The organism is Thalassotalea marina, from assembly GCF_014656435.1.
GTDB classification, from domain to species: Bacteria; Pseudomonadota; Gammaproteobacteria; order Enterobacterales; family Alteromonadaceae; genus Thalassotalea_C; species Thalassotalea_C marina.
Map to the genome: position 1 here is coordinate 288,358 of NZ_BNCK01000003.1, position 115,343 is coordinate 403,700.

General features: G+C 40.0%; 111 protein-coding genes, 1 tRNA gene, 1 pseudogene and 1 riboswitch (2 of these 114 only partly in view). Of the genes and pseudogenes, 52 read left to right on the forward strand and 61 right to left on the reverse strand.

Translation table 11 applies throughout. The features are described 5' to 3' along the window. On the reverse strand, positions 1–531 hold the start of the coding sequence (locus IE199_RS07705; RefSeq protein ID WP_189768880.1) for a methyl-accepting chemotaxis protein. Its footprint begins 1,347 nt before the window's first position; only the first 531 of its 1,878 coding nucleotides appear in the window; its start codon is at positions 529–531; its stop codon lies beyond the left edge, outside the window. Positions 532–787: 256 nt separating this feature from the next. Here IE199_RS07705 and purU point away from each other — a divergent pair, with 256 nt between their 5' ends. The 6 genes from purU (at position 788) to hemN (ending at position 7,387) form a co-directional block, all read left to right on the forward strand. After that, positions 788–1,648 carry a formyltetrahydrofolate deformylase gene (gene purU, locus IE199_RS07710; RefSeq protein ID WP_189768882.1) on the forward strand — a complete coding sequence of 287 codons (861 nt, stop codon included), beginning with the start codon at positions 788–790 and terminating at the stop codon, positions 1,646–1,648. A gap of 73 nt (positions 1,649–1,721) precedes the next feature. Then, positions 1,722–3,494: a M61 family metallopeptidase gene (locus IE199_RS07715; RefSeq protein ID WP_189768884.1), complete on the forward strand. Its 1,773-nt coding sequence runs from the start codon at positions 1,722–1,724 to the stop codon at positions 3,492–3,494. Positions 3,495–3,621: 127 nt separating this feature from the next. Continuing rightward, positions 3,622–4,152: a VOC family protein gene (locus IE199_RS07720; protein WP_189768886.1), complete on the forward strand. Its 531-nt coding sequence runs from the start codon at positions 3,622–3,624 to the stop codon at positions 4,150–4,152. A gap of 705 nt (positions 4,153–4,857) precedes the next feature. After that, on the forward strand, positions 4,858–5,433 hold the full coding sequence (gene yihI, locus IE199_RS07725) for a Der GTPase-activating protein YihI (RefSeq protein ID WP_189768887.1): 576 nt from the start codon (positions 4,858–4,860) through the stop codon (positions 5,431–5,433). Between the two features lie 13 nt (positions 5,434–5,446). Beyond that, positions 5,447–5,941 (forward strand): DUF2489 domain-containing protein, encoded by a 495-nt coding sequence (locus IE199_RS07730; RefSeq protein WP_189768889.1) that lies wholly within the window; start codon positions 5,447–5,449, stop codon positions 5,939–5,941. A gap of 75 nt (positions 5,942–6,016) precedes the next feature. Next, complete coding sequence (hemN, locus tag IE199_RS07735; protein ID WP_189768891.1) at positions 6,017–7,387, forward strand: oxygen-independent coproporphyrinogen III oxidase; 1,371 nt, start codon at positions 6,017–6,019, stop codon at positions 7,385–7,387. Between the two features lie 59 nt (positions 7,388–7,446). On the opposite strand, the gene IE199_RS07740 is transcribed toward hemN, so the two are convergent. Then, on the reverse strand, positions 7,447–7,980 hold the full coding sequence (locus IE199_RS07740) for a DUF1285 domain-containing protein (RefSeq protein ID WP_189768893.1): 534 nt from the start codon (positions 7,978–7,980) through the stop codon (positions 7,447–7,449). 183 nt (positions 7,981–8,163) lie between these two features. On the opposite strand from IE199_RS07740, the gene IE199_RS07745 reads away from it, so the two are divergent. Next, positions 8,164–8,239, forward strand: a tRNA-His gene (locus IE199_RS07745). A 215-nt stretch (positions 8,240–8,454) separates the two neighbouring features. Here IE199_RS07745 and IE199_RS07750 read toward each other — a convergent pair. Further along, a complete protein-coding gene (locus IE199_RS07750; RefSeq protein WP_189768895.1) occupies positions 8,455–8,958 on the reverse strand; it encodes a hypothetical protein in 504 nt (167 codons plus the stop codon). Between the two features lie 277 nt (positions 8,959–9,235). Between IE199_RS07750 and IE199_RS07755 the strand changes: the two genes are divergently transcribed. From IE199_RS07755 to IE199_RS07765, 3 genes are all read left to right on the forward strand, one after another. Further along, entirely contained in the window at positions 9,236–9,412 is a 177-nt protein-coding gene (locus tag IE199_RS07755; protein ID WP_189768897.1) for a DUF1328 domain-containing protein, read from the forward strand. Positions 9,413–9,460: 48 nt separating this feature from the next. Beyond that, complete coding sequence (locus tag IE199_RS07760) at positions 9,461–9,655, forward strand: hypothetical protein (RefSeq protein WP_189768899.1); 195 nt, start codon at positions 9,461–9,463, stop codon at positions 9,653–9,655. Between the two features lie 104 nt (positions 9,656–9,759). Continuing rightward, positions 9,760–9,921 carry a hypothetical protein gene (locus IE199_RS07765; protein ID WP_189768901.1) on the forward strand — a complete coding sequence of 54 codons (162 nt, stop codon included), beginning with the start codon at positions 9,760–9,762 and terminating at the stop codon, positions 9,919–9,921. 5 nt (positions 9,922–9,926) lie between these two features. Here IE199_RS07765 and IE199_RS07770 read toward each other — a convergent pair whose 3' ends face one another. Next, positions 9,927–10,400, reverse strand: a complete 474-nt coding sequence (locus tag IE199_RS07770; protein ID WP_189768903.1) for an OsmC family protein — start codon at positions 10,398–10,400, stop codon at positions 9,927–9,929. Between the two features lie 109 nt (positions 10,401–10,509). Between IE199_RS07770 and IE199_RS07775 the strand changes: the two genes are divergently transcribed. Further along, complete coding sequence (locus IE199_RS07775) at positions 10,510–11,421, forward strand: LysR substrate-binding domain-containing protein (RefSeq protein WP_189768905.1); 912 nt, start codon at positions 10,510–10,512, stop codon at positions 11,419–11,421. Between the two features lie 64 nt (positions 11,422–11,485). Here the strand turns inward: IE199_RS07775 and IE199_RS07780 are convergent, their stop codons facing one another. The 5 genes from IE199_RS07780 to IE199_RS07800 form a co-directional block, all read right to left on the reverse strand. Next, positions 11,486–11,743: a hypothetical protein gene (locus IE199_RS07780; RefSeq protein WP_229854598.1), complete on the reverse strand. Its 258-nt coding sequence runs from the start codon at positions 11,741–11,743 to the stop codon at positions 11,486–11,488. A gap of 18 nt (positions 11,744–11,761) precedes the next feature. Further along, positions 11,762–12,163, reverse strand: a complete 402-nt coding sequence (locus IE199_RS07785; protein WP_189768909.1) for a hypothetical protein — start codon at positions 12,161–12,163, stop codon at positions 11,762–11,764. Between the two features lies 1 nt (position 12,164). Continuing rightward, a complete protein-coding gene (locus tag IE199_RS07790) occupies positions 12,165–12,494 on the reverse strand; it encodes a DUF883 C-terminal domain-containing protein (protein WP_189768911.1) in 330 nt (109 codons plus the stop codon). Between the two features lie 376 nt (positions 12,495–12,870). After that, on the reverse strand, positions 12,871–13,458 hold the full coding sequence (locus tag IE199_RS07795; protein WP_189768913.1) for an outer membrane beta-barrel protein: 588 nt from the start codon (positions 13,456–13,458) through the stop codon (positions 12,871–12,873). A gap of 84 nt (positions 13,459–13,542) precedes the next feature. Beyond that, a complete protein-coding gene (locus IE199_RS07800) occupies positions 13,543–14,109 on the reverse strand; it encodes a BON domain-containing protein (RefSeq protein WP_189769493.1) in 567 nt (188 codons plus the stop codon). Positions 14,110–14,450: 341 nt separating this feature from the next. Here IE199_RS07800 and IE199_RS07805 point away from each other — a divergent pair, with 341 nt between their 5' ends. The 6 genes from IE199_RS07805 (at position 14,451) to IE199_RS07830 (ending at position 19,070) form a co-directional block, all read left to right on the forward strand. Next, complete coding sequence (locus IE199_RS07805; protein WP_189768915.1) at positions 14,451–14,897, forward strand: PA2169 family four-helix-bundle protein; 447 nt, start codon at positions 14,451–14,453, stop codon at positions 14,895–14,897. A gap of 108 nt (positions 14,898–15,005) precedes the next feature. Continuing rightward, positions 15,006–15,164: a YqaE/Pmp3 family membrane protein gene (locus IE199_RS07810; protein ID WP_189768917.1), complete on the forward strand. Its 159-nt coding sequence runs from the start codon at positions 15,006–15,008 to the stop codon at positions 15,162–15,164. Positions 15,165–15,189: 25 nt separating this feature from the next. Continuing rightward, complete coding sequence (locus IE199_RS07815) at positions 15,190–16,308, forward strand: DUF748 domain-containing protein (RefSeq protein WP_189768919.1); 1,119 nt, start codon at positions 15,190–15,192, stop codon at positions 16,306–16,308. Positions 16,309–16,438: 130 nt separating this feature from the next. After that, complete coding sequence (locus IE199_RS07820; protein ID WP_189768921.1) at positions 16,439–17,521, forward strand: murein transglycosylase domain-containing protein; 1,083 nt, start codon at positions 16,439–16,441, stop codon at positions 17,519–17,521. A gap of 104 nt (positions 17,522–17,625) precedes the next feature. Then, complete coding sequence (locus IE199_RS07825; RefSeq protein ID WP_189768923.1) at positions 17,626–18,087, forward strand: methyltransferase family protein; 462 nt, start codon at positions 17,626–17,628, stop codon at positions 18,085–18,087. Beyond that, positions 18,084–19,070, forward strand: coding sequence for a WD40 repeat domain-containing protein (locus tag IE199_RS07830; RefSeq protein ID WP_189768925.1), 987 nt, complete (start codon positions 18,084–18,086; stop codon positions 19,068–19,070). The genes IE199_RS07825 and IE199_RS07830 overlap by 4 nt, the downstream gene beginning before the upstream one ends. Positions 19,071–19,077: 7 nt before the next feature. On the opposite strand, the gene IE199_RS07835 is transcribed toward IE199_RS07830, so the two are convergent. From IE199_RS07835 to IE199_RS07850, 4 genes are all read right to left on the reverse strand, one after another. Next, on the reverse strand, positions 19,078–19,899 hold the full coding sequence (locus IE199_RS07835; protein ID WP_229854600.1) for a kinase: 822 nt from the start codon (positions 19,897–19,899) through the stop codon (positions 19,078–19,080). A 143-nt stretch (positions 19,900–20,042) separates the two neighbouring features. Then, complete coding sequence (fghA, locus tag IE199_RS07840; RefSeq protein WP_189768929.1) at positions 20,043–20,876, reverse strand: S-formylglutathione hydrolase; 834 nt, start codon at positions 20,874–20,876, stop codon at positions 20,043–20,045. 11 nt (positions 20,877–20,887) lie between these two features. Beyond that, complete coding sequence (locus IE199_RS07845; RefSeq protein WP_189768931.1) at positions 20,888–22,036, reverse strand: S-(hydroxymethyl)glutathione dehydrogenase/class III alcohol dehydrogenase; 1,149 nt, start codon at positions 22,034–22,036, stop codon at positions 20,888–20,890. An 83-nt stretch (positions 22,037–22,119) separates the two neighbouring features. Beyond that, positions 22,120–22,527, reverse strand: coding sequence for a helix-turn-helix domain-containing protein (locus IE199_RS07850; RefSeq protein ID WP_189768933.1), 408 nt, complete (start codon positions 22,525–22,527; stop codon positions 22,120–22,122). A gap of 80 nt (positions 22,528–22,607) precedes the next feature. Between IE199_RS07850 and IE199_RS07855 the strand changes: the two genes are divergently transcribed. Then, the gene (locus IE199_RS07855) at positions 22,608–23,096 is read left to right on the forward strand and encodes a DUF2938 domain-containing protein (protein WP_189768935.1); all 489 of its coding nucleotides are present in this window, start codon (positions 22,608–22,610) and stop codon (positions 23,094–23,096) included. A 63-nt stretch (positions 23,097–23,159) separates the two neighbouring features. Here the strand turns inward: IE199_RS07855 and cydB are convergent, their stop codons facing one another. The 3 genes from cydB to IE199_RS07870 form a co-directional block, all read right to left on the reverse strand. Next, entirely contained in the window at positions 23,160–24,158 is a 999-nt protein-coding gene (gene cydB / locus IE199_RS07860; RefSeq protein WP_189768937.1) for a cytochrome d ubiquinol oxidase subunit II, read from the reverse strand. Continuing rightward, complete coding sequence (locus IE199_RS07865; protein WP_189768939.1) at positions 24,151–25,527, reverse strand: cytochrome ubiquinol oxidase subunit I; 1,377 nt, start codon at positions 25,525–25,527, stop codon at positions 24,151–24,153. Before IE199_RS07865 ends, cydB begins: the two co-directional genes overlap by 8 nt. Before the next feature lie 91 nt (positions 25,528–25,618). Beyond that, the gene (locus IE199_RS07870; protein WP_189768941.1) at positions 25,619–26,173 is read right to left on the reverse strand and encodes a GbsR/MarR family transcriptional regulator; all 555 of its coding nucleotides are present in this window, start codon (positions 26,171–26,173) and stop codon (positions 25,619–25,621) included. 333 nt (positions 26,174–26,506) lie between these two features. On the opposite strand from IE199_RS07870, the gene ubiD reads away from it, so the two are divergent. Beyond that, on the forward strand, positions 26,507–28,003 hold the full coding sequence (ubiD, locus tag IE199_RS07875; protein ID WP_189768943.1) for a 4-hydroxy-3-polyprenylbenzoate decarboxylase: 1,497 nt from the start codon (positions 26,507–26,509) through the stop codon (positions 28,001–28,003). Positions 28,004–28,036: 33 nt separating this feature from the next. After that, positions 28,037–28,732 (forward strand): NAD(P)H-flavin reductase, encoded by a 696-nt coding sequence (gene fre, locus IE199_RS07880; protein WP_189768945.1) that lies wholly within the window; start codon positions 28,037–28,039, stop codon positions 28,730–28,732. Between the two features lie 33 nt (positions 28,733–28,765). Here fre and IE199_RS07885 read toward each other — a convergent pair whose 3' ends face one another. Beyond that, a complete protein-coding gene (locus IE199_RS07885; protein WP_189768947.1) occupies positions 28,766–29,449 on the reverse strand; it encodes a DUF2982 domain-containing protein in 684 nt (227 codons plus the stop codon). 74 nt (positions 29,450–29,523) lie between these two features. Here IE199_RS07885 and IE199_RS07890 point away from each other — a divergent pair, with 74 nt between their 5' ends. Both IE199_RS07890 and IE199_RS07895 read left to right on the forward strand, forming a co-directional pair. Further along, positions 29,524–29,712, forward strand: a complete 189-nt coding sequence (locus IE199_RS07890) for an alternative ribosome-rescue factor A (protein WP_189768949.1) — start codon at positions 29,524–29,526, stop codon at positions 29,710–29,712. Positions 29,713–29,864: 152 nt separating this feature from the next. Then, positions 29,865–30,230 (forward strand): hypothetical protein, encoded by a 366-nt coding sequence (locus tag IE199_RS07895; RefSeq protein ID WP_189768951.1) that lies wholly within the window; start codon positions 29,865–29,867, stop codon positions 30,228–30,230. A gap of 429 nt (positions 30,231–30,659) precedes the next feature. Here IE199_RS07895 and bfr (IE199_RS07900) read toward each other — a convergent pair whose 3' ends face one another. The 3 genes from bfr (IE199_RS07900) to IE199_RS07910 form a co-directional block, all read right to left on the reverse strand. Further along, entirely contained in the window at positions 30,660–31,127 is a 468-nt protein-coding gene (gene bfr, locus IE199_RS07900) for a bacterioferritin (RefSeq protein ID WP_189768953.1), read from the reverse strand. A 9-nt stretch (positions 31,128–31,136) separates the two neighbouring features. Further along, a complete protein-coding gene (bfr, locus tag IE199_RS07905; RefSeq protein WP_189768955.1) occupies positions 31,137–31,601 on the reverse strand; it encodes a bacterioferritin in 465 nt (154 codons plus the stop codon). Positions 31,602–31,782: 181 nt separating this feature from the next. Further along, the gene (locus IE199_RS07910; protein WP_189768957.1) at positions 31,783–31,977 is read right to left on the reverse strand and encodes a bacterioferritin-associated ferredoxin; all 195 of its coding nucleotides are present in this window, start codon (positions 31,975–31,977) and stop codon (positions 31,783–31,785) included. 172 nt (positions 31,978–32,149) lie between these two features. Between IE199_RS07910 and chrA the strand changes: the two genes are divergently transcribed. Then, the gene (gene chrA, locus IE199_RS07915) at positions 32,150–33,298 is read left to right on the forward strand and encodes a chromate efflux transporter (protein ID WP_189768959.1); all 1,149 of its coding nucleotides are present in this window, start codon (positions 32,150–32,152) and stop codon (positions 33,296–33,298) included. 8 nt (positions 33,299–33,306) lie between these two features. Here chrA and IE199_RS07920 read toward each other — a convergent pair whose 3' ends face one another. From IE199_RS07920 to cyaY, 5 genes are read right to left on the reverse strand one after another with little or no spacing between them, the layout of a single operon-like run. Beyond that, positions 33,307–34,500 carry a heme biosynthesis HemY N-terminal domain-containing protein gene (locus IE199_RS07920; RefSeq protein WP_189768961.1) on the reverse strand — a complete coding sequence of 398 codons (1,194 nt, stop codon included), beginning with the start codon at positions 34,498–34,500 and terminating at the stop codon, positions 33,307–33,309. Next, entirely contained in the window at positions 34,497–35,738 is a 1,242-nt protein-coding gene (locus IE199_RS07925; RefSeq protein ID WP_189768963.1) for a uroporphyrinogen-III C-methyltransferase, read from the reverse strand. The genes IE199_RS07920 and IE199_RS07925 overlap by 4 nt, the downstream gene beginning before the upstream one ends. Further along, positions 35,731–36,492: a uroporphyrinogen-III synthase gene (locus tag IE199_RS07930; protein ID WP_189768965.1), complete on the reverse strand. Its 762-nt coding sequence runs from the start codon at positions 36,490–36,492 to the stop codon at positions 35,731–35,733. Before IE199_RS07930 ends, IE199_RS07925 begins: the two co-directional genes overlap by 8 nt. After that, complete coding sequence (gene hemC / locus IE199_RS07935) at positions 36,482–37,405, reverse strand: hydroxymethylbilane synthase (protein WP_189768967.1); 924 nt, start codon at positions 37,403–37,405, stop codon at positions 36,482–36,484. The genes IE199_RS07930 and hemC overlap by 11 nt, the downstream gene beginning before the upstream one ends. 12 nt (positions 37,406–37,417) lie before the next feature. Continuing rightward, positions 37,418–37,738 carry an iron donor protein CyaY gene (gene cyaY / locus IE199_RS07940; protein WP_189768969.1) on the reverse strand — a complete coding sequence of 107 codons (321 nt, stop codon included), beginning with the start codon at positions 37,736–37,738 and terminating at the stop codon, positions 37,418–37,420. A 108-nt stretch (positions 37,739–37,846) separates the two neighbouring features. On the opposite strand from cyaY, the gene IE199_RS07945 reads away from it, so the two are divergent. The 6 genes from IE199_RS07945 to uvrD are packed head-to-tail and all read left to right on the forward strand — an operon-like array spanning position 37,847 to position 43,715. Then, on the forward strand, positions 37,847–38,002 hold the full coding sequence (locus tag IE199_RS07945; RefSeq protein ID WP_189768971.1) for a lipoprotein: 156 nt from the start codon (positions 37,847–37,849) through the stop codon (positions 38,000–38,002). A gap of 2 nt (positions 38,003–38,004) precedes the next feature. Beyond that, positions 38,005–39,252, forward strand: coding sequence for a diaminopimelate decarboxylase (gene lysA, locus IE199_RS07950; RefSeq protein WP_189768973.1), 1,248 nt, complete (start codon positions 38,005–38,007; stop codon positions 39,250–39,252). A 9-nt stretch (positions 39,253–39,261) separates the two neighbouring features. After that, positions 39,262–40,092 (forward strand): diaminopimelate epimerase, encoded by an 831-nt coding sequence (gene dapF / locus IE199_RS07955; protein ID WP_189768975.1) that lies wholly within the window; start codon positions 39,262–39,264, stop codon positions 40,090–40,092. Further along, a complete protein-coding gene (locus IE199_RS07960) occupies positions 40,089–40,802 on the forward strand; it encodes a DUF484 family protein (protein ID WP_189768976.1) in 714 nt (237 codons plus the stop codon). The genes dapF and IE199_RS07960 overlap by 4 nt, the downstream gene beginning before the upstream one ends. Before the next feature lie 2 nt (positions 40,803–40,804). Next, complete coding sequence (locus IE199_RS07965; RefSeq protein ID WP_189768978.1) at positions 40,805–41,509, forward strand: HAD-IA family hydrolase; 705 nt, start codon at positions 40,805–40,807, stop codon at positions 41,507–41,509. A 31-nt stretch (positions 41,510–41,540) separates the two neighbouring features. After that, entirely contained in the window at positions 41,541–43,715 is a 2,175-nt protein-coding gene (gene uvrD / locus IE199_RS07970; protein ID WP_189768980.1) for a DNA helicase II, read from the forward strand. A 158-nt stretch (positions 43,716–43,873) separates the two neighbouring features. On the opposite strand, the gene IE199_RS07975 is transcribed toward uvrD, so the two are convergent. The 5 genes from IE199_RS07975 to IE199_RS07995 all read right to left on the reverse strand — a co-directional run bounded on the left by IE199_RS07975 (position 43,874) and on the right by IE199_RS07995 (position 49,728). Continuing rightward, positions 43,874–44,278 carry a hypothetical protein gene (locus tag IE199_RS07975; RefSeq protein ID WP_024592037.1) on the reverse strand — a complete coding sequence of 135 codons (405 nt, stop codon included), beginning with the start codon at positions 44,276–44,278 and terminating at the stop codon, positions 43,874–43,876. Further along, the gene (locus tag IE199_RS07980; protein WP_024608498.1) at positions 44,271–46,076 is read right to left on the reverse strand and encodes a site-specific integrase; all 1,806 of its coding nucleotides are present in this window, start codon (positions 46,074–46,076) and stop codon (positions 44,271–44,273) included. The genes IE199_RS07975 and IE199_RS07980 overlap by 8 nt, the downstream gene beginning before the upstream one ends. After that, a complete protein-coding gene (locus IE199_RS07985) occupies positions 46,073–47,725 on the reverse strand; it encodes a site-specific integrase (RefSeq protein ID WP_024608497.1) in 1,653 nt (550 codons plus the stop codon). Before IE199_RS07985 ends, IE199_RS07980 begins: the two co-directional genes overlap by 4 nt. A 7-nt stretch (positions 47,726–47,732) precedes the next feature. Further along, the gene (locus IE199_RS07990; RefSeq protein WP_024592040.1) at positions 47,733–48,866 is read right to left on the reverse strand and encodes a tyrosine-type recombinase/integrase; all 1,134 of its coding nucleotides are present in this window, start codon (positions 48,864–48,866) and stop codon (positions 47,733–47,735) included. Positions 48,867–49,071: 205 nt separating this feature from the next. Further along, positions 49,072–49,728, reverse strand: a complete 657-nt coding sequence (locus IE199_RS07995; protein WP_012537714.1) for a quinolone resistance pentapeptide repeat protein QnrS2 — start codon at positions 49,726–49,728, stop codon at positions 49,072–49,074. Positions 49,729–50,187: 459 nt separating this feature from the next. Between IE199_RS07995 and IE199_RS08000 the strand changes: the two genes are divergently transcribed. Then, a complete protein-coding gene (locus IE199_RS08000; RefSeq protein WP_229854601.1) occupies positions 50,188–51,432 on the forward strand; it encodes a diguanylate cyclase in 1,245 nt (414 codons plus the stop codon). On the opposite strand, the gene IE199_RS08005 is transcribed toward IE199_RS08000, so the two are convergent. Further along, positions 51,429–53,543, reverse strand: coding sequence for a TonB-dependent receptor plug domain-containing protein (locus IE199_RS08005; protein WP_189768982.1), 2,115 nt, complete (start codon positions 53,541–53,543; stop codon positions 51,429–51,431). The two genes, IE199_RS08000 and IE199_RS08005, sit on opposite strands and share 4 nt — an antisense overlap. A gap of 127 nt (positions 53,544–53,670) precedes the next feature. On the opposite strand from IE199_RS08005, the gene IE199_RS08010 reads away from it, so the two are divergent. Further along, positions 53,671–55,572, forward strand: coding sequence for a YfiR/HmsC family protein (locus IE199_RS08010; RefSeq protein ID WP_189768990.1), 1,902 nt, complete (start codon positions 53,671–53,673; stop codon positions 55,570–55,572). On the opposite strand, the gene rarD is transcribed toward IE199_RS08010, so the two are convergent. Together rarD and IE199_RS08020 are read right to left on the reverse strand one after the other, a co-directional pair. After that, positions 55,569–56,459 (reverse strand): EamA family transporter RarD, encoded by an 891-nt coding sequence (rarD, locus tag IE199_RS08015; protein ID WP_308436236.1) that lies wholly within the window; start codon positions 56,457–56,459, stop codon positions 55,569–55,571. The genes IE199_RS08010 and rarD overlap by 4 nt on opposite strands. A 112-nt stretch (positions 56,460–56,571) precedes the next feature. Next, positions 56,572–57,027 carry a thioesterase family protein gene (locus IE199_RS08020; protein ID WP_189768992.1) on the reverse strand — a complete coding sequence of 152 codons (456 nt, stop codon included), beginning with the start codon at positions 57,025–57,027 and terminating at the stop codon, positions 56,572–56,574. 131 nt (positions 57,028–57,158) lie between these two features. Between IE199_RS08020 and recQ the strand changes: the two genes are divergently transcribed. Further along, positions 57,159–58,964: a DNA helicase RecQ gene (gene recQ, locus IE199_RS08025; protein WP_229854602.1), complete on the forward strand. Its 1,806-nt coding sequence runs from the start codon at positions 57,159–57,161 to the stop codon at positions 58,962–58,964. A 47-nt stretch (positions 58,965–59,011) separates the two neighbouring features. Here the strand turns inward: recQ and IE199_RS08030 are convergent, their stop codons facing one another. Further along, entirely contained in the window at positions 59,012–59,311 is a 300-nt protein-coding gene (locus IE199_RS08030) for a c-type cytochrome (RefSeq protein WP_189768994.1), read from the reverse strand. A gap of 117 nt (positions 59,312–59,428) precedes the next feature. Between IE199_RS08030 and IE199_RS08035 the strand changes: the two genes are divergently transcribed. After that, complete coding sequence (locus tag IE199_RS08035; RefSeq protein ID WP_189768996.1) at positions 59,429–59,764, forward strand: DUF3630 family protein; 336 nt, start codon at positions 59,429–59,431, stop codon at positions 59,762–59,764. Further along, a complete protein-coding gene (locus tag IE199_RS08040) occupies positions 59,757–60,218 on the forward strand; it encodes a 2-thiouracil desulfurase family protein (RefSeq protein WP_189768998.1) in 462 nt (153 codons plus the stop codon). The genes IE199_RS08035 and IE199_RS08040 overlap by 8 nt, the downstream gene beginning before the upstream one ends. Here IE199_RS08040 and IE199_RS08045 read toward each other — a convergent pair. Further along, the gene (locus tag IE199_RS08045) at positions 60,215–61,225 is read right to left on the reverse strand and encodes a GGDEF domain-containing protein (RefSeq protein ID WP_189769000.1); all 1,011 of its coding nucleotides are present in this window, start codon (positions 61,223–61,225) and stop codon (positions 60,215–60,217) included. The genes IE199_RS08040 and IE199_RS08045 overlap by 4 nt on opposite strands. A gap of 279 nt (positions 61,226–61,504) precedes the next feature. Beyond that, a riboswitch (cyclic di-GMP riboswitch) is annotated at positions 61,505–61,587 on the reverse strand. A 125-nt stretch (positions 61,588–61,712) separates the two neighbouring features. Between IE199_RS08045 and IE199_RS08050 the strand changes: the two genes are divergently transcribed. The 3 genes from IE199_RS08050 to paeA all read left to right on the forward strand — a co-directional run bounded on the left by IE199_RS08050 (position 61,713) and on the right by paeA (position 65,732). After that, the gene (locus tag IE199_RS08050; RefSeq protein WP_189769003.1) at positions 61,713–63,575 is read left to right on the forward strand and encodes a tetratricopeptide repeat protein; all 1,863 of its coding nucleotides are present in this window, start codon (positions 61,713–61,715) and stop codon (positions 63,573–63,575) included. A 7-nt stretch (positions 63,576–63,582) separates the two neighbouring features. After that, entirely contained in the window at positions 63,583–64,074 is a 492-nt protein-coding gene (locus IE199_RS08055; protein WP_189769004.1) for a hypothetical protein, read from the forward strand. A 338-nt stretch (positions 64,075–64,412) separates the two neighbouring features. After that, positions 64,413–65,732, forward strand: coding sequence for a polyamine export protein PaeA (paeA, locus tag IE199_RS08060; RefSeq protein ID WP_189769012.1), 1,320 nt, complete (start codon positions 64,413–64,415; stop codon positions 65,730–65,732). Positions 65,733–65,846: 114 nt separating this feature from the next. Here the strand turns inward: paeA and IE199_RS08065 are convergent, their stop codons facing one another. The 4 genes from IE199_RS08065 to rep all read right to left on the reverse strand — a co-directional run bounded on the left by IE199_RS08065 (position 65,847) and on the right by rep (position 73,225). After that, a complete protein-coding gene (locus IE199_RS08065; protein WP_189769014.1) occupies positions 65,847–67,757 on the reverse strand; it encodes an aminotransferase class I/II-fold pyridoxal phosphate-dependent enzyme in 1,911 nt (636 codons plus the stop codon). Between the two features lie 254 nt (positions 67,758–68,011). After that, positions 68,012–68,947 carry an agmatinase gene (speB, locus tag IE199_RS08070; protein ID WP_189769016.1) on the reverse strand — a complete coding sequence of 312 codons (936 nt, stop codon included), beginning with the start codon at positions 68,945–68,947 and terminating at the stop codon, positions 68,012–68,014. Continuing rightward, positions 68,947–70,857, reverse strand: a complete 1,911-nt coding sequence (speA, locus tag IE199_RS08075) for a biosynthetic arginine decarboxylase (RefSeq protein ID WP_189769018.1) — start codon at positions 70,855–70,857, stop codon at positions 68,947–68,949. The genes speB and speA overlap by 1 nt, the downstream gene beginning before the upstream one ends. 346 nt (positions 70,858–71,203) lie before the next feature. Then, entirely contained in the window at positions 71,204–73,225 is a 2,022-nt protein-coding gene (gene rep / locus IE199_RS08080) for a DNA helicase Rep (RefSeq protein WP_189769506.1), read from the reverse strand. A 123-nt stretch (positions 73,226–73,348) separates the two neighbouring features. Between rep and ubiK the strand changes: the two genes are divergently transcribed. Then, positions 73,349–73,600 (forward strand): ubiquinone biosynthesis accessory factor UbiK, encoded by a 252-nt coding sequence (gene ubiK, locus IE199_RS08085; RefSeq protein ID WP_189769508.1) that lies wholly within the window; start codon positions 73,349–73,351, stop codon positions 73,598–73,600. Between the two features lie 261 nt (positions 73,601–73,861). On the opposite strand, the gene ilvA is transcribed toward ubiK, so the two are convergent. From ilvA to ilvG, 5 genes are all read right to left on the reverse strand, one after another. Then, entirely contained in the window at positions 73,862–75,421 is a 1,560-nt protein-coding gene (ilvA, locus tag IE199_RS08090; protein ID WP_189769020.1) for a threonine ammonia-lyase, biosynthetic, read from the reverse strand. Further along, positions 75,414–77,276: a dihydroxy-acid dehydratase gene (gene ilvD, locus IE199_RS08095; protein WP_189769022.1), complete on the reverse strand. Its 1,863-nt coding sequence runs from the start codon at positions 77,274–77,276 to the stop codon at positions 75,414–75,416. Before ilvD ends, ilvA begins: the two co-directional genes overlap by 8 nt. Positions 77,277–77,390: 114 nt before the next feature. Then, positions 77,391–78,317: a branched-chain amino acid transaminase gene (locus tag IE199_RS08100; RefSeq protein WP_189769023.1), complete on the reverse strand. Its 927-nt coding sequence runs from the start codon at positions 78,315–78,317 to the stop codon at positions 77,391–77,393. Positions 78,318–78,366: 49 nt separating this feature from the next. Then, a complete protein-coding gene (gene ilvM, locus IE199_RS08105; RefSeq protein WP_189769025.1) occupies positions 78,367–78,651 on the reverse strand; it encodes an acetolactate synthase 2 small subunit in 285 nt (94 codons plus the stop codon). Beyond that, complete coding sequence (gene ilvG, locus IE199_RS08110) at positions 78,651–80,318, reverse strand: acetolactate synthase 2 catalytic subunit (RefSeq protein ID WP_189769027.1); 1,668 nt, start codon at positions 80,316–80,318, stop codon at positions 78,651–78,653. The genes ilvM and ilvG overlap by 1 nt, the downstream gene beginning before the upstream one ends. A 452-nt stretch (positions 80,319–80,770) precedes the next feature. Here ilvG and IE199_RS08115 point away from each other — a divergent pair, with 452 nt between their 5' ends. Continuing rightward, positions 80,771–82,294 (forward strand): YifB family Mg chelatase-like AAA ATPase, encoded by a 1,524-nt coding sequence (locus IE199_RS08115; protein WP_189769029.1) that lies wholly within the window; start codon positions 80,771–80,773, stop codon positions 82,292–82,294. An 11-nt stretch (positions 82,295–82,305) separates the two neighbouring features. Here the strand turns inward: IE199_RS08115 and ilvY are convergent, their stop codons facing one another. After that, positions 82,306–83,184 carry an HTH-type transcriptional activator IlvY gene (gene ilvY, locus IE199_RS08120; protein WP_189769030.1) on the reverse strand — a complete coding sequence of 293 codons (879 nt, stop codon included), beginning with the start codon at positions 83,182–83,184 and terminating at the stop codon, positions 82,306–82,308. A 167-nt stretch (positions 83,185–83,351) separates the two neighbouring features. On the opposite strand from ilvY, the gene ilvC reads away from it, so the two are divergent. Beyond that, positions 83,352–84,836 (forward strand): ketol-acid reductoisomerase, encoded by a 1,485-nt coding sequence (gene ilvC, locus IE199_RS08125; protein ID WP_189769032.1) that lies wholly within the window; start codon positions 83,352–83,354, stop codon positions 84,834–84,836. Between the two features lie 118 nt (positions 84,837–84,954). Beyond that, positions 84,955–85,269 (forward strand): pyrimidine/purine nucleoside phosphorylase, encoded by a 315-nt coding sequence (gene ppnP / locus IE199_RS08130; protein ID WP_189769510.1) that lies wholly within the window; start codon positions 84,955–84,957, stop codon positions 85,267–85,269. Between the two features lie 442 nt (positions 85,270–85,711). Here ppnP and IE199_RS08135 read toward each other — a convergent pair whose 3' ends face one another. Genes IE199_RS08135 through proB form a run of 3 tightly spaced genes read right to left on the reverse strand, consistent with a single transcriptional unit; the run spans position 85,712 to position 89,649 of the window. Continuing rightward, positions 85,712–87,247 (reverse strand): winged helix-turn-helix domain-containing protein, encoded by a 1,536-nt coding sequence (locus IE199_RS08135; protein WP_189769034.1) that lies wholly within the window; start codon positions 87,245–87,247, stop codon positions 85,712–85,714. A 10-nt stretch (positions 87,248–87,257) separates the two neighbouring features. Further along, a complete protein-coding gene (locus IE199_RS08140; RefSeq protein ID WP_189769036.1) occupies positions 87,258–88,508 on the reverse strand; it encodes a glutamate-5-semialdehyde dehydrogenase in 1,251 nt (416 codons plus the stop codon). A 37-nt stretch (positions 88,509–88,545) separates the two neighbouring features. Continuing rightward, positions 88,546–89,649 carry a glutamate 5-kinase gene (proB, locus tag IE199_RS08145; protein WP_189769038.1) on the reverse strand — a complete coding sequence of 368 codons (1,104 nt, stop codon included), beginning with the start codon at positions 89,647–89,649 and terminating at the stop codon, positions 88,546–88,548. Positions 89,650–89,927: 278 nt separating this feature from the next. On the opposite strand from proB, the gene yihG reads away from it, so the two are divergent. Next, the gene (gene yihG, locus IE199_RS08150) at positions 89,928–90,830 is read left to right on the forward strand and encodes a 1-acylglycerol-3-phosphate O-acyltransferase, YihG family (protein ID WP_189769040.1); all 903 of its coding nucleotides are present in this window, start codon (positions 89,928–89,930) and stop codon (positions 90,828–90,830) included. 3 nt (positions 90,831–90,833) lie between these two features. Beyond that, a complete protein-coding gene (locus tag IE199_RS08155; protein ID WP_189769042.1) occupies positions 90,834–92,081 on the forward strand; it encodes a mechanosensitive ion channel family protein in 1,248 nt (415 codons plus the stop codon). A 23-nt stretch (positions 92,082–92,104) separates the two neighbouring features. Here the strand turns inward: IE199_RS08155 and tesB are convergent, their stop codons facing one another. Further along, positions 92,105–92,962: an acyl-CoA thioesterase II gene (tesB, locus tag IE199_RS08160; protein ID WP_189769044.1), complete on the reverse strand. Its 858-nt coding sequence runs from the start codon at positions 92,960–92,962 to the stop codon at positions 92,105–92,107. A gap of 194 nt (positions 92,963–93,156) precedes the next feature. On the opposite strand from tesB, the gene IE199_RS08165 reads away from it, so the two are divergent. Both IE199_RS08165 and IE199_RS08170 read left to right on the forward strand, forming a co-directional pair. Continuing rightward, entirely contained in the window at positions 93,157–93,411 is a 255-nt protein-coding gene (locus IE199_RS08165) for a hypothetical protein (protein WP_229854604.1), read from the forward strand. Between the two features lie 323 nt (positions 93,412–93,734). Then, complete coding sequence (locus IE199_RS08170; RefSeq protein ID WP_189769046.1) at positions 93,735–95,837, forward strand: TonB-dependent siderophore receptor; 2,103 nt, start codon at positions 93,735–93,737, stop codon at positions 95,835–95,837. A 76-nt stretch (positions 95,838–95,913) separates the two neighbouring features. Here IE199_RS08170 and rpmG read toward each other — a convergent pair whose 3' ends face one another. The 6 genes from rpmG to radC form a co-directional block, all read right to left on the reverse strand. Beyond that, positions 95,914–96,069, reverse strand: coding sequence for a 50S ribosomal protein L33 (rpmG, locus tag IE199_RS08175; protein WP_189769048.1), 156 nt, complete (start codon positions 96,067–96,069; stop codon positions 95,914–95,916). 10 nt (positions 96,070–96,079) lie between these two features. After that, positions 96,080–96,316, reverse strand: a complete 237-nt coding sequence (gene rpmB / locus IE199_RS08180; protein WP_189769050.1) for a 50S ribosomal protein L28 — start codon at positions 96,314–96,316, stop codon at positions 96,080–96,082. Between the two features lie 252 nt (positions 96,317–96,568). Further along, positions 96,569–96,952, reverse strand: coding sequence for a hypothetical protein (locus tag IE199_RS08185; RefSeq protein WP_189769052.1), 384 nt, complete (start codon positions 96,950–96,952; stop codon positions 96,569–96,571). Beyond that, complete coding sequence (locus IE199_RS08190) at positions 96,939–97,607, reverse strand: AAA family ATPase (RefSeq protein WP_189769054.1); 669 nt, start codon at positions 97,605–97,607, stop codon at positions 96,939–96,941. The genes IE199_RS08185 and IE199_RS08190 overlap by 14 nt, the downstream gene beginning before the upstream one ends. A 68-nt stretch (positions 97,608–97,675) precedes the next feature. Then, positions 97,676–97,981, reverse strand: a complete 306-nt coding sequence (locus tag IE199_RS08195; protein ID WP_189769062.1) for a PilZ domain-containing protein — start codon at positions 97,979–97,981, stop codon at positions 97,676–97,678. 92 nt (positions 97,982–98,073) lie between these two features. Continuing rightward, complete coding sequence (radC, locus tag IE199_RS08200; protein WP_189769514.1) at positions 98,074–98,748, reverse strand: RadC family protein; 675 nt, start codon at positions 98,746–98,748, stop codon at positions 98,074–98,076. A gap of 188 nt (positions 98,749–98,936) precedes the next feature. On the opposite strand from radC, the gene coaBC reads away from it, so the two are divergent. The 4 genes from coaBC to IE199_RS08220 all read left to right on the forward strand — a co-directional run bounded on the left by coaBC (position 98,937) and on the right by IE199_RS08220 (position 103,116). After that, positions 98,937–100,139, forward strand: coding sequence for a bifunctional phosphopantothenoylcysteine decarboxylase/phosphopantothenate--cysteine ligase CoaBC (coaBC, locus tag IE199_RS08205; RefSeq protein ID WP_189769070.1), 1,203 nt, complete (start codon positions 98,937–98,939; stop codon positions 100,137–100,139). Positions 100,140–100,203: 64 nt separating this feature from the next. Then, positions 100,204–100,788, forward strand: a complete 585-nt coding sequence (gene slmA / locus IE199_RS08210; RefSeq protein WP_189769072.1) for a nucleoid occlusion factor SlmA — start codon at positions 100,204–100,206, stop codon at positions 100,786–100,788. 108 nt (positions 100,789–100,896) lie between these two features. Next, the gene (locus tag IE199_RS08215; protein WP_189769074.1) at positions 100,897–102,357 is read left to right on the forward strand and encodes an aminoacyl-histidine dipeptidase; all 1,461 of its coding nucleotides are present in this window, start codon (positions 100,897–100,899) and stop codon (positions 102,355–102,357) included. Positions 102,358–102,459: 102 nt separating this feature from the next. Continuing rightward, a complete protein-coding gene (locus IE199_RS08220; protein ID WP_189769076.1) occupies positions 102,460–103,116 on the forward strand; it encodes a response regulator transcription factor in 657 nt (218 codons plus the stop codon). 21 nt (positions 103,117–103,137) lie between these two features. Here IE199_RS08220 and IE199_RS08225 read toward each other — a convergent pair whose 3' ends face one another. Beyond that, positions 103,138–106,596 carry a hybrid sensor histidine kinase/response regulator gene (locus IE199_RS08225; RefSeq protein ID WP_189769083.1) on the reverse strand — a complete coding sequence of 1,153 codons (3,459 nt, stop codon included), beginning with the start codon at positions 106,594–106,596 and terminating at the stop codon, positions 103,138–103,140. A 146-nt stretch (positions 106,597–106,742) separates the two neighbouring features. On the opposite strand from IE199_RS08225, the gene IE199_RS08230 reads away from it, so the two are divergent. Then, positions 106,743–110,036 (forward strand): S41 family peptidase, encoded by a 3,294-nt coding sequence (locus IE199_RS08230; RefSeq protein WP_189769085.1) that lies wholly within the window; start codon positions 106,743–106,745, stop codon positions 110,034–110,036. Between the two features lie 76 nt (positions 110,037–110,112). Beyond that, positions 110,113–110,619, forward strand: a complete 507-nt coding sequence (locus IE199_RS08235) for a GNAT family N-acetyltransferase (protein WP_189769087.1) — start codon at positions 110,113–110,115, stop codon at positions 110,617–110,619. Here the strand turns inward: IE199_RS08235 and IE199_RS08240 are convergent. Then, positions 110,612–111,157: a flavodoxin family protein gene (locus IE199_RS08240; RefSeq protein ID WP_189769089.1), complete on the reverse strand. Its 546-nt coding sequence runs from the start codon at positions 111,155–111,157 to the stop codon at positions 110,612–110,614. The genes IE199_RS08235 and IE199_RS08240 overlap by 8 nt on opposite strands. A gap of 40 nt (positions 111,158–111,197) precedes the next feature. Then, positions 111,198–111,611, reverse strand: a pseudogene (locus IE199_RS08245) (VOC family protein); the annotation flags it as partial. Between the two features lie 209 nt (positions 111,612–111,820). Between IE199_RS08245 and soxR the strand changes: the two are divergent. Then, complete coding sequence (gene soxR, locus IE199_RS08250; protein WP_189769516.1) at positions 111,821–112,261, forward strand: redox-sensitive transcriptional activator SoxR; 441 nt, start codon at positions 111,821–111,823, stop codon at positions 112,259–112,261. Positions 112,262–112,283: 22 nt separating this feature from the next. Here soxR and IE199_RS08255 read toward each other — a convergent pair whose 3' ends face one another. The 3 genes from IE199_RS08255 to prsT all read right to left on the reverse strand — a co-directional run. Continuing rightward, entirely contained in the window at positions 112,284–112,970 is a 687-nt protein-coding gene (locus IE199_RS08255) for a helix-turn-helix transcriptional regulator (protein ID WP_189769092.1), read from the reverse strand. Positions 112,971–112,980: 10 nt separating this feature from the next. Further along, entirely contained in the window at positions 112,981–113,289 is a 309-nt protein-coding gene (locus tag IE199_RS08260) for an antibiotic biosynthesis monooxygenase family protein (protein WP_189769094.1), read from the reverse strand. An 80-nt stretch (positions 113,290–113,369) separates the two neighbouring features. After that, positions 113,370–115,343, reverse strand: the 3' portion of a protein-coding gene (gene prsT, locus IE199_RS08265; RefSeq protein WP_189769097.1) for an XrtA/PEP-CTERM system TPR-repeat protein PrsT. 822 nt of this gene lie beyond the right edge of the window; only the last 1,974 of its 2,796 coding nucleotides appear in the window; its start codon lies beyond the right edge, outside the window — the gene reads right to left on this strand; it ends in the stop codon at positions 113,370–113,372.

The following is a 115,343-nucleotide window of genomic DNA, read 5'->3' on the forward strand; positions in this document are numbered from 1 at the left end:
AAGAAAAATATCGCCACCAGCAACGCCCAAGAAACGGCCGTTATCATATACAGGCGCAACAACAGAAATAACTTGCTGATTTATCGTGGCGTCTAAATAAGTTTCAGTGAATGAAGGGGCGTTGTTATTTTTACCCAACAAATACCAAGGGCGCTGACGTGCATCGAATCCCGCAGGGAGCTGTATAGTCAGGTCATCGAGAATAAACTGACCTGTACTTTCCACCCCAATGTAGGTGTTTTTAAGCTTGCCTGATTTAACCGCTTGTTGAACAGCATCTAACATAGTTTCAGTATCATCATCAGACTTAGTGTTTTGTGCAATGGCTTGTACAATCTGCAGTTTTCCACCTAACCAGTTGGCAATGTTACCCGCAACCGAATGACCAATTTCGTCAATGGCTCGATTTAGGTTAGTTTGAGTACCTTGTTTGAGAGAAATGTAGTTAATGGTAGTAGAAGCCGTAAGTGCCAAAATCAATAAAACGACACTGACCAAGATAATTTTATGGGCAAATTTAAGCTGTAACACGGGGACATCACTCTTGTAATTATTAGATTTAGTGATCTATTACATTACCACTGTGTTAAGTTTTAGCCAACAGACATGACCAGCAATTTTTACCAGAATCAAATCTTTGTTTTATAAAGATTAATGCAAATGTAAATTAAACTCTCCAAACAGTAAGGCACCGGTTATTCCAAGCGTTTCTAACTGAACAACAAAATGTTCTGATACATCAGCTCAAAAAGCTGGCACACTCATTATGCTAACAGGAGGAAGTGCGATGACAGACATTAATCACTATATTTTAACTTGGCAATGCCCAGACAATACTGGTGTACTCGCAAAAGTTTCACAGAATTTATATGAACACGGAGCGTTTATAACGGAAACAGCTCAATATAGTGATCCATACACAGAAACCTTTTTTTCTCGCATCGCTTTTGATGACCGGAATATGACAGTAGGCATTGACGAATTTCGTTTGGGTATTGAGGAACTTGCATCACCTTTGAACTTACAGTTTCGCTTACGCCAACAAGAAAGTGTGCCTAATGTCGTTATTGCAGTGTCTAAATATGAACATTGCTTAGTTAATTTATTAACAAAATGGCGAGCTGGTGCATTGCCAGTCAATATCGTTGCCGTAGTTTCCAACCATGAAGATTGCCGTTCTCTTGTTGAGTGGCACGGTGTTGACTATCATTTCCTTCCAATGGAAAACGGCAACAAACCTGCCCAAGAAACAGCACTAATGAAGGTGTTTCAAGACTACCAAGCTGACTTACTCATTTTAGCCCGTTATATGCAAATTCTGTCTGATGATTTATGTGAACAGCTAAAAGGCCGCGCCATTAATATACACCATTCCTTTTTACCTAGCTTTAAAGGCGCTCGTCCTTATCATCAAGCGCATCAACGTGGGGTTAAAGTCATCGGTGCAACAGCACATTACGTTACTGCAGATTTAGACGAAGGCCCTATCATTGTGCAAGAAGTAAAACCCATCAATCATACCTTTACCATCGAACAAATGGTGCATATGGGACACGATCTTGAAGCAACGGCATTGAGCCACGCTGTAAAAATGCATGCCGAGCAACGCGTTTGTCTAAATGGCGATAAAACCGTCATTCTCGTTTAACTACTTCTTGCAGCTATTGATCTTTTGAAGGTTTGAGGTATAACCAAGTTATCACCTTAAAACCTTCAATATTATGACCATCAAGTATCAAATTTCTCCCAACCAAGTTAATGAACATCTTTTTGATGTTTCAATCATATTTACCGCAAAACATTCCAGTGAAAAGCTGAGCTTACCTGCTTGGCTACCGGGCAGCTATATGATCCGTGACTTTGCGAAAAATGTTGTCAATTTTAAGGCCATCAACGAGGGTAAACCTGTTGAAATAGAGTTAATTGATAAACAAACTTGGCAACTGAACAACGTAACGGGTGAAGTTAAAGTTAGCTATCAAGTATATGCTTTTGACCTATCGGTAAGAACTGCTTATCTAGACCAAGAAAGAGGCTTTTTTAATGGCAGCTCTACGTTTATTTGTGTTGAATCTCAACAAGATTCGCCTTGTGAACTGGAAATTACTGCTCCTATACATGCATCAAACTGGCGAGTAGCAACAGGTATGCGTCGAGCCAAGTCCACAGAATGTTTTACTTTTGGCCAATATGTCGCCGATGATTATGCCGAATTAATTGACTGCCCAGTTGCAATTGGCGATTTCAGCCATATAGATTTTCAAGTAGAAGGCGTCACTCACCATTTGGTATTCACCAGTAAACATTATGGTGACATGCAACGCATGGCAAGTGATATAGCCAAATTGTGTCAACATCATATTTCGTTATTTGGAGAAGCGCCATTTAAGGAATACTGGTTTATCACACACTTGCTGGAATCCGGTTTTGGCGGCTTAGAACATAAAAATTCAACTATTTTACAAGCCAGTCGTTTTGACTTACCCAACCCTCAAAAACCGCAGGAACTCACCGATGATTACAAAACCTTTTTATCGTTGTGTTCACATGAATATTTTCACGCTTGGAATGTTTGCCGTATAAAGCCTAAAGCATTTGTGCCATACGATTTGTCAGCGCCATCATACACGACTCAATTATGGGCTTATGAAGGTATCACATCTTATTACGATGATTTTTCATTGTACCGAGCCGGCATCATATCGTTTGAAGATTATCTTACGATTTTAGCAAAAACGGCAACGCGTGTTTTTCGAGGCGAAGGCGAGTTAAAACAATCCGTTACCGAATCAAGCTTTTATGCTTGGACTAAGTTTTATCAGCAAGGACCTGATGCACTAAACCATATTGTCAGTTATTACACAAAAGGCAGTTTAATTGCTCTATGGCTTGATTTAACCATCAGAGAAAAGTCAAATGGACAATATAGCTTAGACCAATTAATGCGTGAATTGTGGATCCATTTTGGTCGACCACAACAAGGCACCAGCGAAGAAGATTTTATTAACATTGCCAACATCCTGTGTGGCGAAGATATAAGTGAAGCATTTAATGATATTTTGCATAGCGCCAAGCGCTTGCCAGTAGCAGATATTTTAAAACGCTTTGGCACAGACTTTACTGCGGCAAAATTTGAGAAGTTAAACGATTTAGCAACAAAATCCACCCAAGATTACCATGCATTTTTAGGCGCACATTTTAAAGCTCAACCATTGGGATTAAAAATTACGCAAGTGGTTGAACAATCACCTGCCGCCAAAGCTGGACTTGCGGTAGACGATATACTTGTTGCTGTTGATAATTTAAAAATGACTGAAAAAAACATAGCTGCACTGGCTAATCATTTACCTGAAGGGCAAAAGGTCAACTGTCATTTTTTTAGAGACGACCAATTATTGCAGTCAGAGCTAGGCTTTATCGATTCACCACTATCTGGAATAACGATAAAAGAGTTCGATCAATCCTTGAGTGCTAAATGGCGTAACATCATATAAACCCAGAGCTATACAATCACTGTAAAGAATAGACAACACTCAGTAATTAACCTATTGAGTAAGCAACTAGTAACATTTGTTACTTTTAGCTTAGTATAGTGTCAATCAACTTAATGAGAGCCTGATCATGATTAAAATTGAAAAAGTACATCATGTAGCGTATCGCTGCAAAGACGCCAAAGAAACAGTTGAATGGTACAAAGATAAACTGAATATGGACTTGGTTTTAGCCATTGCAGAAAATGAAGTTCCTTCTACTAAAGCGCCAGATCCATATATGCATATCTTTTTAGATGCAGGCATGGGTAATGTATTGGCTTTCTTTGAGTTACCAAACAGTGAAGAAATGGGTCGAGATCAAAATACGCCAGCTTGGGTACAACATTTAGCATTAAAAGTAGCCGACGTTGATGCACTAGTTGCTGCTAAAGAATCATTACAATCAAAAGGCGTAGATGTTCTAGGCCCAGTACACCACGGTGTTTTTAAATCAATCTACTTTTTTGATCCAAGTGGTCACCGTTTAGAGCTAGCTGCAGATATTGGTACACCTGAGCAATACAAGCAACTTAATGAAGTTGCACACGACATGATTGAAGAGTGGTCACAGACTAAACGAGCACCAAAACATGCCGCTTGGTTACATGAACACGACTAATACCAATTGAATTAAAGCAATCAATCGCAAGTTTAACGATAAAAAGGCACCTTTAGGTGCCTTTTTAACTCTTTGACACTATAGATTTCAAGTTGCTTGTGAGTTTTTGACGTTTACTTTTGTAAGACATTGACCATTACTAAAAGGTGTTAACGATTAAAGTGATATTTGTAAAAATATTTTTCTGTTTGTAAAACATTGTGTTAACCAAAATTTAACCAATTCGGGTAATTTTCAATCACTTTATTACTTGCCTTCACTTCTAAGTGCTGTAAAGTAAGGGCAGCTACTGGAGAGTAGCAGACAACAAGGATAATGAGCTAAGGAAGCAAAACATACCTCTGCGTATGTCATATTCGAATATGGATGGTTTACTCTGCATCAGGAAGATGACTTTGAGTCCAGGTGGGCGTAAGGAAAGCCGTAAAAAAGTGTCAGGATTGACCGAGAAAAAGAAACATTAAGGGAAGCTAAATAACAACATTCAGGACATTGTCAGACTACAGGGACTGTACTAGTTAGGTAAGGAAAACCTGTACGATATTTGAGGTTTAATTGTCATAGCACATTGATAAACCCTCCAAAAACGATGGCATTGCCATCGTTTTCTTTATTTGTCTAAAAAAATACCAAGCTAGTTGTACCAATTAGCCCCTATTCTACGTAAAATATATACCATTAATGTCTATTCCATAGAGCGCGATCATGACTCGTCACAAGAAAACCAGAAAGCCACCACAAGAGGCGGCAAAGACAAGATTGTCTAAAAAAGAAAAGCAGCAAATTGCTGAGTTAAGAGATAAAAAGCCGAAAAAACAAACCGGTAATAAACCAGGTAACCGCCAACAAGAAGCCGTAGCCAACAAGCGCAATCAACATGGCGCCAAGGATAATAAAGATCCTAGATTGGGTAGTAAAAAGCCGATTGATTTAGGCGTACCTGCAGTAATGTCTCAACTTAAGCCGAACAAGAAATCTACAAAGTCAGCAGCAACTGCTGGTATTGCAGCTATTCGAGTGTTAGATGAAACAAAATCTATCTCTGCTCAAATTGCTGAAATAGAGCAAGACGAAGCTTTATTGGCCATCATTGCAAAACAAGAAGATGACATTGAGTTAACAGAGCAAGAAGTTGATTATTACAATGAGTTAATGGAACGCCACGAAACGCTTTCTGCACAGCTACCAGTAGAGGAAGATACCGAATCAAGCGAAGAAGAGCTTGATGAAGATAGCTTATGGGACAAATTGGATAAAACTGATTTTTCCGAGTATCAATAATCTAGAGTAAAGTATGACTGATTTTTGGCTTTATTTATCTATTGCTGGTGCTTTGATTATTGCTGGTTTGGCGTTTTATGCTGGCATGTTGCTAAAACAAGTTAAACGACAGCAACAGCAGCAACAAGAGGCGGAAGTCGCACATCAACAGCGTTTAAAACAGCACGACAAAAAAGTGCTAGACAGTGTCATCATTATTGTTCGCGCGATGAAAGAAGAACAGTGTGATCTCTCTGAAGGGTGCTGGCGATTAAGCGTATTGTTAGACTCATTAAAAACCTCAAGTGAGTTATCGCAACAGTTTCCTAATATTTTTGAGCTGTATAACGAAATTAAACACATGCCAATTTTGGAAGAGCGTAAAAAATTAGAGAAAAAAGCACGCATGAAGCTCGATCTTGAGCGAATGAAACAAGAAAGTCGTTTAGCGCCAGCCATTCACAACGACTTGGAACAATTGCATCAATATGCCAATGAAAGAGTGAGTGTTTTACAACAAGCGCATTAAAACTTTGCGCCTGATCAAATAACGCGGACGCGCTTTTCGATATAATTGCTTGGTGATTAACCATTGGACACCTTGATGAAAACCGAGCAATTTTTTGACCCTTCACTGTTAAAAAAATACAACACCAGCGGACCAAGATATACGTCTTACCCAACCGCGCTCGAATTCAACGACAGTTTCAATGCAACAGCTGTTGAAACAGCTGTTAACGCGTCAGAAAATAACGAGTTATCTCTATATATTCATATCCCATTTTGCCATTCATTGTGCTACTACTGCGGCTGTAACAAGGTAGTGACCAGACATAGAGGTAAAGCAGATACTTACTTAGAATATTTGTTTAAAGAAATTCAGCAAAAAGCTAAGTTATTTTCACGCTACAAAATAAAGCAATTACATTTAGGTGGTGGCACACCAAGCTTTTTAACAAAAGCTCAACTATCACTATTAATTAATACGCTTAAACAAGCGTTCAATTTTGCTTGCACATTAGAGATGAGCATTGAAATTGACCCTCGAGAAATCACCTTAGATTATGCCGACCATTTAAGAACACTTGGGTTTAATCGCATCAGTATTGGTGTACAAGATATTGATGAGAAAGTACAGCAAGCCATTAACCGTACCCAATCAACTGAGTTTATTGCTGACTTTATTGCTCATGCAAAAAATATTGGTTTTCGTTCGGTCAACGTTGATTTGATTTACGGCTTGCCACACCAAACACCTGAAACTTTTGCACGTACTTTGAAACAAGCAAAAGACATGGACGTCGACCGCATTTCGCTGTTTAGTTATGCACACTTACCTAGCCGCTTCGCCGCACAACGTAAATTGCGTGACGAGTGGTTGCCAAATGCTAGCGAAAAATTTGCCTTAATGAAGCAGGCGATAGAAACCTTAACCGATTATGGCTACGAGTTTGTTGGTATGGACCATTTTGCCAAACCGGATGACGAGCTAGCAGTTGCTCAACGCTATGGTACATTGCACCGTAACTTTCAAGGGTATACCACACACGGTAATTACGATTTACTCGGTTTGGGTGTGTCTTCTATCAGTGCTATTGGTAACTGTTACAGCCAAAATGAAAAAGATTTAAAAGCGTATTATCAACAAATTGACCAACAGGGTCACGCCATTGTTAAAGGCTTAACCTTAAGTCAAGATGATAGCTTACGTGGTGAGGTGATTCGTGAACTCATGTGTAATATGTATCTAGATATTGAACACATTAATCAAAAATATCAGATCGACTTTTTTCAATACTTTGAACAAGACATTAACATGTTATCGTGTTTTATCGATGATGACTTAATTGAAATTTCAGACAAAGATATCAAAGTGCATCAACGCGCGCGCCTGCTGATCCGAATTATATGTATGACCTTTGACTCATACATGAAACAGCACATTAATCAGCAACGATTTTCACGCGTCATTTAGCGTTGCCATTGAACCAATCCCCAACCTAGCCGGCAGCAATTAGTCGTAACGTTGTCGGCTTACTCCAAAAAACCTATATTTATTTGACAATTTTGGCTGGTAAATGCCAGTGCTTTTTGGCCGTCAATCATGGTTTCTTTAGCAAGGTCAATCCACTGATAATAGACATTTCGATGCACCTTTGCCATCAGATTACGTCTTACGATAACAGTTAACAAACCATCATCAGTGATGGTAACAGGATGTTCGTTATCCAAAATGAATTTATCGTCAAGGTTAGTGGTTAACTGCATTACTGTTTGTTCGCTATCCAACCATTGCCACTGTGTAATTAGAAAGGGATAGTCTTCAACTTGAATTTTTACTTTTTCTACCGGCGTGACTAAAAAATAATCGTTGTTTTCTCGTTTTAATACAGAGGCAAACAACTTCACTAATGACATACGTTTAAATATCGTGCCGTTGTAAAACCAACTGCCGTCTTGTTTAATTTCTAAGTCAATTTCACCACAATAATCGGGGTTCCATTGCTCAACTGGCGGTATTTTGTTTTGTGACGCTTTTAACGCCTCAGCGATCTTTTCAAGTGACATGATTAATCCCTTTGTGTAATAACAAAAGCGTAGCAAATTATTACTTACTTTAGGTTCAGTTGGCCTTTATTTACAGTGTAACAAATTTTTAGAAAATTCAGCCAAAACACTTGTCATCATACGGGCTTTACTATAGAATTCGCGCACTTTTCGGAAATGCCCAATTTTCGAAACATATCAGTGGTGGCATTAGCTCAGTTGGTAGAGCCCTGGATTGTGATTCCAGTTGTCGTGGGTTCAAGTCCCATATGCCACCCCACTCTTTTCTTCTTAGCTTTCATCAATTAATCTACTACGATACAGTTTCCACGACCGAATCACTGGTGATTCCGCTATTGCCATTTTTGCGTGGGTGATTGAAATCCCATATGCCACCCCACTCTTCTTTTCTAGATTCTTTACATTACATCCAACAAAGAAAATATAGCCACGACCGAATCACTGGTGATTCCGCTATTTCTAGCTACTGATAAATTATGTTAATCGATCGAGCCGTTTTCTTTCTTCAATTATCATATTTAACATATTAAGCTTTAGTTCCGCTTCTTGACGTTCATATTCGCTTAATTGTTGCTCTAAGGCTTCTACTTCACTTTTTGATGATTCATCATGATAGGCTTTAATACCTGCTGCAACCCTTGAATTTCCAGAACTTTCAATGGGGTGGTCACTTTTAATATTTACCGTTGGATTTTTTAGTTTGTTGATTTTCTCTCGCAAACGTAGCGCTAACGCTCTGACTATCTCGATAGCTTTTTCTAACGATTCATAATCATCTTTAAAGGTTGCATTACCTTCTTTATACGCAGCAGCTTCGTTATCGAGTTGTTTTGAAAAAATGTATTCTGGCTCTTTTTGTTTATCTTTTTCTTGTACATTTTCTGAGTTTGCTGAATTGTCATTAGTAACCTCAGCGCTGTGCCTAGCCCTCTCGCGAAGGGGCTGGGAGATTGACAAGTTTTCCTTTCTAATTTCCATTCGACGTCCATGTAAAAAGCGTTTATTGATTTATCGGCTGAGAAAACAATAACTAAAGCTATACCAATTGAATTAACTTTATTTTGAGTTCTCTAGTTGATCATCACGCAAGTTTTACATTTATACCATGTAAACTTTTCATTAAATGAAAATAGTTTTCTTTTGAAACGCTCATGAAAAATCAATAACCATTTGTTTAAATTGGATTTTTAACTTTTGGCATAATAACCGCTATATCCATATCGAAGACAAACAATTCACTAAATGGAGGTTTATTATGCTTGGTTGGGCACTAACATTTTTTGTCATCGCTATTGTTGCAGCAATTTTTGGTTTTTCTGGTATCGCAGGCGCAGCAGCAGGTATAGCAAAAATAATCTTTTTTATCTTTGTTGTGTTATTGGCAATTTCTTTGGTTGCCAACGCCATTCGGGGCAAAGCGCCAAGGGCTTAAACAAAAGTTTTAACGATTTAATCATTTTAACAATTTAAGGAGAAACACATGTTAAACAAAAAGACACTTTCAGCCACACTATTAGCACTATTTGTTACTGCAGGTTTAGGTGCATGTTCAGATGATTCAGCAGAAGAAGCTGGCGAGCACATTGATGAAATGGTCGATGATGCGGGTAACGCAGTAGAAGATGCCTGCGAAAAAGTTAAAGAAGGCGTCGATGCAAAAGATAAAGACTGTTAATCAGCATTTGAGCGACAAAAAAGCTCTCGGTTGTCATCGTTACACCGTGAGCTTTTTTATTACTTTCATCAACAAGCCAGCTTATTAAATCTTTAGAGGACTATATGCGCTGTAAACCTAATCACACTAAAGTACACACCATGGCAAACTTTAATTGGTATGCCCGTCATAACATCACACCAATTTCTAGAATTTATAGTTTATCACGGTTAAAAAACACATCATCAAACAACAAAGAAAAACATTTGGCGACCAATGTTGGCTAAATGTTCTAAGGTTTAAACAAAATCTCAGTCACCACCTCTGTTTTAACTGAGTTTGCAATAAAACATTCATCATGTGATTGATGATGCATAATTTTCAGATCTTCGATGGTTGGTTGTTTATCTCCCGAAAAAAGAATATCTGGGCGAAGCATCACTTTGGTTATACTGATTTTGCCTTGCTCATTTTTCTTCATCTCGCCAATAGCATCATCAATATAACTTTCTACAACAAACCCTTTCTGTGCAGCGATATGTAAAAATAACAACATATGGCAGCTTGATAACGAAGCAACAAATGCCTCTTCAGGGTCAACATTTTCCTCTACAGAATACGGTTTAGGGACAATATGGGGAGACGCTGAGGCTGCTACCTTGGCGCCGCCATCAAATTCCCACCAATGCGCCCTGTTGTATTTACAATCGACAAAAGTTTCATCATATTGCCTTTGCCACACGATCTTAGCAGTGTAACTTGCCATAAATTCTCCAGTCACTATGAGTATTTTTAATGACACTATTATGGCTTGATAGTTTTACTTTGAAGAAGCGATAATATTTCAATCTCACATGAGGATTACTCACACCACAATGACGAACAACATTTCATATTCAGCAATACACACTTTTACCGTCGTGGCCAAAGAGCTTAGTTTTACACGAGCTGCAGAAGTGCTGCACATTACGCCAAGTGCCGTTAGCCACCAAATGAAACTGTTAGAAGGCCAGATGGGTGTCACGCTATTTATTCGACAATCAAAGGGAGTGAGCTTGTCATTAGCTGGGCAATCTTTATTTAGACATGCTTTGTCTGGCATAAGAAATATTCAACACGGTATTATGCAGAGTCAATTTGCCAGTCAAAATGAAAAGTTGGTCATTGCGGTTATTCCTTCGTTATGCCAGCTGTGGCTCATACCACGCTTAAAAGATTTTTCCGATAAATTTCCTCATATAGAGTTAGAGATAACGGCTGTTGATCAACTCGTAGATTTCACCACTGGTCAGTTTGACGGGCATATTCATTTTGGCGCAGGAGATTATCGTGTCAATCAGGCTTTGTATTTGAGTTCAGAAAAAGTCTACCCGGTTTGTCACCCTGATCTCGCAGCTAACAATGACCATAGTGCTTTAGATAACTTATTAAAAAGTAATAAGTTACTCAGTTACAAAGCAGGTATTGAAGATGAACCTGGCGGTGTCACGTGGTTAGACTGGTTTAAGCATTTTGCTATTGAAAAACCAAACCATTTAAGCCAAATGTCATTTAGTCACGTTTCAATGGCTACCTTGGCAGCCAAATTGAAACAGGGAATTGCGTTAGGCTGGCATAAAATGGTGCAAGATGATATTGCTCAAGGGCAGTTGATTAGATTGACAGAAAACGAGATTACAACAAGTTATAACTATTATTTAGTCGCACCACATCGCTCATGGCAGAAGGCAACGTTCAGTACTTTTTCAACTTGGTTGTTGCAACAAATGACAGACGAGAAAGATTAAGGTTATTGATATGATAAAAGCCGTAAATCGAATGACTTATTCGACAGCTCAAACGTCTACTTATTTAAACTAACATGCCTAAGTAGAGCCGTTTTAATAATACCAGTTGTCGAAGTGCACCAAATCTTCCATATCGGGCTGTTAACGCACCAAGTAAAAAGCTAACGGCCAATCCTTGTGGAGAGCTGAGCACTGACTTAGCAGTCTGCTCACCGCGATCCTGATAATATTGTTTAAGCTGCTGCGCTAACACCAAATCTTTTTTAGCAGGTCTTAGCTCTTGTTGAAGCTTACTGGTAATGTATTTTGCTAATCTTGTCATCATTTCTCCAAGTCACGATTATTGAATATCAAATACTGACGTTAGCTGGCTTAAGCTCTGATTGAACAATACCACACCTGTTTTAAGTAAATACCGTATACCAACAATGTTAAGGCTAAGTACCAACACAGTGGACAGTAGCCAGTGCATACCTATTTGGATCAAGCCGTATGACAACATCACATTTAAGCTCACCCAAACACAGGTCGCCAGAATGAGAGAAAACCAGATGATAGCGAGTGATATAAATAAAGTTTTAAGATTCACTCTTAGTCGATTACCCATTAACTTTAAGTGAGATTTAATTAAATTTTTATAAGCCGCTATCAACACAGTGCCATCACGGCGAAGCTCGGTGAGCGAAGGGGATCGCTCACCGGCTTGTGTGTGGTTCTCATGATGATGAGAATTTTTTTCCATGTTATTTCTTCCTTAATAACATTGAAGCAAGCATACCAATACCAAAAGCGATACCCGCTGTTTTTACTGGGTTTTCAACCGCATACTTTTTCACACCTGAGGTATTCCAGCTCTTTTCAAATGCTTTGCGCTTCTGGTCAAACGCTTTACCCGAAGCTACCTGTTTATCACGTAGTGAAGATTCTGTAGTCGCTGCTGATTGGTGTAGTGAATCCACTGACGCATGAAGTGTGCTAGCAATTTGGTCTGCAACAGGATGTGATGAATCGCGACCATTCGCTTTAGGCGCAGGATTATTTTCTGACTTTGATGGGCTAGTTTGATTACTCATACATATCTCCTTTTTGATAAGTCATTAAAATCACTTATAGACAATGCAACGTGTTTGCCAACTTTTTATCCCTTTAAATACAACAACTTAAAATATCTTCAATATTTTGTACTTGTAGGGTTTATACGCTAGTTGTAAAAGTTACAACCTTGGGAAATAACGAAAATGACACATCGCCTATGATTGGATTTTATCGATTTTTATGTGAGCGCCAGCAGATAAAAAAATCGGGAAATATCTTGTTTACACTTATTGTTTATTTGGCCCAAAAGTAGGTCATTCTCCGGCAATATTTTTAAGTCTAGAAATAAAAAACCCTCTGCTGGGGAAGCAGAGGGAACAACAACAGGAAGGAAGTGTTGTTAAAAAGCGAGCATTAAAATACGTATTCAACAGAAATAGATGCTACATCCATGTCTGGGTTGATATGCTGATCTATCTCATAACGTTCGTATTCAAGACGCACGTTAATATCTTGGGTAAGCGCTAAGCCAGCACCTACACCGTAAAACCAATCTCCACCACTGTCACTGCCAGTGATTGCCCCAACTTCAGGAATACGGGTTTTATAGTCAGTATCCCATTCCATCCAGCCGCCCTTAGCGTATAAAGCAACAGTTTCGTTTAGCGGCGCAGAAAAACGTAAAGCAAGAGAATAACCATCGAACTCGGCTGTGTTGTCAAAATCACTCACTTCATCAAAATTTAAGTAAGCAAGTTCGGTACTAATATATGGGTTAAATGCCGCACCGATATAAGCCTTGATCATCGCTGCGTCATCGTCGAAGCTGGTATCATTTGATCTGTCTTTCCATTGAAAAGAATACTGACCGTAACCTACACCTGTATAAACTTTAGTGTCGTTCATAAACTCAAAATAATTGTCGTCAGCGAGCACTGCAGTGCTTGATAAACCTAGTAATAATCCTAATGAAATAGCGGGAAATGATTTAATTGAAGGCATAACTTCTCCTTAGTGATATATATTCTTTTTTGCGGTCTAACGGAAGGAAGGAGTAGTGCTGTTACCAGCACTACTCCTTATTTTTTAAGATTGCTTAACAATTTTTAGCTTGTCTTCAACGTCTTTAACGTCATCGGCATTTTTTGCGATGTTAAGGACAAGTTGTTTTTCAGAAGAAGAATCGACTTTACCTGTTAAGGTTACTTTAGCGTTTTTAACGTCTACATCGATATCTGTACCTGTGATATCCGAATCGAATAACAAGCGTGTTTTAATCACAGTTGCGATTTTTGCGTCAGTTAACGCTGATGTTTCCATACCACGCTCTTTTTCTACTTCTTTACTGTCTTTCTCTTTATAAACAGTAATTTTGTTATCAACTGATTTTACACCGTCAATGCCAGCGACTAATTCATAGGCAAGCTTTTTATCAACACTGTGCTCAACTTTACCTGTTAGCGTCACTACACCGTTTTTAACATCAGTATTAATGTCAAAAGAGTTCAAGTTAGTGTTGAACAGTAAAGTCGCTTCTGCTTTACCATCTATCCATGCATCTTGTGCACCTTTTTCCCAACTATTGTCTTTCGCTTGTACTGCTGTCGTTGCTAATACTGAACACATTGCTAGTGAAATAATTGTGCGTTTCATCATTTTTCTCCTTAAATTGAATGTCCGACCTTCACGTTACAGAATGCATGCCAAAACAATATTTCTTTTATATTTCAACATTTTAATCATACTCCTTTGTTAGAAATGTATCTGTTAATGTGAATTATTTTCAGTAGCGTTGTAGTTTTTACAGGAAGCTAAAATGAGATAAAAAGAACTAAGTAAAGTTTATAAATGACCAAGTAACTATTACATGCCTTAAAAACAAAAGATAAATAACACATTGTTTTTATTGATTATAATTTGTGGCATATCATCTGCAACCTCTAGGTTGAGAGTCATTCTCATGAAATAGAATCACTTAAAACACGGAGGATAAAATGAATAACTCAAACTATGACTTAAGCCATGTTGAGCATTTAATTAAAGTATTAAACAGTGGTATCGACTTTTACGGTGAAGCTAAAAGTAAATTAGACAACCATGAATTGATTCGCATATTTGATCAAAATTTAACGGAGAAACATAAAGCGGTAACCGAGTTACAAAATTATGTGATGGCAGACAAAGGGGAGCCAGAACAAGATAGTGCGTTATCTGTAGAATTACGCGCAGCGTACACGAAAGTATTGGCTTTGGTCAGCTCAGACACTGAACATACTTATATTTCACAATTGGAAGAAGTGGAAGATAAAGTCCTTGAGGCTATTGATAAATCGCTGAAAAACGTAATGCCTCCACAATTAAAAGAAACCTTACTGCGCATTCAAATTCGTATGCAAGTTTGTCACGACGACATGAAACACCTTCAAGAGGTGACTGCATAACAAAAGCTAATTCTTGTTATGTTATAGCCGCTTACTTAACTCAGTAAGCGGCATACCTAAACTCTTCAATTAAATTTCAAAACACACGATTTTAATAAGGAGCAATCCATGGATTTTATACGCATACTTTTTTCAGTTTTATTACCGCCGTTAGGTGTATTTTTACAAGTTGGAATTAAAGGAGCATTTTGGCTGAATTTGCTTTTTACCTTACTAGGTTACATTCCTGGCATTATCCATGCGGTGTGGGTTATCGCTAAAAACTAACCAGTTGAAGTTTGTTAGGGGCGGCATGCAAATGAAAATCTTAAGTAAAAAAATCAATACCACTTGGCTTAAAACCTTATTAATTTTATGTTTGGTTTTACTGATTTTGCGTGCGATTGCCCCATACGCGGTTAAATATACCGTTAACAGAGCACTAGCAAATCAATCCAGTGTTACTGGCTATATCGGTGATGTTGATTTACACCTGTACCGCGGCGCCTATGAAATAGAAGACATCGCGCTTTATTCTGTCGATGTTAATGATAATAAGCAGCCGTTTTTATCCATGAAAGAGCTAGATATCTCCATTTTGTGGTCGGCGTTATTTCAAGGTCGAGTTGTTTCGTCAATGACCATGTACCAATTAGACCTATCAATATATGACCAAGAACCCGAAACTGTCGCCGACTCAACGGATGTTGCTAAAAGCAAAACTTGGGTAGAGCTTGCCAACGATATTACCCCCTTCTCTATTGATGCTATCGTTTTAGTTGATAGTAAAATGACTCTAAAAACAGATAATGAAAGCGCCATCAAAACCACATACATTGATGGTATCTACGGTCTGATCACAAACATCAATAATGATAAACACACTGAAAATTCTCTAAGTGGTGCATTAAAACTCACCGGAGATTTAATGGGCCAATCAAACATTACCATTGAAGCAGGTTTTGATCCTTTCGCTGAAAAGCCTAATTTTGATCTTGATGTTACAGTAGAAAAATTTCCTATTAATCATTTAGATAATCTTATTAAGTTTTATACAGTTTTTGATATCGAAGGCGGTATTGTGGACGGCGCCATGGAGCTAGCTGCCGTAGACGGCGATGTTGATGGCTACATAAAGCTAGGAGTGTATCAGCTTGATGTATTCACTTGGCAAGAAGATGTTATTCAAGATGGCGACAACCCCTTTGTTATACTTGCTGAAAATATTACCGAGCTTCTGGGTAATATTTTAGAAAACGACGAAAAGAAAACGGTAGCCGCTCAAGTGCCAATTGAAGGCACACTTAACCAAACGGAAATATCAACCTCAGCCGCCATTTATTCTATGGTTGAAAATGCCTTTATTGAAGCAATTGAACTTAATCTCGATCAAGTGGTTTCATATGAAGCATTAACACAAGAAAGCAAATAACTGGCCTTTAGTCATTGAAGTGTCAAAGATAACTCGCTATAAGATAAATTAATTAAAAGCCATTCGATGTCTGTAGAGGCTTGTTTTGCCATTTAAACATTTGTCCATTATCGCCGTTTGCCTCAGCTTAATGAGTTGTCAAAGCACTCCCCATGTTGAACAACTCGTTAAACAGGTTAAAAATAATCCTAAGCGTATTGATAAAGTCATTATCCAAGCAGAACGCACCCACAAAGCGATAAACGCAGACATTAAACAAATTCAGCAAGCTTATGCCGCTTTAGAGCAACTTGTTGAAAGTGTCTGGGGTAAAAAACATGTGCAATTACCCAGTAGTAAAAAATACGTTAAATACAGCAATGATTACAAAGCCAGGGCCATTGTTGATTTTGCTACGGGAAAAGTCACCGTTGAAACCATCGCTAAGAAACAAGCGGTTCATTTCTTAAAAAAGGCGATAGTGACAACCGTTTTAACGCCTGCTGACCCTAGAGCTAATGATATTTTTTCAAGCCAAGCGCCCCAGTTAGGCGCACAGCCTTTTTTATTTAACCAAGTGTTAGATCAAGACCAACGTGCAATACGCTATCAATGGCGAGCCAATCGATTTGCCAATCATATAGTTGCCAAGAATCTGGTAAAACGATCCAATATTCACCAAGTAACTTTTGACTTAGTGGATAACCATCAACATCTGCGCCAGCAGTTGTATAGTGATTATGTGTTAGCAGCAGCTAAACGTTACCGAGTAAAACCTGATTTGATTTATGCCATTATTGAAACGGAAAGTAGCTTTAACCCTTATGCGGTAAGCCGAGCGAATGCCTATGGTTTGATGCAAGTAGTACCGGCTACTGCTGGCAGAGATGTTTATCAAAAAGTGAAAAATAAAAGCGGTCAGCCAACTAAACAATTGTTGTTTACTCCTTCAGCCAATATTGATATTGGCACCGCTTATTTGCATCTTTTACAAACGCGATATTTAAAGGCAATACAAAACCATACCAGTAAAGAATACAGTGTGATCTCTGCGTACAATGGTGGTGCAGGTAACGTGTTAAAAACCTTTGATAACAATAGAGCGCGCGCGATGAAAGATATCAACCAATTAAAACCCAAATCGGTTTTTTGGGCGTTAACCAACAAGCACCCAAAAGCCGAATCTCGACGTTATCTAAAAAAAGTGACGCAGTTTAAGAAAAACTATCAGTAGCTGATAAAGCATTTGCTTAGTGTGCTTTTAAGAAAAATCTGACTAACACTAAACATTATTCTCGCTTTTCAGTATGCTTAACAAAAAGGTCAGACAATCTCCCCATGAAAGTGTTAGAACTAAAAGTGCCCCCCGTTTTATTAATGCTAATATTTGCCATTGCCATTTGGTTTAGCCAGCCATTGTTGCCACAAGTGATCCAACCCAGCACGGCAACGTTGATAGTGGCGTTGGTATTAATGTTTGCAGGTATTTTAATCGCGTTGTTGGGTGTTTACGCTTTCAAAAAAGCACAAACCACTGTTGATCCAACCAAGCCGGACGCTAGCTCAAGTTTGGTCAGTTCGGGAATTTATCAGCTTACGCGCAACCCTATGTATGTTGGTTTTAGCTTATGTTTAGCGGCATTTTCTGTGTATTTAGCTAGCCCTTTTTCATTATTTTTAGTGGTGTTATTTGGCTGGTATTTAAAACGTTTTCAAATTATGCCAGAAGAGCGCATTTTACAAGGTAAATTTGGTCAACCTTATCAAGATTATTGTCAGCAAGTAAGGCGTTGGTTATGAGAACTTATTTACAGCGACTAGCCATTGTTACCGCGCTTATGGTGTTAGCAGCTTGTAGTAAACAAGTAGTTTATACCTCAGAAGCTGAAGTTACCCAGCGCTATACAGACAATATTATCAAGGCAGCTGACATCAGTGACGATGGGCAATTTACCCTTTGGAGCGATAACCAGATTGTTTGTCTTTGGGATAACATCAACAATAAAAAGCAATATTGTTTAGAAGGATTAGAAGCACAACTGATTGAGCTACTTGGGATCTCAGCGTCTAAACAATTTTTTTATACATCAAATCGCGTAAATGTTCATTTGTACGATCTCAAAACCGGGCGCTTAATGGCCGTGTGGTCAGCCGGAGACAACATTATTAACGATATCGCCATGGCGAAAAACGACAGCACTTTAGTCTTTGGATTTCGCAACGGTCAAGCCAGTGTAGTATCAGTAAAAAGTAATAAAGTCAGTACCTTTACACCACATCGTCTCGACATTAACAGTGTAAGCATTTCAGCTGATGGCAGTAAAGCATTCACTGGCTCAAGTGATAAACAAGCAGCTTTATGGAATACCGCAAATGGTGAAATTCTAAAAAGTTTTAATCATCAAACGCGAGTCAACCACGTGACCTTAAGCGATGATGCAAACATTGCCTATACCCTAGATGCCATTCGTGACCGATTTTTCTGGCAAGTAGAGCAACAAACTCAGCTGGCAGAGCTTGGTACGCCAATAAAGTTTATTGAATTCAATGATGCCTGTTTTGATAAACAAAACAAATGGTTATTAAGTGGTTCACCTAAACAAAAACTGATATTGTGGCAAGTCAAAGACGGCTTAAAACTGGCAGAGTGGCAAACGTTTAAAATAGAAAATAGAGACCGCGCATCAGTCATTGCTGTGGCCATTGTTAACGATAAACTCGTGGCGTCATTTACCAGTGACGGGGTTTACCAAACATGGCCAGTACATTTAGTTAAAAACTAATACTGCGTTATCTTTTAGCAAGTCTAAAGTTTGCAACGGTACGTTGCGGCGTGAACTCAACTAAACAATTTGCTTTTTTGGGCATACAAGTGAAGCTGTGCTCGGTTAGACGTTGAAAGTAGCTAACAAAATGAGCCACGTCTGCGTCTGACATCACTTTGTCTTGCTGCAAACTGTTACGTTTTAATTGATGTTCTTGCTGTAAGCGCCATTGATAAACACAATCAAACGATGGTGCTTTTAAATAAATCCAATAATCCATTAGTTCAAATAAAGGCGAATAAGCTTGCGCTAATTGGCGATTGACGTAGCTGCGCCATTGAGCCTTTTGATCTTGTTGACGTTCCAAATCATTAACAGGTGTTGATAATTCACCAGCTGTTTGTGGCTCAGTTCCCCAACACCAACCTTCTATTAGCACAATATCGGCACTTTGTTGCACGTAACTCCAGTTGTTGGGTAGTTCTGGTTCATCCGTTGCCTTGTTAAAGCGGGGAATCACAACGTCTTGTTCGCCTTTAGCCAATTTTGATAAAACGACAGTTAACTGATTAATATCGTGAGTGCCTGGCACACCGCGTGTTGCCAATAATGGGTGCTCTTGTTTGGCCAACTTGCGACGCTGTTCACCAGGATAATAAAAGTCATCCAAAGACATCACTACAACATGCAATTGGCTAGTGTTGATAACGATATGTTCAATAAATGCCGCTAACGTTGACTTACCACTGCCTTGGCAACCATTGATACCGACAAAAAATGGCTTATATTGCTTAGAGCTAAGTTCAATCAGTTGTTTGGCAATTGGCAAGTACACTTGCTTTGCCAATGTTAGAAAACCTTGGGGCAACTGGTGTTGTTGGGCAAAACGGGTCAACAAGTTCATCAATAATTAAAAAGGGCCAGCCTAGAAAAACAAAAAAGGAGCATCGATATATTCAGCTCCTTTTAACATAACTCATCTTGGCCGTTTTAATCCATTAAACACTTATGGTGGAACGCTAAATGCTGGTCGATAAACGTTGAGATAAAGTAATAGCTGTGATCGTAACCTGGCTGCATTCTCAATTCTAACGCCGACCCGTGCTCATTAGCTGCACGTACTAAATTAGTAGGCTTTAACTGCTCTTTTAAAAAGTTATCGGCATCACCTTGGTCAACCAACATTGGTAATACCGCGTGTTTGTCGCTAAGCAACTCACAAGCGTCGTATTGTTTCCATGTTTGTTTATCTTCTCCCAAATAGGCGCTGAATGCCTTTTGCCCCCAAGGACAGTTAATGGGGTTGGTAATGGGACTAAATGCCGAAATTGAACAATAGCGTTCAGCATTGCGCAGACCTATCACCAAAGCACCATGACCGCCCATGCTATGCCCAGCGATACTTCGGCGATCACTGACGGGAAAGTTTGCTTCAATCAACTTTGGTAACTCTTTGACAATGTAGTCATACATTTGAAAATGTTCTGCCCACGGCGCTTGTGTGGCGTTAACATAAAAACCTGCACCTTGCCCTAAGTCATAAGCATCATCATTGGCAACCGAATCACCTCTGGGGCTAGTATCTGGCGCTACTATCGCAATACCAAGTTCCGCCGCCTTACGAAATGCTCCCGCTTTTTGCACAAAGTTTTCGTCAGTACAGGTTAAACCTGATAGCCAGTAAAGCACAGGAACCGGCTTTTTATCACTTGCTGCTTCAGGCAAAAATACCGAAAAGCGCATATCACCTTTCACCGTTGACGACTGGTGACTATATTGCAAATAGCGGCCACCAAAGGTTTTTGATTCATTCAATAACTTCATGGTAAATCCTGTTACATCGACATATGCACAACTGATCGAATGCTCTTACCCTCATGCATTAAGTCGAACGCTTGGTTAATGTCACTTAATGGCATGGTATGGGTAATAAACTCTTGTAAGCCAAACTCACCTGCCAAATATTGTTCAACAATGCCTGGTAATTCTGAACGCCCCTTCACGCCACCAAATGCCGTGCCACGCCATACGCGGCCAGTTACTAGCTGAAAAGGTCTAGTTGAAATTTCTTGGCCAGCACCAGCAACACCAATAATGACCGATTCCCCCCAGCCTTTGTGGCAACACTCTAATGCTTGACGCATAACATTCACGTTACCAATACATTCAAACGAATAATCAACGCCGCCGTCCGTTAGTTCCACAATATATTCTTGAATTGGCTTATCAATTTCAGTTGGGTTAATGACATCTGTGGCGCCTAACTGTTTAGCTAAGTCAAATTTGCTGTCGTTAATATCAACACCAATAATACGACTTGCACCTGCCATGCGAGCACCAATAATCGCTGACAAACCAATTCCACCTAAGCCAAAAATTGCGACGGTATCACCCGCCTTAACTTTGGCCGTATTTAATACTGCACCCATGCCAGTAGTAACACCACAGCCTAATAGACAGACTTCTTCTAATGGCGCAGTTTCATTTACTTTTGCTAGGCTAATTTCAGGTAAAACCGTGTACTCGGAAAAGGTTGAGCACCCCATGTAGTGATAAATAGTTTTACCATCTTTTGAAAATCGTGACGTGCCATCAGGCATTAAACCTTTACCTTGAGTTTCTCGGACGGCTTGGCATAAGTTGGTTTTTCCCGACTTACAAAACTTACACTCGCGACACTCAGCGGTATACAGTGGAATAACGTGATCGCCAACTGATACACTGGTGACACCTTCGCCCACCATTTCAACAATGCCACCACCTTCATGGCCTAAAATAGCAGGAAATACACCTTCAGGATCATCACCTGACAAGGTGAAAGCATCCGTATGACAGACACCTGAGGCAACAATTCTGACCAACACTTCGCCAGCTTTTGGCAATTCTACATCCACTTCTTCCATTACCAGTGGTTCGCCAGCTGCCCAAGCTACAGCGGCTTTTGATTTAATTGAGGTTTGTCCGGGTGCAATAGTTAATGACATGAGATGTCCTTGTTAGCTTTTATTTATTTTAAGTACGACAAAGTATAGAGCCCTTGATCAATTGCCTAAAGCAAAAATCATATTTATTTCTCTTTTGCGGCAAATCGCTCGACCACTTTCAGTAATTGCTGGAAAGACGGGCAAGCTAAGTGATCTTCATTTGGACACGTTACCACATGTTGCATAGTGTCTTTTACCAGAGAGAGCTTTTTTATTGTCTGCGCTAATTCATCAACTTTGTTTTGTAGCATGTCACGGTCAATCGCTAAATCTCGTTTATTGGTAAACATGGTGGCGATTTCGTCAAGCGTAAGCCCAGCCATACGCCCTAAATTAATCAAGGTTAAGGTTTGTAGAACTTGCGGTTCGTATTGCCGCCTTAAACCATGACGCGACACCGATCTAATCAAACCCTTTTGTTCGTAAAAACGCAGTGCTGACGCTTTCACGCCACTGGCTTTAACAACTTTTCCAATATCTAATAATTTCATCTTGACCTAAAGTTAACTTCAAGTTGCATGCTAATAGCCAATCTATCAAGCCACTATTTTTCAAACAAGGGGATTGGCACATGAATTATGAAACTATTTATTTCGCGGTATTAATTGGCATTGGCGCTACCATCACTATGGATATTTGGGCTTGGCTTAAACGCGTACTGTTTAATCAAGCATCTCTAGATTATCGCTTGGTTGGCCGTTGGGTTTTACATTGGTTTTGTTTAACCTTTTCCCATCAGAGTATTCAACAAGCACAAGTTAAATCAGGTGAACTTGCCGTAGGTTGGTTAGTTCATTATTTAACAGGTATTGTATTTGCCTTTGGATTTGTTGCTGTTTGGGGTGATCAATGGACATCGCCAGAATTTATTCCCGCAATTATCACTGGGGTTGCCACTATTGTTTTTCCGCTATTTGTCATGCAACCCTCTTTTGGTATGGGAATAGCAGCCCGTAAAACACCAAAGCCTTGGTTAGCTCGCAAAAATGCGCTGATCACTCATAGTATTTTTGGTTTAGGCTTATATTTCAGCTCCTTGCTAATTTATTGGATTCTTTAAAATCATGATGAAAGGTTAGCCACTTACACCTTGCAAGTGGCTAACAATTTTTGATTTTTTAGCTTAGTAGTAACGTAAGTCTTGTACTTTTCCCCAAAATACTCGATACGAATAGGCGGTATAACACAAGATAGTTGGCACCACGACAATAGCACCGTAGAGGATAAAGTTAAGTGCTTCCGGCGCTGCAACCGATTCCCATATGGTCAGTTGGTTTGGCACTATGTATGGAAAGAAGCTAAACGCTAACCCAAAAAAGCTTAAGCTAAAAATAAATACCACGATAAAAAATGGTAATCCAGAGCCCGGTTCAGATTGTTTAGCCAAGTGATTTAAAACCAGTCGACAAATAACAAATAACACACAACACACCATAGGTAAGGGCAATAAAAACATAGCATACGGCCAAGAGAACCACTTTTGATACACTTCAGGGTTTACCCATAAGTTAACCGCAGATACCAGTAAAATACCAACAAAGGTGATCACGACACTGCGTTGAGCAATTTTAATTGCTTTTTGCTGTAGCTCACCCTCAGTTTTCATCACCAGCCAAGTTGCACCAATTAACATATAAGCGCTAGCAACTCCCACGGCACTTAAAATGGCAAAGATAGTGGCACTAAATGAGTCTTCAAATCCTGTAACATATAGCCCCAACATGTAGCCTTGTGCTAAAGAAGCGATATATGAGCCAAGCTTAAAAAGTTTGTTCCACGTACGGCGATATGAAACGGCAGCTTTAGCGCGAAAATCAAACGCTACGCCCCGTAAAATAAGCCCAATGAGCATAACAGCAGAAGGCAAATACAAGGCTTTTAGCACTAAGCTATGCGCCATTGGAAAAGCAATGAGCAATAAACCAACCGCCAAGACCAGCCAGGTTTCATTGGCGTCCCAAAATGGTCCAATGGAAGCAATCATAGTATCTGCTTCTTTTGGCGCATCTTTGGGAATAAGCATACCTACCCCCAAGTCATAGCCATCTAATACCACGTACATGAGTGTGGCTAGCCCCATCAAGCCAACAAAAATTACCGCTAAGGTTTCTTGATCAAACATGGTTTGCCTCCACTTTTCTGTCTTCCAGTACATCGTTCAGCATATTTGGCTCTCTCATTTCATATTCTTCCACTTCAACACTGCGGCGTGCCATTAAAAATACCGTATGTAAATACGCTACCAATAAGCCACAATACACCAATGCATACATAGTCAAACTCAATACCACATTACTAGGCGCTATATCGGTTACAGCTTCTTTCACGGTCAGTACACCACTAACCAAATATGGCTGACGACCAATTTCAGTGACATACCAGCCAGCCAAGGTGGCAATCCAACCTGAAAAGCTCATTGCCACGAGTATTTTTAGCAACAAAGGTGAGGGAGTTTTTTTACGGTGAACCACAAAACTGCCCCACCACGACATAATGATCATTAATAATCCCAAGCCCACCATAACGCGGAAGCCAAAAAATACTGGTTTTACTGGCGGGTGTTCACCAACAAACTCATTTAGCCCTTTAAGTTCACCATCAAGTTCATGTGTTAAAATCAAACTCGCTAAGTTAGGAATGCCTATTTCAAAATGGTTTGTTCGATTTTCCTCGTCTGGGATAGCAAAAAGTAGTAGCGGCACACCTTTTTCTGTTTCCCATGCTCCTTCCATGGCTGCAACTTTTTGTGGTTGATGTTTGAGTGTGTTTAAGCCATGCAAATCTCCGACAAATGCTTGCAGTGGCGCTAACACAGCAGCGACAGTAATCGCTATTTTTAACGTCAATCGAGGCGCTTTTTTATCATCACCTTTGATGATTCGATAGGCACTGATACCTGCTATTAAAAACGCTGCCGTTAAGCCAGACGCTATCAACATATGGAAAAATCGATAAGGAAAAGACGGGTTAAAAATCACGGCAAACCAATCCACCGGGTATACCACACCATCTCTTAGCTCAAAGCCGGTTGGCGTTTGCATCCAAGAGTTTAAACTGAGGATCCAAAAAGCAGACATAGTTGTACCAACGGCAACAACAATTGTGGCTAAGGTATGCACTTTTGGTGGTACCCGATTCATGCCAAATAACATAATGCCTAAAAACGTTGCCTCTAAAAAGAAGGCGGTTAATACTTCGTAACCTAGTAAAGGCCCAGCAATATTACCGACACGTTCCATAAAACCAGGCCAGTTAGTACCAAACTGGAAAGACATGGTAATTCCACTTACCACACCTAACGCAAAAGATAAGGCAAAAATTTTCACCCAGAATCGATAGGCGCGCATCCAGACAGGATGACCCGTTTGATCAAATCGCACCTTAAAAAACACTAAAAACCAACACATGGCAATGGTGATCGTTGGGAAAAGAATATGAAAACTAATGTTCACGGCAAATTGGATCCGTGAGAGCATTTCAGTATCTAACATGCGTTACCTCCGCAAAAATTAGGCACAAGTGTGCCCGCAGCAAAACCTTAGCCCTGCTGTAACTAGATAAAATAACAAATGAAAAAAAGGTTTAGTCGGCGCTACCCGTTTTCACGATCCTGTCTTTCAGGTCAAGAATACGCACCACGCCAGAGCCCAACTTCATCAAAGTCGTTAACTTTTCCGGACTGATGCTTTGTAACTCAGCAGTCCATTTGGTTAACGTTTCCAATAACTGGTGGATTTCATCCATGCGTTGATGAGCATACGCTTCTTGCGCGTTGGCTGGATCATCAAGCAAAGCGTCACGAAGTAATGATAAGGTGGGATCAACTTCACGTTTACTGCGCTCTTCAAATACCCGATTAGCTAACTCCCAAATACTGCCAGCAGGAAGATAGTAATCTTTGCGATCGCCCGCTATATGTTGAGTTGACACTAAACGCCAAGATTGGAGCTCTTTTATGCCCATGCTGACATTGCCGCGAGAAATGCTCAAAGTCTCACCGATCTCATTGGCAGATAACGGTTTTTCACTCATCACGAGTAAACCCATAATTTGCCCTATCGTTCGGTTAAACCCCCAGCGACTGCCCATTTCGCCACAATGCATCACAAAGCTTTCGATTTTTGGTGACAAGTTCATCTTTCTAAAGTTTCAATAATTTCTGAACGTTTAAAATATTAGTGTATTTATTGATCTAGATCAATAGATAAAGTTAGCTGTTTTTACCTTAATCAGCAAAAAGTTGCGTTAAATACATCTAATAACAAATAAGCTGTAATGCCATTATATTAAGTACAGTTTCTCCAGTAATTAGAATAGGCAAACTATCTATGCTTAACCCACTGGCCTTTGAAGAGTTAAACACTTATTTACAACATGTGTTTGGTTAAGCGACTTTTTGTTGTGTTTTTAAACGACAAATTGCGCTAAATGTTGTAGTATTCGCGCCTCAATGAGGAAATATCTATTACGATGAAATATAGCGATTTAAGAGACTTTATCAGCCAGTTAGAAAAGTTAGGTGAGTTAAAACGCATTAGCATGCCAGTTTCAACTGACTTAATGATGACCGAAATTAGTGATCGAACATTGAGAGCTGGCGGTCCTGCCTTACTTTTTGAAAACCCTGAAGGCTATGATATTCCTGTTTTAACCAATTTATTTGGTACCCCAAAACGTGTCGCCCTTGCTATGGGGCAAACCGACGTTGAAGCATTGCGTGACGTAGGCAAACTATTGGCCATGTTGAAAGAGCCAGAGCCACCTAAAGGCTTTAAAGATGCGCTGGATAAACTCCCCATCTTTAAGCAAGTGCTCAATATGCCAGCTAAAGTGCTAAAAAAAGCACCCTGTCAGGAAGTTGTGTTATCAGGTGAGCAAGTTGATTTAACTAAGTTACCTATTCAGAAATGTTGGCCTGGCGACGTTGCACCTTTGATCACTTGGGGCTTAACCGTCACTAGAGGTCCACACAAAGAGCGACAAAATTTAGGTATTTACCGACAGCAATTGTTGGGACCAAACAAAGTGATTATGCGCTGGTTATCACATCGTGGTGGCGCACTTGACTTTTTAGAGTGGAAAAAGGCACATCCAGGTGAAAAGTACCCTGTTTCTGTGGCTTTAGGTGCAGATCCTGCCACCATTTTAGGCGCGGTAACGCCTGTACCGGATTCTTTATCTGAATATGCCTTTGCCGGTTTGCTACGTGGTAGCAAAACAGAAGTGGTCAACTGTATAAGTAATGACTTACAAGTACCAGCTTCTGCAGAAATTGTGTTGGAAGGTTATATTGATCCAGAGGAAATGGCTCCTGAAGGCCCGTATGGCGACCACACTGGCTATTACAACGAAGTAGATGACTTTCCAGTATTTACCGTAACGCATATCACGCAGCGTAAAGAGCCTATTTACCATAGTACATACACCGGACGTCCGCCTGATGAACCAGCTATTTTAGGTGTTGCATTAAACGAAGTGTTTGTGCCTATTTTACAGAAGCAGTTCCCTGAAATTGTTGATTTTTATTTACCGCCTGAGGGTTGTTCATACCGTTTAGCGGTGGTCACCATGAAGAAGCAATACCCAGGACACGCTAAACGCGTTATGATGGGCGTTTGGTCGTTCCTGCGCCAATTTATGTACACTAAATTTGTCATTGTGTGTGACGACGACGTTAACGCCAGAGATTGGCAAGACGTTATCTGGGCAATGACAACTCGTATGGATCCTGCGCGTGATACTACCCTGGTAGAAAATACGCCAATTGACTATTTAGATTTTGCATCACCTGTTTCAGGTTTAGGCTCAAAAATGGGCATGGATGCAACCAACAAGTGGCCTGGTGAAACCGACCGAGAATGGGGTGAACCCATAGTGATGGATGACAGCATCAAACAGGCCGTAGATGAAATTTGGGATGAACTTGGTATTGAAGATTCACTCAAAAAAGATAATGACAGTAAATAATGTGCATTTAGCACATTAGTAATAGGTTGATAAATGAAACAAATACAGTGTCATGTTGAGTCAATGACGTCGTTGACCGAACACGTATACAAAGTGCTTTTAAAGCCAGCAACACCAGTAGATTTTATTCCAGGGCAATATTTAAATTTTGTCATGAGTGATGAAGACAAACGCCCATTTTCGATTGCTAGTTCACCAAATAATGAGCTAATTGAGTTACAAATTGGTGCTTTTGGTGCTGACAGTTATCCAATGCAAGTCATCGATCGTATAAAAGAATGCGATACAGTAACCATTGAAATTCCACTAGGTAATGCACAATTGCGTACCGAAAGTGATCGTCCACTACTTTTATTAGCCGGTGGTACAGGGTTTTCTTACATCAAATCCATGTTTGAATATTTAGCTCAAACCAAGAGCCAACGCCAAGTGGTTGTTTACTGGGGCTTAAGAGAAGAATCAGCTTGTTATGAGTTAGATAAAACCGCTAACACTATTGCTGAGCTTACTCATGGTCAATTTCATCCAGTCATTGAAACAGCACAAGAAAGCTGGACTGGCAAAGTTGGCATGGTGCATAAAGTGGTTATGAACGATATTGAAAACCTAGCAGATTTTGATATTTACATCGCGGGTCGTTTTGACATGGTAGGGGCTGTTAGAACAGACTTCTTAGCAAAAGGCGCATTAAAAGAGCATATGTTTGCTGACGCTTTTGCTTTTATCTAACCAGCAAAATTTTTCGTAATACAAAAGGGCGTTCTAAACGCCCTCTTGTTGATAACTGACACTCGCCGCTTTACAGTCTCTTAGTAATACCGCAAAGTCATTTAATGGCCTATCTATCGTGCCATTCGCAATAAACAAATGTGCACCTAGCGCTTGTTTAAGTATTTGGCATTGATGTAAAAAGCCGGCTAAAGGTCCTTTAATTTCTTCACCGTCGCTACATTTATACACTTCAAAATTTACGATTGCTTGCTCTGGTTTGATTAATTCATGGCTAACACAATACACCATCAGTGGCTGCTGCTCATGAATTAGATGGTTCGCTAGGCGAAGCGAAATATGATCTTTCAAGTCTTCCAAGGAATTAAGTGTTAAACCGATGTAATTTAATTCTTCCCTCACTATTCCGTGGGTATTGGTGACCGGATGAATAGCACGTATGTTTTGCCAATTCAGTTGCCACTGACCTTTACGGTGCTGAAATAGCAATTTTTCTGGAGAAATATAAAAACTGGTTTCTGGCTCTAACATTTTCAGAATACCCAGTACCGTAATAGCCAACGATAAACCTATCATTAACATTAAAAAAAACTTAGCACTTTGCCAGTAATATTGGCTCATTAAAGCCGCTAATAACAAGGAACTAAAGCCAATAAGAGTAATAAATAAGCTGTTGCATTTAGCCTGTGGTTTAATACGAATTTCTGGCTGATTCATAGTTAAAAATTCTCCTAGGAAAAAGCATCGTAATATCTATATAATAGCGCGGAAATTAACCAAAGGAGAATTTTGTGTCAAAAGGTAAATGTCAAACCTCTAAAGTAGAGCACCAACGAGGTCATATTAAAGATAATGCGTTAGCTGCATTGGTTACATCTAAGATTTTTCGCAGCCAAGTAATGAAAGCGAAAAAAGGCAAGGGGGCTTATGCTAGAAAAGCAAAACATCAAGGTAAAGAGCCTTATTTAATGGTCGCTTAATTAAGCGATTATCAAATAAGGTTCTTATGAACCACAAAGCACATGACAGTAAGCACTATCATGTGCTTTTTTTTGCCTAGTTTGTAATAAACCACAGGCGATATGTACTAATACGACTATTAAAAGTTTTAAAGTTTGCATTGAAGGAAATTATGAAGAAAAACTCAGTCGCTTATTATGTTGTTTTATGTGGTTCATTAGTGCTGACAATTTATCTTTTTGAGCTTTTATTAGGAAAAGTAGAACTAGGCGTTTTACCGCTAATTCCGTACGCGGCATCAGCAGCTATCGGAACCGTTTCTGGCTTGTTATATTTTAAACTTTTCGGTTACCGTGTTACCCGCTTGCAATTTTTATCCGTGATCATTCCAACTTTAATTATTACTGTTCTGTTTGCAAGATCAGGCATCATTCCTCAAGCAGTTTTTCATGATACCTCGATGCTAGTGGCATTAATATTGGTCATCTCTAAAAGCTATGAAAACAACAAGGATAAGTTACAACAAAAAGTGGCCTAACTGTAGGAGGTAATGGTTACCTCCTTTAAACAATATTGACAAAGGAATGTGTTATGAACCATTGTATTTGCCCCAACTGCCAGCAAAAAATTGAGCAAAATAGCTACGCTATGCTGTTTTTTCCTTTTACATGGCACTGCTCACATTGCAAAGCAAGATTAACGCTTAAATCATATAAATTACTGAACATTGCCTTTTTTGCGTATTTATTGCTAGTGATAGCAGCTGTCATTTTTGTCCCTATCATTAGGCAATATGGCATCAGTGTCATATTAAGCGTTCTAGGCTGGCTGTTGTTTTACCAGAAACTAACACCCAAAGTTTTCGATAAGCGTAATATCTCATTGAAATAAAAAATGCCAAGAACAAGCTACTGTTTTTGGCATTTTTCTAGATAAACATTTGTCTATTCTGGGTTTTAGCTCAAATCTACATTTGAGATTGTAAATAATTTTCCAATCCAATTCTTTTGATTAAACCAAGCTGTTGCTCTAACCAGAACGCGTGGTCTACTTCAGTGTCATTGATCAGTGTTTGCAACATATCGCGAGTGACATAATCACGTTTGCTTTCACACAATGCCATCACTTCTTTTAATTTTGCGTCTACCGCGTATTCAACACGTAAATCACTTTCTAGCATGTCAGGCACCTCTCTACCAATTTTTAAACCATCACGCGTGGTCATATCTGGTGTGCCTTCTAAAAACAAAATACGCTCTATTAGTGCTGACGCATGGCCTTTTTCATCATCAAACTCGTGGTCGATACGCTCAAACAACTTGTTAAAGCCCCAATCATGGTACATACGAGAATGAATAAAGTATTGATCCATTGCGGCTAATTCAAACGCGAGTAATTGATTAAGGTTGTCGATAATTTCTTTGTCGCCTTGCATGATATGCTCCTATAACTGCGCTTGCAGGTATTTTTCAATTTTCATTTGTTCAATTTGATACTGCTGTGTTTCGAGCCAATCAATATGCTCTTCTTCACCTTCAAGAATGTCAGTTAACATGTCGCGAGATACATAATCTTGCTGCTGTTCACACAACTCAATTGCCGTTTTAATAATACCAATTTGATTCAATTCAAATTTCATGTCACAAGCCAACATTTCTTCCGTATGTTCGCCGATAGAAAGTGCGCCTAATTGCTGTAAATTAGGTAATCCTTCTAAAAATAAAATGCGTTCAATTAGTTTATCGGCTTGCTTCATATCTAAAATCGATTTTTTGTAGCAAGCATCATTTAATTGACTAAAGCCCCAATTTTTATAAATTCGAGCATGCAAAAAATATTGATTGATGGAAGTCAATTCTGAGGTAAGTACCTTATTTAATTGACTAATAATTTCCGTATTACTTTTCATGACTGGTTACCTGTGGTTTTAGGTTGCGTTCAGTATAGATTAACAAACAAATATTTCAAATTTATTTAATAAAAACAACAGCTTAATACTGATAATGGTTTTCAATACCATTATTACTCCCAATAAAAAAGCCGGCTAAACATAGCCGGCTTTTTTACGAGAGAATTCAGTTATTTTAGGTTTAGCCTACATCTTGGAATAGGCTTTCATCAATGATCGTATCATTAATAATTTGTGCGGCAACTTTACTGCAGCTACCACATTGCGAGGAGATATCTAAGTGCTTTTTCAGCTCTCGCATCGAGCCAACACCAGCATCTAAAACAGCTTGTTTAATCTGTGAATCTGTTATGCCTTTGCACAAACAAACGTACATAGGAACCTCATGAATAATATGAACGCAAGTGATAATAGTTCTTATTATACATACCTGCAAGTACAAATTTTGACTAATTTGCTAATACCTTGATACATCGAGTAATTTAATTTTCACCTAATTATCGTATGATAATTACCTAACTTTATTTTAATGGGAAAACTGCAGCGACATGTGGCAAATTTTTCAATCATTTTTCATTTTAGGGTGCATGTCTTTTGGTGGTCCAGCAGCCCACATTGGATATTTTCATCGAGCTTTTGTTAAAGAAAAACAATGGCTAAATGAACAAGAGTACGCAAGCATGGTGGCACTCAGCCAAATGTTACCAGGGCCCGGTTCAAGCCAAGTATGTTTTGCTTTAGGTCACAAACGAGCTGGAATTACGGGGGCAATTACTGCCTTTATCGCTTTCACTTTACCCTCTTTTTTACTGATGTTAGCTTTTGCGTATTCACACGCCCAGTTAAGTGAAGTGGTTTTTGTTGAGTCTTTGGTTAAAGCACTGAAAGTTGTTGCCGTCATTGTAGTAGCTGATGCAGTAATGAGTATGTTTAACAGTTTTTGCTTAACAAAGGCCACACGAAGTATTGCGTTGATAACAGCGATCGTTTTATTAGTCATACCATCAACTCTTGCGCAAATACTCATGTTAGTCACTGCTGCTATTTACGGCTTTTATTATCTAGGTTCAAAAACATCGACCAAAGAACCTACGCCACATACTAAAATACATAATCGCTGGTTAATCACCTTTATCATTTTCTTTGGTGTCAGTTTTTACTCCATTAATTATCCACCTCTGGATTTGTTTAATCAGTATTTTCAAGCAGGCAGTTTAGTGTTTGGCGGCGGGCATGTTGTTTTGCCTGTCTTGCAATCGATGACCACAGATACCATTAACAGCGATACTTTTTTAGCTGGTTATGCAGCAGCACAAGGTATTCCTGGCCCTATGTTTACCTTGGCCACCTTCTTGGGTTTTATAGAATATTCAACCAACCCTTGGCTGGGTGCCAGCATAGCAACGCTTGCGATATTTTTGCCTGGCTTTTTGTTGATGTTGGCGTTTTTATCTCATTGGCAGGCATTATCACAAAACGTCAAAGTGTCTGGCGTGATCAATGGTGTCAATGCTTGTGTGGTGGGTTTATTGCTTGCTGCCTTGTATCAACCGATTTTTGTCAGCGCAGTGACAAATACAACTGAATTGGCTTTAGTCGTTGCTGGCATCTTATTAATCAGAATATGGCGCTGCTCGATTATCTGGTTGTTGGGTGCCGCTGTGGTAGTTGCTGTAACTACCACTTGGCTAATTTAGCTACGAGTTCAAGCCATAGTGGCGGCTTTACGCAGCGCTGCAATGGCTTGCTCAGGTTTATTTAACGTTTCCAACACTTGGGCAAACGTTAATAAATCCAATTTATCCGCCGGCTCACCTTCAAGATGCATTAAAGCGTTAAATGCTTTTTCAGCTTTGTCCCACTGTTTGTTTTTAGTCGCCAAATGCGCCAATGTACGCAGCCAAGTAGCACTATGCTGATTATGGTGTAAGTGTTTTTGTGTAGCAACGATAAGTTCATCTACCGCAGTAAGCGGTAATAAACACAGTTTTTTCAATTGATATTCATTGCTACCTTTTTTCACCAGCGGCAGCAGTATTTTGCTTAGTGGTTCATTAATGCCGTGTTTTGCCAATACATGACAATAAGCCATAACAACTTCATCTCGTTGTTTTAACTTACGTGATAAGGTATTCCAATAATCATATAGCGCTTGTTGGTCATGCTCTATAATTTTCTGCTCAAAAGCGCCGAGAAATGCCTGCTGCTCCCACTGGCTTATTTGCTGCGCTGAAATAGCGTGCTGTTTACGTGCATTATTGAGTTTTTCAACCACATGAAAATAGCGTTTTTCTAGCAAGCTTAACTCTATTTCTAACGCCAGCATTCGATGGTCATGGCCAATATATTTGTGATATTTGTCTAATAAAGCTCGTGCCTGCTCTTTGTCGTTGTGGTTTAACAACAAACGTAATGTAATTAATACCGACTCTAAACCAGTTTCTTTGACTGCAAGTTGGCCATCACTGATCTGCTTTAAGTAATGTTGTGTATTGTCTTTCAACCCTTGTTTATCTGCAGCACTAGCGGCTAACAAATACGCCGTTTGAGTAAATTCTGTCGGCTCTGCGCTTTTTACTAACAAGTGTTCGGCTTGTTGATTATCACCTAGCACGTAGGATGCAATACCTTGCTGAAATTGACGATAAGCTTTACGTTTACTGGCATAACGTACTTTGTGCCACGCCGATACACTAAAATGTAGACCGCCCTTAAAGACTTTTAAGGTTATTAACAGCACCATAAATGTCACAAACAATAACATGCCAGCAGTGACTACTGTTGACTCAACGGTGTAATCACCCATAGCAATTAAAATATAGCCTTTTTCACCGATTAACATTGGGCTAATAGCAATTGCTGCAATAAAGATAAGGGCTAATAAAGCAATACGTTTCATATCACTTCCTTAGCTGTATCAGTAGCTTCAGCTTCTTGGTTGTTTTTTTCTAGGTTAGTGTCTTGCTGGTTTAACTGTTCAACTTTTTCTGGCAAGCGCTCTAGTTTAGCTTCATTGATCGCTCTGATAGCAGGCAAGGCTTTTAAACTGGTTGGATATTGCACTTCAATAATTTCATTTTTTAGCTTAGCTAGGCTGTCAAAAAAGTTGCCCGTTTGAACATGCTCAAGAGAAAAGTATTGTGACAACCATGCTTGCGCATCGTCGAGTGTAGCAATATAAAGTGCACTGTTACCTTTGGCTGCTGCCCACTGTGCTTGTTGTAATTTAAGCGCTAAATTTTCGCGTAAGTTTTGTTGATGCTCAGGCGACATCAGCGGTTCTACATTGCCCGCACGTCGTCTAACAGTGATAAAGTTTTCAGCAAATTGCTGCCAAGTTTTCTGTAAATTTTCGCGCCAATCAGCAATATCATTACTTAGCGTTAAGTCGGCTTCAGGTTCATTAGTGTCTGGCAACTGCACCATAGACAGTTGTAATTGACTGATTTGCTTAGATAACGCCATTAACGTTAAGGTGATTTCTTCCGTCGCTAAGCTAGGTAAAAGCTCAAGTTCAGCAATATCATCACGGATCAGTTGCCTAACGGGCAATACGTCAGGGCTGTTGAGTTCTTGCAGTCGTTGGTCTGCGTCACGCAGCAATCCCATTGCAGCAGTGGTGTCTTTTTCTAACCACAAGGTTCGTCCGGCAATTCTTATCAAATATTCAGCTTCATGTAACAGCCAATCTGTCGGTTTATTTTGTTGTAATTGCTGAATTTGCCCTTGCAGCCTCGTCAGTTCATTTTGGCTTACTTTTTCCAGCTCAGCTTTAGCTTGATTCAGCTCTGCCACCAATGCCTTTTGTTGTGCAACAAGTTGCTGATTAACTGATGCGTTAGTTTGCTGCTTTAACGCAGCAATTTCCGATAATAATTGCTGACTTTGCTCATTATCTTGCATTTGCTGCCAGTAGTATAAACCAGCAGTACCAGCCATACTTAGCAGCGAAACAAATAACGCTGTTGCTGCTAATCCTGACTTAGATGATTGAGCTTTTACCGGTTGTGGCGCAGCATTGTGAGCACTTGGTTTCGCTTTAACATTCACTTTCGCGGTATCTTCAACAGTTGCTGCTTGGCTTGTTTCTGCTGGTGACTCTGACGTTGATGTACTTAATTTTTTATTGTCAGTCATGATTTAATTCCATATGTTGCAAGGCAGATATAATGGCACGATCGCTTGCACCTTCACTGATGATAATGTTCTGTATACCTTTTGCTGCACCCGCTGCAGCGACACGCTGACTTGGCACAATCCAAAGACAGCTAGAGAACCAGAATTGTTTGTTTGCGGGCAATAGTTCACACATTCTGTTCAACATGGCTTCACTGGTTATGACCATAACGTTAATTTGCTCTTTTTTCCATATTTTGTGTTGATCTTGAGCAATTTCAAGCCAATTTCGTCGGTAACTTTCTAGATATTGAGTTTTAGCACCAGCCGCGCAAAGCTGTTGAGCTAACCATTCACGGCCACCATCACCACGAACAATGAGTACACGGGCTTGATCAATACGATCAGCAAAAAAGCAAGGGAGCGAAAACATACCTTCACTGTCATGACGCTCTGGACATAAACTTGGTATTTGATATTGCGCCAGCGTCGCTTGGGTTTTTCTACCCACCGCCACCACAGTAACCTCTTCGCTTATCCATTGCGTTAATGGCCAAGCATTGTGAGCACACTCAACCGCAGCCTGACTAATAAAAACGATAATGTTAGGACAAAACGATTGTGTAATCGACACAATCGCTTCACGGTTAATATTCTGCTGGTAGTTTAATAGTGGTTGGCAACTGGCGGTAAATCCATGATCAACCAAGGCCTGCTGAAGTTGCCAACAGGCAGGTTCTGGACGGGTTATTAGAACGTGAGTATTACTGGCCATAAACCTGTTTTAAGATACTGTCAGCACCTTGACTCAACAGCGATTCAGCTAAACGCACACCTAAGTTTTCGGCATCATTCACTGAACCAGAAATATCATCAGAAATGATCTTGCTACCATCAATAGCACCCACTAAACCGCGCAAATAAACGGTATCGTTTTCGATAGTTGCATAACTGCCAATTGGCACCTGACAACCGCCCTCTAATTTGCGGTTCATCGCTCGCTCTGCCAGCACGCGAACTTTGGTTGTTTGGCAAGCCAATGGCGCCAATAACGCTTTTACCGTGTCATCATCAGTGCGACATTCTATACCCACGGCACCTTGACCATTGGCCGGTAATAACACTTCAGGTTCGATAAACTGTGCAATACGGTCAGGCATTTCTAAGCGAATTAGGCCAGCAGCCGCTAAAATAATGGCGTCATATTCACCAGCATCAAGCTTAGCTAAACGTGTATTTACGTTACCGCGCAAATCACGAATATCTAAATCAGGACGCATGGCTTTTAATTGACATTGACGACGCAAACTCGACGTGCCAACAATGGCGCCTTGCGGTAATTCATCTAGTGATTTAATGGTATTTGATACAAAAGCATCACGAGGATCTTCGCGAGGACAAATCACTTCTAAACCTAAACCTTCTGGAAATTCTACGGGCACATCTTTCATTGAATGAACTGCAATATCAGCACGCTTTTCTAACATCGCGACTTCCAGTTCTTTAACAAACAACCCTTTACCACCTACTTTTGCCAGTGGTGTGTCCAAAATAACGTCGCCTTTGGTCACCATAGGCACAAGTTCTACGTTAAGCTCAGGATGAAAATGCTCTAAACGCTCTTTTACATACTCTGCCTGCCATAATGCCAGTGCACTTTTACGCGTTGCGATTCGAATAGTTGTCATAAAAATTCCTGTTTAGTCTGCTTGTAGTGATACTTGGCTATCTGCCTGAATGGAAACAGCATTTGAAATAAACTGCCAAAATTCACCACCACCGCGCTTATCTTGCCATTGGCCGTCTTCAAAATGAAAGTGATGGCCATTAAATTTAGTCGCGACCCAAATTTCATGTAACGGCGCTTGTTTATTGACGATAATTTTACTCGCGTTTTTGAAGGTTAACGTTAACATGCCGCCAACTCCCTCATAATCGATATCAATACCACAATCTTCAATGGCTTCTTCTAATGCCAGTATTAGTTCGTCGGCCATTAGATTATATTGCGTATCATTCATTTACTGATCCTTTTACAAAAACGACAAAATAGTTTTTGATTCATTGGTATTTGATGGTCTTCGGATTATAAAACGTCTATCATGTGAAAAAAATCGAATTAATCAAAAATGCGTAAACAAAAGTTAATTATTCTTGCTTGTGTAGTAAATATTTTGCTTATTGGCGGTTGTGGCATGCCCGGACCGTTATATCAAGAAACTGACGAAAAAGCAGAACAAAGTCAAAACTCATCACCACAAGACACTAAACAACAGGAACAGTAATAGTGGATTATTTTAATCGTCGCCAACAGCATTTGTTTGCAGAAGAGTGTGCTGTAGAAGAACTTGCCAAAACTTATGGTACACCTCTATACGTATATTCACGTGCGACCATTGAAAGACATTGGCACGCTTTTGACCAAGCAGCAGGCGAACAACCACATTTAGTGTGTTATGCAGTAAAAGCCAACAGCAACTTGGCAGTGCTTAATGTTATGGCACGTTTAGGTTCAGGTTTTGATATTGTTTCGCAAGGCGAACTAGCCAGAGTGCTTAAAGCCGGTGGCGATGCAAAAAAAGTCGTGTTTTCAGGTGTAGGTAAAAAAGCCTCTGAAATTGCATTTGCCTTAGAGCAAGGTATTTATTGTTTTAATGTTGAATCTGAAGCTGAATTAGACCGTATTCAAGCGGTTGCAGAATCAATGGATAAAACAGCGCCGGTTTCATTGCGCGTAAATCCAGACGTGGACGCTGGAACACACCCATACATTTCAACAGGATTAAAAGAAAATAAGTTTGGTATCAACATTGATGATGCAGTGCGTATATATCAAAAAGCCAGCACTATGCCAAATCTGGCCATTAAAGGTGTCGATTGCCACATTGGCTCACAATTAACGGAAATCCGACCATTTTTAGATGCACTTGACCGTGTGTTGATTTTAGTCGATAACCTAGCGGAACAAGGCATTGTACTCTCGCATATCGACGTTGGTGGTGGTTTAGGCGTTTGTTATGACAAAGAGCAGCCACCGCATCCAAAAGAATATGCCAAAGCCATTGCCGAAAAACTTGATGGCCGCAATATCACTTTAGTTTATGAACCGGGCCGAGCGATTATGGCCAATGCTGGTATCTTGGTCACTGAAGTAGAGTTTCTAAAAACCAATGAAGGGCGCAACTTTGCTATTGTTGACGCCGCAATGAATGATTTGATTCGCCCTTCTTTATATCAAGCGTGGCAAAACATTATTCCAGTATCATTGCGCGAAGATACCGCATCTGCGTATTATGACGTTGTGGGTCCTGTGTGTGAAACTGGTGACTTTCTTGGCAAAGATCGAGAACTGGCGATAAAAGCTGGTGATTTGTTAGCAGTTAGGTCTTCTGGCGCTTATGGTTTTACCATGAGCTCAAATTATAACAGTCGCCCACGCGCTGCTGAAGTGATGGTTGACGGTGACAAATCAGTACTAGTTCGAGCAAGAGAAACCATTGAAAGTTTATGGCAAGGTGAAAACTTATTACCGTAAGAGACGTAAATGTTAGTTAATTTTTCTAAAATGCATGGATTGGGCAATGACTTTTTAGTGCTCGATAATGTGACACAAAATGTGTATTTACCTAATGAGCAAATTCGTCAGTTAGCGGACCGAAACTTTGGCATTGGTTTCGATCAACTGCTGGTTGTTGAGCCACCTTATGATCCTGATCTCGATTTTCACTATCGCATTTTTAACGCCGACGGCAGTGAAGTAAACCAATGTGGCAATGGCGCGCGATGTTTTGCACGTTTTGTTAAAAACAAAGGCTTAATTGGCAAAAATAAAATTCGCGTTTCAACCCATGCTGGAAAAATGACGTTATACATTGAGCGTGATGGTAACGTCACTGTGACTATGCCAGTACCACAAATGGAGCCCAATCGTATCCCTTTTAATGCCCAAAAGGCTGAAGGTACTTATATCCTGCGTAGCGAGGAAGATACCGTGCTGTGTGGTGCGGTTTCTATGGGTAATCCTCATTGTGTTATTACTGTCGATGATATCAATCAAGCACCAGTTGATACCTTAGGTGCTAGATTGGCAGTACATGATAGGTTTCCTAAAGGTGCTAACATTGGCTTTATGGAAGTAGTTTCACCTGAATATATCAAACTGCGTGTTTATGAGCGTGGTGCTGCTGAAACTCTGGCATGTGGCAGTGGCGCGTGCGCTGCAGTTGTTGTTGGACAAATTCAACAAAAATTAGCAAAACAAGTCACCGTGGAATTACCCGGTGGCACATTAAAAATATATTGGAAAGGACCGGGCAATCCAGTCAAGATGACTGGGCCTGCGGTCCATGTCTTTGATGGACAAATACATTTATGAGCAAACAAGAAAACCCATCCTCTACCTTATTGACTGATGCACCGTTATCAGAGCTGGATGTAGAATTAACCGATCAAATCATTTTGGATTATCTGGCCGACAATCCTGAGTTTTTTGATCGCAACAATGACATAATTACCTCGCTGCGACTCAACGATATGCATCGCGGTACAGTATCTTTAGTCGAGCGACAACAGCAGCTATTACGCAGTAAAGTACACAGCCTAGAAGAAGAAATTACCCAGTTATTAGCCGTTGCCAACCAAAATGAACAGTTATTTGCCCTTTATAGTGACTTGTACCTGCGTTTGATCGACAGTCAATCGTTAAGCGAGTTATTAGATTGTTTATACAGGGCAACTACTGAGTTGCTGTCATTAAAAGACTTGAAAGTGTGGTTGTTTGACCATCAAAATGTTGAGCACAGTAGCGTAGTAACAGAAGACTGTAGTGCTCTTTTTACTGCACGTTTAACTGACCAAAATTACTATTTTGGCCGTATACAACAAAGTGAACAAACACTAGTGTTTGGTCAACATTGCGAAGGTTCAGTAGTGCTTATTAAGCTTGAACACAACGATCAAAATCTAGGCTTCATTGCGATTAGCAGCCAAGATGCTGATCATTTTGACCCTCGTATGGACACTTTACTCCTTGAGCAATTTCGTAAACTGATTGCCAAACTTATTGTCAGGATTTCTCCCGCCTAGTTATGCAATATTATCGTCGATTGGCGCCATTTAAGGCGATTAGCTTTGACCTTGACGATACCTTGTACAGCAATTATCCAGTGATGATTGCTGTCGACGCTAAAATGCAGCAATATTTTCAAGCGTTACTCCCTGCAGGTCAGGAGTATGGCTATCATTTTTGGTTACCCTATAAAAAACAAGCACTAACACTAAACCCTCTGTTACAACATGACGTGGGTAAGCTACGACGTCATAGCTATAGTTTGGGCTTTACAGCGCTAGGTTACTCAACCGATGACGCACAGCAAATGGCGGCAGAAGCGTTAAGCTACTTTGTCAGTCAGCGAAGCAACTTCGAAGTGCCAAACGCTGTGCACCAACTTTTAGAAGCGCTAAAACAGCGCTGGCCTTTGGTAGCGATCTCCAATGGCAACGTGGATACTAAAGCGATTAATATTGCCCAGTACTTTGATTTAATTTATCACGCAGGTGGCGCTTTTAAACAAAAGCCTGAGCCAGATATGTTTGCCCATACTTGCCAAACGCTTGCCATCAAGCCCCAGGAGTTACTGCATGTTGGTGATTGTGGTGCCAATGATGTGATAGGTGCCATTCGATATGGTTGCCAAGCTGCATGGATTTCGACTTACGATGTCGGCGAACCATTGCGAGTATTACCCACCTTAGCACTCAATGATGTTAATGAACTAAAACGACTGTTATAATATACAGTAAATTTTTATTGGACCACTTCTAATGGATGTATCTGAACTTCTTGATGCCTTAAATGATAAACAACGTGAAGCGGTTGGTGCTCCGCTACAAAACATGCTGGTACTAGCTGGTGCAGGTAGTGGAAAAACCCGTGTTTTGGTACAGCGCATTGCTTGGTTGATGCAAGTAGAACAAGTGTCACCTCACAGTATTTTAGCAGTAACCTTTACCAATAAAGCGGCTGCCGAAATGCGTGGCCGTGTTGAACAAATGACCGCAGGCAACGTTCATGGCATGTGGATTGGTACCTTCCATGGTTTAGCCCATCGTTTATTGCGCATGCATTTTCAAGAAGCAAAATTACCACAAAGCTTCCAAGTGCTTGATTCAGATGACCAGTTAAGACTGGTTAAACGAGTCTTGAGATCCTTAAACCTCGACGAAAAACGCTGGCCACCAAAACAAATGCAGTGGTACATCAACGGCAAGAAAGATGAGGGCTTAAGACCACAGCATATAGACACATTCAACGATCAAACTGAAGCCACCTTTGTAAAAGTGTATCAAGCTTATCAAGATGCATGTGACTTAGCCGGTTTAGTTGATTTTGCAGAACTGTTGTTACGTGCTCACGAACTTTGGTTAAACAATCCAGTATTGTTGCGTCACTATCAACAACGTTTTTCGCATATTCTGGTTGATGAATTTCAAGATACCAATGCCATTCAATATGCTTGGCTAAATCTACTTGGCCGCGAGCAAAGTAAAGTAATGATTGTTGGTGACGACGATCAATCTATTTACGGGTGGCGTGGTGCAAAAATAGAAAATATTCAACGTTTTCTTGATGACTTTGACGACGCCAAAACAATTCGCTTAGAGCAAAACTATCGCTCTACCGCCAACATATTAAATGCCGCCAACAAGCTCATTGGCAATAATAATAATCGCTTAGGTAAAGACCTTTGGACACAAGACGATGCCGGTGAAAAAATATCGGTTTATACGGCATTTAATGAAATTGATGAAGCCCGTTTTATTGCTGGCAGAATAGAAGACTGGCGTTCGAATAATGGTGATTTAAACGATGTTGCCATTTTGTATCGTAGCAATGCGCAATCTCGTATTTTAGAAGAAGCCCTGTTACAAGCCGGCTTACCTTATCGTATTTATGGTGGTTTGCGTTTTTTCGAGCGTCAGGAAATCAAAGACGCCTTAGCCTACATGCGTTTAATTAATAATCGTGACGATGATGCAGCGTTTGAACGTATTATCAATACTCCAACACGCGGCATTGGCAACCAAACTTTATCATTGGTGCGAGATGCCGCTAGAAGTTTAGGTGTTACCTTATGGCAAGCTTGTCAGGTAATGTTAGACAATGACGAGCTAAAAGGTCGGAGCGCTAAAGTTATTCATCATTTTGTCGATTTAATTAATCAACTAGAAGATGATTCTTGTAACTTAGATTTAGATCAGCAAGTTAACTTTGTCATCCAAAGTAGTGGCTTGAAAGCCATGTATCAAGCGGAAAAAGGTGAACGAGCTGAAGCTCGCATAGAAAACTTAAACGAACTGGTCACTGCATGCCAAACTTATGAAGTAGATCCTGAATTAGAACAAGAGCAAAGCAAGTTAACCGCGTTTTTAACACATGCTGCGCTGGAGTCAGGCGAAAGCCAAGCAGATGAATTTGAAAGTGCCGTTCAGTTAATGACCATGCACTCAGCTAAAGGCTTAGAGTTTAAGCTGGTATTTATCGCTGGACTTGAAGAAGGTATGTTTCCATCACAGCAATCAATGGAAGAAATTGGCCGCTTGGAGGAAGAACGTCGCTTATGCTACGTGGGTATGACACGTGCGATGGAGAAATTATATCTCTGCCATGCTGAGAGCAGACGATTATACGGACAAGAGAAATATCACCCAGCGAGTCGCTTTTTACGAGAAATTCCGCCTGAGTGTGTTGAAGAAATTCGTATGCAAAATCAAGTCAGTAGGCCAGCAACTACTGGAAGATTTTCCAATACAATATCACTGGAAACTTTTGAAGGTACAGGTTTTAAGTTAGGGCAATCAGTTTACCACCAGAAGTTTGGCGAAGGTGTGGTGTTAAATTATGAAGGTAGCGGTGCACAAAGTCGTGTTCAGGTTAATTTTGCTGATGCGGGTAGCAAATGGCTGGTAGTAGCCTATGCTAATTTACAAGCCCTTTAAATAGAGTGTCGTATGTCAATAATTATAAATAGTTCGTTACATGTAACTGTAGCTAACCTTATGTTTTATATAACTTTGTTTAAGGTTACACTTTTGGATGTTTTTAACTATCTCAAAAGTAACCTTAATTTGAAATTATTACCATTAAATTCAGGCAATTAGCTGTATATTAGTTGCGTTACATTGTTATTGTCCGCACGAGCATTGCTCAGAGCCATGTTTTTTCGTATTAACGTAGCATTTTGTGATTGAACTTTAGCGAGCATAGCTTTCAATTCTGCCACCTCAGACCGCAACTCTCGATTGCGGTCTTTGTATTTATTAAGTTCAGTTTGTTTGGCATCACGTTGCTGTCGAATGTCTTTGTTTACACCGCCTTTAATACGCTCTAATAGTTCAGGGCAATCACGGTGAATCAATGCTCGACTTACACCTGCTTCTTCGGCAACGGCAGCGACACTCATTTTACGTTTATGAGAAACAGTATTTGGACGACCTTTTTCGATTCGAACAATGGCAAGTCGAACCGCTTTATGTGTCGCTTTTTCTTTCTGGTTAGACATTTATCACCTCGATATCCTTTCTCTCGTTAATCTCTTGCTTCATAGCTTCAACATCAATACCCAATGCCACTAGAACCTTTTCACAGCGTTCCATGCCTTTTTTTACCGCCGCTCTACCAGCTTCACCAATATCATCCAATTGCATCAGTTTCATTTGCTGCACTAGCATTCCCTCCCAATAAGGCAGGTGTCGCTTATCTACAATGCCGCTTTCACAGCTATCAGGCTTACCACACTTACACTCATCATCATTGGTGCACCACCCAATACCTGTTGAGCGAATTGGTATGGAGCTAGAGTATGCCTTTGCCATAGCACTAAGAGAGCCAAAAGATTTAATTAACTCTTTATCCTCACGGACCTTCATGATGTTTTGAGCTATGTCGCCACCAGTGATAGGCGTGTCTAGTTCAAACCAATCTTGCTTAATTTCTTCTTCAACCAGATATTTCTCTCGAAGCATTTCTTCAAACAATTCAGCATCCAAAGCATCATTAAAGGCATACAAAGTGGTCATGGTAATTGACCAATGTTTAAAGTGATCTTTTAATGCTCTCAAGTCACCTAATTCAGAGTGAACCGCATAATTAGCAAAGGTACGTCTGAATTGGTGCGCTGATAGGTTCCAATTACTCCCTATCTGTTCACATAAGTTTGGCAACCTAGCGTTAGTCATTGCCACCCCTGACAATAGGTAAATTGCGTTTCCTTTTCCCAGGTTTTTCGATAGGCAGATGTGGTTTGATATTTCCTCAAGTCGATGTGCTTCCACATGATCGTTGCTTGCTTTCGCTTTTAGTAAATCACACTCAAGTTGATCTTGAAGTGGAGCGCTCAAACGGCCAAGAATATCAATCGCTTCCGTGGCTATCCTTGGCGCAATCCACTCAGCTAACCCTGTATGTGTTTTCTCAGAGACAGTTTCGATGTGGTAGTAAGTGGTGTCACCTTTCGTTTCAGAGCGATACGCATCACGCTTAATGCCTAATATTTCATGGATACGCATACCCGTTGTGAGTAACAGCCAGAAGATACAGCTATCTCGCAGTAGCAATGTTTCTCTCTTTTTTGACGATTTCAGAATTTCATCAGCTTTATCTAGGTATGATTTAGTAAACTGGCACAGCGGAATTAGCACTTTATTTGGAATAATGGGGGTCTTACCTTTGGTAATGGCTTCCCGATACGCTTCACCAACATACCCTGCTTGCTCATTAGCGGTTGATTGAGGCCAAGGATGCTCTTTGACAAAATCAAACTCTTTGCAGTGGTAATAAAGGTCTTCTAGAATGCGGAATCTATCCACCTTGGTGACTGCTGTCAGTGGTTTAGTCTCGCCTTTTCGTTTTGAGTGCAGGGTATTTACATGCCTAACGTAGGCATTTGAGGTAAAAGCTGTCAGCCCATGTGTAACTGTAGTATCTGAACTTAAAACCCACTGAAAATAACTTTTCAACTTGTCCAATGTTTTCACAAGAGTATTAAGAGCTAACCCCTTTTTGAATTTGCTCCAGATTACCCACTTTGCCATGCGCTTCATTTGAGTATCATCAATCGTAGAAAAAGTAAGGTTTAATGCACTTGCTATAGTTGCTTTCGTACCTTTACTAGCAGGAAACACCCATACATCTTCCTCAAATCGAGATAGCGTTTGGTATTCACCATTGGCGAGTTTAATGTAGGTCACGATACCCGTTAGAGAGCCATCAATGACTTGCTCAAGCGCACTGGTGCTTGGCTTTGGACATTGCTGAATTGCAAACTCAGCTTGTGTGAGTATTAACTCAATTGAACTCATTGCGTCACCTTCAACATATCAAGGTTTTGCCAGTACGGATGTGGATTAGATCTTGCCCGTTCTTTTTCAGTCTCTACACGCTGTAGCTGGCCAAGCTTAGCAAATTCAGGGACAACTTCTTCATCTACGATTCTTAGAACATTTTTTAAATGACGCTTCCAGTCTTTACGACCAAACTCGTCACGGCTTCGAATAATCGCCCAATAAAAACTAAAGAGTTTATACAAATCATCACCTGTAATAACGAAGCTTTTACAGCGGAAGCAGCCTAAAAAGTCATTACAGAACGAGCCATTTTTCGGTGCTTTATCGCCATTCTTAGGGTCTTTACAATGCCCTACAGGGACGCTTGGCTCTGCGCACGTTAGCTCTTTAACTCGTATCTCACCCATTAAGCCCAAGTTGCGCTTTGATTGCTCGGGAGCTTGCAGGTAGTGGTCAAGCGTTCCTGTCCCACTGTGTTTGGCTTGCCGCGCAGCAATTAACAAACTCTCACCACTCAGCTCATAAATACCATTGATGAACGTCTTGCGAAAACGGCTTACATTAAGTTTCATCGTTCGACCATCTTCATCTCTTAAGTCGTACTCTTTGATGAATTTTTTGATGTTATATCTAAGCAGCCTTTCTGCTAGAGAGGAGGCCGTACCTCTCTCGGCACCTATGTGGGCAACTCTAGACTCATAGACAAATAACAAGTCGGAATCGATAGACTTTCTCACTTGGCTATTACGCTCAATGATAGCCTCAATAAGATAAGCCACATCAAGCTTTATTCCTTGCACTACTTCAAGTTCCTGTGATTTTCGTAAATTGTGCAATTGCGTGGAGTTGCCTCTTTTTTTGAATACGGTTAAGAGCTTGCGGCAATCTTTAAGTGGGTGGTCGGTCAATGAGTCGGTAGTCATATTGAGAAGCGGAGATGTGTTGATGCCTGTCTGAATCGCCACAGCTAACAAACACAGTGTTAACTGATAACCTGTTAGTGGTTCGGTCTTTTGATAAATCGGCTTAATTGCTTGTTTTAGCGCAACCACCACCTGCCTTTTTTCATGGGGAGTCAGTGGTTTCTCGCCCTTTGCACGTTTACTTGAATTTGGAAATGGGCTCTTAGGAAAGAAATCACTGTTTAGGTTTATGTCATCAATGACTGACCAATAGCCCTTGTCCCTCATGTGTATCAGCATTGACTTGAGATGAGTGTAGTAACCTTTTAGGGTGTTATACCCTAACTCACAACCTCTAAGGTGCAGTAAATATTGCTCGATCAACTCTGGCGTAATGTCATCTTGTGTTAAGTCCTCACCCGCTGAATACCTAAATAATGTAAGGTATTCAGCGAAATGGAAAAAACCATTTTTAAAATAACCTTTTTGAGTTTCCTCGCTAAGAGCATCGGTATTTTTCAGCAGAGCTTTTGCGGTGTAGTACACTCGATTTGTAATGTCGTCATAACCTTTGCCATAGAAACGAGTAAAATTGACGTTAGAACCATTGCCACCTTTTGAACCGATATTCGGGTAATTCACTACAGGGTTGATTGGTCGGACTATTTCTCGATTTTGAGCAGTGTCAGTTGTTGACTCTACTGCCGATGTTTTCTTTAGCTTGTCTTTGTTAATAGACAGTTTTTTTCTTTGTCTCGCCATATTTCACCTACACAATCGCATCAATCTGTTGTTGATACTCAATCGACAAGTCATCGACCAAATCATTAACCAAATGTAAATATTTCATCGTGGTTGTGATACTTGAATGTCCAAGCCGAGCTTGTAGGTACATCAACGGTTCAAATTTACTGCTTTTATGCTCTAACATTCCTTTCAGCATGTGCGTTGCATAAGTATGCCTTAACATATGCGGTGATACGTGAAAGGGTAATTTAAGCGACTTGAGAGCCTTACCAAAAGCAGAACCTTGAGAAGCCCACCCTTGACCATCAGGCGTTAAAAACAAGCAATTTGACTCCACTTCCGACTCTTGTTGCTTCTGAAAACGAGCCTCATTGACATAACGCCACAAGTCCTCCATCAATCGTGTCGGGATGTGTATTTTGCGCTCTTTCTCACCTTTGGTTCGTGAAATATTGACCTCATAGTAAGCTCTGTTTCCAGTAGGCTTTCTTATTATATTCAAGGGAAACAGCAACAGTTCTTTTCGTCTAATTCCTGTCTGTAGACATAAGCGAACCATCAGCTTTAAGGTTGAATTTTCAATCGCAGATAAAAGATCTCGCACTTCAATTACCGATAAAAATTGAGCTTTTTTCTCAAAGGTTTTCATCATCAAATCAGAGCTGTATTTCTTACCACCATTTCTTTCTGTATGAGCTAAAAACTGCTGGCCTTTATTCACTGAAACGGATTCTAGAGAGTAAGGTAATGACTTAAACCACTTACCGACGCCATAAGAATAGAAACGCACTATCGTTCTTAAATGCTGATTGGTTGAATTTACCGACATGCCAAACTCACCAACACAAAGGTCACGATAAGCACTGACTAACATTTCATCTTCACTGCTTTCTGAAATGTCTCGCCAATCCAAACTGTTCTGCTCACAGAATGTCAGGAATTGAGCTAGGTGATTGCCATACGTCCACCAAGTGTTCTCACTATTCACTCGACCTCGTTTTAAGCACTCATATACCAAGAACTGCAACGCCTCTACACAAAGCATTCCTGATTCAATCCCTAGATCTGAATTATCAACTTCCCACGTTAAGAGGGGAAAGTTAGGGTACTTCACACTTTCAATTTCAAAGTCAGATGTGGATTTAATGCAAAGCATAATCGCCCTAATTCACTGTATATTAACACAGTATAATTGTACGCATTATGCTTTGCTACAAAAATAAACGATTTTTTATGTGGACATTGGTATGTAACACGTTTCTGGACAAGAATGAGCTAGAAGTATTGATCTAGCTCTGGTGATTTGAATTAGAAAATGTATTAATGTTGTGTATAGTTTATCAGCAGGTATTCGTAAGCATCTAGTCAGGAAAAACAACAATACCCAACGCTTCGAGAAGCTGTTCTTGTTGCCAGCTGGCAATTTTGATACCTGATGTATCGACTTTTCGAGGATCTAAACCGTCGAGTTCGGCGTGACATAAATTAGCACCCTGTAGGCTAAACTGTCCCCAGACATCTTCAGAAAAAACACCTCGACTTAAGTCTGACTCTTTCAGTGATGCGCCCGCGAGGTGAGTCCCTATCCAGCGATTTTCAAACAGCTCACATTTTTCTAAACAGACCCGCTCCATATTGGCATAAGACAGGTTACATCCAGTAATAAAGGCTGAGCAAAAGTACATACGATTACTCACTTGATTGGCAAAGTTTGCTCGGGAAAAGTTGGCCCCTTTTAAATCACACTCACGTAACTCAATACCGTAGCAATTGGCGTTACTAAAGTTTGCCATCGCAAGCTGGCATTGTTGGAAACTTGCATCGCGAAGGTCTGCGACATCAAAATGGCAACCTTCGATATCACCCTGTTCAATGAACTTGCAGTTAATAAATGTCGCATCACGCAAGTTAGCACGTCGAAAATCGCATCGGATAAAGGTGCAAGCAGTGAAAGTAATATCACTTAGATCTTGATGTGAAAAACTGTGGTGTCGATATGTGTGACGGTAGGTTTCCATGTTGACTCCTATGATGAACTGGACGCAACACTACCATCAAAGCCACATCACATCAACAAAATAAAAACACTAAAAATCAAGATCTTAAAAACCCTCATTTTGCCTATTTTAAGGGGGTAAAATAGCGCCCTGAGCCTCTATGTTAACGTTCAAAGTACGCGGCACCATTGAAAAAAGTTATCCGCTTAAAAAGCCACAGAGAAAAGGAACCCAATAGATTACTGATGTCCGCCATTAGGTAAAGTAACCTTAAACGGAAGCCTGCAATTTGAAGTAGATACAAGGTCTAAGAAGGAATGGGGCAGAAATGAGTTTGGCAACATCGCCTCTGTTAGATTCCAATCAGCACAGAAAGTACTACCTCTATAAGAACTATGCTTTAGTTCAGTTCACCCTTACAACCGCAGATATTAACCATTAAAGGAGATGTTACACTTTTAAGTATGCATAACAAAAAAGTTGTTAGTTGTAGAAGATAGTCTCGCCATTTCAAAAATAATTCAGCAAATTGCAGAATCATTAAATTATGACGTCACTGTCGCTGCCAGTTTAACTGAGGTTAAAGGCATCCTTGAACATAAGAATGACTTTTATGCTGCAACATTGGATTATTCTTTACCTGATGCACAAGACGGTGAAGTGATAGAACATGTATTATCGCATGGTATTCCCAGTGTTGTTATGACCGGCCGCATGGATGAAAAAACTCGCAACAAGATACTTTCTTTACCTGTTATTGACTACATCCCCAAAGAAAACAGCCAAGCATTTATGTATCTAAAACGTATATTGTTTTGGCAAAAAAGAAATAAAGGCACTGCTGTTTTAGTGGTAGACGATTCAAAGGCAGCACGCAACCATATCGTCGAGCTGCTAAAGCGACGAAACTTTACCGTTTTTGTCACAGACACAGGTAAAAAAGCGTTAGATCTGCTAACGCGCAACCCAACAATTAAACTGGTGGTTACCGACTTAGAAATGCCTGAAATGGATGGTATTGAGCTCACTAACGAAATACGTAAACACTATAGTCGAGATAAACTAGCGGTTATTGGCATTTCTGGTGTTAGTAACTCTATGTTATCAGCACGCTTTATTAAAAATGGCGCAGATGATTTTCTTCGAAAACCATTTTGCCCAGAAGAGTTTTATTGTCGATTAATGCAAAACATTGAAAACCTTTACAACATAGAGCAAATCCAAAAGGCCGCTAATACAGATTACCTGACAGAACTACATAACAGACGTTCATTTTTCACTAATGGTCAAGGTTACATTAATAAATACCTTAGCAATGAAGTGCATTATGCACTAGCCATGTTAGATATTGATTTTTTTAAAAAAATTAATGATGAGTATGGACATGATGCTGGCGATCATATCCTTAAAGTACTGTCTTCATTTATGCGTAAGCATTTGACATCAGCGCTCTTAGCTCGTTTGGGTGGTGAGGAATTTGCGGTGTTGATTCCTGGGATTGAACAAGAGCAAATTGTGAATCGTTTGGATGATTTTAGGCGTGCGTTAGCAGCTGCTCCAATTCATTTTGAACAACACCAAATACACTGTAGTATCAGTATTGGCATAGTTTTAAATAGTCGAGCGCCATTGAGTGAACAATTAACCGCTGCTGATGTTGCACTTTATCAAGCTAAAGAGAATGGCCGTAATCAAATTTGTATTTCAAATAAAACTATCGATTAAAAATCGTAAGTTAATTGCGCCGTTAACCAGCGACCTTTTTTAGGGTATGGATGCAAAGTAGAGCCGCCCAGCTGGTACTCTTTATTCAACAAATTATCAGCTCTGACACTCAAGTTTAACTGCTCATTAAGCTGAATATTAATATTGGTGTTAACTAACCATAGAGCAGGTTGATAATTGTTTGGTTTAAAATAATCAACTCCTGTTCTTGGAAAAGGATCTACCACACGATTGCCATCACGTTGAATATCAATAGGCGAGTATTGTTTACCAACATAACGCAGAGCAATATGCACATTTAGATGATCGGTGACTTTGTAATCCAAGATCATATTGGCGTTAATTTTGGGAACATTATTGATATACCCATGATCTATAGCGATTTTTTCACTACTTTTTGCATGTCGATAACTGGCATTTAATCTGACATTAAATTGAGGTTGAATATAATGTAGCTCTTGTTCAACCCCTACCGTTTCTAACCGACCCGCATTACTGTAGTTATTCTCCATTGCACTGTTGTCGCGGAAAATAACGTCGATCGCCTGATCATAAAAAAAGCTAGTTGTTAGCTGTAGGTCATGATTTGGAAAGTTAAATGTAGGGCTAACTTGCCAAGTTTTAAGTTTTTCAGGTTTAAGAGTTTTGGCGCCTTTAAATGACGCTAAATTAGAAAAACGATTCCAATAGGTCGCGTCAACAAATGCTTCAGAGTAACTTAACTTAACGCTAGTATCTTGATTTTGATAAACAAGACCTAACCGTGGACTTAACTGGGTTAAATTATCGGTCACTCGACGATTTTTAATATCGTACCTTAATCCTAAGTTAGCTTGCCAATGCTCATTTAATGTCTTTTTATATTGTGCAAAAAGTGAGTAGTTACTTTCACTACCACTAGGCAATAAATTAGAATCTACCGTGTTTACACGAAAACTTCTTATGCCAATAGGAAAAGTCGCACCGTATACAGAGTAATGCTCTAACTGGCCACCTAGTAACAATTCGCTATCACCAAACCTTCGACTAAATTTACTCAATAAGCCCCAAGATTTTTCACTCCAAGTTGGACCACCATAACTGGGTAAGCTGGGATCAATAACAATCACCGCTTCCACTTTATGTTTATCAAAATAAATTGCGTGTTCATGTGACCACTGAGCTAGGTTTAATTGTGGTGTTTGATAATTTGCATGCACAGCTTGATAACCAAAACCCGGGCTATTGCCGTTAATTCTATCAAAGGCATTATATTTATAGGTTTCCCCGCTGAGCCCACCAGCACTGAATGGCTCAATATAATGACTTGCTCTAGCATTTAGTAAAACGCTACCTTGAGCCGTTTCAAGTGACATGCCAATATCATACGGGGCTTTATCCCTTACTCCGCCAACAATAACTTTATTTTCTTCACTGGGAACTGCGTTATAGGTATCTTGTGGTTGCAGTGTTTTAATTTCACCATCAGCTTTATAGGTTGCCGCCCAGATCAGTAAAGCTTTATCTGTTTCATTAAGTGTATAGTTAATCGATAATCCACGCTGGCCAAACTGGCCGATAGTCGCTTTAACCAAGCTATCACTGCTATTGGCAGATTTGAGTACAATATTAACGGTTGCTGTTAAAGAAACGTTGCCATAAAGCGAAGAAGCTGGCCCCCTTAACACTTCAATTTGCTTTATTTTGTCCAGTGAAATACTTGGATCTGGGGTTGCCATAGCATAACTTCGACTATTAAGTCTGTGGCCATTAATTAAGAATAAAATCTTTTGCTGTGCCGAAGTAAAAATACCGCGCGCTGCAATATTAATTTCATTTTGATCTTCTACATCAGTAAACCCAGGTACATAGGTAAGTAATAATTCTTTAAGATCTAGTGCTCCGCTCTGTTTTATCATTTGTTCAGTAATCACAGTAACGGGAACAGGCGCCTGTGCAACAGTCTCCTCTGATAACGAAGCAACGGTAACTTTAGTCTCAATTAATTGTTGAAGTGAAAAATCAAGCAGACGGTTGTGTTTAATACAATCGACTTCCGATTGATTATCAGCAAACGCTAGGCTAGGAATAGCAAGCAACAACAAGACAAAAGTGGTAAACCAGTTGAACATTAACTTCTATGTTTAAAGAGCGTATTTTTCTGAGACTATAATACCCTGTCAATTGGGTCAAATTTTAGCGTGCGTTGTTCATTAAAAATCAGTAAAGTATTTAACAAACAAAGGGGAATGTTGCTTAATGTCGTTTACTTGGTTTAAATCACCTAAAGTCATTTTGACACTTGTTGTGCTGCTGTTGTGTTCGCTGTTTAGTGTCAATGCCCAACAGTTAGATGGCGAACAAGTGAAAACGGCATATTTGTATAATTTCCTCAAACACGTTAATTGGCCTAATGATTCCGACAAAAAACGTTATGTTATCGCCATTTATCAAAACGATGCATTTTTTCAAATCGTCAAATCACAACTTTCCGGCCGCCAGGTTAAAAACACCGATATTGAAGTTATTTCTGCTGATTCATTAACTCAAGCGGCACAAGCAGATTTAGTCTACGTAGAAGTTTCCCCTGCTATTGATATTACTTTACTAGCGTCTGATTTAAGAAAAACCAACACATTATTAGTCACTTACAATAGTGAAGATAAACACAACATTATGATCAACCTGTTCCTTAATGTTGAAACTTCAGCAATTGGTTTTGAAATTAATAAATCAAATATCGTTTATGAAGGCTTATCTATATCAAACGAGTTGTTACTACTTGGTGGTACTGAAATAGATGTTGCGCAGCTTTATCGAGAAACCGAAGTGGCAATGCAAAAAATGCGTCTGCGCGAAGCAGAGTTAAAAGCTGACTTAGCACAGCAAAGTGCTTCTTTAAAAAATACCTCCGTGAAACTTAGGCAACTGAATGAAGAACTTGAGCAACGCCAACATATTGCAGAACAACGTCAAATTGAGCTGTTGGCACTAAAAAAAGACATCAATCAACAACAGCAATCGCTAAGTATTAAGGAAAAGCAACTCAGTGATGTAATTGTGCAGTTGACCGCGATGAAACAAGACTTAGAAAAACAGCAAAGTGAAGTCTCAGCAAAAGAGCTCAAAAACATTGAAATGGAAGAACGTATTGCAAAAAATAGAAATATCATTTCTAAGCAACGATCACAAATCAACCAACAAGGTCTTCAACTTGATCAGAAAAATGTTGAGCTAGAACAGCGTTCCGCGCTAATTGAACAACAGCAGTTTTATTTGATGATCCTTGCGATATTTATTAGTGCCGTCATCTTCATCAGTATTTTGTTGGTGATGTTGTTTATTAAAAATAAAAAAACAACACGAAAATTAAGCCAAACACTCACCAATTTAAAAGAAATGCAAGATCAACTAGTACAGTCAGAAAAACTCGCTTCACTGGGTAAACTAACCGCAGGTATCGCCCATGAAATTAATACACCACTAGGCATCGCAGTTACCTCAACCAGCTCATCTTTAGAGTCCACAAAAGAGATTAAAACACTCTTTGAAGATAGTCGTTTAACCAAATCAGCAATGAAACGCTACGTGACAGATATGGAACACGCAGCACAACTCAACACTTCATCGTTAAATCGAGTTATTGAATTGCTCAATAACTTTAAACAAGTTGCTGCCGATCAAGTTGTCGGTGAAGTCAGAAGTATAAATTTGCCAGCCTATATTAACGAAGTGATGCAAACATTATCCGCAGAATTAAAGCGTTTTCATGTCAGCTATCAATACAGCGGTGAACACCAAGTAGAAATTACCACGATCCCTGGCGCATTGGCTCAAGTGCTGACAAATTTAGTCACCAATTCATTAAAACATGGTTTTGAAAATAGAGACCAAGGCAATATTACAATTGATGTCAACAAAGCCGATGATATGGTAGAAGTCGTATACACCGACGATGGTGTAGGGATGAATCAAGAAGTTTTGCAGAATATCTTCGAACCATTTTTTACCACGAAACGTCACAGTGGTGGCACGGGTTTAGGAATGAATATTGTGCACAATATTATTCGTCAAAAATTGCAAGGTAACATCAGTATCGAGAGTAAACCGAATGAAGGGGCAATATTCACCTTGCAATTACCCCTTGAAATCAGTCATTAAACCTTAAGTTTACGATAGGTTTTCATACTATCAGCACTATAAATAACCAGTGCTAACCAAATAAAACCAAAAGTAACGAGTTTAGAAGGCTCTAAAGGTTCATCATAATAAAAGGTAGCTAAAACAAACATTATACTTGGGCCTATGTACTGAAAGAAACCTACCGTAGATAGAGTCAATCGTTTTGCTGCAGCGGTAAAGCACAACAAAGGAGCTGTTGTTACTATGCCAGCAAATACAAAAAGTAGATTTAAACTCAGGCTATTTTCAGCCATATTGCTGGTCGAGGAATTCACAAACCATAACCAATAAAGTAACGCTATTGGCAGCATAACGCTCGATTCGATAAGCAAACCAGCAATAGAGTTGACTTGCAGTTTTTTCCTAATCAAACCATAAATAGCAAAAGAACCCGCTAATGCAAGGGAGATAATAGGCAACTCTCCAAGGGTAACAACTTGAATCAATACCCCGATAACGGCCAATAACACAGCCACAAGCTGCCACTTTCTTAAGCGTTCATTTAGAAACACCATACCAAGTGCTACATTAAAAAGCGGATTGATGTAATAACCTAAACTGGCATCGAGAATGTGATCATTATTTACCGCCCAAATAAACAAAAACCAATTAAAACCTAAAAAACAGGCACTGATAGTAAGCTTAATCAAGACACCTGGCTGTACTAGAGTACTGATAACGGCTCGTATCCGCGCGGTAGCGAAGACAAACAAAAGTAACAACACACTAGACCAAACCACACGATGCACCATGATTTCATCAGCATTCACCGACTCTAATGTTTTGAAATAGATAGGGGCTAAGCCCCACATGAGGTAAGCGGCGATGGCATTTACAACACCAAGTTTTTGTTCGTTATTTTGCACAATGTTCGTTTCAGGGGTGATAAATGTAAATGTTAACACGCAGCAAGCAAAATTGAGATATTGTGATGATAAATCAATTTCAATTAGTCTCAATTCTTTCTTATAGCAAAGCTTAACCTACCATATAGGTACCTGTGCCAAACGCAATGTGGACATTCTCTTCATTGTGTAATTCCATTCGAGCGACCGCAACTTTACTGCCACTGCGAATAATTCGCGCAGTTACAACAAAATGTTGTCCACGCCCTGGTCTTAAAAAGTCTGTACGCAGGTCAATGGTGCTGAGCTTTCGCATATTGCGTTCAATGTTTTCAATTGACAAGTCATCTAATTGTTCAATGATATTGGCAGCAGCAACAACACCTCCCGCCAAGTCTAATGCTGAGGCAGTCACACCACCGTGTAGAATTTTTTGTACTGGATTACCAATTAATTTATCTTGCCAATCAAATCGAACTTCGGCTTCTTGTGCATTAAATTGCACAATCGTTAAACCAAGTAATTGGTTAAATGGCATTCCGGTATTCCAAAAATGTGCCATTTGCTGAAAAATTTGTTCTTGTTGCATAACTTATCTGGTCGGACTTGTTTTATTCATGCAATTTAGCAGTAAAAATGCCAAAAATGCAAATTCAAAGGTCAACACCTTTGATGCTTTAGGGTAGAATAAGCCGCCTTAAAATTTTACGAAGAACCACATTGATCGCCAGCCCAATACCAGCCGTTTCACTTATTGACAGCTTACAACAATATTTTGGATATTCTGCGTTTCGTAGCGGACAAGAAGCTGTTATAGAGCAAGCTCTTTCGGGCAGAGACTCTCTAGTTTTGATGCCAACTGGCGGCGGAAAATCTTTGTGTTATCAATTACCGGCAGCCATGCTCGATGGCATCACCATCGTCATTTCGCCATTAATTGCATTGATGAAAGATCAAGTTGATGGCCTAACACGACAAGGCATAAAAAGCGCATACGTTAATTCAACACTGCCACAAACAGAGATCAACGATATTTTTAAGCGTTTAGCCGCAGGTGATCTCAAGCTATTGTATGTTGCGCCAGAAAGGCTGACACAAGCATATTTTTTAGAAGGCTTATCATCATTACCCATTAGGTTATTTGCCATTGATGAAGCACATTGTATTTCACAGTGGGGCCACGATTTTAGGCCGGCCTATACTCGATTGGCGCAAATTAAACACTGGTTCCCACATATTCCTGTCATGGCACTCACTGCAACAGCAGATGTTACAACCAGAAAAGATATTCTCTCTCAGCTACAGCTTAATGATCCTTATATTCATTTAGACAGTTTTGATCGGCCAAATATTCGACTAACAATGGCTGATAAATACAAAGGCACCGAGCAAGTAACAGCCTATATCAAAAAGCGTAGCCAAGATTGTGGCATCGTTTATTGTAGTAGCCGATGGCAGGTAGAAAATCTCAGTAAAGCCTTAGCATCTGCTGGCATTAACTGCGCTGCTTACCATGGTGGGATGGAAAACGAAATTCGCTCGATAGTGCAAGACAATTTCGCCAAGGATAAAATCCAAGTGGTTGTCGCAACGGTCGCCTTTGGTTTAGGGATTAACAAACTTAATATACGTTATGTAATTCATTTTGAACCACCTAGAACACTTGAAGCTTATTACCAAGAAATAGGTCGTGCTGGGCGAGATGGTCTCGCGGCTGAGGCTCTTTATTTACATAGCGATAGCGACGCAGAGAAAATTCTCAAGCGCATCGAAAGCAACGAAAACGAACATAAGCGAGAAGTTGAAAAACAACGCTTTAACTCCGTCAGCGACTTTATCCAAGCACAAACCTGTCGTCGACAAGTAGTACTGAATTACTTTGCCGAGTACACACAGAGCGCTTGTGGCAATTGTGATATCTGTATTGACCCACCAACAACATTTGATGGCCTGACAGTGGCACAGATGGCACTTTCTTGTGTGTTTAGAACCGAACAAAAAGCTAACGCTGATTATCTAGTTGCCGTGTTACGTGGCCAAACATCTGAGAAAATTTCTCGTAATGGCCACGATAAATTATCAACATTTGGTATTGGGCAAAATAAAACACCTGGGTATTGGCATGCAATAATTCGACAGTTGATACATCTAGGTTTTTTACAACAGGATATTAGTCAACAATCTGCCTTAGTATTAACCGAAGCTTCACGTAGTATATTAAAAGGCGAACAACCTTTACTCTTAGCCGCACCTCGATTACAAAAAGCCAGCTACTGGCGCCAATCAAACAGTTCAGCGAGTTACGATCGTGGGTTATACGCCAAACTTAGGGTATTAAGAAAAACCATTGCTGATGCTGAAGATATTCCGCCGTATATTGTTTTTAACGACGCAACACTGTCTGAGCTAGCTAAATATAAACCAACAACGGATAGAGAAATGCTTAATATCAGTGGTATTGGGCCCACCAAACTTGACCGATATGGATCAGCTTTTATCAGTTTAATTAAAGAACATCAGGTATAAAAAAACGCTCTTTAAGAGCGTTTTTTTAAGCAAATCTCACTGCGAGCTTATTTTAAGCTTGCGTAGTAAGCCGCTAAATTCTTCATATCTTCTTCAGATAATGGAGCAGCCATAGGCGCCATTACAGGATCTTTACGAGCGCCAGATTTGAAGTCTTTAAGTTGCTTCAAAATATACTGCTCTTTTTGTCCTGCTAAGTTTGGATACATTGGAATAGCAGAAACACCGTTAGCGCCATGACACGCCGTACAAGTTACAGATTTTGCTTTGCCCGCAGCAATATCAGCTGCAAAAACTGGAGAAGCTAGCGCCACTGTAGCAGCTACGGTTAAAATAATTTTTTTCATACCGTTATCTCTCTTACTTATTGATTAGAAAATTTAAATAGCCTTTATCGATTATATGAAAAAAGATCAAAGCTGTCTTAGTTTTTTTTGTATTATAGGGCTCTAGAATGCACTTTCTTGGGTTTAGATCAATTGATTGTTAATTTTACCGTTAAAGTTAAAGAAAATTTCCAGCAGGTAATTGTATTTTCCTGTGAGCCACAGTGGCAACAAGAAGATATTACAGTTATCGCTAAAATCATTACAGAGCAGCATGCCGGCTTATCGGTAAAAGAAGCTAATCGTGGACTAGATAGAGAATCTTACCTTGTTACTGATGGTAACGCTGATTACTGGCTACATTTTGAATATTATAGCCAATCAATATGGATAGAGTCGCTAAGCGAACACACAGTCCTTCATATTGAGTCGCTATTTAAGACTTTAATCAAAACACAAAATGCCGATGGATAAAATTTTAGTTAGTGCATGTTTAATGGGGCATTGTGTGCGCTATGATGGCGGCCACCAAAAGTTGCTCAGTCAAACAATTGATTTGTGGCAAAAGCAACAACGTTTAGTTGTATTATGCCCTGAGGTTGCGGGTGGGTTACTAACTCCCCGTCCACCAGCAGAAATTCAATCCGCAACCGGCCAGGTGATGGATATTGAAGGAAATGATGTATCTGATGCTTTTAATAGAGGGGCGCAGATGGCGTTAAGCATATGTCAACAACATCAAATTCGCTATGCATTGCTGAAAGAATCAAGCCCATCATGTGGCGGTAAATTTATCTATAACGGGGAATTTTCGGGTAGCAAAATACCCGGTAGTGGCATAACAGCAAAATTACTTAAACAACATGGGGTGCGCGTGTATGGCGAACAGGATCTGAACGATTTAATAAAAATGGTTAACCAAAATTAACTAGCAACCGTTATTTGATTGGTACCACTTCGCTGAATATCAGTAACTAGGCTACGAGTGTAATTGATTATAGAATCGACATTCTGTGAAAGTCTAAAGTCGTTAACACCAATAGAGATGGTCATTTGCGGAAGTCGAACACCCGATTTGCTGCTGACAAATCGTAGTTTTTCTACACCTTGACGAATTTTTTCTGCAATTTCCCCTGCAATAGTACGCTCAACATCAGGTAATAGAATTAAAAATTCATCGTGTCCGGCTCTAACAGGAAGGCCACTTTCTCCAACGTAACTTCCAACTTTATTGGCTATTTTTGACAACAAAACATCACCAATTAAGCTACCAAATTTGTCATTAACCAATTTTAATTGATCAACATTCACCACAATTGCCGCAACTCGTTTATTCGGATCTTCTTTTGTCCAAAGATCTAAATGTTTATTAAGTGCCTTACGATTGTAAAGTCCAGTTAAAGCATCGAGATAGACTTCTTTTTTGACTTGTTCCAGTTCTATTTTGAGCGCTTGTGATTGCTGTTTTGTGATTTGTAATTGTTTTGACAATTGTTGTTGTTTTTGTCTAAAAGATCGTGATGCTTTTTCAATTTTTTCAATTGCAGCTGTCACTTCTGATCTATTGTTAGATTTAAGCGCAACAACATTCTGATCTATTTTCGAGATCAGGCCATCGGCATAGTGCACAGATTGCTGACTATTAGCTTGTATATCACCGATTAGGTCATCGATATCTGTGATGATCTCATCTCTAAATTTACTTTGTCCTAATACAAACTCTGCATAGAGCTGTTCACAAAAGAAATTATCGAGTTTTCGACCTAGCGAAATTTGTTGTTGGATTTTGTTATTTAGTTCAGGTTGTTTACCAGAAACAAACTCATAACTAATAGCATAATTGATCGGGGTAGCAGGAAGCTGCCAAAGATGCAATTGCTTGACTGCAAGTGCTAGTTTTTGTTCAGCTTGTTTGATGGAATCATGATACTTCACAATCTCCACCCCCCTAAAAATACTGTCGTGTTTTTTATTATTGTTCTGACCTTATTCTCTAGCAAAATTAGACAAAGTGCTAGCTTTATTATGTAACTACGGGAAATATTTTACGAAAAATACCGTAATTGTTAGAACAAAAGAAAAATAGGAATATTTAAAAGAGAATATTTGAAGAAAGAGCAGTTACTAGGGGACAAGGGAGCACGCAAAGTCAGTGCCTAAATCGAAGCCGTTAATAGGGAAGCCTAAAAAAGACAAGCCCCCACTATGTCTAAATTCGGTAGTTCCGCTATCGTAGGTTTCCCCTTAGACCGGTAACTTTGCGTCTCTGGCTTTCACCAGATTTGCCCTTATCGAGCTTTAGCTGCTCAATAGTTATTATATGCATTCAAAGTCGGTTGTAAACCCTTTAATTTGTTTATAAGCTATATCGAGTAAAATTTGACGTTAACTATCTGAATTAAAAAGTGAAGGGAAACTAGCAATGATAAGAAGAACAGCGCTGTTTTGTCTTCTAATAACATTTTTAATTGGGTTTTCCACCGCCGTATTTGCACAAAAAAGCGAACGTATCTCTGCGAATATTGAAGCCGTTAATCAATTATTTGAGCAAGATGCAGAATTATTGAATGATAATGAAGTCATCGCTTTATCACAAAAAATCATTTCAGAAAGAGAACTATATAGTAATAACATTTTAGCTAAAGTTTTTTCTCTACTTTCCGATTCTGCAAGCAACTCAGGCGATCTTGCTCGAGCAATGCAATTTGCACAGGACGGTGTAGAACTTATTGGTGTTGACCGCTCACTCAACCTTAAACTTAAGCTTAAGGTAACCTCAGGTTTCTACTATAAAGGAAAGTTTCAACAAGCCAAAAAACATGCTCAAGCTGCCGTTTTATTGGCTGAACAACTTAATCATATTGAATTTCATATTTTGGCATTATGCTACCGTGCCATGGCCAATGCCTTAATCAATGAACACAATTTAGCATTAGAAGATCTCGATCAGGTACAACGTTTATTGGCAACACATACCCATTTTAAAGAGCGTATTGAGCTTTTAAGTGTCTCGGCAAATGCGCGGTATTATATTGGCGATAACGACACAGCAATTGAGTTATACCACAAAATTCTCAAACTGCGTTTTAGCATGGAAAGAACCAGTAACATAGATCAGACTTATGTTAATTTAGCGCGTTCCTATTTAACCTCAGGTTTACTTGATGATGCCTATAACGCATTTTTGGAAGCTCATCAGCATGCCTCCGATAAAAAAGCCCCTATTAGAATTGCTCATGCGGCTTCGGGCCTAGGTCAAGTCTTCTTTCAACAAGCTGATTACAAAAACGCCTTACAATATTTTGTTTACGCCAATGAGGGTTTTAAAGGTTACAACTTACCTCACCCTTATTTAACGAGCTTACTCAATTTAGCAAAGGTTTTAGAAAAATTAGAACAACAAAAAGAGTCTTTTTATTATTTGAAAAAAGCTGAAACCTTAATGGTAACTACCGAGCTTACCGAGGATCAAATAGAGCTACATTTACTGCTAGCAAATATGTATAAGGTGTTAAATCAACCAGAAAAAGCAATTGAACACTACTTACTTTATGCCAACCTAGAGCAGCAGTTTTCTCATAAACACCACCTGTCGAGCCATATGTTACATTCTTCCAATGAGGCAAATAATAAAAGTAGAGACATATTGATCAACGTAGCTACCGAGGCGACCTTGTCTAACGAGTACCAAGTTAAATTCCAACAACAAGGTAAGTTAATCGTTATATTGTCTTCTATTATCGCCATTTTGCTACTGGTTATATTATGGTTTGGCTTTAAATTTCGAGCACATAGACTAAATACGGCATACGATGAGGTTGAGCGACCTGTTGACTATATTTTAGGGCCAACTGAAACCAAAAAGATGTATCAGTACCACTTTAAAATGGCAAGGAAATTTGAAGTTCCTGTCGCTGTTGGTTATTTCACTATTGAAAATTGGGATGAGTTGTCGTTCCAATTTAGTCAAAGAGTATTAAATGAAGTATCTTCTGCTATTGCCACGATTATCAATGAAACCAACGATGAGTTTATTCAAGTCGGCTTAATAAATCAGGGAGAATATCTATTTTTAGCGCCATATCATTCACCGGAAAATTTGCTGCAAAATCTTGATAAAATTGCTAAGTCTATCGAAATGCATTTTTTTGCAAATTTAGGTGAGTTTTCATTGAAAGTTAGTTACGATTGTCAAACTCCAAATATTCAAGATATAGACCCCTATATCTTTTTATCTCGTTTGAGTGACTCAACGAAAGCTGACCATTCAGGTTATAAATTATAGGTTTTTTATGATCGTTATACTCTGTATTGCGGGGATTTTTATCGCAGCAAGCATTTATTTTTACTTCAAAGCAGAAGGTTTACACCAACAACTTTTAACTACGCGCAAAGAATTAAAAAACAATAAAAAAGAATCTAAAATCTTAGTTGAATCATTTGCAATTATTGCCAGAAAAAGCGAAGAAAGCTTAAAACATCGTTTAAAGGTGGCAAAAGACGCTGGTGCCAGTAGTGAAGTGATTGAAGTGTTTGGCCCCTTTGTAAATAACTACAGCTCTATTTTTGCGGCTAGCGTCAAAGGCAACGGTGAGATGCACAAAGTTACGCAAAAGTGTTATGAGACTTACCAAAAAGGCAGCTTTCGTAGATTTACCGGTTATGTGGGCACACTCGACTCTCATATCAAACGAGCATGGAGCACCAACAGTTTATCTGGGCTTATCGCGTTTAGCGAAGCAATGGTATTTCACATAGAATCTACCTTAGAAAAAGCAAGTTAACACTAAACCTCTATAAATAAAGTGCAGTCTTGGTTGTCTTAGTCTGATGTTATATCAAAGGTTGCACTCCTCCGCATAAACAAAAATAAGTGAATAAAAAATCACCACACTGTGTTGAATGATTTAGCTCAACCGCATTAATAAAACTTACCTAAAATCATAAGCATCACAATAAATTGGCATGCTAAATTAAACTCAATTTCTTCAGCTTTACTGAGTATTTTATAAACAAAAGAAATTTGTTGCTGACTACTCAATATTCAATAATAATTGCGCGGCTCTGTAGTGGAGCAAGACGAGGGCTAACGCCCCGTCGACATTATAATTTGGAGTAATTTATGAGTGACGTATTAGGCATTACCCTCTTGATATTGTTAGGTGCATTGTTTGCTATGTCAGAGATCTCCATCGCTGCCTCTCGAAAAATCAAATTAAGAGTCATGGCCGATGAAGGAAATGAAAAGGCTAAAGCTGTTATTCGTCTGCAAGAACAGCCCGGTAGCTTTTTCGCCATGATACAAATATCGCTCAATGCCATCGCAATATTAGGTGGAATAATTGGTGAACAAACACTAACACCATATACCTCTGTACTTGTTGCGCTAGTATATTCTGGCCCAATGGCTGAACAAATCAGCTTTGTATTGTCTTTCTTGGCAATTACATCTTTATTTATCTTATTTGCTGATTTGTTGCCCAAGCGAATAGCCATGATCATGCCTGAAGCGGTTGCAGCTAAAGTGGTTACTTTGATGAACGGTATCACCTATGCTTTAACGCCATTTGTATTGTTTTTTAACAGTACAACTAACCTAGTACTACGCATATTTAACGTACCTACAGTGCGAGAAGAAGTGGTGACTACGGAAGATATCGTCGCCATGATGGACGCAGGTGCAGAGCATGGCTCATTACAGCAACAGGAATATCAACTTATTGGCAATGTTTTAGAACTAGAGGGTCGTACTTTATCTAGTGCAATGACAACTCGAGACGCCATTGTTTATTTTGATATTAAAGATGATAGCGCAACAATCAGTTCCAAAATCTTAGAACAACCACACAATCACTTTTTAGTATGTGACGGGCACTTAGATCGGCTTGTTGGCTCAGTTGAATCGAAACAAATGTTACGCCAGCTGCTGATGGGAGAATCTACCCATTTAACTGAGAGCATGATCCAAAAAGAGCTGTTTTATTTACCAGAAACGCTAACACTATCAGAAGCCCTTAATGAGTTTAAATCGACCATGCAGCCTTTTGCCATTGTCGTTAACGAATACGCTATGGTGGTTGGTCTTGTTACATTAAAAGACTTAATGAGCAGCTTTATGGGTGATTTGGTCACCATTCACGGTGAAGAGCAAATCGTTCAGCGCGACAGCAATTCTTGGTTAGTGGATGGTACTACTCCCATAGTAGATGTAATGAAGTTGCTAGAGGTCAACGAATTTCCAAATGATAGCCAGTACGAAACCTTGGCTGGATTTTTGATTTTTGCCCTAAAACGCATTCCCAAACGCACCGATTTTGTCATTCACGATGGATTTAAATTTGAAGCCATCGACGTTGACGGTATAAAAGTGGAACAGCTATTAGTCACTCGCTTAACCGACTCAGAAGATGCTATACAAGATGAGGGCAAAATATCCTCTTAATCGCTTGAGGTTGTCGCTAATTTTGAACAAGAAGCGAATTAAAAGGATACGACGATAAAGTGAAGCCTAGTGCTTCACTTTATCGATATGTTTTCACCAGATAAGCTGCAGCTTTTATTGCTGATCCTCGCGTTTTAACACATAAATTTCACCGTCAAAACTGCCTTGAATGGTCAAGCCTTGCCCAGCTAACTCTTTTAGATATTCAATATGCTCTTGTGTGATTTTCTGTCCAGGCACCAACAAAGGGATGCCCGGAGGATAAGGCGTGACTAACCCCGCACAAATACGGTTGTTACACTTGTCGATAGGTAACGATTCTCTATCACCATAAAAGGCATCACTTGGAATACAGGCTAAATCAATAGCAGGTAAATTTTCAGGTAAACGAGAGCGTCGAGTCGATTTTGCGAGTTTGACCTTGCCACTATCCAGTTTCTTCAGAGCATTGTACAAACGGATAATTTTTGAACGTGTACCGCCTAGGGTAAGTAAAACCAAGATAGTACTGTGGGTGTATTTTTCTATCTCCAAACCGATTTCGTCTAACAAGAACTTGTGAATGTCCTTTAACGAGTAGGGCAGTTCACTGATATCAATCAGGATCTTTAATGGGTCATGCCCCATGTTATCGCCAGTAAAATGTGGGAAGATTTTCATAAAGTCATTCTTTTCCAAGACTTTAATATGACTGAGCGAAGACATATGTTGTTTAAACTCTTGCACATGATTCAATAGCGCATTCAGTAATTTGTAGCCCTCCATCTCCAGCTGTTTTTGGCAAACATCCAGTGACGCAATCAGCTGATATTTAGGCGATGTACTGGCATAAATGCTATATATTTCCCTGAAGAAATCGGCATCAAAATCAGGGTCATTAATGTGAATATATGACGCTTGAGAAAACGCTGAAACCACTTTATGTGCTGAGTGAGTAACGTAGTCTGCACCTGCATGAATTGCTGAATAGTAACGAAAGCTCGGATGAAACAAAGAATAAGCAAACCAAGCTTCATCAATAAACACTTTAACACCATGTTGATGGGCAAAATCTACCACTTGTTTTAAATCGCTAAGCAAGCCATCATAGGTACACCCCGTTAGTACCAGCAGTTTTGCATCGGTATTTTGTTCAATGGCTTGCTTGATGTCGGCCAACGATGGTGGCGCAAATATCCCGTATTTGGGATTTAAAATACTTGATAAATAAACGGGAAAACTGCCTGATTGCAAAATGCCATAATGCACTGATTTATGGCAGTTGCGATCAATGATCACTTTGTCGCCCTTACGCAACAAGGTTTGTAAAATAATCTTGTTAGAAGTGGACGAGCCATTGGTGACAAAATAGGTATGTTTGACTTCAAACGTTGCAGCGGCAGACTCTTGCGCACGGCCAATGGTATTTGTGCTGTCTGACAATGATCCTAACGAATCTACTGATACTGAAAGATCACCAACAAAAACATTGCGCCCATAAAACTGATAAAAATCTTTAATATATGGCGAATTTCTAAAGCTAGAGCCACCACTATGACCCGGAGTGTGCCATGAATCGTTAGCCTCACCAACATATTGGCGATACGCTGTCCAGAATGGGGTTTCAGATCGGTCATCAAAATCGTTAATCATATAACCTAAAATGGCTTCTGGATCGGAAATCACTTCATCTTTAAAGAAAAAAGATTCAATCTCTTCCGATTCATTAACAATCTCCAAACCTTTGGTATCGTCACCGATGACATAAACCGGTAATTCAAGGCGAATCTGTTTAAGTTGTTCGATAAAACGACTATAAATGCGCTCTTCACTCTTATTGTGAATATCCCAACTTAATACCACCGCCTGAATATCGCCATCTTCCTTGATACATTCCAATGCCTTTACTAGGTCTAGACATTCAATAATATCGATATCAATATCTTGTCGTTCAAAGTTAGGCACTATCTTAGATAGGTTCACTGAAAGCTCTTGCAAAACACTAGGATCTTGCTCAATCAGTAAGATTCGAAGGAGAGGCAACATAACAATATCCGCAGTTAATTTGGGAAAATATTCCCTAGAATAAACAAAGCGTTGAAGCTTGTGAAATGATTATCGGTTATTTGTTAAATAAATCGTCAATGTGCGTTAACTTTTCCATTGTTACATAGGTACATTTGCGGGTTGCAAACTGATCTACGGCCAAGCTCTAACCGCTACTATCCTGAGTATGAAACCAAAGCTAGTGTTAACACCAATAGGAATAACACTAGCATGTTCAATCAAACAAGTAGGCGTTACTTTTCGCCTCTTGTTACCCATAAATGCAATAAATCAACACCTATAGTGGCTGCTGCTAGCGCAGTCGTTTCACTTTGATCGTACGCTGGAGCCACTTCAACAACATCCATACCAACCAAGTTTATACCACGTAAAGCATTGAGGATTTTCAACACTTTATCAGTTGTTAAACCACCACATACAGGTGTACCTGTACCAGGCGCAAACGCCGGATCTAAACAATCGATATCAAAAGTTAAATATACCGGCAAATCACCTATGGTTTGTTTAATTTGCTCAACTATCTCAGTTGCTGACATATCATTGGCTTGCATCGCATTAATTACATGAAAGCCATGGTCTTTTTGCTTATAATTGGTACGAATACCTATTTGCACAGACTTTTCTTTATCAATTAGCCCTTCGTTTGGCGCATGATAAAACATAGTGCCATGGTCAAATCGGCTGCCGTTATCGTAGGTATCGGTATGAGCATCAAAATGCACCAGCGCCATTTTGCCAAATTTTTTCGCGTGAGAGCGTAACAAAGGCAAGGTCACAAAGTGGTCACCACCAAAACTTAACAGGCTTTTGCCTGATGCTAAAATTTCATCAGCGGCCATTTCAACCCGTGCACAAAATTCTTCACTGTCGCCAGCTGAAAACACTAAATCACCCGCATCCGAGATCTTACATTGCGCGGATAATTTAAAGTCCCAAGGAAAACGTTGACCTTCCCAAGCTAAGTTAATAGAGGCTTGACGAATAGCGTCAGGCCCCATCCTTGCGCCAGAGCGACCAGAGGTTGCCATATCAAATGGCAAGCCTAAAATCACCACATCAGCATCGCCCTTTGTTGGATCTTGTATCAGCGGCGAACGCAAAAATGTCATGGCGTTAGAATAGATAGAGTTATCAACTTGATTAAAGACACTGCTCGTTAAAATGGACATTAAAAGTCCTCCAAATAAGTATAACCATTTAGCCCTGAAACCAACTCGTTAAATATTGCTTCACGCTCTGCTTTAGGTAACTTATTGTTGACCAATTCGCTATACGTTTGCTTAAATTTACTCGCCTCTAAATGAACATACGTTAACATCTCTTCTACGGTGTCACCTTCATTGATTTCCGTGATTTCTATATCGCCTTGATGATCTAAATGAACAACAACACTGTGTGTATCACCAAACAGATTGTGCATATCACCTAAAATCTCTTGATAAGCACCCACTAGGAAAAAGCCCAGCAAATACTCTTCTCCTTCTTTCCAGCTTGGCACGGGTAACGTTTTTTCTATGCCTTGTCCATCAACATAATGATCGATCGCACCATCAGAGTCACAGGTAATGTCGAGTAAAACGGCTCTTGTCTCTTCACAGCGATCTAAATCAGTCAATGGTAATACTGGAAATACTTGGTCAATTCCCCATGCATCAGGTAAAGACTGAAACAGCGAAAAGTTAACAAAAAATTTGTCTGCCAGTTTTTCAGTTAAATCATCAATAATAGGACGATGGAATCGATTTTTAGTATCCATTAACTTATTGAGTTCATAACAAACTCTCAAGTTAACCTGCTCAGCCCAAGCTCGTTGAGCTAAACTTAATAACCCCAAAGCAAACTGATGATGCACTTCTTGAATATCAGCTTGGCTATCATGATAAATTTCAATCAAAGCTCTATCGTCGTTACGTTTGCTTAACTGCTGCCATGACAACCACATATTGTTTAAGATAAGTGGCGCATCTTCATCTGGCGCTTCTATGTTTTCAGGTGTATAAGACTCAGCACCGATAACATTAGAAATTAACACTGCATGATGAGCAGTCAGAGCACGCCCAGATTCCGAAATAATTAACGGCATAGGCTCTTCGTAGCTACGACAAGTATCACCAATGGTGTGCACAATATTATTGGCGTACTCTGCTAGGCTATAATTCATCGAGTTATGAGATTGACTGCGTGTACCGTCATAGTCCACGGCTAAGCCACCCCCTACATCCATACAATCAATTGCTGCGCCAAGCTTTCTTAATTCACAATAAAAACGCGCAGCTTCACTAACACCTAAACGCACGTCACGAATATTTGCCATTTGTGAGCCGAGATGAAAATGAACAAGCTTCAACGCGTCCATCATGTTTTCATTTTGCAGTGTATTAATCACTTTCAATACTTGTGATGCCGATAACCCAAATTTCGACTTTTCACCTCCGCTTGCTTGCCACTTTCCTTTTCCTTGTGAAGCTAAGCGAATACGAATACCTAACCTTGGTGTTACACCTAAGGTTTTAGCTTCAGCCAAAATCATTTCTAACTCAGACATCTTTTCCAATACAAGATGTACTTTATGACCAAGTTTTTCGCCGATTAACGCTAAGCGCACATATTCTTTGTCTTTGTAGCCATTACACACAATCACCGACGATGCTTTTTGCGCAAGCGCCAATACCGCTAAAAGCTCCGCTTTACTACCAGCTTCCAAGCCCAATTGACTCACTTGTTTATCCGTTTGACTGGCAAGAATACTGTCTACCACTTCTCGTTGTTGATTTACTTTAATCGGGTAGACAAGCAAGTATTTGTTTTCATAACCGTAATCAGAAATTGCTTGATTAAAAGCACCACATAAGTTCTCAACTCGATGATGGATAATTTGAGGAAAACGAACTAATGCGGGTAATGATAAACCCTTCGCTTTGATCAGCTTGGCAATGTCAGTAATATCTGCCGTATGCTCTTGCATACTTTGATTTGGCGCGACATAAACATTACCTTGATCATTAATACCGAAGTAACCTTGACTCCAATGCTTAACATTATAAGTAGCGCGGATTGCATCAAGGGTTGATTTATTCATTGAGTTTCCTTTACTGAGTTTTAAAGGGCGCAAGTAGAGCTCAATTGTTAATCTTAGTCCAACAAAAACATTTACTCTTGATAACCATTTTTTTTTATCGATGTTTAGCTAAGAATAAAAGCATCAATACCATTGCGCCGAGATATTTTTACCAGTATTAACTCAATAAAGTTAATGAGCAAATAATGAGATGATTGAGTAAAACCAGTTAGTGAAATTGCTGGTTTAAAGATGTATGTGAAGAAAGGTTATGTAAAAGTGAGTAAACAGATATTGATTAATTTATTTATCTTTCGGCCTTCTTTGCTCGAAATTAAAAGAAGGCCTAAAGATATACAAAAAACAATTAATCCTGCCCTTTATTAAGCAGCGCTCTCAAGTTTGCCACACCAACTTTTGCTGTCGCCTGTTTTTCTTCTTGAGTTTTTTTAGGCTGATGGTTTTCCCAATTTAAATCGTCTTGTGGCATTTCATACATAAAACGACTCACTTCGGTACGTGACAACTCTCCAAACTGGCGGCGCTCTCGAGCGTAAGTAAACGTGAGTTCTCGCTGCGCTCTAGTTACCCCTACGTATGCAAGACGACGTTCTTCTTCAACGTTGTTTTCATCGATACTGGTTTGATGTGGCAATAAACCTTCTTCCATACCAATAAGGTAAACATAAGGAAATTCCAGTCCTTTTGAAGCATGCAGTGTCATGAGTTGAACTTGATCGGCAAATTCTTCTTCTTCATTACGTTCCATCATGTCTCTAAGGGTTAAACGAGTGACCACCTGCGCAAGCGTCATCGGTTCGTCGTCTTCATCACCCTCTAGCATTTGAGTTACCCAACTAAAGAGTTCAGTTACGTTTTTCATCCGCATTTCAGCCGCTTTGGCACTAGGTGATGAATCATAGAGCCAGTCTTCGTAGTTAATTTCACGGATCATGCTTCGAAGCACGGCAGCAGTATCACCACGTTCTGCATTATCGGCTGTTTCCACTAACCAACGAGTAAACGCTTGGAGTTTTGCTAAGCCACGGCCTGTTAAATACTCTTCTAAACCATACTCAAAACTTGCGGCAAACATACTAATTTGGCGCATATTCGCGTAACTACCCAACTTTTCTAACGTCGCAGGCCCTAATTCACGTTTAGGTACATTCACAATACGCAAAAAAGCATTATCGTCATCTGGGTTAACAAGTACACGCAGGTACGCCATGACATCTTTTATTTCTGACCGAGAAAAGAAGGAGGTACCACCACTGATTTTGTAAGGAATACGGTTGGTCATTAACGCCTTTTCTAATAGGCGTGATTGATGGTTGCCACGGTATAAAATCGCATAATCTTTATAATGTGAACGATTCATAAATCGATGACCGATCAAGTCACCAACCACTCGTTCTACTTCATGTTCTTCATTTTTAGTTTGCAACACCCTAAGTTCAACACCGTAGTCGAGTTCACTAAATAGCGCTTTGTCGTATACGTGTGGGTTATTGGCAATAAGAATATTGGCGCATTTTAAAATACGGCCACTAGAGCGATAATTTTGCTCCAGTTTGATGAGTTTTAATGAAGGGTAATCTTCACCTAAAAGCACTAAGTTTTGTGGCTTTGCGCCTCGCCACGAGTAAATTGATTGATCGTCATCACCTACCACAGTTAAACGACCGCGCTCACCGGTGATCAGTTTTACCAATTCATATTGGCTGGTATTAGTGTCTTGATATTCATCAACTAACATGTAGCGAATTTTCTTACGCCAGCGCTCGCGCACTTCAGGGTAATTCCGTAATAACAGCGTAGGGATTAAGATCAAGTCATCAAAATCTAGCGCGTTGTATGCTTTCATGTGTTTATGATATCTGGCATAAAACTCACCATATAAACGAGTGTCAGCATCAACTGCATGTTTTAGCACCGCATCTGGCAGTAACAAGTCATTCTTCCAGTTAGAAATCATGGTTTGTAACTTGTTAAGTAATTCTTTATCGTTATCTAACTCGTCTGCTGTCAATTCTTTTAGCAATGCCAAAGTGTCTTGATCATCAAACAAAGTAAATCCCGGTTTATAACCCAGTGTTTTCAGTTCACGACGTACTATATCTAAACCGAGCGAATGGAAAGTAGATACCGTTAATCCACGAGTTAAATCACGCCCCAGCATTTTGGTGACACGTTCTTTCATTTCACGCGCGGCTTTATTGGTAAAGGTTACCGCAGCAATATTACGCGCACTGTAATCACATTTTTGAATCAGGTAGGCAATCTTTTGACAAATAACACCAGTTTTACCACTACCCGCACCGGCTAAAACCAGACAGGGTCCACTGACATATTTTACCGCTTCATCTTGTCTTGGATTGAGTTTCATCTTCGTCATTACATTTTCAAAAAAGGGCGTGGATTTTACCCTGTTTTTACCATTGGAAAAACTGTTAAATCGATTACAATACAGCAATACGAGCAAGATATGCAGATCAAGCGAGATACTAAAATGATTAACGCTAAAAAAATTGAAGATATTGCCAAACAAGTAACGGATGCCATTCCACCAGGCTTGAAAAACTTCGCCAATGAATTTGAAGACAAAACCAAAACAGTTATTCAGCGTAAACTCTCTGAGTTAGACGTAGTTACGCGTGAAGAATTTGACGTGCAAACACAAGTTTTACTTAAAACACGTGAAAAGCTTGCAGAACTGGAAGCTAAAGTTGAGCAGTTAGAGCAACGTTTAAACGACAAATAAAAAAAAGCCCAACGAACATTCATTGGGCGAGGGCACGGCTTGATACTGGGGGAGATAAGCCGTGTGCGGTTGGAACCAAGTTGCATGAGTTGGTTTACCTACAAGTACAATTGTTGCTAGGTCAACAGCGAACAAACTTGTTTGTTAATCAAACATTAACGAGACATAATATGTCACTTTTCGACATTTTATGTCAAGCATTAAATATAAAAAAACCACCTTTGATTAAGGTGGCTTTGTAACTAAGTATTACTGGGCGTATTACGAAAGAAAAGATTGATAGGCCTGATTGTCTGTCTCTTCTTGCCACTCATACCCTAATGCTTCTAAATGACCAAAAAATTCCTGTTGTTGATCGCTACTCACGTCAAAGCCCGCTAATACTTGGCCAAAGGCCGCACCGTGATTGCGGTAGTGAAACAAACTGATGTTCCATCTTTCACCAAGGGTGTCTAAAAACTTTTCTAATGCACCTGGGTATTCAGGAAATTGAAAACGAAAAATACGCTCTTCAGCTTGATTGGTTTTTTGGCCACCAATCATGTACCTGATATGCAACTTCGCCAGCTCATTGTCGGTAAAATCTTTTACTTGATAGTCCTGATCGTTTAATAACTGAATAAGCTGCTCTCGTTCATCAACACCAGAAAGTCGCACGCCAACAAATATATTAGCGTTAGCTTGTTCACTTGCCTGTCGATAGTTAAACTCAGTAATTACACGGCCCTGTAAAGCGTGACAAAAGCGTCTAAAGCTGCCTTTAACCTCAGGAATGGTTACCGCTAATACTGCTTCTTTTTGCTCGCCCAGCTCACATCGCTCTGATACATATCGCAAGGTATGAAAATTCATGTTAGCACCAGATAAAACAGCCGATAAGGTTTCGTTGCCTTTACTGGTTTTACAGTATTTTTGTAACCCCGCCAGCGATAGTGCACCTGCAGGTTCGGCGATAACACGCGTATGTTCAAAGATATCTTTAATTGATGCACAAATCTCATCAGTGTTTACCGTGATCACGTCATCACAATATTTATGAATGAGCGAAAACGTCGTTTCACCAATACGTTTTACAGCAACACCATCAGCAAACAAACCAACTTGTTCTAAATCAGTTGGTTCGCCCATTTCCATCGCCTTTTTTAAGCACGCTGAATCTTCAGCTTCTACACCAATCACCTTAATATTTGGCTTTAATTGCTTTAAATACACCGCCATACCAGCCAATAAACCACCGCCACCGACAGGGATAAACACAGCATCACAGTGAGGCAACTGTTGCAATAACTCCTTTGCTACTGTGCCTTGGCCTGCAATGACATCTTCATCATCAAAAGGGTGAATAAAGGTCTTGTTATGTTCATTGGCAAATTCTAATGAAGCAGATGCAGCTTCATTGTAGCTTTTACCAACTAATTTAACTGACGCACCATAGCGCTTCACATTATCAACTTTGATATCCGGTGTGGTAATTGGCATAAATATCGTCGCTTTAATCGCCAACTTTTTTGCCGCCAAGGCTAAACCCTGAGCATGGTTCCCTGCGGAAGCCGCAACCACACCCAGATGTTTTTGAGCCTCGGTTAAATGAGCTAATTTATTGTATGCACCACGTAATTTAAACGAGTGTACTGGTTGCTGATCTTCGCGCTTTAAATAAATATTATTGCCTAATCGAGAAGACATTTTATGTAACGGCGACAACTGTGTTTCAACCGCAACATCATAAACCGGTGCCATTAAAATTCGACGTAAATAATGTAGTGCCTGGTCTTGCTCTGCTTGTGCGCTCAGTAGTGCCTGGTGTTCAGACTCAGTCATCTGCGGCCACCCCATCTAATAAATCGCGATTACGTACGGCGCCTTTGTCAGCACTTGTGGCTAACATGGCATAATTTTTAAGGGCGTAACTAATAGGGCGAATACGATCCACTGGCTGCCACTTATTGCTTTTTGCCTGCATTGCCGCACGTCGATTTGCTAATTCTTGCTCACAAACTTGTAATTCAATTGCACGATTGGGGATATCAATATGAATAATATCGCCATTTTCAACTAAACCAATTGCGCCGCCACTGGCCGCTTCAGGAGAAACATGTCCGATAGACAAACCAGAGGTACCACCCGAGAATCTACCATCGGTGATCAAAGCACATTCTTTACCTAATCCCATGGATTTTAAATAGGTGGTTGGGTACAACATTTCTTGCATACCTGGGCCTCCTTTTGGCCCCTCGTAACGAATAACAACCACTTCGCCGGCAACCACTTTACCACCTAAAATACCTTCAACAGCGTCATCTTGGCTTTCAAAAACATGTGCAGGGCCGGTAAAAGTTAAATTATCTTCCGCGACGCCTGCCGTTTTTACCACACAACCGTCAAGCGCAATATTGCCAGAAAGTACTGCCAGGCCACCCTCTGTTGAAAAAGCGTGTTCTAATGAGCGAATACAACCATTTTCACGATCATCATCTAAACTGTCCCATCGACAATCTTGGCTAAACGCTTTTGTTGTGCGAATTCCCGCAGGGCCTGCGCGATAAAAGGTTTTCACCTGTTCATCTTCAGTCACTTTAATATCGTATTGTGCAAGATGCTCTGCCATGGAAGTCCCTAATACATTGGTCACATCCATCTTCAGTAATTTGGCTCGTGCTAGTTCACCTAAAATACCAATAACGCCACCTGCTCGGTGTACATCTTCCATATGATATTTTTGCGTCGATGGTGCCACTTTACACAGCTGGGGAACCTCACGAGATAACTTATCCATGTCGGCCATGGTGTAGTCGATTTCAGCTTCTTGCGCTACCGCCAATAAGTGCAAAATAGTGTTAGTTGAACCACCCATGGCAATATCTAGACACATGGCATTATGCATAGCGTCACGATTAGCAATATTACGAGGTAAAGCGCTTTCATCGTTATCTTGATAATAACGTTTAGTTAACTCAACTATTTGTTTACCCGCTTGTAAAAATAGCTGCTTACGGTCGGCGTGAGTCGCCAACATTGAACCGTTACCCGGTAAAGCCAAACCTAAAGCTTCGGCTAAGCAGTTCATTGAGTTAGCGGTAAACATACCAGAACACGAACCACATGTTGGGCATGCCGAACGTTCAACTTGGGCACTTTGTTCATCAGACACTTTGGGATCAGCACCTTGAATCATGGCGTCAACTAGATCGAGCTTGATGATTTGATCAGATAGTTTAGTTTTGCCCGCTTCCATTGGGCCACCAGAGACAAAGATCACAGGAATATTTAAGCGCATAGCCGCCATTAACATGCCAGGGGTAATTTTATCGCAGTTTGATATACAGACCATAGCATCAGCACAATGTGCATTAACCATATATTCAACAGAGTCGGCAATTAAGTCACGCGATGGCAAGCTATAAAGCATTCCGCTGTGTCCCATGGCGATGCCATCATCAACTGCAATAGTATTAAACTCTTTTGCTACACCACCTGCTTCTTCAATGGCTCCTGCAACCAGTTGCCCCATATCTTTTAAATGTACATGACCTGGTACAAATTGAGTAAATGAATTAACAACTGCAATAATTGGCTTGCCAAAATCATTATCGGTCATTCCTGTCGCGCGCCATAAAGCACGAGCGCCGGCCATATTGCGGCCTTGAGTCGAAGTAGCAGATCTTAATTTAGGCATAGCATGTTTTCCGTTTCTAACATTAAATTTTATTATCAAAACATAATGATGTTGCGCTTTGATAATAAAACTTGAACAAGATGGCCTAAGTGAATAGGCCACCTTAACAACTAATTACTCAACAGCATCTAACCAGTTATCTGGGATCTCTGTTGCACCATTAAAGATGCCAAAAAATGCATCTTGAATAGCTTTAGTGATAGGTCCACGAGAACCTGTACCAACAGGTAAACCATCTACCGATTTAACTGGCACAACTTCTGTTGCCGTTCCTGTCATAAAGAACTCATCAGCAAGGTATAGTGACTCGCGAGAAATAGGCTCTTCACGCACTTCATAACCTAAATTACGTGCTAGCTTAATCACTGTATCGCGTGTTAAACCAGGTAAAATAGATGCAGTACTAAATGGTGTGTAAATAACACCCTTACGTACTAAAAATAAGTTCTGGCCCGCGCCTTCACTGACCATATTATTGACATCTAAGGCGATACCTTCGGTGTAACCGTGACGCCCAGCTTCCATTGAGATAAGTTGTGAAGATAAATAGTTACCGCCAGCTTTAGCTGCTGTTGGCATAGTATTCGGCGCTAGGCGATTCCAGCTAGAAACACCAACTTGTACGCCATTTTCAATTGCGTCTGCACCTAAATAAGCTTCCCAGCTAAATGCTGCAACCATTAAGTCAGCTTTTGCATCGGCTGGTGGACGAAGCCCCATACCAACATCACCAAGAAAAGCCAGTGGTCTTAAATAAGCAGATTCTAAGCCATTTTTCGCTACCGCATCTTTACACGCTTGCATCACTTCTTCGCGTGTAAAAGGAATATTCATGCGATACACTTTTGCTGAATCAAATAATCTGTCGATGTGTTCTTCCAAACGGAAGATACAAGTACCTTTGTGAGTTTTATAAGCTCTGATGCCTTCAAATACTGATGAACCGTAATGAAGAGCATGACTCATGACATGGACAGTAGCATTTTGCCAAGGGATGAGTTCGCCATTAAACCAAATGAGTTCTGCACTTACTTTTGCCATTTTCGTTTCCTAAATTTTTTAAACTTTCGCTAGTAATATTAGCATTTTATTAGTTTTGGGTGCTTAATTTTAAAAGGGTTGCGCTATTTTCAAACGCTACACTATTGTCCACGCTGACGCTCTTAATGTCGATGAGTTTGTTCACTTGATCGACAAGTAACTCAATAGGGCGCTCACTGCTAACTTGCATAATAATTGTCGCCACTTTTGTCCCAGTATTGACTTCGGCACTGATGCCATTTATTAAAAAGCCACGGTATCGAGTCACCTGTAAAATGCGCTCTAACACCACTTGTTTATCATCAGCCATGATGATCAATTGATACTGATTCATTAGGTGCTCTCCATCATTTTATCGTTTGCCGTTTCTGGGGGGACAAGTGGCCATACGTTATCTAGTGCATCAATACATACTTGCAATACATAAGGACCATCGTGATCTATCATTTCAGCAATTGCATCTGAAACTTCTGCTTTAGTGGTAATTTGTTTAGCTTTAATACCAAAAGCATTCGCTAACATGACAAAATCAGGATTATCGGATAAATCCGTTTCGCTTAATCGACCTTGGAAAAATAGATCCTGCCACTGCCTTACCATGCCAAGTTTTTCGTTATCAATTAACACAACTTTTACGGGTAAATTAAAGCGTTTAATTGTGCCAAGTTCTTGGATATTCATCATAAATGAACCATCACCTGTCACTGCAATTACCATGTCATTAGGACGACTGACTTGCGCTCCAATTGCGGCAGGCAATCCAAAGCCCATAGTGCCCATACCACCACTGGTTAAAAAGTTGTGAGGGTCATCAAAATTCATGTGTTGTGCGGCCCACATTTGATGTTGACCTACGTCGGTAGTAACACAAGTATTTTTGGGGGCTTTTTCACTGACTTCTTTTAAAACCGACGGAGCAAAAATACCTTGACCAGGATGATCATATTGCCAGCCAAAATCCTGTTTCATTTCTACAATCTTGTTTTGCCATTCTTCGATTTCCAGCTGACAAGAAAGCAGTGGAACATTAGCTTTTAAATCGCCTAAAATCGGTGCATCAGCAAAGCGGCGTTTATTAATTTCTGCAGTATCAATATCAAAATGAATGATACGAGCATTAGGTGCAAATTCCGTTAGCTTACCCGTTACACGGTCATCAAAACGGGCGCCAACCGCCACTAACAAGTCACATTCTTGTACCGCAATATTCGCGGCTTTAGTACCGTGCATTCCTAACATACCAAGGTAGTATGGGTTATCATCAGAAGATAAAGCACCCAAACCTTTCAGTGTTGAGACTGACGGCATACCCGTTTCTTTGGCAAAACTGCGAACTTCATCAATGGCATTGGCCATGCCGACACCACCACCAACATACAAGATGGGCTTACGGGCGGTCGTTAGCAACGATAAAGCTTTAGTTACGTCTGCTGGTGGCAATTTTACTTTGTTTGGAATAGTTGAAACCTTTAGACATTGTTTCTGCACTGCAGCAAGTTGCACATCTTTTGGAATATCCACTAAAACAGGGCCTTGACGACCTTCTAAAGCAATAGCAAATGCTTGATGTAACACGCTTTCCAAGTCGTTAACATCTCTGACTTGGAAAGAGTGCTTAGTGCAGGCGAGTGATAAACCAAAAACATCAATTTCCTGAAACGCATCGGATCCCATCGCCGTGGTAGCCACTTGTCCCGTAATTGCCACAATTGGAATGGAGTCTGCAAGTGCATCTGCAAGGCCAGTGATCAAATTAGTGGCACCAGGGCCTGATGTTGCTAAGCAAACACCCACTTTCCCTGTAGCCCTTGCATAGCCTATAGCGGAAAATGCAGCACCTTGTTCATGACGCACCAAATAATGTTTTACATCGCTATCATATAGCGCGTCATAGATTGGCATGATGGCACCACCTGGATAGCCAAACACTTCATTGACACCATGCTGTTGCAATACATCAAATAAAAGTGACCCACCTGTAAACTGATTTTCTGTTGTCATTGTGTGATTAAACTATTCAAAACCTATTCAGTTTTGTTTAGTTGACTCCTTCAGTCGTTGTTAACTTTACGTGTACGTAAAGTAAGTTCCATATACGAAAAACCCCCCGGTCCTTATGGAGCGGGGGGTTTGTGATTCGTGCTTAAATAAAATTTAGCTCAACAAACGGCCCCGCGGAGATCTAATAATCACCACGACGAGAATGTTAATAATCACTGAGCTAAAGTTGTGCATAAATATTCAATTAATCCGAAAATAAATAATTTTTATTGGCTAATTGCCTGTCTTTTTAAATTAGTATCATAGCTCTAATTCAAAGTGCAAGCTTTTTTCTTAGAGTTTTTTACCCGCAAGTTTATCCAGACCGTTATAACGTGGTTTTAGCAATTCGAATAATTTTCGATCAGGGTATACACTGTAAATTCAAGGACGAATAACGAAACGGATTTTCTATGTCTTTAGCTTGTGTATTTAGCCGAGCCAGAATTGGCTTGGAGTCACCATTGGTGACAGTTGAGGTTGATCTTGCCAATGGATTACCTGCGTTTAACATTGTTGGTTTACCAGAGACCAGTGTTAGGGAATCGAAAGATAGAGTGCGCAGTGCTTTGCTCAATTGCGGTTTTGAATTTCCAGCCAAGCGTATCACTATCAATTTAGCGCCAGCGGACTTGCCAAAAGAAGGCGGGCGTTTTGATTTACCTATCGCAGTCGGAATTTTAGCAGCCTCAGATCAAATCCCAACTCAGACGTTGAAAGATTACGAATTTGTCGGGGAACTTGCATTATCTGGTGAGCTTCGCCCAATTATCGGAGAAATTCCCGTTGCCATGGCCTGTGCAACGGATGAAAGAAAACTCGTATTGCCCGTGCACAACGCTGAGCAAGCGACCTGGGTTAGCCACGCTGAAATCATCCCTCTGCATCACCTTCAAGATTTGTTTGCCCACTTTACTGGGCAAAAAACACTCGATTTTGCTCAGTTCAGTCCACCTCAAGATTGTCGATTACTCGAAGATATGGATTTGAGCGACGTCATAGGCCAGCCTTTAGCAAAGCGCGCCTTAGAGATTTCTGCATCCGGCGGGCACAATCTGTTGTTTATCGGCCCTCCTGGTACAGGAAAAACCATGTTAGCCAGCCGTTTACCGCATATTTTGCCACAAATGACTGAATCTGAAGCGATAGAAGTAGCCGCGATTCAATCGATAAGCGGCCACAATGTATCGACAAGTTCTTGGCTAACAAGACCTTTTCGCACTCCACATCACACCGCCTCTGCCGCCGCTTTAATTGGCGGTGGCAGCCAACCTAAACCCGGTGAAATTTCATTGGCGCACCACGGAGTATTGTTTCTTGATGAACTACCGGAATTTGATCGCAAAGTGCTGGATGTATTGCGTGAGCCACTTGAATCTGGCGAAGTTACAATCTCTCGCGCCTTACACAAACAAACTTATCCAGCCCAGTTTCAACTGGTTGCCGCAATGAACCCTTCGCCGACTGGGTTTTTCAACGATAACCGCAGCACACCTGAACAAGTATTGAAATATTTAAATCGACTTTCTGGCCCATTTCTCGATCGAATTGATATTCAAATTGAAGTTGCTCGGTTACCAAAGGGTACTTGGAAAGATGGTCAACCACAAAGTGAATCAAGTGCTACTGTCAGAGAACGTGTTCAGCAGTGTCGTAACATTCAGCAACAGCGACAAGGTAAGCCAAATGCCCAGCTAACTAGCGCTGATTTACGCCAGCATTGTCAGTTGACAGCAGACGATCATGATTTTCTCGAACTGGCGGTGGAAAAACTTGGTATGTCAACGCGTGCCCATCACAAGATCATCAAGATTGCCCGCACGTTAGCCGATATGGAAAGTTCTGCCAACATTGGACATCAACACTTGCTGGAAGCGTTATCGTATCGAGCCATGGATAGAATTTTGCGTCACTTAACCGAAGCAGTATGCGCTTAGCGCATACTGTGTTATTCGATCGCCTGCAAAAATGCACTCACCAAAGGATTTGATTTTTGTTGGTTTAAACAGCAAATCCCTAGCTCAAAAGGCTCAATATCACCTACGTTACTGAGGTATTGCACTCGTTCTTTCACCGGGCTGTTATCAACAACTACTTGAGGGGCAATGCCAACACCACAGCCAACAGCCACCATACTCACCAACGCCTCATGACCAGATACGGTAGCGTAAACATTAGGCTTTCCTTGCTGCTTTCGTCGATACCAATAATCAAACCGTTTTCTAGCGACACCGTGCTCCGGTAATATCATCGGAATCTCCCGCCAAGGAATAACGTTTTGATCCACCAACTGCTGTACTTGGCAAGGTCGGTTGGGAGCAATAACCGCAAGCGGTATTTGCGCTAAAGGCTTAAAGTAAAACTGCCGCGAGAGATGCTCAGGCTCTACCGCAATCGCTAGATCGGCCTTTTTGTCAGCTACCTGGTCAAACGCACTTGCGGCATCCCCCGTCACTAGCATGATTTCAACCATGGGATGACGCTGCCTGAATTTATCTAACAACGTTGGCAAATGGCTGTATGCCGCAGTTACTGTACAAAATATGTGAAGCTTGCCCTGCAGCTGCTGTTGCTTTTCATGCAATGACATTTGCAACATCTGCCAATGTTCAAGTTGCTGAAGGGCAAACTTTAAAAATTTATTACCAGCTTCGGTCAATACTACAGAGCGATTATCACGCAGCAATAATTCACAGCCAACTTCGCTTTCCATGCGTTGAATAATACGGCTAAGTGTTGACGTACTGACATGATTTGCCGTGGCGGTTTTACCAAAATGTAAGGTTTGCGCTAAATCGACAAAGATTTTTAGTGATTTTTGCTCCATATCACCTCTCGCTTTTGTGGTGGTCAAAATAGATACGTTGCACTTTATGCAATGTAACGATGCGAATATATCATTTTAAGCAACACAAATCTTGCGCTATTATCAAAACATCAGAAAAAACCGACTCGTTAAATCCATTTATTAACGAACTTTGCCAAGGAAATATTATGAGTAACTATTTCAATACCCTAAGCCTGCGTGAAAAATTATCGCAACTGGGTAAATGTCGCTTCATGAAACGTGAAGAATTCAATGATGGCTGTAACTTCATTAAGGATTGGAATATCGTTATTGTCGGTTGTGGCGCACAAGGCCTTAACCAAGGTTTAAACATGCGTGATTCTGGTTTGAATATCTCTTACGCATTGCGTGATTCAGCCATTGCAGAAAAGCGTCAGTCTTGGCAATGGGCAACAGAAAATGGCTTTACCGTTGGTAACTACCAAGAACTTATTCCAAATGCGGACTTAGTGTTAAACCTTACCCCTGACAAGCAACATACCTCAGTGGTCAACGCAGTAATGCCATTGATGAAACAGGGCGCTACGTTAGCCTATTCTCACGGTTTTAATATCGTTGAAGAAGGCATGCAAGTTCGTTCCGATCTTACCGTTATCATGGTTGCGCCGAAATGCCCAGGCACTGAAGTTCGTGAAGAATATAAGCGTGGTTTTGGTGTACCAACCTTAATTGCTGTTCATCCTGAAAATGATCCACAAGGCAACGGTTTAGCAATTGCCAAAGCATACGCGTCGGCGACAGGTGGTGACCGTGCGGGCGTTCTAGAATCGTCATTTATTGCCGAAGTTAAATCTGACTTAATGGGTGAACAAACCATTTTATGTGGCATGTTACAAACTGCTGCTGTGTTAGGCCATGAACATATGGTGGCACAAGGAATGAACCCAGGTTACGCACGTAAGCTGTTACAATATGGTATTGAAGTAGTAACTGAAGGCTTAAAACATGGTGGTATTACCAACATGATGGATCGCCTATCAAATCCTGCAAAAATTCGTGCTTTTGACATGTCTGAGCAACTAAAAGGTATTCTTCGCCCATTATTTGAAAAACACATGGACGACATCATTGAAGGTGTATTTTCATCTACCATGATGGAAGATTGGGCCAATGACGATGCCAACTTATTAAAATGGCGTGAACAAACTGCCGAAACAAGTTTTGAACAAGCACCAGATTGTGAAGAAGAAATTAGTGAACAAGAATACTACGATAAAGGCATTTTTGTTGTTGCTATGGTCAAAGCAGGTGTTGAGCTGGCGTTTGAATCTATGGTTGCTGCTGGCATTATTGAAGAATCGGCTTATTACGAGTCACTGCATGAAACGCCACTTATTGCTAACTGTATCGCTCGCAACAAGTTATATGAAATGAACGTTGTTATTTCTGATACTGCAGAATACGGTAACTATTTATTTACTCAAGCAGCACAACCTATGCTGAAGGAATTTGTCAGCCAATTATCACTGGAAGATTTAGGCAAGGGCTTAGCTGATACATCAAATGGTGTTGATAATATTCGCCTAATCGAAGTAAATGAAGCGATTCGCAATCACGGTGTTGAAACCATAGGTAAAGAACTACGTGGTTACATGACTGATATGAAGCGTATCGTAGAAGCGAGTTTATAAAACTCAATCAGTAATTTGTTTACTAAAAACTAAAAGTTTTTAGTGTAAAACCGATATGAGCAATGTGACTGATATCGGTTTTTTATTGCCTAAAACCCAAATGATAGAGGACTTTCTGGTGACAACTTTTGAAAATGTTAGTGTTGAAAAACAGGCCAATGTTTACTTTGACGGTAAAGTCACAAGTCGCACCATAAACTTTGCAGATGGCAGTCATAAAACCCTAGGTATTATGCAAATAGGTTTGTACCAATTTAGTACACATAAAGCAGAACTTATGGAAATTTTATCCGGACAAGTTGAAGTAAAAATTAATGGAGAAAATCAGTGGCACCTTTTTCAGGCTGGGGAATGCTTTAACATTCCAGCAAATTCAGGCTTTGAAATTCATGCGATTGCATTAACAGATTACTGCTGTACTTTTATTGATTAACATAAATTAACCTCAGCTTCGCACAAGCAATGCGTTTATAGGTGCTATTTTTACTGACTTCTGCGTTATTTTGAAGCGAAATAGCTAGCTATTCCTGCTGCAAAATGCCTTGAATTCAGACAAAAATATCGACCTAGAAATTTAAGAGACTGCTAACTTATTGTTTTCTTTGATTTAGCACTACTTCTTAAACAAACCTGAGGTTAAATTAATCTCAGATTAGTTTATTGCTGCAAAGAACAAAAATGATAACTAATCTGTGATACACCCAGCGCAATTTCATAAAGTTTTATACCCACTTTAGTCAATTTCATATTTTTTAATTGGTGATCAACTCAAAAGTAGCACAAGATGGCACCTCTACCACCAAATCGAAGTGCTGCTGTTGATAAAGCCTAAAGACATTAAAAGTTATCCATATCACATTGGTAACTCACACCACCTAATGCATTTCGTAATAGTGGCGCTCTGCTAACCATGCGGAAATTCTAGCTTGCCATAAGGCATTGTTAGCCTGTTTTGCGATGGCCATAGCTTGTTGGGCATATTTGGTTGACTCATCGACTTTCCCCAACTGTTTATCCCGATAAGCTTTGGCCATCAAAATCGCCACTTTATTTGTGGCTGCACCGTGCTGATCAGCAATTTTTTCAGCGCTTTCAAAATACTGCTGACTCAATTTTTCCTTTTGTTCAGCACTCGCTACTAACGCCAATTCAATTAAAGCGGTTGTTTGGCTATAGTTATTCACTATCGTTTGATGGTAAGTTAATGCATCGTTTAAGTACGACTTTGCCTCTTGATATTGTTGTTGCAATCGCTTTATTTTACCTAACTCTTCATACGCATAAGCCAAAAATAATAACTCATCGTGCGCTTTGGTTAATGCGACCACTTGCAATAAATGCTGCTCTGCTTCTAAAAAGTTTGGTTGTGGTTGACCATTAATAATCAATGCCGCCAATAATAGCTGGCTGCGTATTTGCTCTTTATAATTTTGCTGCTCAACAGCTTTAACAACATTTTCTTCAAGCAAGGTTTTACCTAAAGTTTGCTGATTGGCATTTACTTTACTTGCCGCCAACATGCGTCTAGCAATTAGAAAATCTTCATTATCATGTAAGGCGGACTTGAAAAGTGACGCTGCGGCTTCGTACTCTCGATAATAATACAGCTCTATGCCACGCGATAACGCTTCATACTTAAAGTTGCTTTTAATACTGGCAGTGCCATTTTCTTGAGTATTTATGTCAAATCGGTTGGCGAGTTGTTCGGTAAATCGTATAAAAATATCATCAATAGAAGAGCCAAATTCAACACCACGTTCTTCACCATGAGGCAAAAACAGGGTGTAATCTAATTGAAAGTCTTCAGGATAACCATGCAGGCGAGTATACACTAAGACATCGACGTCTTTTTTTGCTTTATAGTCATCACGCTGCTCAGCTGAAATAACCTTCACTTGTTTATAACTTGCCATTAAGTCGTGTAATTGCTGGCTGCCTTTAGTTGGTAGCCAGTCGTGAACAGCATCAGGAATAGCATTTTCTACCGGCAAAAATGCCATGGTCAAATGTGGTGAGGGTGCATCGCTTTGACGAATCATCAGATAACTGACGCATAATATAGCCACCAGTATACTTACTGCAGCAAACAATAATCGATTTCTACGCTGCTTGCTTTTGATTATCTCGATGTCGGCAACCCATTGATAACCTTTTTTAGGGTAGGTTTTTATGCAATCACTACCCAGTAAAGCGCGAATCTCTTTGATCGATTGCACCAAAACTTGTTCTTGAACAACCACATCAGACCAAACAGTATTTAATAAGGCCTCTTTGGTGACAATTTGCTCTTGATGGTTAATCAAATACTGTAAAACCTGTAACGTTTTTGCGCGAATATTTATTTTTTCGCCCGCCTTAACCGCATATCCAGCTGTTAAATTTAAAGCAACCCGATTAACCGTAAACTGCATGATTCTCTGTTTAATCTCTTATTTGTCCGTCTCCTATCACAATAAACTTTTCCGTGGTTAGAGACTGCAGCCCCATGGGGCCGTAAGCGTGTAATTTGCTAGTTGATATGCCAATTTCAGAGCCTAACCCTAATTGCCCACCATCAGAAAAACGTGATGAGGCATTGGCCATGACCACCGAAGAGTTTATGTTGCGAATAAATCTTTGGCAACGACTTGTATCTTGACTAACGATAACTTCCGTATGATCTGATGTAAATTCATTAATATGATCAATCGCTTGTTCAAAGCCATCTACCACACGAATAGCGATTTCTGGCGCTAAGTATTCAGCGTGGTAATCAGCCGCCGACGCCAATAGTGCCCCATTAAAAAAATGTAAGCTTTTGTCGCAAGCATGCACTTTCACCTGATGTTGCGCTAACGTTTGGCTCACCATAGGCAAAAACGTGTCGGCAATATTTTGGTGAACCAATAAGGTTTCAAACGCATTACAGGCACTTGGCTTTTGAACTTTACCATTAACTAATATATTCAGCGCTTTGGTCAAATCGGCAAACTTGTCGACATAAAGATGACAAACACCTTTAAAATGTTGAATGACTGGGATTTGGCTGTTTTCAGTTACGTAACGAATTAGCCCCTCACCACCTCGCGGTATGACGAGATCAATTGATTCTCTGAGTGTAATCAATTGTTCAATCACTTCGCGGCTTGTGTCCGGTACAATAGAAACAACATTTTTATCAATACCCAGCTGTTCAAGTGCTTGATGTAAACATTGAGCAATAGCAAGGTTACTATAAATAGCTTCAGAGCCGCCTCGTAAAATAGTGGCATTTCCAGACTTTATCGATAAAGCCGCCGCTTCGGCCGTTACATTAGGGCGAGCTTCATAGATCATAGCAATAACCCCCAATGGGATACGCATTTTACCTACTTGAATACCATTGGGTCTAAGCGCCATGTTGGCAATATTTCCTATGGGATCAGGTAGTGCAACAATCTCCCGAATCGCCTTTGCAATATCTGCGATTCGCTCAGGTGTAAGTAACAAGCGATCTAACATCGCATCACTTAAGCCTTTGTCTCTTCCTGCACTAATATCTTTGGCGTTTTCAGCTAAAATAGCTTGTTCATTGGTTTCAATAAGTTCGGCCATTCGTTCTAACAAATGGTTCTTTTGTTCACTGGTTTGTTGTGCAATATTGCGTGATGCAATTTTTACAGCTTTGGCATTTTTAGCGATATCAAATGACATAAAATTACTCGTTATTATTTGCTGTTTAACGTTTAAATTAAGTTGATAAAACGACGAGATCATCGCGATGTACAACCACCTTACTAGGGCAATACCCTAAAACGTCGGTGATTTTTTCACTATTAACCCCTTTGATCTGCACCAGTTCTTGCGCGCTATATTGACAAATACCTTTGGCAATAACTTGCTCAGATTGATGATCAATAAGATCAATAGAATCGCCATTGGCAAACTGGCCTCGACAATTGATCACCCCCGATGCCAATAATGACGCTCCTTTGTTTAACACAGCATCAACCGCCCCAGTATCTAACACGATTTGCCCACTACTTTTTAACGTATGTTTTAACCAATGCTTTCTTGCTCGTGTTGCACCGTGTTTGGCCAAAAACCAAGTACCAGGATTCAGCCCCTTGAGTAACTGATCAAAATTTTCACTATTGCTGCCATTGATGATGTAAGTCTCAATACCATTTTCTACCGCCTTTTCAGCCGCTTGAATTTTGGTTTTCATACCGCCAGTGGCAATATGATTATTGGTGCTACCCGCCATCGCATATATCGCAGGTGTAATTTCATCAATTTGAGGAATTAATGTTGCATCACTGTTAGTTCTGGGGTCTTTATCAAAAACGCCATCAACATCACTTAAAATAAACAGTGCATCTGCTTCACTTACCAAAGCCACCAGCGCTGCTAAATTGTCGTTGTCACCGACCTTCAGCTCTTCAGTGGCAACGGTATCATTTTCATTGACGATAGGAATACTACCGTTTTCCAGTAAAATTCTGATGGTATTTTTAATATTGATATAACGTTGACGATCTTTCAGATCACCATGAGTAATGAGTAACTGGGCACATGGCACATCAAAAAAACGTTGCCAGTTAGCCATCATTTGCATTTGGCCAACAGCCGCCATTGCTTGTTTAGTGGGGATAGAGGGTACGGGAGAGCCGTGGCGAATGAGCTGTCTTCCAGCAGCTACACTACCTGATGAAACGATAATAATCTCTTTGCCTGCCTGCTGACATTGGGTAATAAAGCGAGCAATCGATAATAAATGTTTACCGCTGCAGCCATTTTTGTCTGGTGCCACCAAGGCACTGCCAATCTTGATGACAGCCCGTTTAAACTTCATGTTTTCTCCCCCTTTATAATCACTATGAGCATCTGCTATCTAAGCAAAAGTTGCAACGGATAATTGTAGTTTTATTAGACAAGTTCGGTCTTTTTACTGATTTAAAGCAATAACGCGATAAAGAGCTATGTTTTTGACGATAAAGTGATGGATTTTAGTCAAACAACAAATAGCTTAATTAAAAAAGGTGATTATTTGTTCAATCAATAAAATTTAGCTGAAAGGTAATTGGATTAGCTTTATCATAAGCCCATAAGAAACTCTCAAGAAATGGCAAGATGTTAAACTTTTTACCTAGCCCGATAACTGGATTGTTATCCTTTCTTTTTTACACAATAAATACCTTGTTTTGGTTAGTTCCAATTATCATTTTTTCTATTTTAAAGGCTTTGTTACCATTTGATGCTTGGCGAACTTTTTTCAGTTATTTACTCGATCGTATGGCAAGCAACTGGGTTGCATTAAACACAGTTAACCAAAAAATCTTTATACCTACCAAAATAAAAATCTCTGGTTTAGAAAAGCTAGAAAAAAAACAATGGTATTTAGTGATTGCTAACCATCAGTCTTGGGTCGATATTTTAATTCTTCAGCGAGTACTGCGGGGTAAAGTGCCGTTTTTAAAGTTCTTTTTAAAGAAAGAATTGCTATACGTACCTTTTTTAGGCATTGCTTGGTGGGCACTAGATTTCCCTTTTATGAAGCGTTACAGCCAAAGCTTTGTGAAAAAAAATCCACATCTTAAAGGTAAAGATATGGAAACTACCCGAAAAGCATGTGAAAAGTTCAAATACAAACCGGTAAGTGTAATGAGCTTTATTGAAGGTACTCGTTTTACCGAAGGAAAACATAAAAAGCAGCAATCACCTTATAAACATTTATTAAAACCTAAGGCAGGTGGCATAGGTTTTGTTATGACAGCAATGGGTGAGCAATTAAATAAAGTATTAGATGTTACCATCTATTACCCTGACAAAATTCCATCGTTTTTAGACTTCTTATGTGGAAAGGTAAATAACGTTGAAGTAAACATAGACATCAGAGATATTGATCAAGCGCTGGTTGGCGATTATGTTAACGACAGAGCTTATAAAATCCATTTTCAAAAATGGGTTAATACCGTTTGGCAGGAAAAAGATGACAAACTCGAACGGTTGAATAACCAATATCATCAGGAGTAAAGGATGAACAGTTATCTATCACAATGGTTATCTCAATATGGGGTACAAAAAGCGTATTTATCAATAACCGTTGATTTGGTCGGTAGCTTAGCGATATTTTTGCTGGCAAGTATCAGCTATTACATTGCCAAATATAAAATTCTTAACGGCATGGAAAAATGGGTAAAACTCTCAAAAAATAAATGGGATGATTTACTGTATGAACATGCCGTTTTCTCTAGAGCTTTTGTACTTGTTCCTCTTATTATCACATGGGTTGCTATTCCTCACACCATTAACCAAGACACCTTGTACGCACATTTTATTATTGTGCTGATTAAAATTGCCATAACCTTTCAGGTTGCACGAACCTTTAGTGCTTTGTTAACTGTGGTCAAGGGCATTTATCAACAGTTAGCTAAATCTAAATATGTACCACTGAATGCCGCAATTCAGGTGATTAAGTTAGTTTTTTATTTAGTCGCTTTAATTTTATCTATTTCTTATGTTTTGGATAAATCACCACTATATTTGTTAAGTGGTTTGGGTGCATTAACCGCCGTTTTATTATTAGTATTTCAAGATACCATTAAAGGGCTAGTTGCCAGTATTCAAATTTCAGCTAACAAAATGGTAGCCCCCGGCGATTGGATAGAAATGCCACAATATGGCGCCGACGGTGACGTGATTGAAATTGGCTTAAATACGGTAAAAGTACAAAATTTTGATCGCACAATTACCACCATTCCAACCTATTCGCTGATCAGCAGTTCTTTTAGAAACTGGCGCGGAATGATTGCCTCAGGTGGACGCAGAATAAAACGCTGCGTATTTGTTGATGTTGCTAGTATTCGTTTCTATAACGCCGAGGAAATTGAAGATCTAGAATCTATTCATTTAATCTCCGATTATTTAAAAGCGAAAAAGCAAGAAATAACCGCATCAAACCAAGCATTAGGGCTTGATGTTGATGATCGATATAACCAGCGTAAATTAACGAATGTTGGTACTTTTCGAGCCTATATACAAGCGTATTTAAAGCATCATCCAAAGGTGCATTCTGAAATGACTTGCATGGTAAGGCAACTGCCAACACAAGGCTCTGGTTTACCGATAGAGTTATACTTTTTCAGTAATGATCAAGATTGGATTAATTACGAAGGCATACAAGCAGATGTTTTTGATCACATTTATGCGATCGCGCCAGTGTTTAAACTAAGAATTTTCCAACATCCAAGTGGTACTGACTGGCGAGAACGAATTAATAGCTAAGTATTTGCATCAGGCAACGCATTTTAGCGTTGCCTAATCACACCTTCTTGCATGGTTGTTGCCACTAAATGACCTTGTTGATTGAAGATCTGCCCTCTCACCAAGCCTCTACCGCCAACGGTTGTTGGACTTTCCATCACATAAAGTAGCCAATCGTCAAATCGAAACGGGCGATGAAACCACATCGCATGGTCGATGGTGGCAATTTGAAAATTTGGTTGCCAGTGGCTCACACCGTGTTTAAACAGTGCTGTTGGTAGAAAATGAAAGTCAGAAGTATAGGCTAACATATATTTGTGAATACGAGGGTCTTCCGGCAAATTGCCATTGGCTTTTATCCACATATGGCAAATGGGTTCAGCACTTTCAGGTTTTATCCAGTTGTATTGCTCAACGGGACGCAATTCAATTGGCTTTTCAGAGAGAAACTTTGCTCTAGATTCTTCTGGAATAAAGGCCTGATGATCAAAAATGAAATCACTAAAAGATGGTACCTCGTCAGGTGATGGTACCTCAGGCATGGATGGTTGATGATCAAAACCTTGCTCTTCTTGTTGAAAAGAGGCTGTCATGTAAAAGATATTTTGGCCATTTTGAATAGCCTTCACACGACGTGTGTTAAAGCTTTTTCCATCGCGGATATTTTCGACTTCATAAACAACCGGCTTTTTGGCATCACCTGGACGTAAAAAATAAGAATGTAGTGAATGAATGTGGCGAGATGTTTCAACGGTCTCTTGCGCAGCCGATAACGCTTGTCCCATAACTTGCCCACCAAATAATGCTCTAAAACCAAGATCTTGGCTTTGCCCCCTAAATAGACCCTGCTCAATAGGCTCTAACGTTAACAGGTTTAATAAATCGTTTAATACTTGACTCATAATGGAAAAATTATCTGACCAGTTTGTGACAATTATATGTAAGCATTAACCCAAATGAAACCAACAGGTAAAACCAGTTAATCTATCAATCAGCGGCATGTAAATATTTACGGTGAATTGTTGAAATTTTAATCTTTTTCATATATTGTCGAAAATACCGTTCGATATAGGACTTACTTGGTTAAGAGGCACTTGTGCAAGCAGCAATAGATAGAGAAGTATTATTGGAGAGAAGGCATTATCAAGCCGATTATTCCGTGTTATGGGATAAGCTTTCACTCGCACAGAAATTTGCAGCAAGTAGCTTAACTCAATTTGGATACGACCTAGCGTTTATCCGAAATAGTAGCATGGGAAGCTTGGCTGTTTTAATGTGTGACGGTAACGTGGCAACAATTTCTGATGAAGGTGAGATTGATACCTCTCCAACAATCACCATACGCCCGTAGGCAAAATTAGCAAAACAAGGTCGCATTTAGCGGCCTTTTTTATTGCCTAAATTTATTCTTATTTTCAGCTTATTAACACACATTCAAATATGTAAATAAATGTGTATTTTACTTTCTTTTAACAAAACTCTTCTGATAGGATCGGTACGTTATAACATAACATTACGTACTCAGCCTGTCATAAAGATATCAAGAGCAGATCTGCTAAAGTATTCGCAAGCAGATTTATTGCTCAAAATTCTCTACACAGCTAATTACGCATACAAACAATATTTTTCTTTTTACTAGTTGTTTTAACTGGTCAACTTTTACTGGATAACCACATGAAAATTTCTGCAGTTCGCTTAGCCGTGATCAGCTGTTTAACCATCCAATCGTCGGCGCTTTTAGCTGAACAGAATTTAGAACATATAGAAGTCACTGGTAAACGCACACCTTTATACGATACACGTGACGTCAATGCAGCAGCACTTGGTATTAAAGATGTTCTGATGCTACCTATTTCTATTCAGTCCTTTTCTGATGCGCTGATCGTCAATCAACGCTCAAAAACCCTAGGTGATATTCTTGCCAATGACGCTTCTGTACAAAATACCTCAATTGGTGCTGTTTTTGATTTTGTCAGTTTAAGAGGCTTTCAACTAGACTGGACTAACGGATTACGCCGAGATGGCCTAGCTCTAGCACCATTTCAAGATGTACCACTAGAAAACATACAACGCATCGATGTATTAAAAGGCCCGTCTGGCATCATTGCTGGCTTTAACAACCCTGGTGGTACCATAAACTATGTCACCAAAAGACCAACGGCTAAACCATTTGCAGAAATCACTGCAGAAGTGAAAAGTCGAGACGGTAAATACCTTCACCTAGACTTAAGTAATACCCTTAAAAATAATGCTAACTTAGGTTACAGGGTTAACTTAGCTGTTGAAGACAATGGTGATTTTACCGGTGGCGATGATTTAACACGATATTTTGCCAGTGCTGCAATAGACATCGCGCCATCAGACAACTCAATTTTAAGACTTGACGCGGATTTTCAAGATAAAAAAATTGCGGCACAACCGATACTTGGCTTGGCTTACGTTGACGATAAACCCGTTTTACCACCTTATGTTGATATGAGTGATGTATTATTAGGGCAGCCTTGGGCCAAATATGAAACCCAGACCACAAACCTTGGCTTACGTTATGATTATTGGCTAAATGACAATTGGCAATGGATTAATCAAATCGCTTATTCAAAAAATGATCGATTTACAATCTTTCCCGACATTTACCAAGTTGACCTTGAAGGTAAGGTTTTATCTTCTGATATTTTAGTAACTCCGGATGAAAGCTATCGTTCAGTATCAGCACACAGTTTTGTTAGTGGAACCGTTTTTCTTGGTGAACTCGAAAATGAACTGGTTGTTGGCGCAAGCATTCGTGATTATCAATCAGAAGATGGGCGTTGGTTTAATGTAAACAACCCTGTTGGCCATATATTTCATCCAATACACACCAAAAAGCCCAAGTATCCACAATACCCACAAGCGACTAAAACAGACACGCGAGAAATTTCCTACTTTGTGACAAATACAATGCAATTTTCAGAGGAATTTTTTGCCACATTAGGCCTGAGACACATCCGATATGAAAAGCAGCAACAGCAACCAAATGCCAATTGGCAAACATTAGACGACCGCAGCTTTAACACTCCAATTATAGGGTTTAATTACAAACTTGATGACAGCTCTGCGTTTTATCTCAGTTATTCAGAAGGCGCGGGTGAAGGGGGAGTCGCCGTTATCGGTAGTGGTGCAATTAATGAAGGTGACTCACTTGGTCCTCAAGAAAGTGAACAATTAGAGCTTGGCTTTAAAATGCAGCTCGACGGCGCCAGTGTATCACTCGCAGTGTTTGAAATTGAAAAAATGCTTGAATATCACAATCACCAAACTAACTACTTCACACAAGACGGTAAGCAGGTTCATCAAGGTATTGAAGCTAACATTAACGGCCAAGTGCACGATAACTTATCCATTGTAGCATCAGCAACTTACATGGATGCCAAGCTCGAAGACTTAGTCGGTGATGCAACACTAAATGGCAATCGACCAGCCAATGTAGCCAAATATCAAGGTAACGTATTCTTAGATTATCAACTATCTGCCATAGAAGGTTTAAGTGCAAATTTAGGTTTGTATTATGTTGGCAACCGTGAACAAAACATCAATAACACGCTAAGCTTACCTTCGTATTCAAAAGTGGATTTAGGTGCAAAATATGAAATACCGCAACACGGAGGCACGGTGCGAGTTAAAGTAGAAAACCTATTTGATAAAGAATATTGGAGTTCTGCTGGCGCTAAAGGTATTGATTGGGGTGTCATGCCAGGTCGCGGCCGTACGGTGATAGCGTCTTATACTTATAGTTTTTAGTCATTCTTAACAATGTTAAGACACCAATAATAAAAAACCCGACGAATGCCGGGTTTTTATAACTTGGAAACAAGAATTACTTAATTTTCGCTTCTTTGTAAATTACGTGCTTACGAATTTTTGGATCAAACTTTTTGATTTCCATCTTCTCAGGCATAGTCTTTTTATTCTTGTCTGTAGTATAAAAATGACCTGTGCCAGCACTAGATACTAAACGAATTTTATCACGCATGATTTATTCCTTAGATTTTTTCGCCACGGGCACGAATATCAGCTAATACTGCATCAATGCCTTTCTTGTCGATAATACGCATTCCTTTCGGAGTTAAACGTAATTTAACGAAACGGTTTTCACTCTCAACCCAAAAACGGTGAGATTGAAGGTTAGGTAAGAAACGACGACGAGTTGCGTTTCTTGCGTGAGAACGGTTGTTCCCAACTACTGGTTTTTTGCCGGTTACTTGGCAAACTCTAGACATGTGAGTCACTCCAAAATTAATTTCAGCTCGAGCTATATTTCCCCATGGCCGTCGCCTCGGGATCCTGAAAAAGGTGGCATATTATAGTGAAACTGATTATTGAAATCTAGTTTTAATCACCCTTAAGTGATCATTTTGTACAAATAAACTTTATAAACAACGAGTTAAAGATGGTTTTTGTGCAATAAATAGCAAATTGTAAGCCCATAGAGCGTTTATTTGCTACCCGCTTTGGGCTAATAATGAACAAATTTAGTTTACATTAGAGTCTAAAAGTTTACTCAATTTCTCTTGCTGTTCTTTATTGCACAATTCATTTATTAAGATGCGAATAATGTGTGATTTTGCTAAATTCGTTTCCAATGATAAAGAGTGCAATTGCTTTATCGCTTCTTCACTAAGCGTAAATGTAGCATGTCGATACGGCTTTTTATTTTCTTCTTCTCTTTGTTTTAATTGGCTAGCCGCTGCTAAGGCTTCTTTTAAATCAGCAGGATGGTTCACACCTTCACTCACCAGTTGCGGATTACCTTTGGCATAGTTTTCCGCATCAGCAATAAATTCATCTACTGTGAAGGTTCTTTTCTTTTTATTATCTTTGCCATCCGTGCTTTTTTTTAAATCAGTTAAACTCATGTGAGTTGTCCGGTTTCATCGCTAAAAGCTCCTCTGCAATGGCAATAATTTCACTCGCAGCTTTGCCATCAGGATCAATTTCCAATACAGATGACCCTTTTTCTTCACTGTCATCATATATATTTCGGTTGTATGTAACAGAATCTAACACATTTATGCCATATGAACTACACACCTCTTTAGCTTCAAGTATTCTATTGGCTTGAGTAGGCAATGCGGGGCACTGGGTAATAACAAATGAGGCTAACATTTTTGGATTGACCATTTTACAGGTGCTAAGCATATCTTCCATATGCGGCACCGTTTTTAGATCTCGACGTTTAGGGCGTAGCGGAATAACGACATGCTCAGCAACCGACATAGCCGCTCGAAGCGCAAGGTTATCTTGACCACCGCAATCAACAATAACATAGTCGTAGTGCTGTTTAAGGCTAAGTAAATCATTGCGAATTTTACCGTACAACTGAATACAGTTTATCGCAGGTAAAGTGGGATCGGTATTTCGTGCTTGAATCCAATCTGACGTGGTGCGTTGAGGGTCACAATCCACCATTAACACAATCGCATTTTTATGCTTTGCAAAATAAACGGCTAAGTTTTGGGCCATACAGCTTTTGCCGCTGCCACCTTTTTCGCCGCCAACTAAGATCATCATATCGCCGAATCCTTCTACTACTACAAATTTTTAATGAAGTTTATTCAGTATAGACTAATTATTAAGGGTTATTCGTCCAGCCTAAGTGCAATTTCAAACCAGCCATTATCTTGTTGAATACAACGAATGACTTTTCCTTTAAGTTGTTGCGAATTTTTCGCTGCAGCCTGGAAAACAACCGTTGTTTCTGTATCCAAAGGAATCGCCTGATCACAATCGAGTTTTAAGCCGCCTTTAGAGAAGTCTAAACATGCAATTTTTTTATTGATTACTTGCCCTTGTTCATTGGTCCAGTGAATGTCTATCAGTTCTTTTTCCATATCAAGACGCATGGCTTGTCTGCGTTCAGATTGCTGATCATCTTGCTCGTTCATAAACCCCCCCTTACTTTTCCAATTACTTTAAAATTAACGGTGAAATAAAATATGTGCAAGCTATTTGATTATTATTTATCCGCGAGAAAACGTCACAGTAACCGATTGTCAGCAAAGGAGTAGCTTTTGTGACCAGCTACAATGATGTGATCTAGCACTTTAATATCAATGAGGTCTAACGCTTGTACAAGCTGTGTAGTTAAGCGAATGTCAGCATTACTTGGTGACGACAACCCTGAAGGATGGTTATGCGACAAAATCACGCTCGCAGCTCGATGTTTAAGTGCTTGTTCAGCAACAACTCTTGGATATACCGCCGCAGCATTAATGGTGCCGTAAAACAGTTTGTCAAAGCTGATGACCTGATGCTGTGTATTTAAAAACAAAACCGCAAAAACTTCTCGCGTTTCATCTCGCAACTGTGCCACCAAAAACTGTTTTGAATCTTGTGAGCTGGTTAACGCTGTTTTTTGCTGTAATTCTTCTGTTAAATATCGTTTTGACATTTCAAGACAGGCTTGAAGCTGCACAAATTTCGCCACTCCTAAACCCCTAATATGGCAAAATTCTTCTTTATTGGCCTGAAATATTGCCGAGATACTGCCAAAGGTATTGAGCAGTTGTCGAGCAAGGCTGACCACGTCGGTTCCTTTCACTCCTGTCCTAAGAAATATCGCCAACAGCTCTGCATCTGACAGGCTTGGCGCGCCAAAGTGTAAGAGCTTTTCTCTTGGCTGCTCCTGAATAGGCCATTCTTTAATCATAATTGCTTCCTTGCATCTTAACCTTTAAAACGCTAACTGCTTTGTTTCCATCCATAGAAAAGTGCTTAATCACAGTTAATTTATTCGGTGTAAATTTGTTGTACAGCTACCTATTGGGTAGCAATGTTAAATTTCATCGTTTGATGATATTCTTTACAAAACCTTTAAAAACATAGCTCGAAATCAACCATATGCAAAAGCTTGCAGGCAAAAACATTCTTCTTGGTATTACTGGCGGTATTGCTGCTTACAAAACCCCTGAACTTGTCAGGCGCATTAAAGATCATGGTGCAAATGTTCGAGTTGTAATGACAGATAGCGCTAAAGCCTTTGTTTCACCTTTATCCCTGCAAGCAGTATCAGCCAATGCGGTTTCAGATAGTTTGCTCGATAAAGAAGCAGAATTAGCCATGGGACATATAGAACTAGCCAAGTGGGCTGACCAAATTGTCATTGCACCTGCAAGTGCAAATACCATGGCCAATATTGCACATGGTATGGCCAGCGATTTGTTAACCACTATCGTGCTCGCCACCACAGCGCCTATTGCAATAGTTCCAGCAATGAACCAACAAATGTGGCACACTGCAGTCACCCAACAAAACGTTGAGCGACTACAAGCCCTCGGATTTAGTCTTTGGGGCCCTGGGCAAGGTGAGCAAGCATGTGGCGATGTTGGTTTTGGTCGCATGATCGAAGTTGAAGACATTGTTGAGCGTTTATGTGCAACACAAGAGCAACCATTACTCGGTCAACATTGGGTAATAACCGCTGGCCCAACGCGAGAAGCAATAGACCCTGTTCGTTACATCTCAAACCATAGCTCGGGCAAAATGGGCTATGCCATCGCGGCTCAAGCAGTCGCGGCTGGAGCATCCGTTTCGTTAATCTCTGGTCCAGTAAATTTAGCACCACCACAAGGCTGTGAATTAATTGCCGTGGAAAGTGCACAACAGATGCATCAAGCAGCGCTGACTTTAGCCCCTAAAGCCAATGTTTTTGTAGCCTGTGCTGCAGTAGCTGACTATCGTTTGGCTAAAGTTGCTGATCAAAAAATGAAAAAAACACCAGGTCAAGATGAGCTAACATTAACCCTGGTAAAAAACCCAGATATAGTGGCAGACGTCGCTAAACTTGCCGATAAACCTTTTACCGTAGGTTTTGCGGCTGAAACGCAAGATGTTGAGCAATATGCAAAAGACAAACTAGCTCGTAAAGGTTTAGATTTAATCGCCGCCAATAACGTCGCTATTGAAGGTCAGGGGTTTAACAGCGATCAAAATGCACTGACCGTTTATAGTGCAAACAATGCCTTTGATTTACCCTTGGGCAATAAGTCAGCTGTTGCAAAACAATTGATTGAGATAATTGCGCGTCATTTTGATGAAAGTTAAAACATAAATCGTTACAATCAGCAACACTAGACGCTATTAACAAGAATAACTTAGAGAATTATTTATGTCGGTTTCTCAAAAACCTAACCGTAAACAGCAAATCTTAGAATGTTTAGCATTAATGTTACAATCTAGCCCTGGCCAACGTATCACTACAGCAAAATTAGCTGAACAGGTTGGCGTATCAGAAGCGGCACTTTATCGTCACTTCCCTTCAAAAGCTCGGATGTTTGAAGGCTTGATTGAGTTTATTGAAGAATCGATTTTTTCGCGCGTTAACCTTATTTTATCTGATCACAAAGAGGCGCTTGTTCGCTGTCATCACATCTTACATGTGTTGCTTATTTTTGCTGAGCGTAATCCAGGAATGTGTCGTATTTTATCTGGTGATGCACTGATGGGAGAAAACGAACGTTTACGCACTCGTGTTAACCAGTTTTTTGAAAAACTAGAATCCCAATTTAAACAAATTTTGCGTGAACGTAAGCTAAGAGAAGGCAAAGGTTTTGAAATTAATGAATTGGCACTAGCCAATATTCTTGTCGCTTTTGCTGAAGGAAAAATTAGCCAGTATGTACGTTCTGGATTTGATAAAAAGCCAAGCGACAACTTTAACGATCAATGGCTATTTTTAATGGCAAGCAAATAGCGTCCAATCTAAATTTTATCCAAAAAAACGCTGAATTATCGGCGTTTCTTTTTATATATTCGACATTAAAACAACTAATATTTTTAACGCACCCAATGAGGAATCAACGTGAGTCAACTGTCTTCTCTAGCACCTAATGGTTTATGGCAACTATTTGAACAACTTTGTGCCATTCCACGACCTTCGAAACACGAGCAAAAAGTGTCGCTTTGGATCCAGGAATGGGCCAAAGATTTAGACCTAAACGTATCAGAAGACGATGTTGGTAACTTATTGATCAAAAAGCCTGCTACTGCCGGCATGGAAAACCGTCGTGGCGTAATATTGCAAGCACACATGGACATGGTACCGCAAAAAAATAGTGATAAGGTTCACGACTTCTTAAATGACCCAATTGAAGCTTATATTGATGGCGATTGGGTTACGGCAAACGGTACTACACTAGGTGCTGACAACGGAGTTGGCCTTGCTTCAGCACTGGCAGTATTAGCCAGTAACGATATTGCCCATGGCCCTTTGGAAGTGCTAATTACCATAGATGAAGAAGCGGGAATGACCGGGGCATTTGGTTTAAAAGCCAATTGGCTTGAAGGCGACATCCTGATCAACACGGATTCTGAACAAGAAGGTGAAGTGTATATGGGCTGTGCGGGAGGCATAGATGGTACGATTCGTTTTCCACTAAATATAGAGCCTGTGCAAGCCGACACCACAGCGTTTAACTTATCTATTTCTGGATTAAAAGGCGGTCACTCCGGTGTTGATATTCACACTGGTCGCGCCAATGCATGTAAACTATTGGTTCGCTTTTTACTGAATGCTAGCGAACAGTTTAATCTTCGATTAACAGAACTAAACGGCGGTAGTTTACGCAATGCTATTCCACGTGAAGCTGATGCAAGCTTCGTCATTGCTAACGCTGATATTGACGCATTTAAAGCGTCACTAGATGAATATTTAGCCACCATTAAGCACAATCTTGCAGCGATTGAAACTGATATTAGTATGTTGCTAATTTCGCCTGAAGATTTTGACGAATGTTGGACTGCAGAAACTCAGCGCACTATTTTAAAAGCTTTAAACGCTTGTCCTAACGGCGTATTGCGTATGAGCGACGATATAGAAGGTATTGTTGAAAGCTCATTAAATCTTGGTGTTATGCGCACTAAAGGACCACGTTTTGAAGCCATGACTCTCATTAGAAGTTTACACGATGATGGCCGATTAGATGCTCAAACTATGGTCCAGTCAGTATTTGACTTAGCAGGAGCGCAAGTCGAGTTCTCTGGCGCATACCCAGGTTGGAAACCAGATACCAACTCAGCGGCAATGAAAACAGTGCGCGACACCTATCAAGAGTTGTTTGGTAATATTCCCGAAATTATGGTGATTCACGCTGGTTTAGAGTGTGGTTTATTTAAAACAGCATACCCAAATTGGGACATGGTTTCTTTTGGCCCAACCATTAAATTCCCACATTCACCTGATGAAAAGGTTGAAATTGCTTCAGTTAACAAATATTGGCAATTACTGGTCGGGGTACTTTCGCGTATTCCAGAAAAGGGTTAATATCAATGAAGTAGAAGGGATACTTTGATACGCTAGCAAGCACTAGGGCATTGTGTATAGCTAGCGTATATCGCAACTTAAGAGAGGTTTTGGGCACACACTATGATCCAGCCACAACAAGTAATAATAGCTGATGATCACCCATTATTTAGACAAGCACTGCTAGATACGTTAAAAGTCCAGCTGACACAAACTCAATGGGTAGAAGCACAAACGATTGATGAATTAGAGCATCAATTAGTGACACATCAAGAGGCAGATCTACTGCTACTCGATTTAAACATTCCCGGTGCTCACGGGTTCAATACCTTGATTCATGTTCGCAATCATTACCCACAAATTCCTGTTGTGGTGGTATCTGCTTACGAAGATCACGACACTATATCTAAAGCAATGGAATACGGCGCGGCAGGGTTTGTGCCTAAATCAACACCTGTTAATACCATATTGGATGCTATTCAAAAGGTATTACTCGGAGATGTTTGGTTACCTAACTCATTTCAAGCTTCAAACAATGGTGAACAAGATGGCGATATCGCTGAACGTGTTGCCAGTTTAACCCAGCAGCAGTATCGTATTTTGATGATGTTTGCCCAAGGCTTGTTAAACAAACAAATCGCCTACGAGCTGAATGTATCAGAGGCGACAATTAAAGCCCATGCCACCGCTATCTTTCGCAAACTAAACGTTAGAAATAGAACTCAAGCTGTCATCGCTATTGGTCAGCTAGATATTACTGACAACAGCTTTACCGAATAGTCGCTAGTTGTTTACCCTATACTAGGGAGCATTATTTGCTCCCATGTATTTGTCTTGCAACTTTTTCGCTAACATAGCGCTCATCATAGCTCTTAAAGCCGCTGGTTTTACCATCTTACGCATATAGCCTACATCCGCTTGTTGTGTCTTTTGCTCTATATCTTCATCTGTAGTCGCAGTAATGAGAATCGCAGGTAAATAGTGGTTACATTGCTGTCGTATCTTAGCGATAAGCGTCAACCCGTTATGATCATTATTAAGTTGATAATCAACTAATAATATTTCTATATCATTGCCATGTTCACCAAACATGGTTAACGCTTGCTCATAGGAATCCGCTGCTAACACCGTACATTGCCAGGTTGAGAGTAACTCCACCATACCACTTAATACGTCTGGGTCGTTGTCGATGCACATCACGGTAATATCGCTAAAACCTACCTTGATCATAGGTTTTTCAATTACAGGTTTTAAATTAGCTTTCACTTGCTCCATTTCAAGCGTAAATTTACAACCCTGCATGTGCTCTGATTTAAGTCCCAACTTATGTCCCAATAATTGGCTTAAACTCTGTGTAATGTTCAAACCTAAACCTAGACCTCGGCCTGAGTTTGATGCTTGTGGAGTATTGAGCTGAGTAAACTGTTCAAACACTAGGCTTTGCTTTTCTATTGGAATACCTGGGCCATTGTCCAATACTTGAATAACAACTTTACCTTGATAGCACCTTGCTCCAAGTAACACCTTGCCGGGGCTTGCGTAGCGAAAAGCGTTGCCAATTAAATTTTGTAATATACGCCTTAGTAGATAACGATCAGATTTTATCCAAGCAGAACTTGGAATAACCCGAAATTCAACACCCTGCTCTTTAGCTGACGCAGAAAACTCCCGATACAACTCATTAAACAGTGGCTGCAGCGCAATATGCTCTAGCTGAGGTTTAATATTCCCACTTTCAATACGTGCTATTTCCGCTAGATCAGCAAGTAAATCATTGGCCACCTTTAACGAATTATCTATGTTTTTTACCTGTCTTCTTTGCGTTTCATTGAGGCTTTCTTGGTCCGCCAGCGCAGAGGTAAACAAACGAGCCGCTTCTAATGGTTGCATCAAATCGTGACTACATGCTTTTAAATACAAACTCTTTTTAATATGTGCCTGTTCTGCTTTTTGTTTTGCGACCTCTAACGCTTCATTTGTTTGCGCAAGTTTTTGAGTTCTTTCTCTAATAATGGCTTCTAAGTCGACATTTTCAGCTTTTAATACTTGTTCTGCTTGTCGATATGCAGTGATATCCGAAAACATCATAACAAAGCCTCCATCAGGTAGGGGATTGCCTTCAATGCGTATCACTTGGCCATTGTCTTTTTGTCGCTCAGAACTATGAGAGCTACCCGAACGAAGAAAGTCGAGACGCTTTTTCACTTGTAGCTCGGTATCACCTTCACCAACAAGACCATTAGAAATGTTATACCTGATCAATTTTTCAATCGGTACGCCTTTGTAAATAAGCTCTTGAGGATATTTAAATAGATCTAAGTATTTTTTATTCCACGCAACTAGGTTTAACTCGTTATCAACAATAGAAATCCCTTCACTAGCATTTTCAATCGCGCTTTGTAGTAAGGTTTGAATATGTAGTTGTTTCTGATTAGACGCATCTTCAACCAATACCGCTATTTCATCTAACGCGATATCACGACCATCTAGCGCCGAGGACAGTACCAGCTGTGCAGAAGATGACCCCATGACACTGGCCAGTGTATTTTCGGTATGTTGCAATAACAACTGATTGTAATTAACTGCGCCCAATGATTTTTTATCATGTTGATTATTAAACAGTTGGAAACTGTCCGCGGCTTTTTCAATGCCGACAAAACGTGACACCAACAGCTCTAACTCATGGCAATTAATTTTGCGTGTTTTTTTCGAGTTTGCTTGAAGGTTTGGTGTTTGCCACTCCATGAAAAGTGACGCCTGCATTCGCTCTTGCACACTTTGTCGGCTAATTTTAGATAGCGCCCACATAACAAAAACATTCATTGCTAAACTCAATAAACTTGCCGTGGTATTGGCAGGTAAAATGCCGTCACTAAAAGGTGGGTGATATAAACCAAACTGCGGTAAAAAGTTCAACATAAACCACATCAAAAAACCCACCATAATGCCACCGTAAACCCCAGTTAAACTAGCTCTTCGCCAGTAAAATGTTGCAATAAGTGCAGGGGTTAATTGAGCAATAGCGCCAAAAGCAATTTCGCCCAAAGAGCTTAGTGTATCGGGCGAGGCCATTAGAAATACGCCATAACCCAATAAACTGACAATCAGTACCAAATACTTACGTATTGTTAACAACCGGTGCCTAAAATGCTCATAGTCGGTATGACGGGTTTTATTGGAACGAAATAAAAATGGAAACACAATTTCATTACTCAACATGGTGCTTAAAGCGATTGTCGAGATAATAATCATTGAACTAGCGGCTGAAATGGCACCAAGAAACGCCACTAAGGTCAACCAAGTTTGCTCTTGAATCCAAGGTAAAAACAGCACATAAGTATCGGCAGGTACAGAGTCCCCTAATAAAATATGCCCAGCTAAGCCCAAAGGCGCTGCAAATAGAGCAAACACTAACAAATACAGAGGAAATACTCGGCGGCTTAACCAAGTATCTCTTTCATCTTTTAACTCTACAACCATCACCTGAAATTGTCTTGGCAAGGATAAAAATGCCGCCATCACTATCACTAACATTGCCAGCATCGACAATAAATTAGGTGTATTAAAGTTTTGATAAAGCTGCTTATTAGCTTCGGATTGATGCCAAATATCGCTTGGCGAATCAAATAAAAAGAAGGTAACAAATACACCAACGGCTAAAAAAGCAATCAGCTTAACCAAACTTTCAAATGCAATTGCTAATACAACACCTGGGTGACGCTCTGTTACATCAATGTTTCGAATACCAAAAACAATCGTAAAACCTGCAATGACTAAGCTTACGATCAACCCAAAACCCCAAGTACTGACCACATTGCTTGCTTGCAATTGCTGGAAAGAATAAACAATGGCTTTAAGCTGCAACGCGATATAAGGCATAGTGCCAATTAGCGCCACAATAGTGACTAAAATGGCGAGGTTGTGAGACTTACCAAAGCGCGCCGCTAACAAATCGGCTATCGAGGTTAAATTCAGTTTGATACTTATTCGAATAATGCGTTTGATAAACGGCCAGAAAAAAACAAATAAGATGATCGGGCCTAAATAAATGGGCAAATGAGAAAGAAAATTGGTTGCTGCTTGTCCTGTAGTTCCTAAAAAACTCCAAGAGGTACAGTAAACCCCAAGCGATAACGCATAAATAACACTTTGACGCTGTTTTACAAGCTTGTGGCGATACTTATCCCCTAAAAAAGCGATCAGAAACAGTAACCCGATATAACTAATACTGATCAGGGTTAATTGCCAATTAGGAAACATAGTGAACTCAAGGTAAATCTACTGTTAGTGTAACTTTCCAAAATTCGCCATCAAAATCAATTAGATTTTGGTCTAATGTGATTAATCTAGATAAATATGGGTTATAGTCGAACCGTTGCATCAACTAAAACAATAAGAATTTAACTATGAAAACGTTACTTACTGTCGCGGCACTCGGCATTATCAGTGCATTTTCGGCCAATGCCGAACAAGAAACCCGCCTATTGAGACAACCCACCATTAGCGAAGATCATATTAGCTTCATTTATGGTGGCGATGTGTGGTTGGCCGATTTAAAGGGTAATAATGTAAAACGTATGACCAGTACGGCAGCGGTCGAAACAGAACCACATTTTTCACCTGACGGAAAAACGCTAGCTTTTAGCTCGAATCGGCAGGGCCAATATTCTGTTTATACTGTACCAATTAATGGTGGAGAACCAACACGCTTAACCTGGCATGCCAGTGACGCCATGGTAAAAGGTTGGACGCCGGACGGCAAAAGTATTCTATTTTCATCGACACGAGACACCGCACCTAAATCTTACCATCGCCTTTGGACAGTTCCTGTATCAGGCGGTGCAACTTCTTTAGTTTCGTCGCAATGGGGCTTTAATGGCGCTTATGCCGATAATGGCAAACAACTGATCATCGACCGTATGTCGCGTTGGGATACCGAGTGGCGAAACTACCGCGGTGGGCAAAATACGCCGCTTGTATTATTAGATACACAAACTCAAGAAGAAGTGCTTTTACCCAATGAAAAAAGTGTCGATATCGAGCCTGTTTGGCTAAAAGGTAAAGTGTACTTTTTATCTGATCGCGATTGGGTATCTAACGTTTGGTCATATGATCCAAAATCAAAAAAGTTGGAACAACTCACCGAATTTAAAAATGCCGATATTAAGCAGTTAGCCAGCAATGGTAAAAAGTTAGCGTTTGAACAAAATGGCGACTTGTATACTTTTGACGTAAAAAAACGCAAAGCCAGTAAATTAAAAATCAACATAAATGCCGATTTTCCTTGGGCAGAAACAAAGTGGCAAAATGTTTCTAGAAACGCAACCAATGGTTCACTTTCACCTTCGGGCAAAAGAGCCTTGTTTGAGGCCCGAGGTGAAATTTTTACCGTGCCAACAGAACATGGCACAACGCGCAATTTAACCCAAGATCAAACCTCAGCTGATCGAGCGCCGATTTGGTCTCCCAATGGTGACAAAATTGCTTGGTTTTCCGATCAAGGCGAGCAAGGTTATCAATTGCTTATTCAATCGCAGGACGGCTTAGGTGACATCGAAACTATCAGCATTGGCGAATCAAAAATGGCATGGGAGCCTCAATGGTCACCCGATGGCAAATACATCGCTTTTGTTGACGATGATGTGCGATACAGATTAATTGATTTATCTTCAAAAACCATCACAACTTTAGATGTAGGTGGCAATAATTTAGAACGTGGTCGCACAGGCTTGACCTGGTCTCCAGACTCTAAATGGCTATCCTATGGTAAACAAGCAGCCAATGGCTTCAGCCAAATTTATGTTTGGTCACTTGAACAAAATAAAACACAAGCAATCACCAATCCTATGGCCAACTCTATTTCACCTGCTTGGGATCGAGATGGCAAACACTTTTATTTCCTAGCCAGCACAGATTATGGCTTAGACAGCGGTTGGGCTAATACTAGCTCTATGTCTGCTGATCACGAATATGCGCCATATATTATCAACCTGACGGAAAAGCAAGACTCTCCTTTTGCACTGCGTAGTGACGAAGAAAAAGTTAAAGCAACGCCAGAGTCAAAAGATGAAGCAAATTCTGCAGAGGGTAAAGACGATGCAGATAATGACCAAGCCGAAAATAAACCGAAAAAGAAAGGGAAAAAGGACAAAGAAGTAAAAGTTGTCATCGACTTTGACAATATTGAACGACGTATTATGCCACTCCCGATGCCAGAAGGTAATTATCGCTTTGTTATGCACGGGCCCAAAGGTCACGCTTTTTTTGCTAAACGCGCTGATGGTAGCCGAGGGCTTTCGCTGGAAAAATACAGTATTAAAGATAGAAAAGCCAAGTCTTTTATTAGTGGTGTAAGTTCTGCTGTTATTTCCGCTGACAATAAAAAGCTCTTGGTTAATGCTAAAAATAATTGGCATGTTGTCGATGCAACCAAGGCAAATGCAAAACTTAAAAAGCCATTGAAACTTGCATTAGAAACAAAACTTAATCGTCAGCAAGAGTGGCGACAAATGTTTGTCGAAGCATGGCGTTATCAAAGAGACTACTTCTACGATCCAAACATGCATGGTCGAGACTGGAATGAAGTTTTTTCTCGCTATGAGCCATTAGTTAAACATGTAAAACACCGCGCAGATCTGACCTATTTACTCGATATGGTCAATGGTGAATTATCTGTTGGACACAGTTTTGTCTATGGCGGCGACCACCCAAAAGTAGAACAACGACGTGCTGGTCTGCTTGGCGCTGACTTAGCGCCAGATCAGGGTTTTTGGCAAATTCAACGTATTTATACCGCCGAAAGTTGGAATCCAAAACTTAAAGGCCCTTTAGATCAGCCCAATGTAAAAGTCGCCAATAACCACTATATTGTCGCCATTAATGGCGAGCAGTTAACGGCAAAAGACAATCCGTTTAAACTCTTAGACGGTACCAAAGGTAAACAAATTACTTTAACAATAAACGATAAGCCGTCCACTGACGATACATGGACTGTCATTGTCGAGCCGATCGGCAGTGAAAACAGCTTAAGACAACGTACCTGGGTTGAAGACAACCGCCGCTTAGTTGATAAACTGTCTGATGGAAAATTGGCTTATGTCTGGGTACCGAACACCTCATCACCTGGGTTTACCTCTTTTAACCGTTACTACTTTGCCCAACAAGACAAAATGGGCGCAGTCATTGATGAGCGTTTTAACGGCGGCGGACTTTTAGACGACTATATGGTCGATTTAATGAATCGAGAATTGCGTGCCGCTATCACCAATGAGGTTCCTAATGGCAAACCTATGTTGTTACCTGCGGGCATTAAAGGTCCAAAAGTACTACTCATTAATGAGCTTGCAGGCTCCGGTGGTGACTACTTCCCTTGGGCATTTCGCCAACAAAAAGTAGGCAAGCTAATTGGCGCAACAACATGGGGAGGCGTAGTGAAATCTTCAGTTCATTATCCGCTGGTTGACGGTGGCCGATTAACGGCACCTGACAACGCGGTATTTGATCCAATCAACAACGAGTGGGTCGGTGAAAACATTGGTATTGCCCCTGATATATTTGTTTACCAAGATGCTAAGTCTTTATCGCAAGGTAAAGATCCTCAGTTAGAGCGAGCAGTACAAGAATTAATGAAGCAACTTGCAGGTAAAGAAGCTAAAACAGTCAAGCCACCGCGCTTTTCTACTCCAGCAATCAAACCATAGTTGAATTCTTTTCAATTGCGCATCATGGCGTCTAGTTTATGCTAGGCGTCATGCTTTATTTCACTAAAATCATTCGATGGTAACCGTAAGATCAGTAAAACACTCTGACGCACAAGCAATTAGCGATATTTACAATCATTATATTGTTGATTCAGTTGCAACATTTGAAGAACAAAAGGTTTCCGCGCAAACCATTCAACAGCGGATAGAAACCACTAAAGCGCAGCAGCTTCCCTGGCTGGTATTATCGGATCATAATAGAATTTTAGGCTACGCATATGCAGCCCAATGGAAACATCGTTCGGCCTATCGTTTTTCAGTTGAAACCACTATTTACCTTGCTCCTGATGCAAAAGCTAAAGGTTATGGTTCAACACTTTATTCAACACTGTTTGAACTATTAAAAAGTTTACCCGTGAATAGCATCATTGCCGGTATCACTTTGCCCAATGAAAGTAGCGTCAAACTCCATGAAAAAATGGGCATGAGACAGGTAGCCCATTTTGAGGAAGTTGGTTTTAAATTTGGTCGTTGGCTCGATACAGGTTATTGGCAAATAATATTGAATCATGCCATTAACTAATGCTTGAAGCTGTCGATGGTTGCTGTACAAACAGAGAGTTTGCCGCTTGCTCCACCTGCCTTAACATTAAAAAATGGTTATTGCTCTCTGTCTCCAACGTTGAATAATGGGCATAAAAATGTCCTCGAAACTGCATATCAAAGTAATCCATGGTCAATTTAAATGGTTCAATAAAACATTCAGGAGCAAGCGGTTGAGCCCCAGTTGACAACACAGCATAGTGTTTGTCTTTAAAGCGTCGTCCAAGGTCTTTGCGCACGGTTAATAAATCAGATAACCGATCAAAAAAAACTTTCATCTGTGCTGACATGGCGTACCAATAGACCGGACTGGCAAAAATGATCAGCTCATAATCGAGAATATCTTCAATAATTCGAATAAAATCATCGTGTCGATTTCTATGTTCGTAGTCATAAAAGAAGATATCAAAATCGCTGATATCGATCACATCAGCACCCTGTTTATTGGCTAGTTCATCAGCAAATCGTCGGGTATTGCCTTGGGCATTAGAAGTACCAACTAGGATTACGGTATTCACGCTCATTCCCTCTAAATGTGTTAGTTTGTTGTTGATTGTCATATTGATTTCTTTGTGAAGGTATATCAGTTAAATACTCAACAAATTCAATTTCATAACCGTTAGGATCTATGTAATAAACATTTTTTCGATATTTATTTTCCGCGCCAATTTTGTCAGGTGGAAAACCCGCAAGCTTCAACCGTTCAATAAGCGACTCTATATCTGACGTTACAAATGCAAAGTGCGATAATCCCAAGGTATTACTGGTTAAATCGCGATTTTCTCCCTGACCTTGATCATTAAACGTCAGATAGTTGTAATCATCGCCAAAATGTACCCAATTTCTGGCTACTCCGTACCAAGTTGCAGCCTCACCACCACGTACTTTCCAATGTGGAAAAGCGGCTTGATAAAACGCTAAAGTCTCAGAAATATCTCGAACGACTAAATTTAAGTGCTCCAATCTAATCACTTAAAACCTCCATTACTTGTTTTGCATTGCGCAATTGAAATAGGTGAAATACAGCTGATAAAAGCGTGTAAGATCGATAACTTGTTCATGTGAATCTTTCATGTTGATGCCTCTTTTGTTATTGTTGTTGGCAAGTCTAAAACCTCAAGTCAAGTTGAGGTAAAGCACTTTTTTCACAAAATTAAAATTTATTTTCATTGGAGTTTATGATGCAAGAAGCAAATCTATCGGTGGGGCATGTCGCCAAGCGCGCTGGAGTAAAAGTATCAACACTGCATTTTTATGAGGATAAAGGTTTAATTAAAAGCTGGCGAAATACTGGCAATCAACGACGCTACAAACCCGAAGTACTTAGACGAGTTTCGGTGATCAAAGCGGCACAAAAAATGGGGGTTTCATTAGAAGAAATTAAGCAAGCTTTTGCCAATTTACCTAATAATCGCACGCCAACAAAAGAAGATTGGGACAAGCTTGCTAGTCAATGGCGAGAATCTCTCAATGAGCGAATTAATTACATGCAAAGGCTTAGAGATTTGTTATCTGGTTGTATTGGCTGTGGCTGTTTATCATTGAATAGCTGCCCTATTTACAACCCCGAAGATGAATTAGCGAATAAAGGTAGTGGCCCAGTTATTTTAGATAAAAAATAAAAACTGTATGCTAGGTTATACGTTAAGAATGACAGGCAAATTGACTTAAATAATGCTTTAGTGATTTAGTTTCCAGTTTTTCGAACTGAATATCTAAACATGTCAAAGACACGATGCGATCAATACGAAACTCTCGATAATCTTGACGTAATAAACAAAAGGCAATCAAGGTCCACTTACCTCCCCAGTATACTAATCCTAATGGTTCGATATTTCGGCTGGAAAAACGCTTTTGTTCATCTTGATATTCAATGTTAATGGTTAAACAGCTCTCTACCGCGGCTCTCAGATCACTGGCCAATTGCGCAAGGTTTTTATTTTGTAAAAACTCAGGTACCAGTAACAATTCGCTTTGATCTTGTTGTTTAAGGCGCTCAGGTAAAATAGCGGTAATTTTATCTAAGGCCGATACGGCTCCCCTTGCCGCCACACTGTCGCCCCAAGTTTTTACCATTTTTGACCCTAAAATTAGAGCCAATAATTCTTCACTGGTAAACATTAATGGTGGTAACTCAAAGTGCCGATCGAGTCGATATCCTATGCCCGCTTCACCTTCAATAGGCACTCCTGATAACATCAAGGCTTGAATATCTCGATAAATAGTGCGTTCCGAAACCTCAAGTGTTTCTGACAACTGCTTTGCCGTAATTGCCAAGCGCCTGCCTCTGAGCAAGGTAACTAATTGAAAAAGACGTTCAGCCTTACGCATAGGTTGTCCTTTAGTTAATGCCTAGTGTAGAGCATACGCTAGTGTGTTCAATGGTAACAGACTCAATGTTTATAAGCTGACCAATCAACTTGCACACATCTGAAGCATAAAAAGATTGCTGGGCGCTCGTTGCAGCTTCCATATTTTGCCAATAAATAATATCAAGAAAACTGCCATCATCCCTTTTGGATAATGAGCGGTGGATCAAGCCTGCTTGCTGAGACAAAAACTGTTTCATTTGTTCATCTGTTCGCAAAAAGTCATCCTCTGTGCAATCAGAATCTAAGGAAAAGTGCACAACTTCAACTACGTTCGACATGAGTTATTCCCCTCATTATAAAAGTCGAGCCTAGTTTAATAGATCACTACTGACAGTTAATGTCAGTAGTGTTTATTTGATTAACTCTTTGATTTAGCAGTAAGTGTTTTAAGTAACTCGATTGCTTGTGTTTTGTCATCAAAGCTTTCAGCACTGTTAACAGCTTCCGCTAAAAATGAAACCGCTTCCTTTTCACGATTTAAAGCAATCAGTGTTTTGGCAATATGGTATTTAATGTCAGCTCGATTGTTATCAATGGCCAAGGCTTTTCTAAAATGTGGTAGCGCCGTTTGATATTCTTTTAAAAAATACAGTGCCTGACCTAGAGTATCTAGCGCATTAGGCGACTGGCCATTAGCATCAACCGCCTGTTGAGCCAACTCTCTAGCCTTTGCATATTCTTCCAACTGTAATGCGATGTAAGCGGCATTATTGAGTACTGTTGGCGTTGGCTGAGCACTGATCAATTGCTGATAAATACTTTGTGCAGGTGCCCAATCTTGTTGCTTGATATACACTTCAGCTAAAGACATATTAAGCACAGGATTGTTTGGAGTTAGCGCTAGTGCAGTTTCAATTCGCTCTTTAGCCAACGTCAGCTTATTTTGAGTGATATAGATATGTGCAATCGCCACTTGAGCATTGACCTGTTGTTTTGGCAAGGTATCGAGTACGTCGATTGCTTGTTGATACATGGCGTTTTCGATTAACACTTGTCCATGCAACATCACCATATCATCGTCTTTTAGTAACTTTTGATGTGCGATAAATGTATCTAACGCCTGTTTAAATTTGCCATTTCGACGATACAAATTAATCAATGCTGAAATCGCGTTGGCATTTCTATCCCAAGCAATGGCTCTTTTGTAATAAACCACGGCATTGGCATTATCATTATTGTCACTGTAGCTTTGAGCAATTTTTAGATAATTTGCTGATTTTTGTTTATCCGTTAGCGACAGCTTAAAAGCTTGTTGCAGTGTATCGATTGCCTTTTGTGGTGAACGATTAAATCGATACAACTCTCCTAATAACGCATAAACGGCATAGGTTTTCTCATTGGCGTCAGCAAACTTAGTGACAATATCTATGGCGACATTTGCTTGGTTTAGAAAAACGTTTAACAAGGCAAATGATTCAACCAACTCAAAATTATTGGTATCTGTTAAATAGGCTTTTTCTGCCCAAGTATAACTTTGTTGGTAAGCGCCAACTTTTCGATACTTAGTAGATAAAGCCAACAACAGCTCAGCATTATGAGGGTGCTGTTCTGCTAACGACACCAGCAGCTCTACCGCTTGTTTTTCTTGATGATTAGCAAACAATAACTGAGCTTTTTCTATATGAGCGTGCATATCTTGCGGGTCTAAAGTGGCTGCTCGTTCTAGGTAGGACAATGCTTGCTTTTGATCCCCTTTAAGTCGCCACAACATTCCAGCTTGCTTAATGTATTCCGCATTATCTGGCTGTTGTTCAATCTGCTGCTCAACTATTGAAATAGCGCTATCAATGTCATTTCGCCTTAAATAGGAATAAACCAACAGGTTTTGCAACTCAGTTTGCACTTCGGCATTTAACGACTGAGTCGGCGTTTCTTGCAAGGTTGCAATAGCAAGCTCTAGTTGTTTATCGGCCACTAGCGCTTTGGCAAATTCAAGATTAAGTTCAGCATTATCAGGTGCAAGTTGATGTGCTTCTTTAAAATAAAGTAATGCCTTTTGCTGATTATTCTGCGCCAAATAAGCAGAACCCAACATGGTTAAAACAATGACATCATCAGACTTAACAAGATAGGCTTTATTTAATGCGCTAATAGCCGACGTATAATCTTTTAACTTCAAACTAATAGCAGCTGATAATCGCATCGCTCGAACGCTTTTTGCATCAATGTCTAGATAAGAAGTGATGTAACGCTGAGCCAGCTCTAAATTATTTTGTAAAAAGTAAGTAAAGCTTGCCAGATAATAATAACTTGGGTGTTGATTGAGGTAGCTAGTAGGGAAATGTTCTATCAAAGAGTTAATTTCTTTTAGCGCTTGTTCAGCTGCACGTTT

What these genes read in the sequence shown, in the direction of transcription:
- purU (WP_189768882.1), top strand. Translation starts at nt 788, where the DNA reads ATGACAGACATTAATCACTATATTTTAACTTGGCAATGCCCAGACAAT.
- IE199_RS07715 (WP_189768884.1), top strand. Translation starts at nt 1,722, where the DNA reads ATGACCATCAAGTATCAAATTTCTCCCAACCAAGTTAATGAACATCTT.
- IE199_RS07720 (WP_189768886.1), top strand. Translation starts at nt 3,622, where the DNA reads ATGATTAAAATTGAAAAAGTACATCATGTAGCGTATCGCTGCAAAGAC.
- yihI (WP_189768887.1), top strand. Translation starts at nt 4,858, where the DNA reads ATGACTCGTCACAAGAAAACCAGAAAGCCACCACAAGAGGCGGCAAAG.
- IE199_RS07730 (WP_189768889.1), top strand. Translation starts at nt 5,447, where the DNA reads ATGACTGATTTTTGGCTTTATTTATCTATTGCTGGTGCTTTGATTATT.
- hemN (WP_189768891.1), top strand. Translation starts at nt 6,017, where the DNA reads ATGAAAACCGAGCAATTTTTTGACCCTTCACTGTTAAAAAAATACAAC.
- IE199_RS07740 (WP_189768893.1), bottom strand. Translation starts at nt 7,980, where the DNA reads ATGTCACTTGAAAAGATCGCTGAGGCGTTAAAAGCGTCACAAAACAAA.
- IE199_RS07750 (WP_189768895.1), bottom strand. Translation starts at nt 8,958, where the DNA reads ATGGAAATTAGAAAGGAAAACTTGTCAATCTCCCAGCCCCTTCGCGAG.
- IE199_RS07755 (WP_189768897.1), top strand. Translation starts at nt 9,236, where the DNA reads ATGCTTGGTTGGGCACTAACATTTTTTGTCATCGCTATTGTTGCAGCA.
- IE199_RS07760 (WP_189768899.1), top strand. Translation starts at nt 9,461, where the DNA reads ATGTTAAACAAAAAGACACTTTCAGCCACACTATTAGCACTATTTGTT.
- IE199_RS07765 (WP_189768901.1), top strand. Translation starts at nt 9,760, where the DNA reads ATGCGCTGTAAACCTAATCACACTAAAGTACACACCATGGCAAACTTT.
- IE199_RS07770 (WP_189768903.1), bottom strand. Translation starts at nt 10,400, where the DNA reads ATGGCAAGTTACACTGCTAAGATCGTGTGGCAAAGGCAATATGATGAA.
- IE199_RS07775 (WP_189768905.1), top strand. Translation starts at nt 10,510, where the DNA reads ATGACGAACAACATTTCATATTCAGCAATACACACTTTTACCGTCGTG.
- IE199_RS07780 (WP_229854598.1), bottom strand. Translation starts at nt 11,743, where the DNA reads ATGACAAGATTAGCAAAATACATTACCAGTAAGCTTCAACAAGAGCTA.
- IE199_RS07785 (WP_189768909.1), bottom strand. Translation starts at nt 12,163, where the DNA reads ATGGAAAAAAATTCTCATCATCATGAGAACCACACACAAGCCGGTGAG.
- IE199_RS07790 (WP_189768911.1), bottom strand. Translation starts at nt 12,494, where the DNA reads ATGAGTAATCAAACTAGCCCATCAAAGTCAGAAAATAATCCTGCGCCT.
- IE199_RS07795 (WP_189768913.1), bottom strand. Translation starts at nt 13,458, where the DNA reads ATGCCTTCAATTAAATCATTTCCCGCTATTTCATTAGGATTATTACTA.
- IE199_RS07800 (WP_189769493.1), bottom strand. Translation starts at nt 14,109, where the DNA reads ATGAAACGCACAATTATTTCACTAGCAATGTGTTCAGTATTAGCAACG.
- IE199_RS07805 (WP_189768915.1), top strand. Translation starts at nt 14,451, where the DNA reads ATGAATAACTCAAACTATGACTTAAGCCATGTTGAGCATTTAATTAAA.
- IE199_RS07810 (WP_189768917.1), top strand. Translation starts at nt 15,006, where the DNA reads ATGGATTTTATACGCATACTTTTTTCAGTTTTATTACCGCCGTTAGGT.
- IE199_RS07815 (WP_189768919.1), top strand. Translation starts at nt 15,190, where the DNA reads ATGCAAATGAAAATCTTAAGTAAAAAAATCAATACCACTTGGCTTAAA.
- IE199_RS07820 (WP_189768921.1), top strand. Translation starts at nt 16,439, where the DNA reads ATGAGTTGTCAAAGCACTCCCCATGTTGAACAACTCGTTAAACAGGTT.
- IE199_RS07825 (WP_189768923.1), top strand. Translation starts at nt 17,626, where the DNA reads ATGAAAGTGTTAGAACTAAAAGTGCCCCCCGTTTTATTAATGCTAATA.
- IE199_RS07830 (WP_189768925.1), top strand. Translation starts at nt 18,084, where the DNA reads ATGAGAACTTATTTACAGCGACTAGCCATTGTTACCGCGCTTATGGTG.
- fghA (WP_189768929.1), bottom strand. Translation starts at nt 20,876, where the DNA reads ATGAAGTTATTGAATGAATCAAAAACCTTTGGTGGCCGCTATTTGCAA.
- IE199_RS07845 (WP_189768931.1), bottom strand. Translation starts at nt 22,036, where the DNA reads ATGTCATTAACTATTGCACCCGGACAAACCTCAATTAAATCAAAAGCC.
- IE199_RS07850 (WP_189768933.1), bottom strand. Translation starts at nt 22,527, where the DNA reads ATGAAATTATTAGATATTGGAAAAGTTGTTAAAGCCAGTGGCGTGAAA.
- IE199_RS07855 (WP_189768935.1), top strand. Translation starts at nt 22,608, where the DNA reads ATGAATTATGAAACTATTTATTTCGCGGTATTAATTGGCATTGGCGCT.
- cydB (WP_189768937.1), bottom strand. Translation starts at nt 24,158, where the DNA reads ATGTTTGATCAAGAAACCTTAGCGGTAATTTTTGTTGGCTTGATGGGG.
- IE199_RS07865 (WP_189768939.1), bottom strand. Translation starts at nt 25,527, where the DNA reads ATGTTAGATACTGAAATGCTCTCACGGATCCAATTTGCCGTGAACATT.
- IE199_RS07870 (WP_189768941.1), bottom strand. Translation starts at nt 26,173, where the DNA reads ATGAACTTGTCACCAAAAATCGAAAGCTTTGTGATGCATTGTGGCGAA.
- ubiD (WP_189768943.1), top strand. Translation starts at nt 26,507, where the DNA reads ATGAAATATAGCGATTTAAGAGACTTTATCAGCCAGTTAGAAAAGTTA.
- fre (WP_189768945.1), top strand. Translation starts at nt 28,037, where the DNA reads ATGAAACAAATACAGTGTCATGTTGAGTCAATGACGTCGTTGACCGAA.
- IE199_RS07885 (WP_189768947.1), bottom strand. Translation starts at nt 29,449, where the DNA reads ATGAATCAGCCAGAAATTCGTATTAAACCACAGGCTAAATGCAACAGC.
- IE199_RS07895 (WP_189768951.1), top strand. Translation starts at nt 29,865, where the DNA reads ATGAAGAAAAACTCAGTCGCTTATTATGTTGTTTTATGTGGTTCATTA.
- bfr (WP_189768953.1), bottom strand. Translation starts at nt 31,127, where the DNA reads ATGCAAGGCGACAAAGAAATTATCGACAACCTTAATCAATTACTCGCG.
- bfr (WP_189768955.1), bottom strand. Translation starts at nt 31,601, where the DNA reads ATGAAAAGTAATACGGAAATTATTAGTCAATTAAATAAGGTACTTACC.
- IE199_RS07910 (WP_189768957.1), bottom strand. Translation starts at nt 31,977, where the DNA reads ATGTACGTTTGTTTGTGCAAAGGCATAACAGATTCACAGATTAAACAA.
- chrA (WP_189768959.1), top strand. Translation starts at nt 32,150, where the DNA reads ATGTGGCAAATTTTTCAATCATTTTTCATTTTAGGGTGCATGTCTTTT.
- IE199_RS07920 (WP_189768961.1), bottom strand. Translation starts at nt 34,500, where the DNA reads ATGAAACGTATTGCTTTATTAGCCCTTATCTTTATTGCAGCAATTGCT.
- IE199_RS07925 (WP_189768963.1), bottom strand. Translation starts at nt 35,738, where the DNA reads ATGACTGACAATAAAAAATTAAGTACATCAACGTCAGAGTCACCAGCA.
- IE199_RS07930 (WP_189768965.1), bottom strand. Translation starts at nt 36,492, where the DNA reads ATGGCCAGTAATACTCACGTTCTAATAACCCGTCCAGAACCTGCCTGT.
- hemC (WP_189768967.1), bottom strand. Translation starts at nt 37,405, where the DNA reads ATGACAACTATTCGAATCGCAACGCGTAAAAGTGCACTGGCATTATGG.
- cyaY (WP_189768969.1), bottom strand. Translation starts at nt 37,738, where the DNA reads ATGAATGATACGCAATATAATCTAATGGCCGACGAACTAATACTGGCA.
- IE199_RS07945 (WP_189768971.1), top strand. Translation starts at nt 37,847, where the DNA reads ATGCGTAAACAAAAGTTAATTATTCTTGCTTGTGTAGTAAATATTTTG.
- dapF (WP_189768975.1), top strand. Translation starts at nt 39,262, where the DNA reads ATGTTAGTTAATTTTTCTAAAATGCATGGATTGGGCAATGACTTTTTA.
- IE199_RS07960 (WP_189768976.1), top strand. Translation starts at nt 40,089, where the DNA reads ATGAGCAAACAAGAAAACCCATCCTCTACCTTATTGACTGATGCACCG.
- IE199_RS07965 (WP_189768978.1), top strand. Translation starts at nt 40,805, where the DNA reads ATGCAATATTATCGTCGATTGGCGCCATTTAAGGCGATTAGCTTTGAC.
- uvrD (WP_189768980.1), top strand. Translation starts at nt 41,541, where the DNA reads ATGGATGTATCTGAACTTCTTGATGCCTTAAATGATAAACAACGTGAA.
- IE199_RS07975 (WP_024592037.1), bottom strand. Translation starts at nt 44,278, where the DNA reads ATGTCTAACCAGAAAGAAAAAGCGACACATAAAGCGGTTCGACTTGCC.
- IE199_RS07980 (WP_024608498.1), bottom strand. Translation starts at nt 46,076, where the DNA reads ATGAGTTCAATTGAGTTAATACTCACACAAGCTGAGTTTGCAATTCAG.
- IE199_RS07985 (WP_024608497.1), bottom strand. Translation starts at nt 47,725, where the DNA reads ATGGCGAGACAAAGAAAAAAACTGTCTATTAACAAAGACAAGCTAAAG.
- IE199_RS07990 (WP_024592040.1), bottom strand. Translation starts at nt 48,866, where the DNA reads ATGCTTTGCATTAAATCCACATCTGACTTTGAAATTGAAAGTGTGAAG.
- IE199_RS07995 (WP_012537714.1), bottom strand. Translation starts at nt 49,728, where the DNA reads ATGGAAACCTACCGTCACACATATCGACACCACAGTTTTTCACATCAA.
- IE199_RS08005 (WP_189768982.1), bottom strand. Translation starts at nt 53,543, where the DNA reads ATGTTCAACTGGTTTACCACTTTTGTCTTGTTGTTGCTTGCTATTCCT.
- IE199_RS08010 (WP_189768990.1), top strand. Translation starts at nt 53,671, where the DNA reads ATGTCGTTTACTTGGTTTAAATCACCTAAAGTCATTTTGACACTTGTT.
- IE199_RS08020 (WP_189768992.1), bottom strand. Translation starts at nt 57,027, where the DNA reads ATGCAACAAGAACAAATTTTTCAGCAAATGGCACATTTTTGGAATACC.
- IE199_RS08030 (WP_189768994.1), bottom strand. Translation starts at nt 59,311, where the DNA reads ATGAAAAAAATTATTTTAACCGTAGCTGCTACAGTGGCGCTAGCTTCT.
- IE199_RS08040 (WP_189768998.1), top strand. Translation starts at nt 59,757, where the DNA reads ATGGATAAAATTTTAGTTAGTGCATGTTTAATGGGGCATTGTGTGCGC.
- IE199_RS08050 (WP_189769003.1), top strand. Translation starts at nt 61,713, where the DNA reads ATGATAAGAAGAACAGCGCTGTTTTGTCTTCTAATAACATTTTTAATT.
- IE199_RS08055 (WP_189769004.1), top strand. Translation starts at nt 63,583, where the DNA reads ATGATCGTTATACTCTGTATTGCGGGGATTTTTATCGCAGCAAGCATT.
- paeA (WP_189769012.1), top strand. Translation starts at nt 64,413, where the DNA reads ATGAGTGACGTATTAGGCATTACCCTCTTGATATTGTTAGGTGCATTG.
- IE199_RS08065 (WP_189769014.1), bottom strand. Translation starts at nt 67,757, where the DNA reads ATGTTGCCTCTCCTTCGAATCTTACTGATTGAGCAAGATCCTAGTGTT.
- speB (WP_189769016.1), bottom strand. Translation starts at nt 68,947, where the DNA reads ATGTCCATTTTAACGAGCAGTGTCTTTAATCAAGTTGATAACTCTATC.
- speA (WP_189769018.1), bottom strand. Translation starts at nt 70,857, where the DNA reads ATGAATAAATCAACCCTTGATGCAATCCGCGCTACTTATAATGTTAAG.
- rep (WP_189769506.1), bottom strand. Translation starts at nt 73,225, where the DNA reads ATGAAACTCAATCCAAGACAAGATGAAGCGGTAAAATATGTCAGTGGA.
- ubiK (WP_189769508.1), top strand. Translation starts at nt 73,349, where the DNA reads ATGATTAACGCTAAAAAAATTGAAGATATTGCCAAACAAGTAACGGAT.
- ilvA (WP_189769020.1), bottom strand. Translation starts at nt 75,421, where the DNA reads ATGACTGAGTCTGAACACCAGGCACTACTGAGCGCACAAGCAGAGCAA.
- ilvD (WP_189769022.1), bottom strand. Translation starts at nt 77,276, where the DNA reads ATGCCTAAATTAAGATCTGCTACTTCGACTCAAGGCCGCAATATGGCC.
- IE199_RS08100 (WP_189769023.1), bottom strand. Translation starts at nt 78,317, where the DNA reads ATGGCAAAAGTAAGTGCAGAACTCATTTGGTTTAATGGCGAACTCATC.
- ilvM (WP_189769025.1), bottom strand. Translation starts at nt 78,651, where the DNA reads ATGAATCAGTATCAATTGATCATCATGGCTGATGATAAACAAGTGGTG.
- ilvG (WP_189769027.1), bottom strand. Translation starts at nt 80,318, where the DNA reads ATGACAACAGAAAATCAGTTTACAGGTGGGTCACTTTTATTTGATGTA.
- IE199_RS08115 (WP_189769029.1), top strand. Translation starts at nt 80,771, where the DNA reads ATGTCTTTAGCTTGTGTATTTAGCCGAGCCAGAATTGGCTTGGAGTCA.
- ilvY (WP_189769030.1), bottom strand. Translation starts at nt 83,184, where the DNA reads ATGGAGCAAAAATCACTAAAAATCTTTGTCGATTTAGCGCAAACCTTA.
- ilvC (WP_189769032.1), top strand. Translation starts at nt 83,352, where the DNA reads ATGAGTAACTATTTCAATACCCTAAGCCTGCGTGAAAAATTATCGCAA.
- IE199_RS08135 (WP_189769034.1), bottom strand. Translation starts at nt 87,247, where the DNA reads ATGCAGTTTACGGTTAATCGGGTTGCTTTAAATTTAACAGCTGGATAT.
- IE199_RS08140 (WP_189769036.1), bottom strand. Translation starts at nt 88,508, where the DNA reads ATGTCATTTGATATCGCTAAAAATGCCAAAGCTGTAAAAATTGCATCA.
- proB (WP_189769038.1), bottom strand. Translation starts at nt 89,649, where the DNA reads ATGAAGTTTAAACGGGCTGTCATCAAGATTGGCAGTGCCTTGGTGGCA.
- yihG (WP_189769040.1), top strand. Translation starts at nt 89,928, where the DNA reads ATGTTAAACTTTTTACCTAGCCCGATAACTGGATTGTTATCCTTTCTT.
- IE199_RS08155 (WP_189769042.1), top strand. Translation starts at nt 90,834, where the DNA reads ATGAACAGTTATCTATCACAATGGTTATCTCAATATGGGGTACAAAAA.
- tesB (WP_189769044.1), bottom strand. Translation starts at nt 92,962, where the DNA reads ATGAGTCAAGTATTAAACGATTTATTAAACCTGTTAACGTTAGAGCCT.
- IE199_RS08170 (WP_189769046.1), top strand. Translation starts at nt 93,735, where the DNA reads ATGAAAATTTCTGCAGTTCGCTTAGCCGTGATCAGCTGTTTAACCATC.
- rpmG (WP_189769048.1), bottom strand. Translation starts at nt 96,069, where the DNA reads ATGCGTGATAAAATTCGTTTAGTATCTAGTGCTGGCACAGGTCATTTT.
- rpmB (WP_189769050.1), bottom strand. Translation starts at nt 96,316, where the DNA reads ATGTCTAGAGTTTGCCAAGTAACCGGCAAAAAACCAGTAGTTGGGAAC.
- IE199_RS08185 (WP_189769052.1), bottom strand. Translation starts at nt 96,952, where the DNA reads ATGAGTTTAACTGATTTAAAAAAAAGCACGGATGGCAAAGATAATAAA.
- IE199_RS08190 (WP_189769054.1), bottom strand. Translation starts at nt 97,607, where the DNA reads ATGATGATCTTAGTTGGCGGCGAAAAAGGTGGCAGCGGCAAAAGCTGT.
- IE199_RS08195 (WP_189769062.1), bottom strand. Translation starts at nt 97,981, where the DNA reads ATGAACGAGCAAGATGATCAGCAATCTGAACGCAGACAAGCCATGCGT.
- coaBC (WP_189769070.1), top strand. Translation starts at nt 98,937, where the DNA reads ATGCAAAAGCTTGCAGGCAAAAACATTCTTCTTGGTATTACTGGCGGT.
- slmA (WP_189769072.1), top strand. Translation starts at nt 100,204, where the DNA reads ATGTCGGTTTCTCAAAAACCTAACCGTAAACAGCAAATCTTAGAATGT.
- IE199_RS08220 (WP_189769076.1), top strand. Translation starts at nt 102,460, where the DNA reads ATGATCCAGCCACAACAAGTAATAATAGCTGATGATCACCCATTATTT.
- IE199_RS08225 (WP_189769083.1), bottom strand. Translation starts at nt 106,596, where the DNA reads ATGTTTCCTAATTGGCAATTAACCCTGATCAGTATTAGTTATATCGGG.
- IE199_RS08230 (WP_189769085.1), top strand. Translation starts at nt 106,743, where the DNA reads ATGAAAACGTTACTTACTGTCGCGGCACTCGGCATTATCAGTGCATTT.
- IE199_RS08235 (WP_189769087.1), top strand. Translation starts at nt 110,113, where the DNA reads ATGGTAACCGTAAGATCAGTAAAACACTCTGACGCACAAGCAATTAGC.
- soxR (WP_189769516.1), top strand. Translation starts at nt 111,821, where the DNA reads ATGCAAGAAGCAAATCTATCGGTGGGGCATGTCGCCAAGCGCGCTGGA.
- IE199_RS08255 (WP_189769092.1), bottom strand. Translation starts at nt 112,970, where the DNA reads ATGCGTAAGGCTGAACGTCTTTTTCAATTAGTTACCTTGCTCAGAGGC.
- IE199_RS08260 (WP_189769094.1), bottom strand. Translation starts at nt 113,289, where the DNA reads ATGTCGAACGTAGTTGAAGTTGTGCACTTTTCCTTAGATTCTGATTGC.